This window comes from Glycomyces sp. NPDC047010 (assembly GCF_040644205.1).
Lineage (GTDB): Bacteria > Actinomycetota > Actinomycetes > Mycobacteriales > Micromonosporaceae > Glycomyces.
This window is the reverse complement of record NZ_JBEYVY010000002.1, coordinates 504,049-614,024: the sequence shown is the minus strand read 5'-3', so window position 1 is coordinate 614,024 and position 109,976 is coordinate 504,049. Positions and strand designations below refer to the sequence as shown.

At 72.8% G+C, this 109,976-nt stretch carries 108 protein-coding genes, 1 tRNA gene, 1 pseudogene and 1 riboswitch (1 of these 111 running past the window's edge); of the genes and pseudogenes, 54 read left to right on the top strand and 56 right to left on the bottom strand.

Annotated features, from left to right (window positions below):
- Window positions 1–135: 135 nt before the first annotated feature.
- Window positions 136–795 carry a hypothetical protein gene (locus AB0A65_RS06405; RefSeq protein ID WP_359947154.1) on the bottom strand — a complete coding sequence of 220 codons (660 nt, stop codon included), beginning with the start codon at window positions 793–795 and terminating at the stop codon, window positions 136–138.
- Window positions 796–937: 142 nt separating this feature from the next.
- On the opposite strand from AB0A65_RS06405, the gene AB0A65_RS06400 reads away from it, so the two are divergent.
- Both AB0A65_RS06400 and AB0A65_RS06395 read left to right on the top strand, forming a co-directional pair.
- Window positions 938–2,383: an aldehyde dehydrogenase family protein gene (locus tag AB0A65_RS06400; protein WP_359947151.1), complete on the top strand. Its 1,446-nt coding sequence runs from the start codon at window positions 938–940 to the stop codon at window positions 2,381–2,383.
- 159 nt (window positions 2,384–2,542) lie between these two features.
- Window positions 2,543–3,541 carry a hypothetical protein gene (locus tag AB0A65_RS06395; RefSeq protein ID WP_359947147.1) on the top strand — a complete coding sequence of 333 codons (999 nt, stop codon included), beginning with the start codon at window positions 2,543–2,545 and terminating at the stop codon, window positions 3,539–3,541.
- Window positions 3,542–3,701: 160 nt separating this feature from the next.
- Here the strand turns inward: AB0A65_RS06395 and pstB are convergent, their stop codons facing one another.
- The 8 genes from pstB to pdhA all read right to left on the bottom strand — a co-directional run bounded on the left by pstB (window position 3,702) and on the right by pdhA (window position 13,631).
- Window positions 3,702–4,523, bottom strand: coding sequence for a phosphate ABC transporter ATP-binding protein PstB (gene pstB / locus AB0A65_RS06390; RefSeq protein ID WP_359947226.1), 822 nt, complete (start codon window positions 4,521–4,523; stop codon window positions 3,702–3,704).
- A 179-nt stretch (window positions 4,524–4,702) separates the two neighbouring features.
- Complete coding sequence (locus AB0A65_RS06385; RefSeq protein WP_359947144.1) at window positions 4,703–5,554, bottom strand: DUF6042 family protein; 852 nt, start codon at window positions 5,552–5,554, stop codon at window positions 4,703–4,705.
- A 332-nt stretch (window positions 5,555–5,886) separates the two neighbouring features.
- Window positions 5,887–6,078 carry a hypothetical protein gene (locus tag AB0A65_RS06380; protein WP_359947141.1) on the bottom strand — a complete coding sequence of 64 codons (192 nt, stop codon included), beginning with the start codon at window positions 6,076–6,078 and terminating at the stop codon, window positions 5,887–5,889.
- A gap of 127 nt (window positions 6,079–6,205) precedes the next feature.
- Window positions 6,206–8,080 (bottom strand): NHL domain-containing thioredoxin family protein, encoded by a 1,875-nt coding sequence (locus AB0A65_RS06375; protein WP_359947137.1) that lies wholly within the window; start codon window positions 8,078–8,080, stop codon window positions 6,206–6,208.
- Between the two features lie 200 nt (window positions 8,081–8,280).
- A complete protein-coding gene (locus AB0A65_RS06370) occupies window positions 8,281–9,699 on the bottom strand; it encodes a hypothetical protein (RefSeq protein WP_359947134.1) in 1,419 nt (472 codons plus the stop codon).
- A 449-nt stretch (window positions 9,700–10,148) separates the two neighbouring features.
- Window positions 10,149–11,495 carry a dihydrolipoamide acetyltransferase family protein gene (locus AB0A65_RS06365; protein WP_359947129.1) on the bottom strand — a complete coding sequence of 449 codons (1,347 nt, stop codon included), beginning with the start codon at window positions 11,493–11,495 and terminating at the stop codon, window positions 10,149–10,151.
- A 10-nt stretch (window positions 11,496–11,505) separates the two neighbouring features.
- Entirely contained in the window at window positions 11,506–12,480 is a 975-nt protein-coding gene (locus AB0A65_RS06360; RefSeq protein ID WP_359947127.1) for an alpha-ketoacid dehydrogenase subunit beta, read from the bottom strand.
- Entirely contained in the window at window positions 12,477–13,631 is a 1,155-nt protein-coding gene (gene pdhA, locus AB0A65_RS06355; RefSeq protein ID WP_359947124.1) for a pyruvate dehydrogenase (acetyl-transferring) E1 component subunit alpha, read from the bottom strand. Before pdhA ends, AB0A65_RS06360 begins: the two co-directional genes overlap by 4 nt.
- A gap of 192 nt (window positions 13,632–13,823) precedes the next feature.
- Here pdhA and AB0A65_RS06350 point away from each other — a divergent pair, with 192 nt between their 5' ends.
- Together AB0A65_RS06350 and AB0A65_RS06345 are read left to right on the top strand one after the other, a co-directional pair.
- Window positions 13,824–14,507 (top strand): hypothetical protein, encoded by a 684-nt coding sequence (locus AB0A65_RS06350; RefSeq protein WP_359947121.1) that lies wholly within the window; start codon window positions 13,824–13,826, stop codon window positions 14,505–14,507.
- Window positions 14,508–14,702: 195 nt separating this feature from the next.
- Complete coding sequence (locus AB0A65_RS06345; RefSeq protein ID WP_359947118.1) at window positions 14,703–15,584, top strand: hypothetical protein; 882 nt, start codon at window positions 14,703–14,705, stop codon at window positions 15,582–15,584.
- Window positions 15,585–15,660: 76 nt separating this feature from the next.
- On the opposite strand, the gene ddaH is transcribed toward AB0A65_RS06345, so the two are convergent.
- The 9 genes from ddaH to AB0A65_RS06300 all read right to left on the bottom strand — a co-directional run bounded on the left by ddaH (window position 15,661) and on the right by AB0A65_RS06300 (window position 22,990).
- Complete coding sequence (gene ddaH, locus AB0A65_RS06340; protein ID WP_359947115.1) at window positions 15,661–16,509, bottom strand: dimethylargininase; 849 nt, start codon at window positions 16,507–16,509, stop codon at window positions 15,661–15,663.
- Window positions 16,510–16,943: 434 nt separating this feature from the next.
- The gene (locus AB0A65_RS06335) at window positions 16,944–17,351 is read right to left on the bottom strand and encodes an Rv3654c family TadE-like protein (RefSeq protein ID WP_359947112.1); all 408 of its coding nucleotides are present in this window, start codon (window positions 17,349–17,351) and stop codon (window positions 16,944–16,946) included.
- Window positions 17,348–17,752 (bottom strand): TadE family type IV pilus minor pilin, encoded by a 405-nt coding sequence (locus AB0A65_RS06330; RefSeq protein ID WP_359947109.1) that lies wholly within the window; start codon window positions 17,750–17,752, stop codon window positions 17,348–17,350. The genes AB0A65_RS06335 and AB0A65_RS06330 overlap by 4 nt, the downstream gene beginning before the upstream one ends.
- Window positions 17,749–18,270, bottom strand: coding sequence for a DUF4244 domain-containing protein (locus AB0A65_RS06325; protein WP_359947107.1), 522 nt, complete (start codon window positions 18,268–18,270; stop codon window positions 17,749–17,751). The genes AB0A65_RS06330 and AB0A65_RS06325 overlap by 4 nt, the downstream gene beginning before the upstream one ends.
- Window positions 18,271–18,299: 29 nt before the next feature.
- Window positions 18,300–18,899, bottom strand: coding sequence for a type II secretion system F family protein (locus AB0A65_RS06320; protein ID WP_359947104.1), 600 nt, complete (start codon window positions 18,897–18,899; stop codon window positions 18,300–18,302).
- Window positions 18,896–19,576 carry a type II secretion system F family protein gene (locus AB0A65_RS06315; protein WP_359947102.1) on the bottom strand — a complete coding sequence of 227 codons (681 nt, stop codon included), beginning with the start codon at window positions 19,574–19,576 and terminating at the stop codon, window positions 18,896–18,898. Before AB0A65_RS06315 ends, AB0A65_RS06320 begins: the two co-directional genes overlap by 4 nt.
- The gene (locus tag AB0A65_RS06310; RefSeq protein WP_359947099.1) at window positions 19,573–20,721 is read right to left on the bottom strand and encodes a TadA family conjugal transfer-associated ATPase; all 1,149 of its coding nucleotides are present in this window, start codon (window positions 20,719–20,721) and stop codon (window positions 19,573–19,575) included. The genes AB0A65_RS06315 and AB0A65_RS06310 overlap by 4 nt, the downstream gene beginning before the upstream one ends.
- Window positions 20,718–21,869 carry a septum site-determining protein Ssd gene (gene ssd / locus AB0A65_RS06305; RefSeq protein WP_359947096.1) on the bottom strand — a complete coding sequence of 384 codons (1,152 nt, stop codon included), beginning with the start codon at window positions 21,867–21,869 and terminating at the stop codon, window positions 20,718–20,720. The genes AB0A65_RS06310 and ssd overlap by 4 nt, the downstream gene beginning before the upstream one ends.
- Before the next feature lie 209 nt (window positions 21,870–22,078).
- Window positions 22,079–22,990, bottom strand: coding sequence for an aldose 1-epimerase family protein (locus AB0A65_RS06300; RefSeq protein ID WP_359947093.1), 912 nt, complete (start codon window positions 22,988–22,990; stop codon window positions 22,079–22,081).
- A gap of 341 nt (window positions 22,991–23,331) precedes the next feature.
- Between AB0A65_RS06300 and AB0A65_RS06295 the strand changes: the two genes are divergently transcribed.
- The 8 genes and pseudogenes from AB0A65_RS06295 to AB0A65_RS06260 form a co-directional block, all read left to right on the top strand.
- Window positions 23,332–24,420: a citrate synthase 2 gene (locus tag AB0A65_RS06295; RefSeq protein ID WP_359947090.1), complete on the top strand. Its 1,089-nt coding sequence runs from the start codon at window positions 23,332–23,334 to the stop codon at window positions 24,418–24,420.
- Between the two features lie 128 nt (window positions 24,421–24,548).
- Window positions 24,549–26,582 (top strand): PIG-L family deacetylase, encoded by a 2,034-nt coding sequence (locus AB0A65_RS06290; protein WP_359947088.1) that lies wholly within the window; start codon window positions 24,549–24,551, stop codon window positions 26,580–26,582.
- Window positions 26,583–26,692: 110 nt separating this feature from the next.
- Complete coding sequence (gene serC, locus AB0A65_RS06285) at window positions 26,693–27,808, top strand: phosphoserine transaminase (RefSeq protein WP_359947085.1); 1,116 nt, start codon at window positions 26,693–26,695, stop codon at window positions 27,806–27,808.
- 366 nt (window positions 27,809–28,174) lie between these two features.
- Entirely contained in the window at window positions 28,175–29,083 is a 909-nt protein-coding gene (locus tag AB0A65_RS06280; RefSeq protein ID WP_359947082.1) for a fructosamine kinase family protein, read from the top strand.
- Between the two features lie 20 nt (window positions 29,084–29,103).
- Window positions 29,104–30,150, top strand: a complete 1,047-nt coding sequence (gene moaA, locus AB0A65_RS06275; protein ID WP_359947079.1) for a GTP 3',8-cyclase MoaA — start codon at window positions 29,104–29,106, stop codon at window positions 30,148–30,150.
- Window positions 30,151–30,152: 2 nt separating this feature from the next.
- Entirely contained in the window at window positions 30,153–30,392 is a 240-nt protein-coding gene (locus AB0A65_RS06270) for a MoaD/ThiS family protein (protein ID WP_359947076.1), read from the top strand.
- Window positions 30,393–30,701: 309 nt separating this feature from the next.
- Window positions 30,702–31,898, top strand: coding sequence for a UvrD-helicase domain-containing protein (locus AB0A65_RS06265; RefSeq protein WP_359947073.1), 1,197 nt, complete (start codon window positions 30,702–30,704; stop codon window positions 31,896–31,898).
- Window positions 31,899–32,200: 302 nt separating this feature from the next.
- Window positions 32,201–33,232: pseudogene (locus AB0A65_RS06260) on the top strand (chromosome partitioning protein); the annotation flags it as partial.
- Here AB0A65_RS06260 and AB0A65_RS06255 read toward each other — a convergent pair.
- Complete coding sequence (locus AB0A65_RS06255; protein ID WP_359947071.1) at window positions 33,160–33,828, bottom strand: TetR/AcrR family transcriptional regulator; 669 nt, start codon at window positions 33,826–33,828, stop codon at window positions 33,160–33,162. The pseudogene AB0A65_RS06260 and the gene AB0A65_RS06255 sit on opposite strands and share 73 nt — an antisense overlap.
- 136 nt (window positions 33,829–33,964) lie before the next feature.
- Window positions 33,965–34,123, top strand: a riboswitch (cobalamin riboswitch).
- A 78-nt stretch (window positions 34,124–34,201) separates the two neighbouring features.
- Between AB0A65_RS06255 and AB0A65_RS06250 the strand changes: the two genes are divergently transcribed.
- From AB0A65_RS06250 to AB0A65_RS06230, 5 genes are all read left to right on the top strand, one after another.
- Window positions 34,202–35,509 carry a hypothetical protein gene (locus AB0A65_RS06250; protein ID WP_359947068.1) on the top strand — a complete coding sequence of 436 codons (1,308 nt, stop codon included), beginning with the start codon at window positions 34,202–34,204 and terminating at the stop codon, window positions 35,507–35,509.
- Between the two features lie 8 nt (window positions 35,510–35,517).
- Entirely contained in the window at window positions 35,518–36,162 is a 645-nt protein-coding gene (locus AB0A65_RS06245) for a hypothetical protein (protein WP_359947065.1), read from the top strand.
- A gap of 2 nt (window positions 36,163–36,164) precedes the next feature.
- A complete protein-coding gene (locus AB0A65_RS06240) occupies window positions 36,165–37,448 on the top strand; it encodes an energy-coupling factor transporter transmembrane component T (protein WP_359947062.1) in 1,284 nt (427 codons plus the stop codon).
- Complete coding sequence (locus AB0A65_RS06235) at window positions 37,445–39,112, top strand: ATP-binding cassette domain-containing protein (RefSeq protein WP_359947059.1); 1,668 nt, start codon at window positions 37,445–37,447, stop codon at window positions 39,110–39,112. Before AB0A65_RS06240 ends, AB0A65_RS06235 begins: the two co-directional genes overlap by 4 nt.
- Window positions 39,113–39,185: 73 nt before the next feature.
- The gene (locus tag AB0A65_RS06230) at window positions 39,186–39,890 is read left to right on the top strand and encodes an ECF transporter S component (RefSeq protein WP_359947224.1); all 705 of its coding nucleotides are present in this window, start codon (window positions 39,186–39,188) and stop codon (window positions 39,888–39,890) included.
- Window positions 39,891–39,970: 80 nt separating this feature from the next.
- On the opposite strand, the gene AB0A65_RS06225 is transcribed toward AB0A65_RS06230, so the two are convergent.
- Window positions 39,971–40,618 (bottom strand): formylglycine-generating enzyme family protein, encoded by a 648-nt coding sequence (locus tag AB0A65_RS06225; protein WP_359947221.1) that lies wholly within the window; start codon window positions 40,616–40,618, stop codon window positions 39,971–39,973.
- Window positions 40,619–40,742: 124 nt separating this feature from the next.
- Between AB0A65_RS06225 and AB0A65_RS06220 the strand changes: the two genes are divergently transcribed.
- Window positions 40,743–41,090, top strand: coding sequence for a DoxX family protein (locus tag AB0A65_RS06220; protein WP_359947056.1), 348 nt, complete (start codon window positions 40,743–40,745; stop codon window positions 41,088–41,090).
- Window positions 41,091–41,160: 70 nt separating this feature from the next.
- Here the strand turns inward: AB0A65_RS06220 and AB0A65_RS06215 are convergent, their stop codons facing one another.
- From AB0A65_RS06215 to AB0A65_RS06205, 3 genes are all read right to left on the bottom strand, one after another.
- On the bottom strand, window positions 41,161–41,631 hold the full coding sequence (locus AB0A65_RS06215; RefSeq protein ID WP_359947053.1) for a carboxymuconolactone decarboxylase family protein: 471 nt from the start codon (window positions 41,629–41,631) through the stop codon (window positions 41,161–41,163).
- 152 nt (window positions 41,632–41,783) lie between these two features.
- The gene (dnaE, locus tag AB0A65_RS06210; RefSeq protein ID WP_359947050.1) at window positions 41,784–45,326 is read right to left on the bottom strand and encodes a DNA polymerase III subunit alpha; all 3,543 of its coding nucleotides are present in this window, start codon (window positions 45,324–45,326) and stop codon (window positions 41,784–41,786) included.
- A gap of 149 nt (window positions 45,327–45,475) precedes the next feature.
- Window positions 45,476–46,288 carry a helix-turn-helix domain-containing protein gene (locus tag AB0A65_RS06205; protein WP_359947047.1) on the bottom strand — a complete coding sequence of 271 codons (813 nt, stop codon included), beginning with the start codon at window positions 46,286–46,288 and terminating at the stop codon, window positions 45,476–45,478.
- Window positions 46,289–46,421: 133 nt separating this feature from the next.
- Between AB0A65_RS06205 and AB0A65_RS06200 the strand changes: the two genes are divergently transcribed.
- From AB0A65_RS06200 to AB0A65_RS06190, 3 genes are all read left to right on the top strand, one after another.
- Window positions 46,422–46,820, top strand: a complete 399-nt coding sequence (locus tag AB0A65_RS06200; RefSeq protein WP_359947044.1) for a hypothetical protein — start codon at window positions 46,422–46,424, stop codon at window positions 46,818–46,820.
- Window positions 46,821–46,986: 166 nt separating this feature from the next.
- Complete coding sequence (locus tag AB0A65_RS06195) at window positions 46,987–47,967, top strand: DUF4192 domain-containing protein (protein WP_359947041.1); 981 nt, start codon at window positions 46,987–46,989, stop codon at window positions 47,965–47,967.
- Window positions 47,968–48,125: 158 nt separating this feature from the next.
- A complete protein-coding gene (locus tag AB0A65_RS06190; protein WP_359947038.1) occupies window positions 48,126–48,749 on the top strand; it encodes a molybdenum cofactor guanylyltransferase in 624 nt (207 codons plus the stop codon).
- A 130-nt stretch (window positions 48,750–48,879) separates the two neighbouring features.
- On the opposite strand, the gene AB0A65_RS06185 is transcribed toward AB0A65_RS06190, so the two are convergent.
- Window positions 48,880–49,806: a rhomboid family intramembrane serine protease gene (locus tag AB0A65_RS06185; RefSeq protein WP_359947036.1), complete on the bottom strand. Its 927-nt coding sequence runs from the start codon at window positions 49,804–49,806 to the stop codon at window positions 48,880–48,882.
- A gap of 10 nt (window positions 49,807–49,816) precedes the next feature.
- Window positions 49,817–50,329, bottom strand: a complete 513-nt coding sequence (locus AB0A65_RS06180) for a peptidylprolyl isomerase (RefSeq protein ID WP_359947033.1) — start codon at window positions 50,327–50,329, stop codon at window positions 49,817–49,819.
- Window positions 50,330–50,508: 179 nt separating this feature from the next.
- Between AB0A65_RS06180 and AB0A65_RS06175 the strand changes: the two genes are divergently transcribed.
- Entirely contained in the window at window positions 50,509–50,808 is a 300-nt protein-coding gene (locus AB0A65_RS06175) for a hypothetical protein (RefSeq protein WP_359947031.1), read from the top strand.
- 395 nt (window positions 50,809–51,203) lie between these two features.
- Here AB0A65_RS06175 and AB0A65_RS06170 read toward each other — a convergent pair whose 3' ends face one another.
- Window positions 51,204–52,361 (bottom strand): PLP-dependent aminotransferase family protein, encoded by a 1,158-nt coding sequence (locus AB0A65_RS06170; protein ID WP_359947218.1) that lies wholly within the window; start codon window positions 52,359–52,361, stop codon window positions 51,204–51,206.
- A 196-nt stretch (window positions 52,362–52,557) separates the two neighbouring features.
- Here AB0A65_RS06170 and AB0A65_RS06165 point away from each other — a divergent pair, with 196 nt between their 5' ends.
- Together AB0A65_RS06165 and AB0A65_RS06160 are read left to right on the top strand one after the other, a co-directional pair.
- Complete coding sequence (locus AB0A65_RS06165; protein WP_359947029.1) at window positions 52,558–53,076, top strand: YbhB/YbcL family Raf kinase inhibitor-like protein; 519 nt, start codon at window positions 52,558–52,560, stop codon at window positions 53,074–53,076.
- Complete coding sequence (locus tag AB0A65_RS06160; RefSeq protein ID WP_359947026.1) at window positions 53,069–54,223, top strand: thiolase family protein; 1,155 nt, start codon at window positions 53,069–53,071, stop codon at window positions 54,221–54,223. Before AB0A65_RS06165 ends, AB0A65_RS06160 begins: the two co-directional genes overlap by 8 nt.
- A gap of 158 nt (window positions 54,224–54,381) precedes the next feature.
- Here the strand turns inward: AB0A65_RS06160 and AB0A65_RS06155 are convergent, their stop codons facing one another.
- Window positions 54,382–54,642 carry a cell division protein CrgA gene (locus tag AB0A65_RS06155; protein WP_359947023.1) on the bottom strand — a complete coding sequence of 87 codons (261 nt, stop codon included), beginning with the start codon at window positions 54,640–54,642 and terminating at the stop codon, window positions 54,382–54,384.
- Window positions 54,643–55,067: 425 nt separating this feature from the next.
- On the opposite strand from AB0A65_RS06155, the gene AB0A65_RS06150 reads away from it, so the two are divergent.
- The 5 genes from AB0A65_RS06150 (at window position 55,068) to AB0A65_RS06130 (ending at window position 58,586) form a co-directional block, all read left to right on the top strand.
- Window positions 55,068–56,183 carry a class E sortase gene (locus AB0A65_RS06150; protein ID WP_359947020.1) on the top strand — a complete coding sequence of 372 codons (1,116 nt, stop codon included), beginning with the start codon at window positions 55,068–55,070 and terminating at the stop codon, window positions 56,181–56,183.
- A 1-nt stretch (window position 56,184) separates the two neighbouring features.
- The gene (locus AB0A65_RS06145) at window positions 56,185–56,487 is read left to right on the top strand and encodes a hypothetical protein (RefSeq protein ID WP_359947017.1); all 303 of its coding nucleotides are present in this window, start codon (window positions 56,185–56,187) and stop codon (window positions 56,485–56,487) included.
- A 16-nt stretch (window positions 56,488–56,503) separates the two neighbouring features.
- Complete coding sequence (locus AB0A65_RS06140; protein WP_359947014.1) at window positions 56,504–57,106, top strand: aminodeoxychorismate/anthranilate synthase component II; 603 nt, start codon at window positions 56,504–56,506, stop codon at window positions 57,104–57,106.
- Window positions 57,107–57,245: 139 nt separating this feature from the next.
- Window positions 57,246–57,683, top strand: coding sequence for a hypothetical protein (locus tag AB0A65_RS06135; protein ID WP_359947011.1), 438 nt, complete (start codon window positions 57,246–57,248; stop codon window positions 57,681–57,683).
- A 48-nt stretch (window positions 57,684–57,731) separates the two neighbouring features.
- Complete coding sequence (locus tag AB0A65_RS06130) at window positions 57,732–58,586, top strand: YihY/virulence factor BrkB family protein (protein ID WP_359947008.1); 855 nt, start codon at window positions 57,732–57,734, stop codon at window positions 58,584–58,586.
- Here AB0A65_RS06130 and AB0A65_RS06125 read toward each other — a convergent pair.
- Window positions 58,583–59,245: a response regulator transcription factor gene (locus AB0A65_RS06125; RefSeq protein WP_359947005.1), complete on the bottom strand. Its 663-nt coding sequence runs from the start codon at window positions 59,243–59,245 to the stop codon at window positions 58,583–58,585. The genes AB0A65_RS06130 and AB0A65_RS06125 overlap by 4 nt on opposite strands.
- Window positions 59,242–60,441 carry a histidine kinase gene (locus tag AB0A65_RS06120; RefSeq protein WP_359947002.1) on the bottom strand — a complete coding sequence of 400 codons (1,200 nt, stop codon included), beginning with the start codon at window positions 60,439–60,441 and terminating at the stop codon, window positions 59,242–59,244. Before AB0A65_RS06120 ends, AB0A65_RS06125 begins: the two co-directional genes overlap by 4 nt.
- Before the next feature lie 215 nt (window positions 60,442–60,656).
- On the opposite strand from AB0A65_RS06120, the gene AB0A65_RS06115 reads away from it, so the two are divergent.
- The 5 genes from AB0A65_RS06115 (at window position 60,657) to AB0A65_RS06095 (ending at window position 63,757) form a co-directional block, all read left to right on the top strand.
- Window positions 60,657–61,661, top strand: coding sequence for a carboxymuconolactone decarboxylase family protein (locus AB0A65_RS06115; RefSeq protein WP_359946999.1), 1,005 nt, complete (start codon window positions 60,657–60,659; stop codon window positions 61,659–61,661).
- On the top strand, window positions 61,654–62,076 hold the full coding sequence (locus tag AB0A65_RS06110) for a DUF6220 domain-containing protein (RefSeq protein WP_359946996.1): 423 nt from the start codon (window positions 61,654–61,656) through the stop codon (window positions 62,074–62,076). The genes AB0A65_RS06115 and AB0A65_RS06110 overlap by 8 nt, the downstream gene beginning before the upstream one ends.
- A 90-nt stretch (window positions 62,077–62,166) precedes the next feature.
- The gene (locus AB0A65_RS06105) at window positions 62,167–62,721 is read left to right on the top strand and encodes an NUDIX domain-containing protein (protein ID WP_359946993.1); all 555 of its coding nucleotides are present in this window, start codon (window positions 62,167–62,169) and stop codon (window positions 62,719–62,721) included.
- Window positions 62,718–63,239 (top strand): NUDIX domain-containing protein, encoded by a 522-nt coding sequence (locus AB0A65_RS06100; RefSeq protein ID WP_359946990.1) that lies wholly within the window; start codon window positions 62,718–62,720, stop codon window positions 63,237–63,239. The genes AB0A65_RS06105 and AB0A65_RS06100 overlap by 4 nt, the downstream gene beginning before the upstream one ends.
- On the top strand, window positions 63,239–63,757 hold the full coding sequence (locus AB0A65_RS06095; protein ID WP_359946987.1) for an NUDIX domain-containing protein: 519 nt from the start codon (window positions 63,239–63,241) through the stop codon (window positions 63,755–63,757). Before AB0A65_RS06100 ends, AB0A65_RS06095 begins: the two co-directional genes overlap by 1 nt.
- 58 nt (window positions 63,758–63,815) lie before the next feature.
- On the opposite strand, the gene gndA is transcribed toward AB0A65_RS06095, so the two are convergent.
- Window positions 63,816–65,246, bottom strand: coding sequence for an NADP-dependent phosphogluconate dehydrogenase (gndA, locus tag AB0A65_RS06090; protein ID WP_359946984.1), 1,431 nt, complete (start codon window positions 65,244–65,246; stop codon window positions 63,816–63,818).
- A 157-nt stretch (window positions 65,247–65,403) separates the two neighbouring features.
- On the opposite strand from gndA, the gene AB0A65_RS06085 reads away from it, so the two are divergent.
- The 4 genes from AB0A65_RS06085 (at window position 65,404) to AB0A65_RS06070 (ending at window position 69,303) form a co-directional block, all read left to right on the top strand.
- The gene (locus AB0A65_RS06085) at window positions 65,404–66,768 is read left to right on the top strand and encodes a cystathionine beta-synthase (protein ID WP_359946981.1); all 1,365 of its coding nucleotides are present in this window, start codon (window positions 65,404–65,406) and stop codon (window positions 66,766–66,768) included.
- Window positions 66,769–66,839: 71 nt separating this feature from the next.
- On the top strand, window positions 66,840–67,487 hold the full coding sequence (locus AB0A65_RS06080) for an SRPBCC family protein (RefSeq protein ID WP_359946978.1): 648 nt from the start codon (window positions 66,840–66,842) through the stop codon (window positions 67,485–67,487).
- A 44-nt stretch (window positions 67,488–67,531) separates the two neighbouring features.
- Window positions 67,532–67,927, top strand: coding sequence for a metalloregulator ArsR/SmtB family transcription factor (locus AB0A65_RS06075; protein ID WP_359946975.1), 396 nt, complete (start codon window positions 67,532–67,534; stop codon window positions 67,925–67,927).
- A 188-nt stretch (window positions 67,928–68,115) separates the two neighbouring features.
- On the top strand, window positions 68,116–69,303 hold the full coding sequence (locus AB0A65_RS06070) for a glycosyl hydrolase family 18 protein (protein ID WP_359946972.1): 1,188 nt from the start codon (window positions 68,116–68,118) through the stop codon (window positions 69,301–69,303).
- Between the two features lie 71 nt (window positions 69,304–69,374).
- Here AB0A65_RS06070 and AB0A65_RS06065 read toward each other — a convergent pair whose 3' ends face one another.
- From AB0A65_RS06065 to AB0A65_RS06055, 3 genes are all read right to left on the bottom strand, one after another.
- A complete protein-coding gene (locus tag AB0A65_RS06065; RefSeq protein ID WP_359946969.1) occupies window positions 69,375–69,773 on the bottom strand; it encodes a hypothetical protein in 399 nt (132 codons plus the stop codon).
- A 67-nt stretch (window positions 69,774–69,840) separates the two neighbouring features.
- Window positions 69,841–70,644 carry an MHYT domain-containing protein gene (locus tag AB0A65_RS06060; protein ID WP_359946966.1) on the bottom strand — a complete coding sequence of 268 codons (804 nt, stop codon included), beginning with the start codon at window positions 70,642–70,644 and terminating at the stop codon, window positions 69,841–69,843.
- Window positions 70,645–70,956: 312 nt separating this feature from the next.
- A complete protein-coding gene (locus tag AB0A65_RS06055) occupies window positions 70,957–72,618 on the bottom strand; it encodes a fumarate hydratase (RefSeq protein WP_359946963.1) in 1,662 nt (553 codons plus the stop codon).
- 268 nt (window positions 72,619–72,886) lie between these two features.
- Here AB0A65_RS06055 and rpsF point away from each other — a divergent pair, with 268 nt between their 5' ends.
- Genes rpsF through rplI form a run of 4 tightly spaced genes read left to right on the top strand, consistent with a single transcriptional unit; the run spans window position 72,887 to window position 74,507 of the window.
- Window positions 72,887–73,177 carry a 30S ribosomal protein S6 gene (gene rpsF, locus AB0A65_RS06050; RefSeq protein WP_106362735.1) on the top strand — a complete coding sequence of 97 codons (291 nt, stop codon included), beginning with the start codon at window positions 72,887–72,889 and terminating at the stop codon, window positions 73,175–73,177.
- Between the two features lie 39 nt (window positions 73,178–73,216).
- Entirely contained in the window at window positions 73,217–73,729 is a 513-nt protein-coding gene (locus AB0A65_RS06045) for a single-stranded DNA-binding protein (protein ID WP_359946960.1), read from the top strand.
- A 48-nt stretch (window positions 73,730–73,777) separates the two neighbouring features.
- The gene (gene rpsR / locus AB0A65_RS06040) at window positions 73,778–74,023 is read left to right on the top strand and encodes a 30S ribosomal protein S18 (RefSeq protein WP_106362737.1); all 246 of its coding nucleotides are present in this window, start codon (window positions 73,778–73,780) and stop codon (window positions 74,021–74,023) included.
- Window positions 74,024–74,045: 22 nt separating this feature from the next.
- The gene (gene rplI, locus AB0A65_RS06035) at window positions 74,046–74,507 is read left to right on the top strand and encodes a 50S ribosomal protein L9 (protein WP_359947215.1); all 462 of its coding nucleotides are present in this window, start codon (window positions 74,046–74,048) and stop codon (window positions 74,505–74,507) included.
- A 248-nt stretch (window positions 74,508–74,755) separates the two neighbouring features.
- Here the strand turns inward: rplI and AB0A65_RS06030 are convergent, their stop codons facing one another.
- Window positions 74,756–75,145, bottom strand: a complete 390-nt coding sequence (locus AB0A65_RS06030; RefSeq protein WP_359946956.1) for a hypothetical protein — start codon at window positions 75,143–75,145, stop codon at window positions 74,756–74,758.
- A gap of 301 nt (window positions 75,146–75,446) precedes the next feature.
- Between AB0A65_RS06030 and dnaB the strand changes: the two genes are divergently transcribed.
- On the top strand, window positions 75,447–76,937 hold the full coding sequence (dnaB, locus tag AB0A65_RS06025; protein WP_359946953.1) for a replicative DNA helicase: 1,491 nt from the start codon (window positions 75,447–75,449) through the stop codon (window positions 76,935–76,937).
- Between the two features lie 4 nt (window positions 76,938–76,941).
- Here the strand turns inward: dnaB and AB0A65_RS06020 are convergent, their stop codons facing one another.
- The 3 genes from AB0A65_RS06020 to AB0A65_RS06010 all read right to left on the bottom strand — a co-directional run bounded on the left by AB0A65_RS06020 (window position 76,942) and on the right by AB0A65_RS06010 (window position 79,733).
- Complete coding sequence (locus AB0A65_RS06020; protein WP_359946950.1) at window positions 76,942–78,249, bottom strand: glycosyltransferase family 87 protein; 1,308 nt, start codon at window positions 78,247–78,249, stop codon at window positions 76,942–76,944.
- Window positions 78,250–78,484: 235 nt separating this feature from the next.
- Window positions 78,485–78,886, bottom strand: a complete 402-nt coding sequence (locus tag AB0A65_RS06015) for an ATP-binding protein (protein WP_359946947.1) — start codon at window positions 78,884–78,886, stop codon at window positions 78,485–78,487.
- A gap of 115 nt (window positions 78,887–79,001) precedes the next feature.
- The gene (locus AB0A65_RS06010; RefSeq protein WP_359946944.1) at window positions 79,002–79,733 is read right to left on the bottom strand and encodes a glycerophosphodiester phosphodiesterase family protein; all 732 of its coding nucleotides are present in this window, start codon (window positions 79,731–79,733) and stop codon (window positions 79,002–79,004) included.
- Between the two features lie 173 nt (window positions 79,734–79,906).
- Here AB0A65_RS06010 and larB point away from each other — a divergent pair, with 173 nt between their 5' ends.
- From larB to AB0A65_RS05995, 3 genes are read left to right on the top strand one after another with little or no spacing between them, the layout of a single operon-like run.
- Window positions 79,907–80,623: a nickel pincer cofactor biosynthesis protein LarB gene (larB, locus tag AB0A65_RS06005; RefSeq protein ID WP_359946941.1), complete on the top strand. Its 717-nt coding sequence runs from the start codon at window positions 79,907–79,909 to the stop codon at window positions 80,621–80,623.
- Complete coding sequence (gene larC / locus AB0A65_RS06000; protein ID WP_359946938.1) at window positions 80,620–81,927, top strand: nickel pincer cofactor biosynthesis protein LarC; 1,308 nt, start codon at window positions 80,620–80,622, stop codon at window positions 81,925–81,927. Before larB ends, larC begins: the two co-directional genes overlap by 4 nt.
- Before the next feature lie 34 nt (window positions 81,928–81,961).
- Window positions 81,962–82,336 carry a PH domain-containing protein gene (locus AB0A65_RS05995; protein WP_359946935.1) on the top strand — a complete coding sequence of 125 codons (375 nt, stop codon included), beginning with the start codon at window positions 81,962–81,964 and terminating at the stop codon, window positions 82,334–82,336.
- Between the two features lie 123 nt (window positions 82,337–82,459).
- On the opposite strand, the gene AB0A65_RS05990 is transcribed toward AB0A65_RS05995, so the two are convergent.
- The 4 genes from AB0A65_RS05990 to AB0A65_RS05975 form a co-directional block, all read right to left on the bottom strand.
- Window positions 82,460–83,989, bottom strand: a complete 1,530-nt coding sequence (locus AB0A65_RS05990) for a multicopper oxidase domain-containing protein (RefSeq protein WP_359946932.1) — start codon at window positions 83,987–83,989, stop codon at window positions 82,460–82,462.
- A 133-nt stretch (window positions 83,990–84,122) separates the two neighbouring features.
- Window positions 84,123–87,251, bottom strand: a complete 3,129-nt coding sequence (locus AB0A65_RS05985; protein ID WP_359946929.1) for an AAA family ATPase — start codon at window positions 87,249–87,251, stop codon at window positions 84,123–84,125.
- Window positions 87,252–87,272: 21 nt separating this feature from the next.
- Entirely contained in the window at window positions 87,273–87,518 is a 246-nt protein-coding gene (locus AB0A65_RS05980; RefSeq protein WP_359946926.1) for a hypothetical protein, read from the bottom strand.
- Between the two features lie 140 nt (window positions 87,519–87,658).
- The gene (locus tag AB0A65_RS05975; RefSeq protein ID WP_359946923.1) at window positions 87,659–89,746 is read right to left on the bottom strand and encodes an efflux RND transporter permease subunit; all 2,088 of its coding nucleotides are present in this window, start codon (window positions 89,744–89,746) and stop codon (window positions 87,659–87,661) included.
- A 108-nt stretch (window positions 89,747–89,854) separates the two neighbouring features.
- Here AB0A65_RS05975 and AB0A65_RS05970 point away from each other — a divergent pair, with 108 nt between their 5' ends.
- A complete protein-coding gene (locus tag AB0A65_RS05970) occupies window positions 89,855–90,358 on the top strand; it encodes a MarR family transcriptional regulator (RefSeq protein ID WP_359946921.1) in 504 nt (167 codons plus the stop codon).
- Here the strand turns inward: AB0A65_RS05970 and AB0A65_RS05965 are convergent.
- Both AB0A65_RS05965 and msrA read right to left on the bottom strand, forming a co-directional pair.
- Window positions 90,331–91,509, bottom strand: a complete 1,179-nt coding sequence (locus AB0A65_RS05965; protein WP_359946918.1) for a deoxyribodipyrimidine photo-lyase — start codon at window positions 91,507–91,509, stop codon at window positions 90,331–90,333. The genes AB0A65_RS05970 and AB0A65_RS05965 overlap by 28 nt on opposite strands.
- An 82-nt stretch (window positions 91,510–91,591) precedes the next feature.
- On the bottom strand, window positions 91,592–92,197 hold the full coding sequence (msrA, locus tag AB0A65_RS05960; protein ID WP_359946915.1) for a peptide-methionine (S)-S-oxide reductase MsrA: 606 nt from the start codon (window positions 92,195–92,197) through the stop codon (window positions 91,592–91,594).
- Between the two features lie 65 nt (window positions 92,198–92,262).
- Here msrA and AB0A65_RS05955 point away from each other — a divergent pair, with 65 nt between their 5' ends.
- Window positions 92,263–92,646 carry a VOC family protein gene (locus AB0A65_RS05955; protein ID WP_359946912.1) on the top strand — a complete coding sequence of 128 codons (384 nt, stop codon included), beginning with the start codon at window positions 92,263–92,265 and terminating at the stop codon, window positions 92,644–92,646.
- A 109-nt stretch (window positions 92,647–92,755) separates the two neighbouring features.
- Here AB0A65_RS05955 and AB0A65_RS05950 read toward each other — a convergent pair whose 3' ends face one another.
- Complete coding sequence (locus AB0A65_RS05950) at window positions 92,756–93,019, bottom strand: hypothetical protein (protein WP_359946909.1); 264 nt, start codon at window positions 93,017–93,019, stop codon at window positions 92,756–92,758.
- A gap of 94 nt (window positions 93,020–93,113) precedes the next feature.
- On the opposite strand from AB0A65_RS05950, the gene AB0A65_RS05945 reads away from it, so the two are divergent.
- The 3 genes from AB0A65_RS05945 (at window position 93,114) to AB0A65_RS05935 (ending at window position 97,218) form a co-directional block, all read left to right on the top strand.
- A complete protein-coding gene (locus AB0A65_RS05945) occupies window positions 93,114–94,259 on the top strand; it encodes a cystathionine gamma-synthase (protein WP_359946906.1) in 1,146 nt (381 codons plus the stop codon).
- A 51-nt stretch (window positions 94,260–94,310) separates the two neighbouring features.
- A complete protein-coding gene (locus AB0A65_RS05940) occupies window positions 94,311–95,678 on the top strand; it encodes an amidase family protein (RefSeq protein ID WP_359946904.1) in 1,368 nt (455 codons plus the stop codon).
- Window positions 95,679–96,045: 367 nt separating this feature from the next.
- A complete protein-coding gene (locus AB0A65_RS05935; RefSeq protein ID WP_359946901.1) occupies window positions 96,046–97,218 on the top strand; it encodes a thiolase family protein in 1,173 nt (390 codons plus the stop codon).
- A gap of 78 nt (window positions 97,219–97,296) precedes the next feature.
- Here the strand turns inward: AB0A65_RS05935 and AB0A65_RS05930 are convergent, their stop codons facing one another.
- From AB0A65_RS05930 to AB0A65_RS05890, 9 genes are all read right to left on the bottom strand, one after another.
- A complete protein-coding gene (locus AB0A65_RS05930; protein WP_359946898.1) occupies window positions 97,297–98,550 on the bottom strand; it encodes a serine hydrolase domain-containing protein in 1,254 nt (417 codons plus the stop codon).
- Window positions 98,551–98,689: 139 nt separating this feature from the next.
- Window positions 98,690–99,499, bottom strand: coding sequence for an IclR family transcriptional regulator C-terminal domain-containing protein (locus AB0A65_RS05925; protein ID WP_359946895.1), 810 nt, complete (start codon window positions 99,497–99,499; stop codon window positions 98,690–98,692).
- 35 nt (window positions 99,500–99,534) lie between these two features.
- Window positions 99,535–99,969, bottom strand: coding sequence for a 4-carboxymuconolactone decarboxylase (gene pcaC, locus AB0A65_RS05920; RefSeq protein WP_359946893.1), 435 nt, complete (start codon window positions 99,967–99,969; stop codon window positions 99,535–99,537).
- On the bottom strand, window positions 99,966–100,931 hold the full coding sequence (locus AB0A65_RS05915) for an alpha/beta fold hydrolase (protein ID WP_359946890.1): 966 nt from the start codon (window positions 100,929–100,931) through the stop codon (window positions 99,966–99,968). Before AB0A65_RS05915 ends, pcaC begins: the two co-directional genes overlap by 4 nt.
- Window positions 100,928–102,004 carry a lyase family protein gene (locus AB0A65_RS05910; RefSeq protein ID WP_359946887.1) on the bottom strand — a complete coding sequence of 359 codons (1,077 nt, stop codon included), beginning with the start codon at window positions 102,002–102,004 and terminating at the stop codon, window positions 100,928–100,930. Before AB0A65_RS05910 ends, AB0A65_RS05915 begins: the two co-directional genes overlap by 4 nt.
- A 30-nt stretch (window positions 102,005–102,034) precedes the next feature.
- A complete protein-coding gene (gene pcaG, locus AB0A65_RS05905) occupies window positions 102,035–102,613 on the bottom strand; it encodes a protocatechuate 3,4-dioxygenase subunit alpha (RefSeq protein ID WP_359946885.1) in 579 nt (192 codons plus the stop codon).
- Window positions 102,613–103,335, bottom strand: coding sequence for a protocatechuate 3,4-dioxygenase subunit beta (pcaH, locus tag AB0A65_RS05900; RefSeq protein ID WP_359946882.1), 723 nt, complete (start codon window positions 103,333–103,335; stop codon window positions 102,613–102,615). The genes pcaG and pcaH overlap by 1 nt, the downstream gene beginning before the upstream one ends.
- 21 nt (window positions 103,336–103,356) lie before the next feature.
- On the bottom strand, window positions 103,357–104,076 hold the full coding sequence (locus AB0A65_RS05895; protein WP_359947212.1) for a CoA-transferase: 720 nt from the start codon (window positions 104,074–104,076) through the stop codon (window positions 103,357–103,359).
- 29 nt (window positions 104,077–104,105) lie between these two features.
- Complete coding sequence (locus AB0A65_RS05890) at window positions 104,106–104,915, bottom strand: CoA-transferase (RefSeq protein ID WP_359946879.1); 810 nt, start codon at window positions 104,913–104,915, stop codon at window positions 104,106–104,108.
- A gap of 212 nt (window positions 104,916–105,127) precedes the next feature.
- On the opposite strand from AB0A65_RS05890, the gene AB0A65_RS05885 reads away from it, so the two are divergent.
- The 3 genes from AB0A65_RS05885 to AB0A65_RS05875 all read left to right on the top strand — a co-directional run bounded on the left by AB0A65_RS05885 (window position 105,128) and on the right by AB0A65_RS05875 (window position 107,948).
- Window positions 105,128–106,597 carry an aldehyde dehydrogenase family protein gene (locus AB0A65_RS05885; RefSeq protein ID WP_359946876.1) on the top strand — a complete coding sequence of 490 codons (1,470 nt, stop codon included), beginning with the start codon at window positions 105,128–105,130 and terminating at the stop codon, window positions 106,595–106,597.
- Between the two features lie 113 nt (window positions 106,598–106,710).
- Window positions 106,711–106,786 (top strand) — tRNA-Ala (locus tag AB0A65_RS05880).
- A gap of 202 nt (window positions 106,787–106,988) precedes the next feature.
- A complete protein-coding gene (locus tag AB0A65_RS05875) occupies window positions 106,989–107,948 on the top strand; it encodes a YafY family protein (protein ID WP_359946873.1) in 960 nt (319 codons plus the stop codon).
- A gap of 37 nt (window positions 107,949–107,985) precedes the next feature.
- Here the strand turns inward: AB0A65_RS05875 and AB0A65_RS05870 are convergent, their stop codons facing one another.
- From AB0A65_RS05870 to AB0A65_RS05860, 3 genes are all read right to left on the bottom strand, one after another.
- On the bottom strand, window positions 107,986–108,519 hold the full coding sequence (locus AB0A65_RS05870) for a VOC family protein (RefSeq protein WP_359946870.1): 534 nt from the start codon (window positions 108,517–108,519) through the stop codon (window positions 107,986–107,988).
- A 34-nt stretch (window positions 108,520–108,553) separates the two neighbouring features.
- Window positions 108,554–109,708: an FAD-dependent oxidoreductase gene (locus tag AB0A65_RS05865; RefSeq protein ID WP_359946867.1), complete on the bottom strand. Its 1,155-nt coding sequence runs from the start codon at window positions 109,706–109,708 to the stop codon at window positions 108,554–108,556.
- Window positions 109,709–109,793: 85 nt separating this feature from the next.
- Window positions 109,794–109,976: the end of a sigma-70 family RNA polymerase sigma factor gene (locus tag AB0A65_RS05860; protein WP_359946864.1), read on the bottom strand. Its footprint extends 759 nt past the window's final position; only the last 183 of its 942 coding nucleotides appear in the window; the start codon falls outside the window, past its right edge; its stop codon occupies window positions 109,794–109,796.

The following is a 109,976-nucleotide window of genomic DNA, read 5'->3' as shown; positions in this document are numbered from 1 at the left end:
GCCCTCCCTTCGCTCCCACCCTCTGGCGGGGGGCCCGCTCCCCACTATCCATCCCTCCCTCCCGCCGGCCCCGGGCGAGAACCTCCGCCCCCACCGCCCGCCCCCCCCCCGCCTCTTCGGCTGCCTGAGTGCGGCTTACTGCTGCGGCGCCTGCGGCCACTGGTTCTGCTGGGTCTGCGGCGCGGCGGCCGGCGGGACCGCGGGCTGCTGCCCGGTCGGGTACGCCGGGGCGGCGGGGGCCGCGGGTGCGGCGGCCTTCCCGGGGACCAGGAGCGCGCCCGCGGTGAACAGGGCGTACGCGCCGACCAGAAGGAGCGCGCCGATCCAAGCGGAGGCGTCCGAACCGGACGACCCGTCGGGCAGCGACAGCAGGTCGTACAGGAACCCGGCGAGGAACACGCCCGTGCCGGCCACCGTGAGCGACTTCCACAGCGAGCGCAGCTTCTCGCCGCCGAACAGGGCCAGTGCGAACATGACGATCACGGCGGTGAGGACCGACGGGAGCCCGAACAGGGCCGCGGCCACGTCCACCTGGAGGTCGGTGCCGTCGCTGGTGCCGGTGATGAGGCCGGACAGGGCCAGGGCGCCGAGGCCGGAGAGGCCGAGGATCGCGGGAACCGAGGGGACGCCGAGCTTGTCGAACAGCGACGGGGCCGGCGGGGCGTAGGCCGCGTACTGCTGCTGGGCCTGGTACTGCGCCTGGGGCGAGGCGTAGGGCGCCTGGGGGTAGGGCTGCCCGGGCTGGCCGGAGACCGGCTGCTGCGGGTACCCCGCACCTGATTGCTGTTCACTCATGCCCTCATCATGCCTTGACCGGGCAAATGGGCGCACCCGGGTTGCGGAGCCCGCAGGGCCCCTTGCGGGCCCGGCGGGGGCGGCGCGGATTCGCGGGCCCCAACGGCAGCACCGCGGTCGGCGGAACCCGTAGGCTGGAGCCATGTCGCAGCGTCTCCGTCCCGTTTCGCCCATCTGGGTGGCGGGACGTCCCCAGCACGGCGAGGAGGAGTTCTTCGTCACCCACCCCTTCGACGACTCACCGGTGGGCGCCACCTCGTGGGCGACGGCCGGGCAGGTGGAGGCCGCCGTCGCCGCCGCCTCGGGGGCGGCCGCGGAGTGCGCGGCGCTGCCCGCGCACGTGCGGGCCGAGGCCCTCGACCACGTGCGGCGGCGCCTCGACGAGGAGTCCGAGACGTGCGCGGAGCTCATCACCGCCGAGTCGGGCAAGCCGATCGCGTGGGCGCGCATCGAGGTGCGCCGCGCCGTGTCGGTGTTCCGTTGGGCCGCAGAGGAAGCGCGGCGGTTCGGCGGCGAGGTGCAGCGCCTCGACACGGACGCGACCGCGGAGGGCCGCCTCGCCCTGGTGCGGCGCTTCCCGCGGGGCCCGGTCCTGGGGATCACCCCGTTCAACTTCCCGCTGAACCTGGTGGCGCACAAGGTGGCCCCGGCGGTCGCCGCGGGCTGCCCGATCGTCCTCAAGCCCGCCCCGGCGACCCCGCTGTCCTCCCTCCACCTGGGGGCGCTGTTCTCCGAGACCGACCTGCCCCCGGCGATGCTCTCGGTCCTGCCGGTCCCCAACCACCGCGCCGACCAGCTCGTGGAGGACCCGCGGCTGCCCGTCGTCTCGTTCACCGGCTCGGGCCCGGTGGGCCGCCAGATCCGGCAGAAGGTCCCCGGCAAGCACGTGACGCTCGAACTGGGCGGGAACGGCGCGGCCCTCGTGGCCGCCGACTACCCGAAGCGGGACTGGGCCGCCGAGCGGATCGCCGTGTTCGGGAACTACCAGGCCGGCCAGTCGTGCATCGCGGTGCAGCGGGTGTTCATCGAGGCGCCCGCCTACGCCGACATGGCGAACCGCATCGTCGAGCAGGTCAAGGCCCTGCCCTCGGGCGACCCCAACGACCCGTCCTGCAAAGTGGGGCCGCTCATCTCCGCCGACGCGGCCGAGCGGGTCCAGTCGTGGATCGAGGAGGCCGTGGACGAGGGCGCGAAGGTCCTGTGCGGCGGCGGGCCCCGCCAGGGCGCCCTGGTCGAGCCGACCGTGCTCGCCGACGTGCGCGCCGACGCGAAGGTCCTGCGCGAGGAGGTGTTCGGACCGGTCCTGGTCCTCGGATCAGTCGACAGCTTCGAGGCGGGCCTGGCCGCGGTCAACGACTCGCGGTACGGGCTCCAGGCGGGCGTGTTCACCGACCGGCTCCCGCAGGCGATGCTCGCCCACCGGACCCTCGACGTGGGCGGCGTCGTCATCGGCGACGTGCCCTCGTTCCGGGCCGACCAGATGCCGTACGGCGGATCGAAGGCCTCGGGCATCGGACGCGAGGGCGTGCGGTCGGCGATGGAGGACTACACGGTCGAGAGGGTGCTGGTCCTCCCGGACGCGCTCTGAACCGGCCGCCCGGGCCGACCGCCCCCGCGAGGTGCGTCACCTCGCACCGGTGACGGACCGGCCCGTCAAGGACGGTTCCCCCTTCCGGCCTGCGAGTTTCCTTCACAGGTTTGGCCCTCCGCGCGGCGGCTGTTGACAAAGCGCTATAGCGTGGCTTGCATGACGGTCCCTCCCAATTACGGCCCACCGCCTGAGCAGCCGCAGACCCCCGGGTACGGCTACCAGTCGCCGTACAACGGCGGCCAGAACCCGTACGGGGGCCAGCCGCAGCAGCCCCAGCAGCCTCCGCAGTACGGCAGCGCGCCGCAGTTCAGCGCCGGGCAGGCGGGCGGCGGCGGGCAGCCGCCGTACGAGCCGCCCACGTCGTATGGGCCGCCGATGCTGCCGCCCGAGCCGCCGAAGCGCAACTACGGGCTCATCGGCGGCATCATCGTCGGGGCGCTCGTCCTGGTCCTCGGCGGGGCGCTCCTGGTCGTCATGAACATGAACAAGGACGACAAGGACGAGGCCGCCGACCCCACCACCTCCGAGGAGGCGTCGCCCTCCGACGACGCGAGCCCCAGCGACGAGGCCACGACCGGGGAGGAGCAGACCGACTCCGAGGTCGGCCAGTGCCTCCCGTACGAGCCCGTGATCGCCGACGGCGGGTACGGCGACGGCCTGGAGCTCCTCGACTGCGCCGACGCGACCGCGTTCTGGGAGATCACCGCCCAGTCGTACGACGTCGCCGACGTGGCCGTCGACGACGAGGGGAACCTGACGGACTTCACCGCCGCGAAGGCCCTGTGCGGCGACGACTGGGCCGTCCTCCACCCCGGCGAGCTGTGGACGAACTGGCACTACGTGTACTCGTCCGGGTCACTCGACTCCCTGTACTGCATCAAGGCGACCGGCGCGGCCGACCCGAGCGAGCCCGCGAACACGCCGTACGTGCCCGCCGAGGGCGACTGCTTCTACGACGCCGACTCCTGGTGGACCGTGGAGTGCTCCTCCGCGCTCGCCCAGTACGTGGTCGTCGGGGTCGTCAACATCGACACCCCCGTCGCCATGTCCAAGGAGGAGGCCGGCGAGCAGGCCACCTGCGGCGGCTCCTGGTACTGGCAGGTCACCGACCCGGAGGGCCGCACCTCCGCGATCCTCTGCGGCGACGACGTCTAGACACCGGCAAGACGATCTAGTCACTGACAAGACGGACGGGGGCGGCCTGCGGGCCGCCCCCGTCCGCGTCCCCGAGATGCGCCCCTGTCGCGCTTCCCGGGGAACGCGAAACGGCGGCGCGACCCGCGAGGGTCGCGCCGCCGTCGGCGTCGAAGCCGGCCTAGCCGAAGCGGCCGGTGATGTAGTCCTCGGTGCGGGAGTCGGACGGGTTGGAGAACAGCCGCTGCGTCTCGTCGAACTCGACGAGGAAGCCGAACCGCTCGCCCGCGTCGTCCACGTCCGCGGAGTAGAACGCCGTCGCGTCGGAGACGCGCGCCGCCTGCTGCATGTTGTGCGTGACGATGACGATCGTGTAGTCCTTGACGAGCTCGTTCATGAGCTCCTCGATGCGGGCCGTCGCGATCGGGTCGAGCGCCGAGCACGGCTCGTCCATGAGCAGGACCTCCGGCTGCACGGCGATCGCGCGCGCGATGCACAGGCGCTGCTGCTGCCCGCCCGAGAGCGCCAGGGCGCTCTTCTTCAGGTTGTCCTTGACCTCGTCCCACAGGGCCGCGCCGCGAAGCGCCTGCTCGACCCGGTCTGCGAGGTTGTCCTTCATGCCGTTGATCCGCAGGCCGTACGCGACGTTGTCGAAGATCGACTTCGGGAACGGGTTGGCCTTCTGGAACACCATGCCGATGTGGCGGCGCACGGCGATCGGGTCGACCCCGGAGCCGTAGATGTCCTTGCCGTGGTAGGTGATCCCGCCGGTGACCTTCGCGCCCGGGATGAGGTCGTTCATGCGGTTGATCGACCGCAGCACGGTGGACTTGCCGCAGCCCGACGGGCCGATCATCGCGGTGATCTGGTTCCGGGCGACCGGCAGGGAGACGTCGCGGACCGCGTGCGCCTTCCCGTAGTGCACGCCCACGCCCTTGAGCTCGATGACGGTCTCGGTGGCGACGGGCGAGGCCGTCCGGCCCTGCGGGGCCAGGCCCGCGATGGGCGCCTTGGCCCTCGTACCAGTCTCGTTCACGGTCACGCGTGCTCCTATCACCGATCGTCAACCGCCGTTAACGTGTCCTGCCCTCATGGTTCGCCATGGAGGTGCACGACGGGCGGCGAACAGGTGAACTGGCAGTGAACGGGACTGCGTCGGCGGTCACCCCGCGGACGGGCCGCTCAGGCGTGCTCGGGCGGCAGCAGCTCGTCGTTCGGGTACCCGCCGAGCAGGTCGTCCGAGGCGGTGAGCGTGAACTGGTCCCCGACCGGGACGGCGCCCAGGTCGACCGAGCCCGCGACGTCCCCGTCCTCGGCGAGCTCCATGAGCATCCCGCGGATCACCGGCGCCGGGACGCCCGCGTCCTCGGCGAGCGCCGCGAGCGAGACGTCCACGGTGGCGGACTTCGCGTTCCCCGGCAGCACGAACCGGCCCTCGTCGTCGAACTCGTAGTCGACGCCGCCGACCCGGCGGATCGCGATCGCCGTGAGCTCTTCGAGGTCCCCGCGCTGGTCGGCGGCCTCCTCGATCGCTTCGAGCTTGTCGAAGGAGAGCACGTCGAACGGGTTGATGTACAGCTGCGGGGCGACGTACATGGCGCCGTCGCGCTGCTCGGAGCGGTACAGGCCCAGGGCGAGGAGGAATTCGAGGAGGTCGCGCACGGTGTGGGGGACGGGCAGTCCGGCGCGGCGGCAGTGGGTGGTGAACGTGTCGATGCGCTCGGAGCGCTCGGCGGTGGCCCGGTCGTACTCCTCGCGGGCCTCCTTCTCGACGACCTCGGGGGACGCGCCCAGGTGGTGCTCGGACGCCTCGGCGATCCAGTCGTCGACGTCGCCCGGGTCGCACCAGACGGGCTCGTTCCAGATGTCGTCCTCGGGGAAGGCGTCGGCCCACCATCCGGCGGGGAACGGGTTGAGGGAGGGGACGGTGCGGAACAGCTCGATGCTGCACGGCATGATGCGGATCCATGCGGGGTGCATAGGGGCTTGGACCGGGCCGGACTCGTCGCCGAAGGGCCGCTCGAAAGATTCCACGCATCGACCGTATCAGCGCGGGGCTGCGGCGCAGAGCCGCCGGGACGCGACTTCGCTTTCAGCGTAGCGACCGGGTCCGGGGCCGTCCCGGCGCGGTGATACCAGGTATTGCTCAGTGCCCGTTGAGTGCCCGTTCGACGGCCCGCCCCCGGTGGGTCCACCCTCGCGGACGGACCCGGGGGCGCGCCGGCGCCGGGACGGCCCTCGCGCGTCGGGGGGCGCCTGCTCCGGTGCGGGCCCTGCCCGCTGCCCGGAGGGACGCCGCCAGCCGCGTCCGGGCCGACGTTACTCCGATCGATACAGGTGAATATCGACTGAACGGTCGGGTTTGACTACCCGTTCGACCGAATACCGGAAAGGTCCGGTTCGAAGGAGGCGAGCGCGGCGACGTGGTCGGGGGTGAGGTATTCGAGGGTGCGGACCTGCTGCTCCAGCATGCGGCCCACGGTGACGATCTGGTCGGCGGCGTTCAGCACCAGCCAGTTCTCGTATTCGGCGTAGCGCTCCTCGACGTCGGCGATCACTGCGGATTCCTCCCTGATGTGCCCTGTGGATGGTGCGATCCGGAACAACCTATTGCGCCGCGAGCCGCGCACGGATTCATGACACACCCGCGGCGGCGGAAATAGCGGCGTCCCCGGACCGCCCGTCTCAGGATCGCAGCACGAGCTTGAGCGTCGACACCCCGTCCCCGGTGATCTCCACGGGCACGCCCCAGTCCTGGCGGGTGAGGTGGCACGCGGGGTGCTCGGCCTCGGCGTCGCAGGTCGCGGCCTGCGCGACGACCTGGAGGACGCCTTTCCCGATGCCTTCGGCGAGGACGAGTTCGCGGGTGAGGTCCTCAGTGCGGCCCGCGCCCTCGGCGAGGAGCTGCGGCGGGTCGGCGGACACGGTCACCTGGACGGGCGATCCGTACGTGTAGTCGAGCTTCTGCCCCGGGGCGGGCTCGAAGAGCACGTCGAGACGGAGGCGCCCGGGGGCGACCTTGGTGCGCTTGCGGGTGACGCGGTGGTGCTGCCCGGAGACGGCGGCCTCGCTCAGGTCGGGGACGGCGAGGCGGTGCGCGGCGGACTCGACCACGACCACCCTGTCCCCCAGCGGAAGGACGTCGCTGGGTTCGGCGAGCCCGGACGCGAGGGTCGCGACCTCGCCGGTGCGCGGGTCGTAGGCGCGCAGGGCGCCGTTGTAGGTGTCGGCGACGGCGATGCGGCCGTCGGGGAGGACGGCGACGCCGAGGGGGTGCTGCATGAGGGCGTCGGCGGCGGGGCCGTCGACGTGCCCGAAGTCGAACAGGCCCTGGCCGACGACGGTGCGCATCGCGCCGTCCTCGACGTACCGGAGCGCGGAGGTCTCGGAGTCGGCGATCCACAGGCGCTCGCCGCCGTCCGGCCCGGCGCCGACGGCGAGGCCGGAGGGCTGGGCCATCCACACCTGGTCGAGGGGGCCGTCCTTGAGGGACTCGACGGTGGTCCCGGCGTACGCGCCGACGGTGCGGGCGGCGGGGTCGAAGGCCCACAGCTGGTGGATGCCGGCCATGGCGACGACGACTTTGCCGTCGTACCAGGCGAGGTCCCACGGGGAGGACAGGTCGGTGTCGAGGGCGGTGCCGTCGCCGTCGTCCATGCGCCACTGGCGGCCGGTCCCGGCGACGGTGGTCGCGGTGCCGGTGGCGAGGTCGACGCCGCGCAGGAGGTGGTTGACGGTGTCGGCGACGACGAGGTCGTACCCGGCCGCGGCGGCGACGTCCTCGGGGAGGAGCACGAGGCCCTGCGGCTCGTTGAACTCGGGGGCGGTGCCGTCGGCGCGGCCCCGCTCGCCGGTCCCGATGACGTCCTTGACAGTGGAAAGATCGGGTGCGAGGCGCACGAGGCGGTGGCGGGCGGAGTCGCTGACGAGGACGTCGCCGCCCGGGAGCGCGATGGCCTTGCCGGGGAAGCGGAGCGCGGTCTCGGCGGGTGCGGCGGCCACGTACGGGCTGCCCTCGGGGTCGAGGGTCCCCTTGGCGGTGTGGGTCTCGACGAGGCCGCCGATGATGCGGTCGAGGGCCTCGGCGTGGCCTTCGCCGGCCATGGTGGAGACGACGTAGCCCTCGGGGTCGAGGACGACGAGGGTCGGCCAGGCGCGGGCGGCGTAGGCGTCCCAGGTCTTCAGGTCGGGGTCGTCGAGCACGGGGTGCTCGACGCCGTAGCGCTCGACGGCGGCGGCGAGGGCCTGCGGGTCGCGCTCGTGCTCGAACTTCGGGGAGTGGACGCCGATGACGACGACGGCGTCGCCGTACTTCGCTTCGAGGGGGCGCAGCTCGTCAAGGACGTGGAGGCAGTTGATGCAGCAGAACGTCCAGAAGTCGAGCACGGCGATCTTGCCCTTGAGGCTGTCGAGGTCGAGCTGCGCGCCGCCGGTGTTGAGCCAGCCGCGGCCTTCGAGGCGGGCCGCGCGGACGCGCGACTGCGCCTTCGGGGCGGGCTTCGCGGCGGCGTCGCCGGTGGCGGTGTCGCTGGTGGATTCGGCGCTGGAGGACGTGGTCACGGCCCGAGCCTAGCTCGCGCGGCCGTCCCCGATCCCCTGCTCGGCCCGGACGTGAACGAGGCTCACACAGCGGCGCGGGCCGGTGGGGGTGCCACCGGCCCGCGCCGTGATGTCATACCCCTGCGGTACTTTTACGCCAGGGGTCCCTTAGACCGGATTTATCGCGATAAAGCGGGATATCAGCCGGTTTGCCGGGTTGTTTATTCCTCTGAGGGGGACTCGGTGGCCTCGCCGCCGCCGTCGCCGCCCTCGTCGGTGCCGCCGAGGACGCTCAGGCAGTAGACGTCGTCGCCGACCGTGAGGGTCTCGCGGCCCGCGTCGGCGCACTCCTGGCCGTCGCCGACCTTGTCCACGATCTCGTAGTCCTCGCCGTCCACCGCGTCGGCGCAGTCGACCGCCTCGGCCTGGTCGCCCGAGGTGTGGCGGACGCAGCCGCCCTCCTCGAACTTCGGGGCCGCGAACAGCAGGAAGTAGACGCCCACGGCCGCGGCGATCACGACCAGCGCGCCCACGGCGGCGAGGATCGGGACGAGGCCCTTCTTGCGGCCGCCGCCGCTGGTGGCGGCGGGCGCCGGCGGGTACTGGCCGGGCGGCGGGACCGAGCCGGGCGGCATGCCCGGCTGCGAGTACTGCGGGGCGGCCTGCGGCTGCGACGGCTGCGCGGGCGAACCGTACGCCGACGGCGGGGCCGGCGGCTCGCTGTACGGGTTGTGCGCGCCGATGATGAGCTTCTGCGTGTCGTCCGACTGGGTCGGCGGCGGGCCCGCGGGCGGCTGGTAGGCCGCCGGGGGCTGCTGCTGGTACGGCTGCTGCGGCTGCTGGTAGGGCTGGACCGGGGGCGGCGGCGGGACGGCCGCCGGGCCCGGCTGGGCCTGGTTCGCGAGCGGGTTCGGCGGGGGCGAGGGCCACGCCGCCGGATTTGCAGGAGGCTGGGCCGCGGGAGAGGGGCTCGGGGCGGCCTGCTCGCCGTACGGGGCCGGGGCGTTGAAGCCCGAGATGCCCTGCGGCGGAAGGACCTGCGTGCTCTCCTCGACCGGGTCGGCCACCGGCTGCTGCGGCTGCGACGGGCCCAGGCGCAGGATCTGCGTCCCGTCCTCATCGAACTGCGGGCCGCTGTCGAACTGCGGGCCCGGAGGCGACGACTGGGCCGCAGGGGCCTCGAACGCGGCGGGCGGGACCTGCGCGGGGGCGTCGGCCGCCGGAGCGGGCGGCACGTCCACGTCGATGGACGCCGGGACGGACTGCGTCGCGCCCTCGTCGACCGGAGGGGCCTCGGGGGCCGCCTGCGGCGCCTCAGGCTCGGGTGCGGCCTCGGCTACGGGAGCGGTCTCCGCGGGGACCGGCTCGGCCGGGGCCTCGGGTTCGGCAGCGGGGGCCGGCGGCTCGTCGGCCGCGGCGGGGGGACTCTCCGGTTCGGCGGGGGCCGGGTCGGCCTGCCCTGCCGGGCCCGTCTCGGCCGCGGGCTGCTCGGCGCCCGTCTCGACCGGACTGCCCTCGGCCGCACCGCCTTCAGCGGTGCCGCCCTCGGCAGCGCTCTTCTCGACGTCGCCCGGGTCGACAGTGCCCTGGTCGTCGGGGGCCTCGCCCTTTGCTGGCGGGTTGCCTTGCTCGGAGGTCACGGCTGCTCCTCAATGCTGCTTCCGGCCTGGCGTCTTGGGGGCACGCCAGACGGCAACACGGTACCGCAGCGGCGCCAACGATCACTCGACAGGGTTAAGCGGGCACGGAGAACGCGGTCCTGCGGCAGAACGGGAGAAAAGGGGGAAGCCGCCCTGAGGGCAGAGAAAAGGCCGGGCGCGCACGGTTGCCCACCCCTCATGGCAAACGCGGCGCCCGGCCGGTGTGAGAACCCCCTGGAGAGGGTCTCCGCGGTGTGGCGACTCGGCGCTGTCATCCACACCAGTTGGAGGAGAAAAGTTCGCGGTCCCTTGGATCCTTCGGTACTCGGCTTGCGAGCTCCGTCGGAACTGAGACACGGAAACTTGGAAGATATGTTTCCCCGTTGTTTCCGTGCCTCAATTACAACACCGAACGGTAAGTTCCGCCAACGATTCGCTGGTGCGCTTGGTCACGTCCAGGCGAGCAGCGTTTCCCCAGGGTGCGATAGGAACGCGCCCACGTCGGCGAGGAACTGCGAACCGAGCTCCCCGTCGATGAGTCGGTGGTCGAACGACAGCCCGAGCGTCGTCACCTGGCGCACGGCGATCTCGCCCTCGTGGACCCACGGCTGCGGCCGGACCGCGCCGAACACGAGGATCGCCGACTCGCCCGGAGGCAGGATCGGGGTGCCCGTGTCGACGCCGAAGACGCCGACGTTGGAGATCGAGATCGTGCCACCCATCATGTCGGCCGGGGTGGTCCGCCCCTCCCTCGCGGTCCGGGCGAGCGAGCCGATGGCGTCGGCCAGCTCGACCAGGCTCAGGTCCTGGGCGGCCTTGACGTTCGGGACGACCAGGCCGCGCGGGGTGGCGGCGGCGATGCCGAGGTTCACGTCGTGCTTGACGACGATCTCCTGGGCGGCCTCGTCCCAGCGGGCGTTGATCATCGGGTGGCGGCGGGCGGCCAGCAGGACCGCCTTGGCCACGAACAGGAGCGGCGTGACCTTGACGTCGGCGAACTCCCGGCGCGCCCTGAACTCCTTGACGGTGTCCATCATGCCGGTGACGTCGCAGGTCAGGAACACGGTGACGTGCGGCGCGGTGAACGCCGACGCGACCATGTTCTGCGCCGTCAGCTTCCGCACGCCCTTGATGGGGATGCGCTGGTCCTCCGCCGCGGCGGCGACCCGCTGCGGGGCGGCCGGGGCCGGGCCCGCGACGGCCGCCTCGACGTCGGCGCGCGAGACCGTCCCGTTCGGGCCGGTCGGCACGACCGACGCGAGGTCCACGCCGAGGTCCTTGGCGAGCTTGCGGACCGGCGGCTTGGCGAGCACCGGGCCGGACGGCGCCGCGGCGGCGGGGACCGGGGCGGCCTCCACCGGGGGCGGCGTGAACGACGGCGTGATCACCGACGGCGGGGTCACCGGCGCCAGCGACCGCGCGGGCGGCGCCGGCGTCTCGGCGACGGGCGCGCCCTTGCGCTTGCGGCGCTTGGAGCCAGCCTCGCGGGCGCCGTAGCCCACGAGGTTCGGCGTGCGCTCGTCCTTCTTGACCTCGGGCGGCGCGTCGGCCCCCTCGACCTCGAAGGTCGCCAGCGGCTTGCCGACGTCGACGGTCTCCCCGGCGACGGCGTGGTGCTCGGCGAGCACCCCGTCGTACGGGCTGGGGACCTCGACGAGCGCCTTCGCGGTCTCGACCTCGACGAACGGCTGGTTGAGCTTGACCTCGCCGCCGGGCTCCACGAGCCACGCGGCGACCTCGCCCTCGGTGAGGCCCTCACCGAGGTCGGGCAGGTTGAACGTGATCTTCTGTCCCATGTTCGCCTCCTCAGTGCTCCAGGGACCGGTCGACGGCGTCGAGGACGCGGTCCAGGTTCGGAAGGTAGTCGTCTTCGAGGCGGCTCGCCGGGTAGGGCACGTCGTAGCCGGTGACCCGCAGGACGGGCGCCTCCAGGGAGTAGAAGCACTCCTCGGTGAGGCGGGCGGCGACCTCCGCGCCGATGCCGACGTTCCCGGGAGCCTCGTGGACGACCACGGCCCGGCCGGTCTTGCGGACCGACGCGAACAGCGGCTCCCAGTCGATCGGGGACAGCGACCGCAGGTCGACGACCTCCAGGTCGAGGCCCTCCTCGGCGGCGGCCTTGGCGGCGTTCTCGGCCACGTCCACGGTGGGGCCGTAGGCGATGAGCGTCGCGGTGCGGCCCTCGCGGACGGTGCGCGCCCGGTACAGGTCGAGCCCGGCCGTCTCGGTGTCGACCTCGCCCTTCCCGTGGTAGCGGCGCTTGGGCTCGAAGAAGACCACCGGGTCGTCCCCGGCGGCGGCCTGCTGGATCATCCAGTAGGCGTCGGCGGGGTTGGAGCAGGTGACGACCTTCAGGCCCGCGGTGTGCGCGAAGTACGCCTCGGGGGACTCGGAGTGGTGCTCGATCGCGCCGATGCCGCCGCCGTAGGGGATGCGGACGACGACGGGGAGGCGGATGCGGCCGCCGGAGCGGTTGGGGATCTTCGCGAGCTGGGAGACGAGCTGGTCGAACGCGGGGTAGACGAAGCCGTCGAACTGGATCTCGCAGATCGGCCGGTAGCCGCGCATGGCGAGGCCGATCGCGGTGCCGATGATCCCCGACTCGGCGAGCGGGGTGTCGATGATGCGGTCGGAGCCGAAGTCCTTCTGGAGGCCGTCGGTCACGCGGAACACGCCGCCGAGGCGGCCCACGTCCTCGCCCATCACCAGCGACTTCGGCTGGTCTTCGAGTACGCGGCGGAGGCCCTCGTTGAGGCCCTTGATCATGGACATCGTGGTCATCGGGCGTCGCTCCCGTTCTCAAGGGAGGCCTGGAACTCGACGGCCTCGGCGCGCTGGTCCGCGATGCCCTGCGGCATCTGGGCGTACACGTTGTCGAACATCTCGGACACCTCCGGGTCGGTCAGGGCCATGACCCGGGCGCGCAGCGCCCGGACCTGCTCGCCGGCCTCGGTGTCGATCGCGGCGAAGTACGCCTCGTCGGCGAGCCCCTCGGCCGCCAGCCACTTGCGGTAGCGGACCACCGGGTCCTTCGCGCGCCAGAAGTCCAGCTCGGCCTCGTCGCGGTAGCGGGTGGCGTCGTCGGACGTGGTGTGCGGCTGCATCCGGTACGTGTACGCCTCGACGAGGCTGGGGCCCTCGCCGCCGCGGGCGCGGTCGAGCGCGCCCCGGGTGACCGCGTAGGTCGCGAGGACGTCGTTGCCGTCCACGAAGATCCCGGGGACGCCGAAGCCCTCGGCGCGGCGGTACGGCGGGAGCCGGAACTGGCGCGCGTTGGTCTCGGAGATCGCGTACTGGTTGTTCTGGCAGAAGAACACCAGCGGGGAGTTGAACACCCCGGCCCACACGAGCGCCTCGTTGAAGTCGCCCTCGCTGGTGGCGCCGTCGCCGTGGTAGACGATGACGGCCTCGCCGTCCTCGGTGCCGACCGCGCCGTCCATGGCGACGCCCATGGCGTACCCGGCGGCGTGGAGGGTCTGCGAGGCGATGACGATCGCGTACATGTTGAACCGGTCGGCGACCGTGTCGCGGCCGCCGAGGTCGACGCCGCGGAACAGCGCGAACGACGAGATCAGGTCGATGCCGCGGCACCACTGGACGCCGAGCTCCCGGTAGGCCGGGAAGACGGTGTCCTGGGCCCGCAGGGCCCTGCCGGAGCCGACCTGGGCGGCCTCCTGGCCGAGGAGGCTCGGCCACAGGCCGAGCTGCCCCTGGCGCTGGAGGGCGGTGCCCTGGGCGTCCAGTTCGCGGGTGATGACGAGGTCGCGGTAGAGGCCGCGGTACTCCTCGTCGCTCAGGTCGATGTCGTAGTCGGGATGCTTGACGCGCCGCCCTTCGGGTGAGAGCAGCTGCACGAACTGTGGTTCGTTCGTCGAGGCGGGTTTCGGACGGCTCTTGACCGCCTTCTTGGCTGGACGCTGTGTGTCGCCCATTGATGCCTCCTCATATTCGTATTCCGGTACATCCAAGCATCCCAAAGCCCTGGGCGGTGCGCGTCACACCCTTCACCCGATTACTATTCGGGACTGAAGTCTGACACTGAGTAGCCGAGGGCTGTCGATCATCGACATCATCGGCCCTGAACGGCCGTTTCGTCGCACGGGGGTGGCGGGAAGGAGCACGCAGTGCACGGCAGAGGCAGCGACCAGGGGGGACGCTGGCCGGTGGGGATCTGGTTCGCCCTGGTGGGGATCAGCGCCGGCACGGTGGCGTCCTTCGCGATGGTCGGATGGACCTTCACGCGCGGGCTCTACACGGGCGACGACGGCGCCGAGCCCGTGGAGATCGAGTCCGGGACGGTCGTCATCGAGGGCGACGAGCCCCCGGCGACCCCCGGGGAGATCGAGGGCATCGCCGGGGCCGAGCCCGTCCCGGGCGGTCTGGCCGAGCCCGGTGAGGGCGTCGAGCCCGTGGCCGCCGAACCGCAGGCCGAGCTGGTCCAGCAGCACGAACGCGAGCCCGAGGAGGCCCCCGGCGCGCCCGTCGAGGAGGGCGGTGAGGAAGGCGGCGAGGAGGCCGAGCCGCCGCGCCTGGTGCCGGTGGACGAGGACCCGTGCGGGCCGGAGGAGTCCGGCGAGACCCCGGGCGAGGACGAAGAGGACGACGGCGGGGACGCCGGGAACGACTGGGACCACGGCGACTGGGACCAGGACTGGAACGACGGCGGCTGGGAAGGCGGCTGGGACGACTGGGACCACGGCGGCTGGAGCAGCGACGGCGCCCGGCTGGACCCCGAACTCGAAGTGGAATTCGAAGTGGAACTCGATCTCGAAGCCCCCCAAGAGCTTCCGACCGGCGACGGCGACTGACCCCCGCCCTACCCCAGCACTCTGCACTCCGCCGAACCCGCTCGCCCGAAGGGGTGAGATGTGGGGAAGGCCACCCCGCAGCCGTAACCTGCATATGCGGATTGCCGTTACCCCCTTTGAGGGCGCGTCCCCGAGCGATCGGGACGCGCACGGATCTAGGTGGGGTACAAGCAAATGGATCTCTTCTCTCGCAGCATGCTCGCGAGTTCGGCCGAAGCGGGCCTGACCACGACCGCGCTGTCCCGGCACGTTCCACTCCTTCGCCGCAACATCCGGACCGGCGACCAGGTGTCGCTGCTGAGCCGCTGCGTCGGCTCCGACGGTCTCGGCAGCGGCGACCACGTCCTCATGCTCACGGGCGAGCGCCTGGTGGTGACCCGGCAGTCGCGGCTGCTCGGCCGCGTGCGCCTGTGCCTCGACGCGCCGGTCGCGGCGATCGAGAACCTCCGCTGGTCGGCCGACCCGGCCGGTCCCGGCGTCGAACTCAACTTCACGGTCCTGGAAGGCCCCGGCGCGACCGAGCCGCACCGCTGGCACTTCTGGCTCCCCGCGAGCCACGCCAAGCGGGTGTGGCGGGTGGACGCGCTGCTCGCGCGGGCGTTCCGCCGCCCGAAGGTCATGGCCCGGCCCGCCGGGCGGCCCCGGCAGCCGCAGCGGCCGAACCCGCTCGTGTCCCCCAGCGGCGTCTTCCCGGTCGTCCCCGCGCCGCTCGCCGGCGCGATCTTCCCGGAGGCGGGCGGGCATCCGCGGAGTCCGCTCCCGATGAGCGACACGGTCCGCCTGGAGCGGCTGGTGCGCCCGGCGGTCCGGGCGATCGAGGGTCCGGCGGTGCGGGCGATCGAGGGTCCGCGGGGGCAGGTGCCGTCGCCGCGTCCGGCGCCGGTGAACGCGGTGCGGCCTTCGCCCGGACCGGTGCGGCCGGGCCCGGTGGGCCCGGCGCCGACGCTGGCCGCGGCATTACCCGACCGCCGGGCCTTCGCGGGCCCGGCCTGTGACCAGGGTGCGGACCGCGGCGGCGGTTGGACGCCTGCCGTGGCAGGGCGCGGCCCGCACCCTCGAAGTGCTTCTCGCGGTTGACGAAGGGGGCCGGTGCGACTAGTCGTCGCACCGGCCCCCTTGCGTGGTCTACGCGTTCAGGGCCGCTCGGTTCGTCCTACCGGCGGAGTTCGGCGGTGCAGCACTTGACGGAGCCGCCGCCCTTCTTGAGCTCGGAGAGGTCGACGGGGACGGGCGTGTACCCGGCGTCGTCCACTTTGCGCGCCATGGCCTCGGCTTCGGCGTTGATGACGACGTTGCGGCCGTCGGAGACGAAGTTGAGGCCGAACCCGGCGGCGTCCTCTGCGTCGGCGATGACGGCGTCGGGGAAGAGCCGTTCGAGGAGGAGGCGGCTGCCGGGGGCGAAGGCGTCGGGGTAGTAGGCGATGTTGTGGTCGTCGAGGGGGGCGAGGGCGGTGTCGAGGTGGTAGTAGCGGGGGTCGACGAGGCGCAGGGAGACGACTTGGCGGCCAAACACGTCGGCGGCCTCGGCGTGGGCGCGGGCATCGGTGCGGAAGCCCCATCCGGCGAGGACGAGTTCGCGGCCAGGCAGGTAGGTGAAGTCGCCTTCGCCTTCGTTGATGTGCTCGGGCTCGGCGAAGGTCCAGCCGGAGGTGCGGTACCACTTCTCGTGGGAGTCGGCCTCGGGGCGGCGTTCGGGGTGTCGGAAGCTGGCGCCGTAGGCGATGCCGTCGACGACGAAGGCGCCGTTGGCGGCGTAGACCATGTCGGGGAGGCCGGGCTCGGGTTCGAGGCGGAGGACCTCGTGGCCGAGGGCCGTGTAGATGTCGGCGAGCTCTTCCCACTGGGCGCAAGCGAGGGCGGCGTCGACGGGGGCGGTGGTGTCCATCCAGGGATTGATGGCGTACTCGACCGCGTAGTAGGCGGGGCGGCACATGAGGTATGTGCGGCGGCCGGGCGACCGGGTCGCGGTCACCTGGTCAGGTGAAGAACGGTGTTTCTCCATTGCGCGAGTGTAGACAGCCCGCGGCCTGCCGGGCGACCCTCCAGCCCCTCGACACTCGGGAGTGTGACCAAACCACCTCATTCCCTGCTCTGGCAGCGCTTTCACGCCTCCCGGAGAGCTCCCGCCGGGGGCGCGGAGGGTCCTCGGCCGCACCCGGATTCCCGGACCCGGAATCCCGGGCGCGGCTCGCGGCTCGCGGCTCGCGGCTCGCGGCTCGCGGCTCGCGGCTCGCGGCTCGCGGCGAATGATCGAACGCGGCGGGGCGGGGATCGGCGAGCGGCGGAGCCGGGCCCGAGGCGGACGGATTCCGGGGCCCCTCCCCCTCCCCGTGCCCACCCTCCGCCGACCAGCACACCGATTACTCGTCAAGCCTGTGTTCTTCTTTCCGGTCCCCCGGCGGCCTGGCCTTGGCCGCCGGGGGCAGGTTGGTTCGGTTATTCGATGGTCACCGGGCCCGCTCGGGAGACGGCCCTGGCGGGGCCGAGGAGCTGCGGGAGGCCGGTGGGGGTCTCGTTGACGTGGACCGTGACTTCGAGGCCGTTGACGTCGCAGCGGACGAACTCGGTCGCGGTGCGGTCGACGATCGCCCTCGCGGCGCCGCAGGCGTCCGCTTCTCCGAAGAGGACCCGGTTGGCGCCCGCGAGGGCGGCGGCGTCGGCCGCTCCCTGGGCGCGGTGGCGGGCGGCTCCGGCCTGGCCGAGCGCGGTGAAGGCCACCGCGGCGGCGACCAGTGCCGCCGCCACCCCGGCGGCCAGGACCGTCGCCGATCCCTGCTCGCCGGTGGACCGGGGCCGCCGGGTGCCGCGCTCCCGGGTGCCCGGGTCGGGGCCGGTTCGGTTCATGGGCCCAGTCCCGGTTCGAGCGGTGCCACGGCGGTCGCGGTGACCGTCAGCGCCGGTGTGAGCGGGCCGAGCGGCCGGGTCGGGGCGGTGACGACCGCGCGGGCGAGGTCGCCGTCCTCGGAGACCGCGACCGTGGCGCCGTCGGGCAGGTAGGCGTCGGCGACCGCGTGCGGGTCCTCGCCGCGGGCGGCGGCGATGGCGGCGCTGTTGGCCGCGTCGATCGCCCGGACCTTCAGTCCGACCGCCGACACCGCCCACAGCCCGAGCGCGAGGACCGCGACCACCGCGGGGAGGGCCGCCGCCGTCTCGGCGGTGACGAACCCGCGTTGCCGGGGGTCGTCGCGGGCCCGGCGGTCGGGCGGTCGGCTCGTGGGGGGCCGGGTCCTATTGGGCGCGTTCATGAGAGGGCCTGTTCGATGAGGGCCTGGAGGGCGGCCTCGACGGGGCCGGAGGTGAGGACCTTCATGAGGATGCCCGCGAAGGCGACCGCGGCGAGCGTGCCGAGGGCGTATTCGGCGGTGCTCATGCCGCTGTCGCCGCGCATGCGGGACGCGAACCTGCCGCCCCAGCTCGGTTTCGCGGCGGCGCGCATGCGGCCGGGGCGCCATTCGTCGGGTTCGTCGGGGCCGGGGCGGTGGTAGCGGGTGGCCGGGCGGTCGTCGGGGACCTGCGGGTCCTCGGCGGTGATGGGCGTGCGGGCGCGGTTGGAACCGGGGGACCAGGCCGGGGCGTCGACGGGGGCCGCGGCGATGCGGACGGTGGGTTCGTCGAGGTCGTCGTGTTCGCGGTCGTCGCGGAACGCTTTGCACCTGGGGGCGTTGCAGGTCGCGGTGCGGCAGGTGGGCCAGCGGATCGAGTCGGGTCGGCAGGATGCCTGGAGGGCGGCGGGTCGGTCGGCGGTTCGGGTGTCGGCTCGCATTGCGGTGTCCTCTCTTCGGTTGCGGTGGGTCAGAGTCCGGGCGCCAGGGTCTCGGCGACGACGCCGAGGACCACAGGTCCGATTCCGGCGACGACGAACGCGGGCAGGAAGCACAGGCACAGGGGGCCGACGAGGGCCACTGCGGCGCGTCCGGCGCGTTCGTCGGTCCTGGTGCGCTGCTCGGCGCGCAGTGATGCGGCGAGCTGTTCGAGTCCCCCGGCGACGGCGGCGCCGGTGTCGCCGGAGCGGTCGAGCTGGCGGGCGAGGCGGGCGGCGCCGGGGAGCCTGCCGAGTTCGGGGAGCGCCTCGGACGCGGTGGCGCCGAGGTGGATCGCTCCGGCGAACCGGTTGAGGCGTTCGGCCATCGCCGGGTCCTCGGTGTCGGCGACCGTGAAGGCGACGTGCGGGAACGGGGCGCCGGAGCGCAGCCCGGCCGCGATGAGGTCGAGGGTCCACGGCCAGGCCGGGGCGAGCCGGTCTGCGGCGGCCCGTTCGGTGCGGTCGGGGTCGAGCCGCAGGAGCCGGGCGGCGAGCCACCAGGCGGCGAAGCCCGCGAGGACGCCGATCGGTCCGCCGACGACGACGGCGACGAGGACGCCCAGGAGCGGTCCGACGAGGCGGCGGATCATGACGCGCCTCCCGGTCCGACGGAGTTGATGAGGGCCCCGGTCCACGCGAGTCCCGCGGCCTGGAGGCCCATGGCGGTCGCGCCTGCCGCCATGCCGAGCGGGTTCGCGAGGAGGAACGCGAGCGGCTGCGCGCCGAGGAGCTCCCCGAAGGCGACTCCGGCGGCGGGGAGGGCGATGAGCAGTGCGGCGGTGGCGCGGATCGACGCGGTCTGGGCGTAGGCGCGGGCGGTCGACTGCTCGGTCTCGCGGAGGTGCTCGGCGAGGCGGCGGCACAGGTCCGCGGCGGGCGCGCCGAGTTCGGCGGCGATCGTGAGCGCGGCGCGCAGGCGGGTCGCGGTGGCGGTGGCCTCGGCGGGCCAGTCGGGTTCGGCCGAGGCGAGCGCGTGGAGCGGGTCGGTGCCCGCGGTGAGGTCGGCGGCGAGGTAGGCGACCGTGTCGGCGGCGGCCCGGTCCGCCTCGCGCCGTCGTTTTCGCCGCAGGGCCCGGTGCCAGGAGATCGCGGCGGCCGCGGCGTAGACGGCGGCGGCGAGGCCGGCGTTGGCGGCCGCGAGGAGGCCGAGGCCGCCCTGGTGGCGGTATCCGGCGAGCCAGGCGGCGAGGAGCGCCGCACTCAGGGCGATGCAGGTGGCGGTGGTCTTGGGCCGGTGGGTGATCAGGGCGTTGGCGATGGCGGTCATGCGGTTCGCTCCCTCAGCAGGCGTTCGAGGATTCCGGCGGACCCGCCGGGCCCGTGGCGGGTCCAGGCGGTGGTGACGGCGAGACCGGCGGGCCCGGTCTCGATGACGGCGATCTCGGCGGCCTGGCGGCCGGTGCCGGTGCGCCGCAGGTGGACGACGACGCGCAGGGCGGCGACGAGCTGGGCGTGGAGCCCGGCCCGCGGGAGGCCGTGCGGGAGGGCGAGTGCCTCCAGCCGGGCGGGGACGTCGGCGGCGGTGTTGCAGTGGAGCGTCCCCGCACCGCCCTCGTGCCCGGTGTTCAAGGCGCCCAGCAGTTCCACGACCTCGGCGCCGCGGCATTCGCCGACGATGATCCGGTCGGGCCGCATCCGCAGGGCCTGGCGGACCAGGGCCGCGAGGTCGACCGCCCCGGCGCCCTCGACGTTCGCGGGGCGGGATTCGAGCGTGAGCGCGTGCGGGTGGTCGAGGGCGAGTTCGGCGGCGTCCTCGACGATGACGATGCGTTCCGTGCGCGGCGCGTTCGACAGCAGACTCGCCAGCAGCGTCGTCTTGCCGGACCCGGTTCCGCCTGTGACCAGGAACGGGAGCCGTGCCCTGACGATGCGGAGCAGCAGGTCGGCCATGTCGGCGGTGAGCGTGTCCGCTTCGACCAGCTGCGTCAGCGTGAACGCCTTCGACCGGTGGGTGCGGAACGACAGGTACGGCCCGGCGGTGGCGATCGGCGGGAGGACGGCGTGGAAGCGGGTGCCGTCCGGGAGCCGCACATCCGCGTACGGGCTGCCCGCGTCGAGGCGCCGCCCTGCCGCCGCGGCGAGGCGACAGGCGAGGGAGCGGACCGCGTCGGGGCGGCCGAGGCGGACCTCGACGGGGCGCAGGCCCTCGCCGCGGTCGGCCCAGACGCCGCCCGCGCCGTTGACGACCACGTCGGTGACCGCCGGGTCGTCGAGGAGCGGTTGCAGCGGGCCCGCGCCGATGAGGTCCCCGCTCAACGACTCCGAGAGCCGCAGGAGCGACGCCTGGTCGGGCGGGGCGGCGCCGGAGTCGCGCAGGGCCCGGACGATCTCCGCGGTGGCGGAGCCGCGGCCGCCCGGCCGGGACTGCGCCGCGAGCTGGCGCCGGACCCGGTCCAGCAGTTCGAGGCTCATCGCGTCGCCCCGGTGCAGGCGAGGCCGCGGCGCGGGCGTTCGCGGCTGAGTTCGGCCGTGAGGTCGTGGACGGCGCGGGCGAGGCGCCCGCGCGGGACGCGGCCCTGGCGCAGCAGCACCGGGAGGCGCCGGTCGGTGGGGAGCGCGCCCCACACCGGCGGTTCGGCCCAGTCCGCTTCGCGCGGGCCGTCCCAGGTGAAGCCCGCCGGTCGGGCGCGGGCGTCGCCGCGCAGGACCGCCCCGAGGTGCGCGTTGTAGAGGCCGTAGGCGGCGGTGACGCTGCGGGCGGCCTCCCAGGACCGGTCGCCCGGTCCGATCGCGACGGCGACCGAGCGGGCCGCGGTGACGGCGCGGACGGCCGCGTCGGTGCGGGCGCGGGGCAGGTCCACGACGACGAGGTCGGCGGCGATCCGCGCGGCCCGCAGGACCTGGTCGAACACGTCGGCCGGGACGTCGGCGGGGTTGCGCGGGTCGGGGCCGACGACGTGGAGGCCGCCGCGGCGGGGGAGGCCGTCGAGGAGCCGCTCCGGTTCGAGGAGCCCGGAGCCCTCGGCGAGGGAGGGCCAGCGCCAGCCGGGTTGGGAGGCGAGTCCGGCGGCGGCGTCGATGCCGCCGCCGGTGCGGTCGAGGTCGATGAGGACGGTGCGGCGGCCGTCGCGGGCGGCGCCGCTGGCGGCGGCGAGGGCGATGGTGGAGGCGCCGGCGCCGCCGTGTCCGGCGACGGCGGCGATGACGGGTGCGGGTTCGGTGTCGCGGACGGTGCGGGTGAGGAGGTCGAGGAGCCAGTCGTCGGCGGCGGGGAGTGCGATGACGCCGGTGGCCTGGAGGCGGAACGCCATGGGCCAGAGGACGGAGGCGTCGGTGGGGTCGTTGCCGAGCCAGGTGACGGTGGTGCACACGACGATGTGGTCGCGTGGGGGGAAGTCGAGTGCGACGCAGTCGGCGGCGAGGTCGGGTCCGACGAGGACGACGGGGGCGCGCTGCCAGGTCGCGGCGGCGTCGGGGGCGTGGTCGATGCGGCGGAGCGGGTGGCCTGCGGCGGCGGCGACGGGGAGGACGGCTTCGGCGAGGCGGTCGTCGGCGGTGACCAGGATGGATTCGGCCGCGGGTGCGGCGGTGGCGGTGCGGCGGTCGAGGATCGCGGCCATGGTTGCTCCTACGCTCGGTGGTGTTCGCGTGACTTGGAGCAACCTTGACGGGTGGGGCCGGGAGCGGCAAGGAAAAGTTTCGGGGCTGTGGATAACTCGCGGAGCCGCAGGTCGGGGGCCTGTGGATAACTTCGTGGAGATGAATTTGGTTCGGGTATGCGGCGAGGGACCGTCCCGGTGGGACGGTCCCTCGTACGCGTTCGCGGTTCCTACTCGGGGCGGATGCCCCAGACGCCGAACCACGCTTCGCTGGGGGAGAGCTCGATGAGATCCTCTCCGGTGGCGAGAGCGTTCGGCGGGCAGGTGGTCGGCTCGATGGCGACGGAGGCGCGCTTGCGGTCGCCTTCGAGGCCGTCGGAGGTGTAGATGTGCACCCATCCGAAGGACTCGTCCATCCACACGGTGACGGCCTGTCCGGAGACGGGGTCGGCGAGGCGGACCTCGGCCTTGCCGTCGGAGCCGCGCTTGAGGTCGCCGTAGGCGTCGTCGACGACGAGGTCCTTGAGCACGGTGGGCTCGTCGAAGTCGCCGGCGCCGGAGCCGACGGGGATGCGCTGCTTGTCGAGCCGCAGCTTCTTCGCTGCCGGGACGTGGAGGGTGGCCTCGTCGATCCGCTCCAGCGAACCCGGGATCAGGTACGAGTGCGTGCCCAGTCCGAAGGGGGCGGTCTTCGTGCCGGGGTTGGAGACGGTGTGGGCGGCGCGGAGGCCGCCGGGGCCGACGGACCAGCGGGTGCGCAGTTGCAGCGTCCACGGGTAGCCGAGGCGGGCCGGGAGGCGGCATTCGAGGGTGACCGAGGTGTCGGTGACCTCGACGGCGGACCATTCGGCCCAGGCGACGAACCCGTGGAGTGAGGTGTTGGTCTCGATCTCGTTGACCGGGAGCTGGTAGTCGGTGCCGTCGAAGGCGTACTTGCCGTCGCGGATGCGGTTGGGCCAGGGGGCCAGGACGTGGCCGGACCAGCCGGGGGCGAGCTCCTCGTCGCCGTAGCTCATGACGACCGGTCGGCCGCGGTAGGAGTACGAGCGCACGCCGCCGCCGACAGCGACGATGGTGGCCTCGTGGTCGTTGTAGGCGATCACCCATTGCTCGCCGGACAGCGCCATAGGGGTTACCTCCATGTCGTTATCGATGGGCTGGATGTGCTTTGACGTTAGCTCATGTCGGATGACCTGCGGCACGCGTGTCGATGTGGGCGAGATCGCAGGAAACCGTTGAAACCAACAAGACCCATTATTGAAACCCTCCCATCAAAACGGGCAAACTTGGGCAAATAACTAAGCTCACGATGCTTGTCTCATATTTTGCGCCACTTCCGTACCGCCGTCGAGGATCACCCCCGCCCCGCGGGCACTTCCGTCGCGGACGGCCTTGAGGCACCATTTCCAGATAACTACGAACCGTCGCCTCCCGGAAGCCCCCGGTCGGCAACCACAGGGACAACACACTCAGGAGTACAACGATGTCTGAGTTCAAGCCCGGCCTCGAAGGCGTCATCGCCTTCGAAACCGAGATCGCCGAGCCTGACAAAGAGGGTGGTTCGCTCCGCTACCGCGGGGTGGACATCCAGGACCTGGTAGCGCAGAGCACCTACGGCGACGTATGGGGACTCCTCGTCGACGGGAAGTTCGGGAGCGGCCTGCCCGCCGCCGAGCCCGTGCCAGTCCCGGTCTCCTCCGGCGACACCCGCGTCGACGCCCAGGCCGCGGTCGCCATGCTCGCCCCGTACTGGGGCCTGAAGCCGCTGCTCGACATCGACGACGAGACCGCCCGGGACGATCTCGCCCGAGTGTCCGTCACCACGCTGTCGTTCATCGCCCAGTCCGCTCGCGGATCGGGCCGCCCGGCCGTGCCCCAGTCGGAGATCGACAAGGCCGAGACCATCACCGAGCGGTTCATGCGCCGCTGGCGCGGCGAGCCGGACCCGGCCCACGTCAAGGCCGTCGACACCTACCTGATGTCGGCCGCCGAGCACGGCATGAACGCCTCCACCTTCACGTCCCGCGTGGTCGCCTCCACCGGCGCCGACGCGGCCGCCGCGATCTCCTCCGGCATCGGCGCCCTCTCGGGCCCGCTGCACGGCGGCGCCCCCTCGCGCGTCCTCCACATGATCGAGGGCGTCGAGAAGTCCGGCGACGCCGAGGGCTACGTCAAGAACCTCCTCGACTCGGGCGAGCGCCTCATGGGCTTCGGCCACCGCGTCTACCGCGCCGAGGACCCGCGCTCGCGCGTGCTCCGCGCCGCCGCGAAGGCGCTGGGCGCGCCCCGCTACGAGGTCGCCGAGGCCCTGGAGTCCGCGGCCCTCGCCGAGCTGCGCGCCCGCAAGCCCGACCGCGTGCTCGCCACGAACGTCGAGTTCTGGTCCGCCGTGCTCCTCGACTTCGCGGAGGTCCCCGCGGAGCTGTTCACGCCGATCTTCACGTGCGCCCGCGTGGGCGGCTGGAGCGCCCACATCCTGGAGCAGAAGAAGCTCGGCCGGATCGTGCGCCCGTCCGCGACCTACGTCGGCCCGGGCCCGCGCGGCCTCGACGAGGTCGAGGGCTGGAGCTAGCCGCAACGCCGTCGAGCGGCCCGCGCCCCCAGGGATGCGGGCCGCTTTCGCGTTCCCTCTGCGATACCCGGTATGCGCGGTCGGGATAGGATCGTCCCCGAAACCCCACCACCCGAACGGGACGACCCATGCCCTCCCCCCGGACGCCGCACCTGCGCCGCCGCGACCTCCTGGTCGGCGGCCTCGCCGGGCTGGCCGTGACCGCCGCGGCGGCCGAGAGCACCAGGCACGTGTGGGACGCCGCCTCCGGCACGCCTTTCCCCGAGCCGCCCCGCACCGGGCCCGTCCACCTCATGATCGGCGCGCACCCCGACGACTGCCTGTACTTCGTGAACCCGCGCGTCGCCCGCGTCCTGGAGGACGGCGCGAACCTGTGCACCGTGGTCCTCACCGCGGGCGAGGCCGACGGGCGCAACACCTGGGACACCGCCGCGCCCGTCGACTACGCCGGGTACGCCGCCGCGCGCAACAACGGCCTGCGCCGCGCCTACGCGCTCATGGCCCTCGCCGACGCCGACGCCCCCTGGGACCGGACGCGGGCGACCCTCGACTCCGGGCAGGACGTCGAACTGTGCGTCCTGCGAGATCGGCCCGAAGTCCACCTCGTGTTCTGCTCCCTGTGGACGAACCTCGGCCGCGTCACCGGCGACTTCACGCGCCTCCTCGCCCTCTGGGAGGGCCGCCTCGACGCCTCCGCGGTCCTGCCGCCGACCGGCTCGCCCCTCGACTCCGAATCCACCGTGGACCGCGCCACGGTGCGCGCGAGCCTCGCCGAGCTCGTCGACCGGTACCGGCCCGCCGTCGTCAACACCCTCGACCCCGACCCGGACCCCGTCGTCGGCGAGCGGCTCGGCGCCGAGCAGACCGGCTACTCCGACCACATCGACCACACCGCCGCCGCCCTGTTCGCGTGGGAGGCCGCCCTCGGCTCCGGTGCCGCGGTCGAGTCCTGGCGCGGCTACTACAACCGCCGCTGGCCCGGGAACCTCGGCCCCGCCGACCTCGACGCCAAGGGCGCCGCGCTCGACGCGTACGCGTGGGCCGACGGCGGCGACTGCGGCCACGCCCCCGGCTGCGGCGACCGGCTCATCGTCGGCCCCGGCGCCGGGACCACCTACGGGCACGCCACCCACCCGCGGTACACGCAGGGCGTCGTCCCCGTCGCCACCGCCGAGGGCATCGCGCCCGCCGCCGTGCGCGGCGGCCGCGCCGCGGTCCTGCGCGAAGACGGCTGGGAGGACCTCGGCGGACCCGACCTCCTCCCGTCCCTCGCGGCCGCCGGGACCCGCCTGTACGGCGTGAACCCCGTGCTCACCGAGGACCCGGCCGGGCACCTGCGGGACCTGTACTGCCTCGACCGGGACACCGGCGCATGGGACAACCTCGGCAACCCCGCCGGGGCCGGCCCGGCCGCGCGCACCGTCGGGCAGCCCGCCGCCGCCGACGACGGCACCACCGCGGTCGCGTGCCTGCGCCACCCCGACGGCGGCCTCGCCGTGCGCACCCGCACCGCGGACGGCTGGAGCGAGTGGGCCCGGCTCGAAGGGCCCGCCGTCCACGAGGCCCCCGCCGCGGTCGGCGCCGCCGGGACCTTCACCATCGTCGCCGCCACCCCCGACAACATCGCCGCCTGGGAAGGCGACGGCACCGCCTGGACCCACCGCAACCTCGACCTGCCCGGCGCCGACGGCGCCGCCCACATCCCCGCCGGGGCCGTCACCGCCGCCCAGGCGCCCGACAGGCGGATCCTCATCGCCTCCCGCGCCGCCGGAAGCAGCGACGTCGTCCTCCACCTCGGGCGGGGCACCGCGTGGACGGGCGTGCGCGTCCCCCTCGAAGGCGGCATCCTGTCGCCGACCGTCGCCCTCGGCCCCGACGGCGCGGTCGCCGTCGCGTGCGACGACGGCAGCGGCGCCCCCGCGGTCCTCGTCCTTGAACTCGGCGACCTCGAAGCCTCCGGTTCGGCCTCCGGCGCAGGCGAGGTCGCGCTGCTGTCGCGGCCGTGGACCCGCGGCGACGTCACCGTCGTCAAGCGGCCCGCGGCCGCGTTCGGCGCCGACGGGACGCTGCGCCTGTGGGCGCTCGCCGCCGACGGTGAACTGTGGACGGCGCAGGCCGGGCCCGGCGCGCCGCCGCCCGCCGGGTGGGAGCCCGCCGCCTGACCTGCCGGTCCGTCCGTCCCAGCCAGCGGCCGGGCCGGGCCCGCGCGATCACGCCCCGCAGGCCCGGGTTTACAGTGAGGCCCAGGACCGACCCAGATGGGAGCCTTACCGTGACCGACCAGATCACCATCCCCGCAGAGCTGCTGCCCGCCGACGGGCGCTTCGGATCCGGACCCTCCAAGGTCCCGTCCGAGGCCATGAGCGCGCTGTCCGGTCTCGGCAGGTCCGTCATGGGCACCTCCCACCGCCAGAAGGCCGTCAAGTCGCAGGTCGGGCGCCTGCGCGCCGGCCTCGCCGAGTTCTTCGGCCTCCCCGACGGGTACGAGGTCGTCCTCGGCGTCGGCGGCGCGACCGCGTTCTGGGAGGTCGCCGTGTTCGGCCTCGTCGACGACCGCGCCCAGGCCGCGACCTTCGGCGAGTTCGGCTCGAAGTTCGCCAAGGCCGTGAAGATCGCCCCGCACCTCGGCGACCCGACGATCGTCACCGCCGAGCCCGGCACCGCCGCGTACCTCTCGTACGAGGAGGGCGTGGACGTCTACGCGACCCCGCACAACGAGACCTCCACCGGCGTGGCCGTGGACGTCAAGCGCGTCGCGCACGAGGGCGCGCTCATGCTCCACGACGCGACCTCCGCCGCCGCGGGCCTGCCGGTCGACCTCACCGAGACCGACTGCTACTACTTCGCGCCGCAGAAGGGCCTCGCCTCGGACGGCGGCCTGTGGATCGCGGTCCTCAGCCCCGCCGCGATCGAGCGCGCCGAGCGCATCGCCGCGTCCGGCCGGTACATCCCCGCGTTCCTCGACCTGAAGACCGCGATCGACAACTCCCGCAAGGAGCAGACCTACAACACGCCGGCCGTGGCCACCGTGGTGCTCGCCGCCGAGCAGGTCGACGCGCTCAACGCCGCGGGCGGACTCGACGCCGCCGCCAAGCGCTGCGCCGAATCGGCCGGTGCGGTCTACTCGTGGGCCGACGCGAGCACGTTCGCGACTCCGTTCGTGACCGACCCCTCCCTCCGCTCCAACGTGGTCGCCACGGTCGACTTCGACGGCGTCGACGCCGCTGAGATCGCGAAGGTGCTGCGCGCCAACGGGATCGTCGACACCGAGCCGTACCGCAAGCTCGGCCGCAACCAGCTCCGCATCGCCACCTACCCCGCGGTGGACCCGGCGGACACCGCCAAGCTCACCGAGGCGATCGACTACGTGGCGGCGAAACTCGGCTAGAGCGGCTCCGCTGCTCTCGACCCGCATCCGTTCTCGGCCGGTCGGGCGACCCGGCACCCGCATGCCGGGCCGTCCGACCGCCTCGACCGTACCCGCGGCCACCGACAATGCCTCTGAACAGGACATTCGCCTGAGGACGGGCGGCAAGGACACCGGCCGGGCCGGACCGCTTCGCGGTCCGGCCCGGTCCCGTTCCGGGCGTTCGCGATCGGCGGGCGGCGCGCGACGGCGTCCGGGGAGTCCGCAGTCCAGGGAGCCCGTGCACGGGCGCCGACCGAGCACTCCGGATCCCGCGGGCCCGGGCGCCGGGCCCGGACATGGCCTTTCACCGCGGTGGAGCGCCCCGGCTTCGGTTACATTGAACCCGTGAGAGAAGCCCCCGACCGCCGCGACCTCCGGCTGCTGCCGCAGCTCATCGAGCACCAGCGGGTCCGCACGACCCCGGTGAAGGCCAACGACTTCTCGATGCCCCTCGAAACCCCGAGCGCCGGATCGGCCTCCGCGCAGCGCCTCACCTTCGACGACGGCTCCCACCTGTTCGCGAAGTTCGCCGAGGGCCGCGCCCCCGGCTACCTCGCCGCCGAGGCCAACGGCCTCCGCTGGCTCGGCGAAGCGACCGGCGCGGTCGTGCCGCTGCTGCACGCCGACGACGCGATGCTCGTCGAACCGTGGATCGAACCCGCCGCCCCCACCGCCGAACTCGCCGCGGGGCTCGGCCGCGACCTCGCGCAGATGCACGCGGCGGGAGCCGACCGGTTCGGCGCGCCCTGGCGCGGCTACATCGGCGAGACCTTCATGGACAACGAACCGGCCGAGGGGACCTGGGCGCAGTGGTACGCCGCCAGGCGCATCGCCCCGTACCTGAAGCCCTCCCGCGACAACGGCGCCCTCGACGCCGCCGACACCGAGGCGATCGAGCGGCTCGCGTCCCGACTCGACGGCCTCGCCGGGCCCGAGGAGCCGCCCGCGCGCGTCCACGGCGACCTGTGGTGGGGCAACGTCCTCTGGGGCGGCGAGCGCGCGTGGCTCATCGACCCCGCCGCGCACGGCGGCCACCGCGAGACCGACCTCGCGAACCTGCGCCTGTGGGGCGGGACGCCGCTGCTCGACACCGTGATCGCCGCGTACGCCGAGGCCGCGCCGCTCGCCGACGGCTGGGAGGAGCGGACGCCGCTGCACCAGCTGTTCCCGCTCCTGGTGCACACCACGCTCTTCGGCCGCGCCTACCGCTCCCAACTCATGGGACTCGTGTCTCACTTTACGAAACTGTCATAGTGGGGGACTACGCTCGAACCATGCCTGCACCGATCCCCGCACCCGGCTCCCCGGAGCCCGCGAGCGCCCAGGGCCCCGGCGCCCTGCGGGACCGGCACGGGCGCGTCGCCACCGATCTGCGCGTGTCCCTCACCGACCGCTGCAACCTGCGCTGCGCCTACTGCATGCCCGAGGCCGGACTCCCCTGGCTGCCTAGACCTGAGCTCCTCACCGACGACGAGGTGTCGCGGCTCGTCCGCATCGCTGTCCGCGACCTCGGCGTGCGCGAAGTGCGCTTCACCGGCGGCGAACCGCTCCTGCGCCCCGGCCTCCCCGGCATCGTCCGCGAGGCCGCCGCTCTGGAACCGCGCCCCGAGACCTCCTTGACCACCAACGCGATCGGGCTCGACAAGCTCGCGCCGACGCTCGCCGCCGCGGGGCTCGACCGCGTCAATGTCTCGCTCGACACGCTCGACCGCGAGACGTTCAAGGCTCTAGCGAAGCGCGACCGCCTCGACGCGACCCTCGCGGGGATCGCGGGCGCGGCCGCCGCCGGGCTCGCGCCGGTCAAGATCAACACCGTGCTCATGCGCGGCGTCAACGACACCGAGGCGCCCGCGCTCCTGCGGTTCGCCCTGGATCACGGCTACGAGCTGCGGTTCATCGAGCAGATGCCCCTCGACGCGGCGGGCGTGTGGCGCCGCGACGAGATGGTCACCGCCGCCGAGATCCTCGACGCCCTGCGCGCCGAGTTCGACCTCGTGCCCGACCCCGCGCACCGCGGGTCGGCCCCGGCCGAGACGTGGCTGGTCGGCGGCGGGCCCGCGAAGGTCGGCGTCATCGGCTCGGTGACGCGGCCGTTCTGCGGCGACTGCGACCGCACCCGGCTCACCGCCGACGGGCAGGTCCGCAACTGCCTGTTCGCCCGCAGCGAGACGGACCTACGCGGGCTCCTGCGCGAGGGCGCCGACGACGCGGAGATCGCCGCGCGGTGGCGGGAGGCCATGTGGGGCAAGCTGCCCGGGCACGGCATCGACGACCCGTCGTTCCTCCAGCCGTCCCGGCCCATGTCGGCGATCGGGGGCTGAGGGTGGTCACGGTGCGGTACTTCGCGGGCGCGAAGGCGGCCGCGGGGCGCGGCGAGGAGCAGGTCAGCGCCGCGGACGTCGCGGAGCTGAAGGCGGTCCTGGAGGGACGGCACGGCCCGGCGCTCGGGAAGGTCCTGTCGGCGTCGACGCTCCTGGTGGACGGGCTGGCCGCGCGGGACCCGGGGACGGTGCTGCGCGCGGGGGTCACGGTCGAGGTGCTGCCGCCGTTCGCGGGCGGGTGAGGCGGGCCGGTCGCGGGGCCGTGTCGCCGCGCGAAACGTGAAAGCGGATTTTCCGGATTTGTCCCGCGCGGCGCCCCCTATCCATGACCGTACGCCTCGGGTCCGACACGGTGCGCGTTCGCAGGTGCGGCCCGGTTGAAGCCCGGTTGAATCTCGGCCGAGGGGCGGATGAGGGCTTGTCGTGTTCGCTGTCGCGGCGCGGTTTCCGGCGGGTTCGGGGTGCGATGCGGGGCGGTGCGGGGGCGCGGAATCGGGTCGGGGTCGGGAGCCGCTGGCTCGGGGGCGGTGCGGATCTGCGAGGATGCATGTGTGCGCCGTCCTGATGAACGAAAGCAGCCGCAGGTGGCGTCCCCGCTGTTCGAGCTCTCGGCCGACATGCGGACCACCGGCGAGCGGCGGCGCCGCTCGCACCGGCCCCATTCGCGGTACGTCCGCGAGTCCGTGCCGATGCCGGAGCCGGCGTTGACGACGCGGACGCCCGACCCGTGGCTGGAGTCCGCCCCGCTGCTCACCGGCATGGACGAAGTGGGGGCGGGCCTGCTCGACTCCCTCGACGCGATGCAGCGCGTGGCCGCGGCCGCCGGGCGCGGGCCGCTGCTCATCAACGCCTCGCCCGGGACCGGGAAGACCCACCTGCTCATCCGCCGCACCGCGTACCTGGTGCAGGAGCTGGGCGTGCCCGCCAGACAGTGCCTGGTGCTGGCCGCCTCGACGGCGGGCGCGGCAAGGATCAGGCGGGAGCTGGGGACGCTGCTGGGCCGCGAGGCCGCGGCGATCACCGTCGCGGAGTTCGACGACTTCGCCGCCGCGTCACCGCCCGAACTGGGCCACCTGTTCATCGACGACCTGCCGCGGATGCCGATGCGGCTGTTCCGGCAGCTGACCGAGCGCCGCGGGCCCGAGGCGGACGTGACCGCCACCGGCGACCCGGACTCGGCGCTGTGCGCGGGCGAGCCCGCCGCGTTCGCGGCGTTCGGGGAGCAGTTCCCGCAGGCGCACGTGATGCGCCTGTCGCGCAACCACCGCAGCCCCGCCGCGGTCCTCGTGGCCGCCTCGCAGGTGGTCGAGCCGATCAGCCGCGTCCCGGGCCGCCTCGTGCAGCCCGAGCGCCCGGCCCTGGAGGGCTCGGGGATCGGCCGGTACTTCGCGGTCGACGCCGACGACGAGAAGCGCTTCGTGGAAGCCCTCACCGACCGGCTCGCCGAGATGGGGGTCGACGAGGACGAGCTGGCGGTCATCGGACCCGACGGCCTGTCGGTCGCCGAGGCGGCCGACGGCGAGTACCGCGTGGTGTGCCTCACGGGCGTGACCGCCGAGGACTGGCCGAACACGGCCGCCGCCCGCCGCGAGCTGTACGTGGCGCTCGGCCGGACCCGCGACCTCGCCTACGTCTCCCACACCGGTGCGGGTTCGCCCCTCCTGGCCGATGTGGACCAGGGGCTCTTCAGTCCATTCGGGATGGTCCCGCAACCGCACTCGGGTCCTGAGCAGCCGCGACTGCTGTAGCACGCGCGGTCCGGCCACGTGGAGTTCCCACGCGGACACGAACGGATGGGACACAATAGGCGGGTAACCGCCGTCTCACGCTGGGAGTCCCGATGGAGCACACCGAAGAGGACACCGTTCCTCTGCACCGGCCGGATGCTCCCGCGTGGTCTCCGTTCGCTCCGCCGGAGGTGAACGCGCAGTACGCGGCCGGGCCGGAGGGCGTCCACAACCCGCGCACCACCGACCACGTGCCGAGCGCGCCCCCGCCGCCCGCGATGCCGATGCCCGCGGAGGCCCCGAACGGGCAGCACCCCGCGGCCGACGGCTGGCCCGCGCCGCCCGCGCAAGGCGCGCCACACACTGTCTCTCCGCACGTCCCGGTGCCCGTGTTCCCCGACCACGCCGGCGCACTGGAGCGCGTCGGCGTCACCGCCGACGACTTCGCGTCCCGGCGGGTCGTGCCCCCGCGCGCGCCCGTCGCCGAGACGGGCCTGCGCGGCGCTCTGCACCGGTTGAGCTTCGGGACCGTCGCGCTGCCGCCGGGTCCGCGCGAACGCGCCCGCCAGCGGGCGGTCGAGACCGTGCGCCGCAACTTCGGGGGCCTGCGCCAGATCACCGTCGTGAACCCGAAGGGCGGCGCGGGGAAGACCGTCGCGGTCCTCATGCTCGCGAGCGCGTTCGGGCGCCACCGGGGCGGGTACGTGCTCGCGTGGGACAACAACGAGACACAGGGGACGCTGGGCATGCGCGCGCAGCAGGACTTCCATGTGCGCACCGTCAGGGACCTGCTGCGGGACCTCGACCACTTCAAGGGCCCGACGGGGCGGATCGGCGACCTGTCGCAGTACGTGCGCGCGCAGGGCGGCGCGATGTTCGACGTGCTCGCCTCGGACGAGTCGGCGACGGCCGGGGAGATGCTCACGGCGCAGTCGTTCGGGGACCTGCGGGAGGCGGTGTCGCGGTTCTACAAGCTCATCGTGGTGGACACCGGGAACAACGTGCGGGCCCAGAACTGGCAGGCGGCAATCGACGCGACCGACCAGCTGGTGGTGACGATGTCGGCGCGGAACGACTCGGCGGAGACCGCCGCGAGGATGCTCGACCACCTGGAGCAGACGGGCCGGCGGGACCTGGTGCGCGGCGCGGTGTCGGTGGTGTCGATGCCGGCCCACCGCAAGGACGTGGACCTGCCCGCGGTGCAGCGGCATTTCGCGGCCCGGACCCGGGCGGTGCTGCTGGCGCCGTACGAGAAGCTGCTGGACTCGGGGGAGCCGATCCGCTACGACTCGTTGAGCAAGGCGTCGTCCGCGGCCTGGCTGCGGATCGGCGCGGCGGTCGCCGAGGGCCTGTAGGAGGCCAGGAGGTCGACGAGGCCCGCGGCGGCGTCGGCGAGGCGGGAGTCGTCCTCGTCGGCGTGGCCGGTGACGAGCGCGCCCTGGACGAACACGAGGGCGGTGCGGGCGAGGCGGCCGGGGTCGGCGGCGGGGTCGAGTTCGCCGCGTTCGACGGCGCGGGCGAGGATCGCGGCGAGGTCGCGTTCGAGGTCGGTCCAGGCGTCCTGGACGCGGCGCATGGTGGCGGGGTCGTCGGCGAGTTCGACGGCCGCGCGGACGATGAAGCCGCCCTCCTTGGAGTGGCGGACGACGACGTCGAGCAGTTCGCCCACGGCGCGCAGCGCTTCCCCACCGGCGGCGTCCTCCTCGGTGCCGCGGCCGGTGGCGCTGCGGGCTATGGCGCGCAGCTCCGGTTCGGTGTCGTCCCTATATCGTTGCAGCGCTGTGATGTAGAGCTGGTGCTTGGACCCGAACGCGGCGTAGAGCCCGGCGCGGTTCATGCCGGTGGCGGCGACCAGGTCCGACATGGAGGTCGCGGAGAACCCCCTGTCCAGGAAGACCCGTGTCGCAGCGCGAAGGACTCTGTCCAAATCGGCGTTCTTATTTCTGCTCACGTTGAGCACCGTATCGACACCCGGTGCTACGGGTCAATAACCGCAAGGCGGGAGTTGACTCACGAGGCGCGAGTGAACGGTCGCACTGCGGAGGCGTCCGGCTTGACACCCCCGGGGGCACCGGCGAGAATGAGCGCAAACTGAACAGGCGTCTGGCGGGGGAAGTCCGGTGAAAGGCCGGCGCTGACCCGCAACGGTAGTCGCGGTCGCCCCATGGCGACAACCGGGCACCCTTCTGTTCCTGCCCGGTCCACCCGCGTGAGCCCGAATGCCCGCCGCGCCCAACGGAATTGTCAACGCCTGTCGTGGTCTACAGGCGCTTGCGGCGCAGCCGCCTGCCCGAAGACCCACTCGCTCTAGGAAAGGTCAGGCAATGCGCCACCTTGCCGGCCGCGTGCTCATCGCAGCGGCCCTGCCCGTCACCCTGCTCGCGGCCTCGCCCGCGCACGCCCAGTCGTCCGAGCCGTTCGCGGAGCCCGCGGCGGCGGCCGCGTCCTGGCTGGCCGCCCAGTCCGACGGGACCGCCTGGAACCAGGACCCGGCGACGACGCTCGACGCGGTCATCGGCCTCCAGGCCGCCCGCGTCGGCGCCGACCAGGTCCGGACCGCGCTCGAATGGCTCAACGACTCCGAGGTCCTCAGCCCGTATGTGAACACGGACGCCACCGGCGCGGCCGGGTTCAACGCCGGGTCGGCCGGGAAGGTCATGTACGTCGTGGCGACCGCCGGGGGCGACCCGACGGACTTCGGCGGGATCAAGCTCGCCGAGGAGGTCGCCGCGTCGCAGGCCGCGAACGGCACGTACGGCGACGGCACGGCCCTGTCGACCGCGTGGGCGGTCCTCGGGCTCTCGCGCACCGACACGGCCGCGGGCGAGACGGCCGCGGCCGGCCTCGCCGCGGTCCAGTGCCCCGACGGCGGGTTCAGCTACGGCGACGCCGACGGCGGCGACGACTGCGTGTCGGACGCGGACACCACCGGCCTCGCGGTTCCGGCGCTGGTGAGCCTCGGCGACCCGGCTTCGGCGTCCCTGGAGTCGGCCGTGACCTGGCTGGAGGGCGCGCAGGCCGAGGACGGCGGGTTCGACGGCGGGTTCGGCGAGAACGCGAACACGACCGCGGTCGCCGCGCAGGCGTTCCTCGCGGCGGGCCGCGCCGACGCGGCCGAGCGGGCCGTGGCGTTCCTGCTGACGCTCCAGTTCGGCTGCGACGGCGCCGCCCCCGGCGCGTTCATGTACACGAACCCCGAGGACGCGGACTTCGGCGAGGCGACGCGCCTGTTGGCGACCGCGCAGGCCATCGTCCCGGTCGCGGGCCAGAACCTCGCGACGCTCGACGCCTCCGGTTCGGCCGCCGACGTGCCGGCCGTGGACTGCGCTTCGGCGGACGCGGGCGACGCGACCGCCACTGCGGCCGAAGAGGACGAGTCGGGTTCGACCTCGTGGCTGACGTGGGCGATCATCGCCGCGGTCGTCGTCATCGCCGCCCTGATCGTGGTCTTCACGCTGCGCTCGCGCCGGGGCGCCGGTTCGGGCGACACGGCCGCCGAGGCCCCTGCGGCCCCGGTCGCCGACGCGCCGAAGACCGACGACGCCGAAGAGGCCGCCGCCGACGAGTCCGCTTCGGACAAGTCGACGGGCGACGAGCCTGGCGACGACTCCGGCGAGGGCAAGGACAAGTAGTCCTCCCCGTGCCTCGACACGAACGACGCGCAGCCAGCGCCCGCCTGACCGGCGGGCGCTGGCTGCGCGCGGTCCTCCCGGTGCTGCGCAGTGGCGCCGCCGGGTTCGGCGCGGTGCTGTTCGGCGCCGTCGCCGCCGCGGGGCTCCCCGCGGCCCCGGCCGGGGCGCAGGAGCGCTGCGGCGGGGTCGTGGTTGTGGTCGACTTCGGTGAACTGGACGGGCTGGAGACCGGGTGCGCGGCCGATCCGGCGGACGGACTCGACGCGCTCGCGCAGGCCGGGTTCGCGGTGACCGAGGTCGCGGCGATCCGCGGCATGGTGTGCAGCATCGACGCGCTCCCCGCGACCGACTGCGGCGCTTCGCCTCCCGCGGACGCGTACTGGTCGTACTGGCACGCGAACGCCGGGGACGCGGAGTGGACGTACTCGATGGTCGGCGGCGCCGACGCGACCCCTGACGCGGGCGACTTCGAGGGCTGGGCGTTCGGCGACGGCTCCGCGCCGCCCGCCATCGCGCCCCCCGACGCCGTAGCCGACGCCCCTGAGGCCGAGTCGGATTCGGGCGGGGCGTCGTACACGTGGGTCATCGCCGTGGCCGTGCTCGCCGTGATCGGCGCGCTCGCCGCCTGGCGGCTCCGGCAGCGGCGCGCCTGACCGTGCCGACCGACCTCGGCCCGATGCGCCGCCGCACCGCCCACCCCGTCGCGTGGTGGGCGTGGGCGCTGCTCCTCGCGACCGCGGCCGGGCGCACCGCGAACCCGTGGCTGCTGCTGCTCATCGCCGCCGTCGCCGGCCTGGTCGTGGCGTTCTGCCGCGGGGACGAGCCCTGGTCGGGCGCGTACCGGGTGTTCCTCTACATCGGTTTGAGCGCGGTCGCGGTCCGCATGGCGTTCTATGTGGTCTTCGGCGGCTCGGACGGGCCGACGGTCCTGTTCACGCTGCCTTCGGTGACGCTCCCGGAGTGGGCGGCCGGGTTCCGGCTCGGCGGGAACGTGACCGCGGAGGGCGCGCTCGCGGCGCTCTACGACGGGATGCGGCTCGCGGTGCTCCTGGTGTGCGTGGGCGCGGCGAACGCGCTCGCGAGCCCGCGGCGGCTCCTGCGGTCCGTCCCGGCCGCACTGTACGAAGTGAGCGTCGCGGTCGTCGTCGCGCTGTCGGTGGCGCCGCAGCTGGTGGCCTCGGTGGGGCGGGTCCGGCGGGCGAGGGCGCTGCGCGGCAACACGGGCCGCAGCCCGGCGAACCTCATGCGCACCGTCGTCGCGCCCGTGCTGCACGAGGCGCTCGACCGGTCGCTGCACCTCGCCGCCGCCATGGCCTCGCGCGGGTACGGTCGCGCGGCGGGCGTCCCGGCGCCGGCGCGGCGGGCGACCGGGGCCGCACTGCTGGTCGGGCTCCTCGGCCTGTGCGCGGGCGCCTATTCACTGCTCGGCAACGCCACGCCCGCGCCGCTCGCGTGGGGCGTGCTCGCGGTCGGTGCGGCCGCGGCGGTGTTCGGGATCGCGTTCGCGTCCCGGCGCGTGCCACACACCAGGTACCGGCCGGACCGGTTCGGCCCCAAGGACTGGGCGGTCGCCGCCTCCGGCGCGGCCGCTGTGGCCGGGTCGGTGGCGAGCCTCGCCCTCGAACCCGCGGCCCTGTGGCCCGCGGCCGCGCCGCTCCACATGCCCCCGCTGCCGCTGTACGCCGCGGCCGGGGTCCTCCTCGCCGCCACACCCGCGCTCCTCGTCCCGTCGGCGCCCGACGCCACGGCCGCAGGGCGGCGCACCGGCACGCACCCGCAGCCCGCGGACGACCACGTCGGGCGTTCGGCGGCGAGCACCGGAGCACCGCAAAGCGACCGTCGCTCCGCTGCGCGCTCCGGAGCCGCAGCTCCTGACAGCGGGCGCCGTCCGGCCGCGGACACCGACACCGACACCTCGGCAACGGAAGGCACCCGATGACCGTCGACGCCATCGTGTTCGAGCACGTCACCTTCGCCTACGGGCCGCCGCCGTCCGGTGCGGGCGGGACAGCCGAAACCGCGGCGCCCGTGCTCGACGATGTGTCGTTCGCGCTGCCCGAGGGCGAGTTCTGCCTGCTGGTCGGCCCGACGGGCGCGGGGAAGTCCACGCTCCTCAAGGCCGTCAACGGGCTCGTCCCCCGGTTCAGCGGCGGCGACATGCGCGGCCGCATCGCCGTCGCCGGGCGCGAGGTGCGCACGGCGACCCCCGCGGACCTCGCCGACGTCGTCGGGTACGTCGGGCAGGACCCGCTCGCAGGGTTCGTCACCGACGAGGTCGAGCTCGAACTCGCCTACACCGCCGAGCAGCTCGGCATCGCACCCGCGGCGATGCGCAAGCGCGTCACCGAGATCGTCGACCTGCTGGGCCTCGCCGACGTGCGAGACCGCGCGCTCGCGCAGCTGTCGTCGGGTCAGCGCCAGCGGGTCGCCATCGGCGCGGCCCTGGTCGCCGGGCCCGCCGCGCTCGTGCTCGACGAGCCGACCTCGGCGCTCGACCCGGCCGCGGCCGACGAGGTGCTGTCAGTGCTGCACCGGCTCGTCCACGACCTCGGTGTCACGGTGCTGCTGGCGGAGCACCGGCTCGAACGCGTCGTCCAATACGCAGACTCTGCCCTCCTCCTCAATGGCAGCCGTGTCACCGCCGGTCCGCTCGGCGAAGTCCTCGCCGACTCGCCGGTCGCTCCCCCGGTGGTCGGCCTCGGGCGCCTCGCCGGGTGGCCCGGCCCGCCGGTGACGATCCGCGAGGCCCGCCGCCACGCGGCCGGACTCCGCGAGACCCTCACCGAACGTGCCCGAACCGTAGCGCGGCCCACCGACACTCCCGTCCCGTCCGCCCCGCTGGAACCGGCGCTGCTGGAGGCCCGCGGCGTCACCGTCGACTACCCGGGTGTGCGCGCGGTCGCCGGGATCGACCTCGCCGCGGCGCGCGGCGAGCGCATTGCCCTCATGGGCCGCAACGGGTCCGGGAAGTCCAGCCTCATGTGGGCCCTCCAGGGCACCGGGAGGCGGTCCGGCGGGACCGTGGCCGTCGCGGGCACCGACCCGGCGTCCCGCAAGCCCGCGGAGCGGCGCCGCCTCGCCGGGCTCGTGCCCGCCGAGGCCGCCGACCTCCTGTACGCCGAGACCGTCGCCGCCGAATGCGCCGACGCGGACGCGGACGGCCGCGCCCCCAAGGGCACGTGCGCGAAGATCCTCGACGACCTCGTCGACGGCGCCGACCCCGCCGCCCACCCCCGCGACCTCTCCGAGGGGCAGCGCCTCGCGCTCGCCCTGGCCGTGACCCTCACGGCCGCACCGCCGCTGCTGCTCCTCGACGAGCCGACCCGCGGCCTCGACTACCCCGGGAAGGCCGCGCTCGCCTCCCGCCTGAAGACCCTCGCGCAGGCCGGGCACTGCGTGGTCGTGTCCACGCACGACGTCGAGTTCTGCGCCGAGTTCGCCTCCCGCGTCGTGGTCCTCTCCGACGGCGAGGTCGTCGCCGACGGCCCGGCCCGGCAGATCACGGCCGCCTCCCCGATGTTCGCGCCGCAGGTGGAGAAGATCCTGCCCGGCTGGCAGACCGTCGCCGAGGTCGCCGCGGCCCTGGGGCGCGGCGGTGAGTGAGGTCCCGCGCCCGGCGGTCCACCGCCGGGCGGCGCTCGCGCTGGCGCTCGCGGCCGGGTTCGGGCTGGTCGCGATGTCGTGGCCGCTGCTCGCGGCCCCGGGCGGGGCCCTGACGGAGACCACTTCGGGCCCTTGGCTGTTCGCGCTGCTGCTGCCGCTCGTCACCGCGACGGTGGTGGTGCAGTTGGGCGACGGCGGCCTGGACGCGCGGGCGGTGGCGCTGCTGGGGGTGCTGTCGGCGGTGGTCGCGGCGGTGCGCCCGTTCGGGGCCGGGGCGGCCGGGGTGGAGACGGTGTTCTTCCTGATCGTGCTGGCGGGCAGGGTGTTCGGGGCCGGGTTCGGGTTCCTGCTGGGGTGCACGGGCCTGTTCGCGTCGGCGCTGCTCACCGGCGGGGTGGGGCCGTGGATGCCGTACCAGATGTTCGCGGCGGCGTTCGTGGGACTGGGCGCGGGGCTGCTGCCGCGCACGCCGGACACGCAGCCGGGCCGGGCCGGGGAGGTCGCGCTGCTCGTCGGCTACGGCGTCGTCGCGTCCCTCGCCTACGGGCTCTTGATGAACCTGTCGTTCTGGCCGTTCGCGATCACGCAGGGGGAGCTGGCGTACGTGCCGGGCGGCGGGCTCGGCGAGAACCTGCCGCGGCTGCTCGCGTACTCGCTGGCGACGTCGCTGGGCTGGGACGTGGGCCGGGCCGTGACGACGGCGGTGCTGCTGGTCCTGACGGGGCCGCTGCTGCTGCGGGTGCTGCGGCGGGCCGCGCGCCGCGCGAACTGGTCCTAGACCCTCACTCGTCCAGCGTCGCGACGAGGCCGCGGAGCCCGACGGCGGTCTCGGTGGACCGCTGGGCCTGAAGGCCCGCGTCACGCGTTGCGGGCCAAGCGGAATCCGAGGTCGTCGATGCGCAGGACGGGCATGGTGCGGCGGCGGACGCCGGCCCGGCACGACCAGTGCTCGTCGAACCAGCCGCCGCCCTTGATGACCCGGTAGTCGCGGTAGACCTCTCGGTCGTACACGTCGAAGCACCACTCCCAGGCGTTGCCGAGCATGTCGTACAGGCCCCACGGGTTCGGTTCGCGTCCGGCGACCTCGTGGAGGCGCTCCCCGGAGTTGCCGCGGTGCCAGACGATCGCGTCGAGGTCGCCGTAGCGGGGGCCGGCGGTCCCTGCCCGGCAGGCGTGCTCCCACTCGGCCTCGGCGGGCAGCCGGTAGCCGTCCGCGGCCCGGTCCCACTCCACGGCATCGCTCTCGCCGGTCTCCGCGCCCGCGTAGACCGGCCGCAGCCCTTCACGGGCCGAGAGCGCATTGCACCAACGGACGGCGTCGAGCCAGGACACGTCGACGGCCGGGAGGTCCCCGGTGCCGTCTCCGGCATCGCCGCCGAGCACTTCGGCGTACAGGGCACGCGTGACCGGCACGGCGCCCAGGCGGAACGGCGCGACCTCGGCGGTCCAGGAGCGCTCGGTCCGCCGGTCGTGCAGTGTCGCGGTCCCGCCCGCGATCGGCAGCATCTGCGGTGTCACCGACGAATACTAGAACCCGCCACCGACAGGTGACACCGGTCACTGCCGGTCACATCGGGGCGGCGCCCCGGTTCACACGGGCAACAGCGTCCTACAGAACCGGAGCAGTCCGATGAGCATCGCCTTCTACACCGTCACCGTCGTCGCGGCCCTCTGGACCGGGTTCTCGGCCTACTCGATCTGGGCGAAGGCCGCGTACGTGGTCGAGCCCCTCCGCCACTACGGCGTCCCTCAGTCGTGGTGGTTCTGGCTGGGCCTTGCGAAGGCCGCCGGGGCCGTCGGCCTCCTCGCGGGCCTGGTCGTCCCGTGGATCGGCATCGCCGCCGGGGCCGGCCTGGTCCTGTACTTCCTCGGCGCGGTGGTCACCGTGCTGCGGGCCCGCTCCTACTCGACCCTCGTGGCCCCGCTCATGTACCTGGTCCCGGCGGCCGCCGCACTCACACTCGGCGTCCTCGTCTGAGCCTCTGCGACAACGACAGCCGCACGGAAAAGGGCCCGCGCAGTGCGCGGGCCCTTCCTCCTGTCTCCCTTTAGCGCTGCCACTGCTCGGCGAAGGACACGCCGACCTTGGGGCTGCCGATGAGCGCGAGCGGCATGAAGAACCCGATCTGGCCGAGGACCCCGATGAGGACGACGATCTGCTCCTCGGTGAGGTGCTTGCGGGCCTCGTCGACGACCTCGTCGGAGACGCGCTCGCCGGTCGGGTTCGGGGTGTGGACGGCCTCGGCGAGGGCCAGCGCGGACCGCTCGGCGTCGGTGAACAGCGGCGAGGTGCGCCAGGTGGCGACGGCGCCGAGGCGCTCGGGGGTCTCGCCGGAGGCTTCGAGCTGCCGGGAGGTGAAGTAGCTGGAGCCGAGGAGCTGCCCGACGCGCAGGTGCACGAGCGACGCGATCGCGGCGGGGAGGACGCCGTCGGCGTTCACCTTGTTGACGGCGGCGGCGATCTCGTTGACGACAGGGAGGTACTGGGCGGGGTTCTCGATGCGGGGCAGGACGGTCATGGCGGTGTTCCCTTCTCGGTGGACGGTGCTGCCTCCATGACGGATGCCGGGCCGCCGATGTGACCGCGCCTCGTGCGATGCGCGTCACACACCATTCCGGAGACGGAACCGGGCCCGTCGAGGACGACGGGCCCGGTCCGCACTGTTCTCCCTCAGCCCATGAGGGCCCCGGCGCCGAGCAGCGCCTTCAGGTCCGCGGACAGCTCCACGGAGGGCCGCACCCGCCAGGCGTCGCCGAGGGCGAGCAGGGTCGTCTTGGGGCCGTTGGCGATCTGGACGCGGACCTGCGCCTCGCCGCGGTGGGTCTTGAACGTGTCGGAGAGCTTCTCGATGAGGTCGGGGTTCACCGACGCGGCGCGCAGCGCGAGCGTGATCGGCGCCGAGTTCGACTCCGGCCCGGAGGTCGTGTCGAGGACGGCGAGGTCCTGCGCGATGAGCTGCGCGGTGCCGTCCCGGCGGTCGAGCTTGCCCTTGACGCAGCAGATGAGGTCGTCGGCGAGCGACTCCGACACCAGCTCGTACGTGTTCGGGAAGAACCGCACCTCGATGGAGCCGGCGAGGTCCTCCAGGGTCGCCGACGCCCACAGCTTGCCCTGCTTGGTGACCCGCTTCGCGACGTTCTGGAGGATCCCGGCGACGCGCACGTTGGCGCCGTCGGGCAGCTCCTCGCCGTGCAGGGCCGCGATCGGCCGGTCGGCGTTCGCCGACAGGAGCCGCTCGAACCCGTTGAGCGGGTGGTCGGAGACGTACAGGCCGAGCATCTCCCGCTCGAACCCGAGCTTGTCGCGCCGGTCCCACTCGTCGTCGGCGATGGTCAGGTCCACGCCGAGCGTGTCGGTGGTCTCCTCCATCATGCCGCCGAACAGGTCGAACTGGCCGCGCGCCTCCTCCTTCTTGATCGACACCATCGCGTCGATGGCCTTCTCGTGGACCTCGGCGAGGCCCCGCCGGGCGTGCCCGAGGGAGTCGAACGCGCCCGCCTTGATGAGCGACTCGACGGTCCGCTTGTTGCACACCGGCGCCGGGACCTTCTGGAGGAAGTCCTTGAAGTCCCCGTACGCGCCCTTCTCCTCGCGGGCCTCGATGATCCCGGCGACGACGTTCGCGCCGACGTTGCGGACCGCGCCGAGCCCGTACCTGATGTCCTTGCCGACCGGGTGGAACATGTGCCGCGACTCGTTCACGTCCGGCGGCATCACCGTGATGCCCATGCGCCGGCACTCCGACAGGTACACGGCCGCCTTGTCCTTCGAGTCGCCCACGGAGGTGAGCAGCGCCGCCATGTACTCGGCCGGGTAGTTCGCCTTCAGGTAGGCCGTCCAGTACCCGACGAGCGCGTAGCCCGCGGCGTGCGACTTGTTGAACGCGTACCCGGCGAACGGGAGCATGATGTCCCACAGGGTCTTGATCGAGTCCTTGGAGTACCCGTTGCCCTGCATGCCCGCCTCGAACGCCGCGAACTGCTTCTCCAGGACGTCGAGCTTCTTCTTGCCCATGGCCTTGCGGAGCACGTCCGCCTGGCCCATCGTGAACCCGGCGAGCTTCTGCGCGATGCGCATGATCTGCTCCTGGTAGACGATCAGGCCGTACGTCTCGGCGAGGATCTCCTCCAGGGCCTCCGCGAGCTCGGGGTGCAGCGGCGTGACGTCCTGCCGCTTGTTCTTGCGGTCCGCGTAGTTGTTGTGCGAGTTCGCGGCCATCGGGCCCGGCCGGTACAGGGCGTTCACCGCGATGATGTCGTTGAACTCGGTGGGCTGCATGCGCTTGAGGAGCTCGCGCATGGCGCCGCCGTCGAGCTGGAACACGCCGAGGCTGTCGCCGCGCGCCAGCAGCTCATAGGCTTTCGGGTCGTCGGTGGCGAGCGTGTCCAGGTCCAGTTCGATGCCCCGGTTCAGCTTGATCGCCTCGATCGCGTCGCCGATGACGGTGAGGTTCCGCAGCCCCAGGAAGTCCATCTTCAGGAGGCCGATGTCCTCGCAGGACGGGTAGTCCCACCCGGTGATGATCGACCCGTCCGGCCTGGCCCACATGGGGATGCAGTCCACGAGCGGCTGCGACGACAGGATGACCGCGCAGGCGTGCACGCCGGCGTTGCGGATCAGCCCCTCCAGGCCCAGCGCCGTGTCGAAGATCGTGCGGACCTCGCCGTCCGACTCGATGAGCGACCGGACCTCCTGGGCCTCCTTGAACCGGTCGTGGCCCGGGTCCATGATCCCCGACAGGGGGATGTCCGTGGCCGCCACGGGCGGGGGGAGGGCCTTGGTGATCCGCTCGGCGATCGAGAACCCCGGCTGCCCGTGGTGGACGCGCGCCGAGTCCTTGATCGCGGCCTTGGTCTTGATCGTGCCGAACGTGATGACCTGGGCGACGAACTCCTTCCCGTACTTCTCCGTCGCGTACGTGATCATCTCGCCGCGCCGCCGGTCGTCGAAGTCGATGTCGATGTCGGGCATGGAGACGCGCTCGGGGTTGAGGAACCGCTCGAACAGCAGCCCGTGCTCGATCGGGTCGATGTTCGTGATCTTCATCGCGTACGCGACCAGCGAACCGGCCGCGGACCCGCGGCCCGGCCCCACGTAGATCCCGATCGACCGGGCGTGGGAGATGAGGTCGGCGACCACCAGGAAGTACGACGGGTAGCCCGCGTTGATGATGACGTTCAGTTCGAGCTCGGCCCGCTCCAGGTAGTCCGCGGGCACGTCCCGGCCCGGGAACCGCTCCGCGAGGCCCGTGCGCACCTGCTCCCGCAGCCACGTCCCCTGGTCGTGCCCCTCCGGCACGTTGATCACGGGCATCCGGTCCTGCACGGCGAACACGTCGTCGTAGGACTCGACCATCTCGGCGACGAGCAGCGTGTTCGCGCAGCCCTCCTGCCACAGGTCGTCGGTCTTGATCCCGTACATCTGCTCGGCCGAGCGCAGGAAGTAGCCCTCGCCGTCGAACTTGAACCGCTTCGGGTCGTCGAGGGTCGTCCCCGACTGCACGCACAGCAGCGCCGCGTGCGTCGACTTCTGGTCCTCGGTCACGAAGTGGGAGTCGTTGGTGACCAGCGGCCGCAGCTTCATCTTCTGCGCCATCTCGTACAGCTCGTTCTTCACGCGCATGTCGATCTGGTTGTCGTGGTCCATGATCTCCAGGAAGAAGTTCTCCTCCCCGAAGATGTCCCGGTAGTCCGAGGCCGCCTGGTACGCCGCCTCGTGCTGCCCGAGGCGGAACCGGGTCTGCACCTCCCCCGAGGGGCACCCGGTGGTCGCGACGATCCCCTCGGAGTACTGCGCGATGAGCTCCCGGTCCATGCGCGGCTTGTAGTAGTAGCCCTCGAACGACGCGGTGCTGGAGAGCCGGAACAGGTTCTTCAGGCCCGTCGAGTTCTTCGCGACCATCGTCATGTGCGTGTACGAGCCGCCACCGGAGAGGTCGTCGCCGCGCTGGGACGGCTCGCCCCAGAACACGGGCTTCTTGTGGAACCGGTCCTGCGGCGCGATGTACGCCTCGATGCCGAGGATCGGCTTCACGCCGGTCTTCTTCGCCTCCTGGTAGAACGCGAACCCGCCGTACATGTTGCCGTGGTCGGTCATGGCGATCGCGGGCTGCCCGAGCCGCTGCGCCTCCGCGAACAGGGGTTTGAGCTTCGCCGCTCCGTCGAGCATCGAGTACTCGGTGTGCACGTGCAGGTGGACGTACTGGTTCGACACGCTTGACTCCCGCTTTGACCTGTGGTTTTGTCCTCGCTGGGCCCCCGGCCGCGCCCCCGCGGACGGCCCGCTCCAGACCTTCTAGCCTAGCCCCCCGCCGGGCCCGCCCGCGCGGCCTCCGCGGCACCTGCGGGCCCCGCCACGGCCCCTCACGCGCCCTTGGCGAACGCCTCCCGGGTCGGCTCGTCGAGGGGGAAGAACAGCTCCACGGCGAGCTCCGAGACCGTCACGTCCCGCGGCGCGCCGAACGTCGCGATCGTCGTGAACATCGACAGCTCGCCCCGCGAGGACCCCACCCGCAGCGGCAGCGCGATCGGGTGCGGCGCCGCACTGTCGTCCCACTCGGCCCTGCCCCGCCCGCCGTCGTCCGCCCCGGCCGGCCCGTACCCGCCGACCTCCTCGATGAGCGCGGCCACCACCGGGTGCTCGTCCACCGCGTACTGCTCCCGCAGCCGGTCGAGGAAGTACCGCTGCACCTCCCGGAAGTTCCGCAGCCGCGGCGCCATCCCGCCCGGGTGCAGCGCGACCCGCGCGAGGTTCACCCGCCCCGACAGCAGGGCCGGGTCGACGCCCTCCATGAGCACGGCCGCACCGCCGTTGAAGTCGAGGAGGTTCCCGAACCGGTCGACCACCACCGCCGGGAGCGGGTCGTGGTGCTCCAGGATCAGCGCCACCGCCTGCCGGGCGACCGCGAGCCGCTCGTCCCAGTAGTCCGTCTCGTCCCACGCGGGCGCGAACCCGGCCGCCACGAGCAGCGCGTTCCGCTCCCGCAGCGGCACACCCAGGTCCTCGGCGAGGCGCAGCACCATGCGGCGGCTGGGCTCGGCCCGGCCGGTCTCGATGCGCGACAGGTGCCTCGCGGACACGCCGGTCCGCACCGACAGCTCGAACTGGCTGAGGCGGCGGCGCTCGCGCCACTGCCGCAGCAGCGCACCGAACGCGGGAAGGGTCTGCACGGTCACGGCGCAACCGTATCCGCGCCCGCGCCGCCCGGCCATGACCTCCGAGGTCATTGCGGACCGGACCCGCCGGGCCCACGATGGTCGGCATGCGGCGGCCACCCGAGCCCCGCCCGACCCCCTTGTGGAGGAACCCATGACGACGACCGCCCCCGCCACCGCCGAGGCCCGCCTCCGCACCCTCCTGCGCCAGGACGCCGCCGCGTGCGCGGCGTTCGGCCTCCTCATGACCGCCGGGTTCGCCCTGGTCGACTCGCTGCTGGGCCTCGGCCCGGCCTGGGCGGTGCCGCTCGGCGTGTACCTCCTCGGCTGCGCGGTCGCACTCGCCCTGGTCGCCGGGTACCCGGTCCTGGTGCGCGGGCAGGTGATCGGCGTGGTGGTGAACAACGCCGTCGCCGCCACTGCGCTGGCGGCGCTGCCGTTCACGGGCCTGGTGGACCTGACGGTCGCCGGGGTGGTCGTGATGCTCGGCGGGGCGGCGCTGGTGGTGCTGTTCGCGGTGCTCGAAGCCGCAGGGGCGAAGCGCCTCGCCTGAACCGATCCCACCGAAAGGGGCGGCGCGGAAGCGCCGCCCCGAGCGGCTACCACGTGATTCCCGAACACGCCAAACAATCCACAACCACTTTCTTCACCACAAAAAGTTATCCACAGCCAGAAAAAGAATTCTTGCCAGTAGTCGACACCTGACGGACAGTTGACCGATGAGCACGACACAGGCGAGAATCAGCATCAAGAGCCCCACTGACCTCCTGACGACACTCCCGCATCTCATCGGCTTCCGCCCGGAGAACAGCCTCGTGGCGGTGGGCCTCATCGACCGGGAGCTCCAGTGCACCTTCCGGGTGGACCTTCCCGGCTCGGCCGACCACATGGAGCACCTGGTCGACCTGACGGCGCAGCTCAGTCGCAACGACTGCGACGAGTGCGTGGTGATCGCCTACGGCGACAAGGAGGTCGCCGAGGCGTCGATCGCCCGTGCGGCACTCCGCTTCCACCACGCGGGCATCGAACCGCTCGACAAGCTCCGCGTCACCGAGGGCCGCTGGTTCAGTCTGACCTGCGACCAGCCCTGCTGCCCCTCCGAGGGCACGCCGGTCCCGGAGTCCACTCCGGCGTCCTGCGAGGTCGCGGTCGCCGGCTGCTATGCGGCGGCTGACCGCGCCGCGATCGCCGAGCAGCTGGCCCCGGCCCCGCCGGGCCGGCGCGCCGCGGTCGAACGGATGGTCGCGCAGACGCTCGCCGCCGAAGCGGACCTCGACTGGGCGGCCCAGCGCTCCCGCGACCTCCATGCGATCGACCACTGGCTGAGCACGCGGGCCCTCCCCGGCCCCGAGGACATCGCCTCGATCGGCCTCGCCTTGGGCGACTTGGACATCCGCGATTACGCGCTCCGCCGCATCAGCGCCGGCGGGCTCGACGGGAACCGGATCGACCTGTGGCTGTGGGTGGCGCGCCACATGGCCGACGACCTCCTGGCCCCGGCCGCGACGGTCGCGGGCTTCGCGGCCTACCGATTCGGCAACGGCGTCCTCGCCCTCGAAGCGTTCGAGACCGCGCTCAAGGCCAGCCCGCACTACCGGCTCGCCCAGATGCTCATGGCGGCACTCCAGGCGGGCTACCCGCCGAGCGCCCTCGACAAGATCGGCACCGGCGACATCGAAGCCGCGGAGAAAGAGGACTGAACCCGGGCCTCCCCCGAAACCCGCACGACCTCGTCCGACCCGAAAGAAAGGAAAGGTATGCCGACACCGAAGACCGCACCGCGGCCCATGGGAACACGTACCCGAACGGCACCGTCCACAGGCCACCGCGCCACGGCGCTGATGGCTAGTCTGGGGGCATGGGTGAACTCCCGAGCGATTTCGCCGCGATCCTCCTGGTCGGCGGCAGGGCCCGGCGATTCGCCGGATGCGCGAAGAGCGAACTGGTCGTCGACGGTGCGACGATCCTCGAACGGATGCTGGCGGCCTGCACCGGGGCGGCCGCCCGGGTGGTGGTGGGCGCGCGGCCCGCCGACGCCGCGCCCCTCCCCGAAGGGGTGGTCCAGGTCCTGGAGGACCCGCCGGGTTCGGGCCCGGCGAGGTCGGTCCGGACCGGCCTGGAGCACGTCCCCGACCACTGCACGCGGGTCGCGGTCCTCCCCGGGGACCTCCCGTTCCTGACGCCGGAGGCGCTGCGGCTCCTCCTCGGTACAGCGGACGCGGCGGGCCCTGAGACCGGAGCGGTCTTCTGCGACAACGCGGGACGCAGGCAGTGGCTGTGCGGCGTATGGCCCGCGGCGCGGCTCCGCCGCAACGCGGCCGTGGTCGAGCCGGGAGCCCCCGCGAGGTTCCTGTTCACCGGGATCGACATCGAGACCGTGGTCTGGGAGGACGCCAGTCCGCCCCCGTGGTTCGACTGCGACACCCCGGAAGACCTCGACCAGGCCCGAACCTGGGCCGCCGACATGAAGCTGTCCGACTAACGATCCAGGGGCGGGTGGGGTGGGGGCGGGGGGGGGAGGGGCCCCAAAGGCGATCGCGCGGAGAACTCGCGGACCGACCGGACCTGACAGGACTCGCCGGACCCCGGGGCCGCCTTGCGGCGGCCCGGGGCTAGACGACGTCGAAGCGGTTGTCGAGGGCGCCGGTCTGGAAGAACGTGACCGCGGCGAGCGCGATCAGGAACAGCGCGAAGCCGACCCAGTGGAGCTGGCGCCGCTCGCGCGGCGTGAACGTGAGGATCGCGCCGCAGATCAGGCCGCCGACGAGGCCGCCGACGTGGCCCGCGAGGCTGAAGCCCATAAAGATGGTCAGCACCAGGTTGAGGCCCAGGAGCACGTAGATGCCCTGGTTGTCGCGCCGGAGCTTGCGGTTGACCATGATGAGGAGCCCGAACAGGCCGTAGACGGCGCCGGAGGCGCCGGCCGTGAACGTGTCGTAGGAGAACAGGTAGACCGCGACCGAGCCGGCGAGGCCGGACAGGAAGTAGGCCGCGGTGAACCGCGCGGGCCCGAGGTCGCGTTCCAGGATCCGCCCGAGCATCCACAACACCACCATGTTGAACAGCAGGTGGATGACCCCGAAGTGCAGGAACATGCCCGTGATCATGCGGTAGTACCCGCCCGCGGCCACGACCGGCGCGGTGAACGTGCTCCCGAAGAGCGTCACCGGCACGTCGGTGCTGTAGCCGGGCACGTACCCGATCTCGGCGCCGAACATGTGCAGGGGCGTCATCGCGGAGGACGTGACCGCCGCGAAGCTGCCGCCCGCGACGATAGCCAGGACGAACACCGCGACGTTCGCGCCGATGAGGATCTTCGTGGCGGTCCCGGCGACGCCCGCGCGCGAGCCGCCGCCGAACGAGGAGCGCGTCTTGCGCATCGTCCGGCGGCCCTCGGCCACGCAGTCGGGGCATTGGAAGCCCACGGGGGCGTCGATCCGGCAGTCGGCGCAGATCGGCTTGTCGCAGCGCACGCAGCGCAGGTACGTCTGGCGGTTCCGGTGGCGATAGCAGACCGGGGCCGACTGCTCTTCGCTCATCGAGGAGGTGCTACTTCTCGATGACGACGGACTCGATGACGATCTCGTTGACCGGGCGGTCCATCGGGCCGGTCGCGGTCTTGCCGATGCGGTCGACGACCGACTGCGACTCCGGGTCGGTGACCTGGCCGAAGATGGTGTGCTTGAAGTTCAGGTGCGGGGTCGGGCCCAGCGTGATGAAGAACTGGGAGCCGTTGGTGCCGGGCCCGGCGTTCGCCATGGCGAGGAGGTACGGCTGGCCGAAGTGGAGGTCCGGGTGGAACTCGTCGGCGAACTGGTAGCCGGGGCCGCCGCGGCCGGTGCCCGTGGGGTCGCCGCCCTGGATCATGAAGCCGTCGATGACGCGGTGGAAGATCACACCGTCGTAGTACGGGCCCGAGCCGGGCTGGCCGGTCTCCGGGTCCTTGTACTCCTTGGTGCCCTCCGCGAGGCCCACGAAGTTCGCCACCGTCTTGGGCGCGTGGTTGTCGAGCAGTTCGATCCGGATGTCGCCGGCATTGGTCTTCAGCGTCGCCTTCGTCATGGCGTCTATGGTGCCAGACGGCCGAGGTTCGTCCAACTTTCTCCCCCGTTTCCCTCGACGGGTGTCACAGGCCGGTGCACGATGAGTTGTACATGCACCTAGAGGAGGCATTCACGATGGGCTTCAGCCGACGTTCCGCGACTCCCACCCGGGAGGCAGTGGACCATTTCAAGCACGGTGTGACCTCGTTCAAGGACGCGGGTTTCGCGGCCGCGCGGGGCACCCGCGACGCCGCGGCGCCGAAGGTCAACGTCGTCCTCGCGAAGGTGGGGCTGCGCAAGCCCCCGGCGCCGAAGTGGCCGTGGGTGGCGGGCGCCATCGGGGCGGGCCTGGCGATCGGCGGGGCCGTCGCGTACCTGTGGTACCGCCAGCGCACGGAGTCGATCGGGGAGCAGCTGCTCGCCGACGAGCTGCTCGACGACACGGAGCTGGACGACCGGGCGCTCCAGGAGGAGCTCGTCGACAGCGTGAGTCGGTAGCGCCGCCGGGCGGCGCGGCGGTCCGGGGGGACGCCGCCGCCGCGGCGAGCAAGGCAAGGCATCCGGCTCGGGGCCGGGTGATCGGGGATCCGTGCGGGCACGGGTCCCCGGAATCGTTCCGGGGCAAGGGGAGCGCGGTGCCGGGAAGGGCAACGCCGGACCGGTGTCTCGCTCCGGGGGGGAGTGGGCGAGCTCACCGATCCGGCGTCAGGGGGCGGGATAACGGCTGCTGCCGCGGCTGGGCCGCGGCCACGCAACCGATTGTGGCGCCCCGTCGGCTTCCGGGGAAGAGCGGTGCGGTGGCGGTTATACGCCATGTCGCATAACCGCCATCCGTAATGGACGGAGTGTCGCCGTGCCGTCACGTACCGTGCCGTGGCGGATGGTGCACCGGGTCAGGCGCGGGAGGTCTCCACGGCCTTGGCGAGGCGCCGCACGCCCTCGTCGATGCGGTCGGCCTTCACGGCCGAGTAGGCCAGGCGCAGGCAGGACTCGCCGCCGTCGAGGACGAAGTCGGTGCCCTTGACGACCTGGACGCCTTCGTCGGCGGCCGCGGCGGCGACCTTCGCGCAGTCGACGCCCTCGCCGAGGTCCACCCACAGGAAGTAGCCGCCGTCGGGGACGACGAACTCGGCGTTCGGCAGGTGCGCGCGCAGGGACGCGGCGAGCTGGTCGACGCGCTCCTCCAGGGCGGCTTTGACCGTCTCGATGGACCGGTCGAGGGCGCCTGAGGCCGCGAACTGGTAGATCGTGGACTGCGCGAACATGTTCGGCGCGATGTACGTGTTGGTGGCGGCGGCCGCGATCTGCTTGATGAGGTCGGCGGGGCCGACGAGGTAGCCGGTGCGCAGGCCGGGGCAGACGGTCTTGGAGAACGAGGACGCGTAGACGACGCGGCGCCCGGCGTCCTGCTCCAGCATGGTCGGGAACTGGTCGCCGCGGAAGCGGATGTCGAGGTACGGGTCGTCCTCGAAGATCGTGAAGTCGTAGTCCTCGGCGAGCTGGAGGAGGCGGACGCGCTTGTCGCCGGAGAGCGTGACGCCGGCGGGGTTCTGGAAGTTCGGGATGATGTGCGCCAGGGACGGGCGGACGCCGTCCTTGAGGAGCACTTCGAGCTCGTCGACGTCGAGGCCGTCGGCCTGGACGCGGACGGGGTGGAGGCGGCCGCGGCGCTCGCGCAGGCCCAGGAGGGTCCGGTCGTAGGTGGGCCGTTCGACGACGACCGGCGAGTCGGGTTTGACGAGCGCGTCGAACAGGAACGCGTCGGCCTGCATCGAGCCGTTGGTGACGAGCACGTTCTCGGGCTGGACGCCGTGCTTGGCGGCGATCCACTCGCGCAGCGCGGGGTAGCCCACGGACGTGCCGTAGCCGGTGGTCCCGGCCGGGTCGGCTTCGAGGGCGGCCACGGCCGCGGCCTTGAGGCCCTCGGTGTCGACGATGTCGAGCGACGGGGCGCCCCGGGAGAAAGAGATGACGTCGATGTTCGGCATGACACCAGCGTAAGCGGCCCGAAGGGTGGGCGTCGAGCGGCATGTGCGCGGGCCGCGGCGCACTTCACGTCCCGGCACGGGGAGGGAGCGCGGGGCAGGGCCGGTCAGGGCGCGGCACGGGGGCGGCGCCGCGCGGTCGGGTCCGGGCCGGGGTGCGGGCGCGATACGGTGCAGGAGAAGCCGTTCGCTGTGAAGCGCAGATCCCGCGGCCCCGCGGGCGGACCGTTCCGTCCCGGAGGGGCCCGGAAGGAGGAGGACGATGACGTCGCTCGACCGCACGAGGGCCCCGTGGCCTTACGATTTCCTTCCCGCCGTCCCGTCGTTCGCGGTCGTCTCCGACGACGTGGCCGACGGCGAGGTCCTGGCGGCCGCGCAGGTCGCCGGGCAGGACGTGTCCCCGCACCTGGCGTGGTCGGGGTTCCCGGCCGGGACCGCGGCGTTCGCGGTGACCTGCTTCGACCCGGACGCGCCGACGGGGTCGGGCTGGTGGCACTGGATGCTGCTGGGCCTGGACGCGTCGGTGACGGAGCTCGCGACGGGTGCGGCCGCCTCGCCGCCGCCGGGGTCGGTGCAGCTGCGCAACGACTCGGGGACCACCGAGTTCGCGGGGGCGGCGCCGCCACCGGGCGACCCCGACCACCGGTACCTGTTCGCCGTGCACGCGTTGAAGGCGCAGGTGGACGTGGACGCGGGGGCGTCGATGGCGGTGGGGGCGTTCCACCTGACGTTCAACACGATCGCACGCGCGGTGGTCGCGCCGGTGTACCGCAATGGCTGAGGCGGTGGTCCTCGCCGCCGCCCGCACGCCGCTCGGGAGGCGCAAGGGCGTCCTGGCGGGCGTGCACCCGGTGGACCTGGCGGCGCATGCGATGAACGCGGCGCTGGCGCGGTCGGGGCTGGGGCCGGACGCGGTGGACGACGTGGTGCTCGGGTGCGTCTCGCAGGTCGGGGAGCAGTCGTGGAACGTGGCGCGGAACGCGGTGCTCGCGGCGGGCTGGCCCGACGCGATCCCGGGGACGACGGTGGACCGGCAGTGCGGGTCGAGCCAGCAGGCGGTCGCGTTCGCGGCCGCGGCGGTGCTCGCCGGGCACGCGGACGTGGTGGTCGCGGGGGGCGTGGAGTCGATGACGCGCGTGCCGATGGGGTCGAGCGTCGGCGACGGCGGGCTGCCGTACGGTCCCGCGGTGCGGGAGCGGTACGCGCCGGAGCTGGACGTGTCGGTGCCGGTGCCGTTCGACCAGGGGGTGGCCGCGGAGCGGGTCGCCGCGAAGTACGGGATCGGCCGGAAGGCCATGGACGCGTTCGCGCTGGCGAGCCATGAGAAGGCCGCGGCGGCGGCGGACCAGGGGCGGTTCGCGGCGGAGATCGCGCCGATTGCGGGCGTCGACGCGGACGAGGGCATCCGGCGGGACACGAGCCTGGAGCGGCTCGCGGCGCTGCGGCCGGTGTTCCTGGAGGACGGGTCGGTGACGGCGGGGACGTCGTCGCAGATCTCCGACGGGGCGGCGGCGCTGGTGGTGACGACCGACGAGCACGCGCGGCGGCTGGGGGTGCGGCCGGTGGCGCGGATCGCGGCGGCGTGCGCGGTGGGTTCGGACCCGGTGCTGATGCTGGACGGGCCGATCCCGGCGACGGCGAAGATCTTGCGGCGCACCGGACTCGACCTCGACGAGATCGACGTGTTCGAGGTGAACGAGGCGTTCGCGGCGGTCCCGCTGGCGTGGCTGGCGGCGACCGGCGCGGACGAGGAGCGGCTGAACCCGAACGGCGGCGCGATCGCCCTCGGCCACCCGCTGGGCGCCTCGGGCGCGCGGCTGGCCGCGACGATGCTGCATCACATGCAGGCCAATGGGTTGCGGCGCGGCCTCCAGGTCATGTGCGAGGGCGGCGGCATGGCGAACGCGACGGTCTTCGAACTGCTGTAACGAATCCGGAGCGATCGGGCGAATCACGAAATAAGCCGATAAATCCGCCCTTAAGGGACCCCTGGCACAAGAGTACGCCGGGGGTCCGACACTCTCCGGGGGCCGAGTCCTCGCGAGGAGGACTCGGGTTCACGAGCGGGACGCCGGGACCTGCTCGGTCAGCGCCACTTCGAGAGGACGAGGAGCGCCGCGACCATGCAGGAGAAGCCGACTGCGAGGTTCCAGTAGCCCCAGGCCGCGACGGGGTAGGCCATGCCGGAGAGGTAGAACAGGGTCAGCCAGCCGATGCCGATCACGATGAGGGCGACGGCGGTGATCGGGACCCAGGTGGGGCTCGGCTCGTAGCTCTCGCCCGAGCTGGTGCTCGTCCCGGCGGAGCTTGAGTAGACCTTCTTCTTGCGCACGCGTGACTTCGGCATCGACGACTCTCCAACTGAGGGACATGTCCGGCGTCCAGGGTACCGCCCGCCGGTGACGCGGCGTCCGCGCGGCATCGCGTAGCTCACACCCCGCGGGTGAGCTGCCCGATTCCGGGCCCCGAAGGCGTGTAAGGAGTAGTGCGGGAACGACATCGGCGGCGCAGCCGCGCCCCGTCCGGCGCGCCCGGGCCTCCGGGCCGCGGCGGCGCCGGTGGGCTGCCCGTTCGGGCGATACACGCCCTCGTGGGACAACCCTAGGATTGCCTCGCGCGTTATGGTTACGACAGCGCCCGCAGCACACGGGCACGACTGAGGGGAATTTCCAGGTGAGCGATCAGGACTGGTCCCCCTTCGCGAGCGAGCCGCCCCCTCGCCCGCAGGGTCCCCAGGGGGCCGCCCCCGGACCGGCGCCCCAGCAGCCGCCGGTGAGCCCGCCGCGCGCGCCCCAGCAGCAGAGCCCCCAGCAACCGGGGCCGCCGCCCTCGCCCCCGCAGGCGCCGCAGCCGGGCCCGCAGGTCCGGCAGCCGAGCCCCCCGCGGGCGGGTGCCCCTGCGCCCCAAGCGGGTCCGCCCGCCTCGACGCCCGGCCGCGCCAGCGTCCCCGGCGCCTCGGGCAAGGCCCAGGTCCCCGGCGACCGGCCGCCCGGCGCGCGCCCCAGCCCCGGCCCGCGCATGCCCCCCGCCGAGCCGGCCGAGCCCGACTACGACACCACGACCGCGCTGCGCCCCCCGAAGCTCGCGAAGGCCCCGCTCGTCCCCGAGCCCGACGGCACCGCGATCCTCCCCGTCATCCCCGCCGACGACGTCCCCGCCCCGCCCGGCGCCGAGTCCGCCGCCCGCAAGAAGCGCACCGTCAAGCGCCACCGCGGCGACGGCGCCCGCTCCACCGTGCGCGGCCTCGGCGAGGCCCTCATCAGCCTCGGCGCGGTCGTCCTCCTGTATGCCGCCTACGAGGTCTTCGGCGTCTCCGGCGAGATCAACAACGAGCAGGACACCCTCTCCACCGACCTCGACACCATGTGGCAGGCCGAGGAGGAAGGGGACGAGGGCTCCCCCGTCCCCGAGCTCGGCGACGCCTTCGCGCGCATGTGGGCCCCCGACATCCGCCCCGAGTCGTGGACCCTCGTCGAGGGCACCGAGCCCGCCGACATCGAGTACGCCCCCGGCCGCTACCTCGACGGCGCCATGCCCGGCGAACTGGGGAACTTCACCCTCGCGGGCCACAACGTGCCCGCGATCTTCCAGAAGATCCGCGACCTCGAAGCGGGCGACAAGGTCGTCATCGAGACCAAGGACTACTTCTACGTGTACGAGGTCCAGGAGCACGTCGTCGTCGACGAGACCCAGGTCGACATCACCGCGCCCGTCCCCGGCGAGCCCGGTTCCGAACCCGGCGACGAGGACCACTGGCTGACCCTCTTCACCTGCCACCCCCTGTGGGACAACTACGAGCGGTACGTGGTCTACAGCCAGCTCGTCGACACCATCGATCGCGACGCCGAGGGCGACCTGCCCGACGCGGCCGTGGACGCGGAGGCCTGACGTGTACTCGTGGATCTGGAGCAAGCTCCCGTTCGGCCTGCCCGGCAAGATCATCGGCTCGGTCGCCCTCAGCGCCGGCACGTTCGCGCTCCTGTGGTTCGTGCTGTTCCCCGCGATCCGCCCCCACATGCCGTGGAGCAACGTCGACCCCGCGGGCGGCGTGAACGTCGAGCAGCCCGAGGAAGGCGGCGACGCCTCCCCGACCTGCACGCCCGGCGTCGACTGCCAGGACACCCAGTTCGACCCGGAGGACTGGCACACCGCCGAGTCCCCGACCGGGGAGACCGACGGGGACGACGGGTGACCGACCGGAGCGGGCCGTGACGGGGAGCGTGCTGGTGGTGGACTTCCGCGACTCGTTCGTCCACACCATCGTCTCCTACCTGCGGGCCCTCGGGGCCCGCGTCGACGTGCGCCGCTCCGACCGGACCGATGTGGACGAAGCCGTGCGGCTGCGCCCCGCCGGGGTGCTGCTCTCCCCCGGGCCCGGCCGCCCCGACGAGGCCCGCCTCGGCCACGACCTGCTCGACCGGTTCGCCGGGGACGTCCCGATCCTCGGAGTGTGCCTGGGGCACCAGGTGATCGCCGAGCACTGGGGCGCGGTGGTCTCCCGCGCCGCCGAGCTGCGCCACGGCGAGACCTCCCCGATCCTCCACGACGGGACCGGCGTGTTCGCCGGGCTCGCGAACCCGTTCACCGCCACCAGGTACCACTCGCTCGCCGTGGAGCCCGGCAGCGTCCGCGACCCGCTGCGCGTCACCGCGACCAGCGAGGACGGGACGGTCATGGGGCTGCGGCACCGCACCGTGGACGTCGAGGGCGTCCAGTTCCACCCCGAGTCGATCCTCACCGACGACGGGAGCGCCCTGCTCGCGAACTGGCTGCGCCGCACCGGGACCGGTGACACCGCAGGGGGCCCGTGAGACGCCCCCGGGACGCGTTCCGCGCGGTATGCCGGATACGCCCCCGCGGCGTCGAGTGTGGATGCCCCGGTCGCGGTCCGCAGTCGCCTAAGCTGTGCGGACGCGGCGACAACGCCGCCTGCTCCCGGGGGGACCGCGCATGACCGACAAGGACTGGGCGCCGCGCCGAAAAGGCGGCGGCTCCGGGTTCGCCGGGGTCCTGCTCCTGCTCGTCGGCGCCTGGCAGGTGTTCATCGGGTACGCCGTCGCCTCCGGCGACGCCTACGTGTTCACAGGCGGCGGCTACTGGTACCGCGCCGACAACACCGGGTGGGGCTGGGTCAACCTCGCGATCGGCCTGGCGGCCATCGCGATCGGCTTCGTCCAGCTGGGCCGCGTGCGGTCCCGGCGCCTGGACCGGCTGCGCCGCGGCGGGTACGCCGGACTGCTCGTCGCCGTCGTCTCGGCCATGAACCAGTTCTTCCTCGCCCCCCAGTACCCGCTGTGGGCCACGCTCGTCATCGCCGTGGACGTCTTCGTGATCTGGGCGCTCACCACCGGGCCCGGGACCGGCGAGCGGGACCAGGACGGGCCCTAGATGCCCCGAACCGCCCCGCGGGCCCGCCGGGCCTGGCACCGTGGAGGGATGGGTGGACGGTCGATCGTCAAAGCCGCCAAGCGATACGGCGCGGCGAGCCGCGGCGACGCCGCGGCCGCCCTCACCTACTACTCGGTGCTCTCGCTGTTCCCCGCGATCCTCGTCGGCACCTCCCTCGTCGGGCTCCTCGACGCCGACGCGACCGCGTCGCTCCTCGACGGCGCCGGGACGCTCGTGCCCGGCGACTCCATGTCGATCATCGAGGACGCGGTCGCGCGCCTCCAGATGGACCCGCGCACGGCCGGGCTCCTCGCGCTCCTCGGCCTCGCCGCCGCACTGTGGGCCGCCTCCAACTACGTCGCCGCGTTCTCCCGCGCCCTCAACGCCGTCGACGACGCCGCCGAGACCCGCAAGTGGTGGACCGTGCTCGTCGTCAGGGTGGTCCTCACCGCGGTGGTCGGCGCTTTGACCGCGGTGTGCGCGGTCGTCGCCGCGACCGGCGGGTCCGCCGCCCGCGCCGCCGGGCGCGCACTACACGCCGGGGACGCCGCGGTCACCGTGTGGGGCTGGGTGAAATGGCCCGCGATCACCGTGCTCGTCGTCGTCATCGTCGCGCTCCTGTACTGGCTCGCCCCCGCGAAGCGGACCCGGCTGCGGCACCGCGCGCCCGGCGCGGCCCTCGCCGTGGTCCTGTGGCTCGCCGCGTCCGCCGGGTTCGGGCTGTACGCCGCGAACTTCGGCAGCTACGACAAGACGTACGGCGCGCTCGGCGGCGTCATCGTGTTCCTGGTGTGGTTGTGGATCACCAACGCCGCCTTGCTGTTCGGGTACGAGTACAACGCGACTGCCGAGACGGGGGACGAGGGCGACCCGGCCCCGGCCGCGGAGGGCGGGACCGCTTAACCATTCCCTTTGGCCTGCACCAGACCCGACTCGTACGCGAACACCACCAGGCCCGCCCGGTCGCGGACCGCGAGCTTCATCATCGCCCGGTGCACGTGGGTCTTCGCTGTCGCCGGGCTGATGAACAGCCGTTCCGCGATCTCCGCGTTCGTCAGCCCGCGCGCCACCAGCGCCACGATCTCCGTCTCCCGGGTCGTCAACCCCTCGACCTGCCCGGCGAGGCGCGAGGGCGGGTGGGCGACGTACTCGGCGACGAGCTTCGCGGCGATCTGCGGCGACAGGAGCGTCTCCCCTCCCGCGGCGGCCCGGACGCAGCGCAGCAGCTCCTCCGGTTCGGTGTCCTTCACGAGGTACCCGGCGGCGCCGGCGCGGAGCGCGTCGAACACGTACGCGTCGAAGGAGTAGTTAGTGAGCATGACGACGCGCACGTCGCCGAGCCGGTCGTCGGCGGCGATGGCGCGCACGGCGCCGATGCCGTCGCCGCCGGGCATCTCGACGTCCAGGAGCGCGACGTCCGGGAGGACCTCGGCGGCGAGGCGCGCGGCAGTGGGGCCGTCGGCGGCCTCGGCGACCACGGTCATGTCGTCCTCGGCGTCGATGAGCGCCCGGAACCCGCCGCGCATGAGCGGCTGGTCGTCGGCGAGCAGGACCCGGATCACCGCGACTCCTCCAGTTCGGGCGCGCCCCCCGCGACCGCGGTGCTGGCGGCAGGAAGTGCGGTATCGGGGAGCGACGCCCGGACGGTGAAACCGTACGCGCCGGGTCCGACATCAAGGGTGCCGCCGAGGTCGTCGACGCGTTCGCGCATGCCGGTGATCCCGCGGCCGGGGACGACGGCGGCGGCGTCGCCGTTGTCGGCGACCTCCACGACGAGCGCGCCGTCCCCGCGGCGCACCCGCACCCGGACCCGGTCGCCGTTGGAGTGGCGGACCGCGTTCGTCAGCGCCTCCTGGACGATCCGGTACGCGGCGTGGTCGGTCTCGGCGTCCACCGGGACCGCGCAGTCGATGTCGCACTCGACGTCGACGTGGAACCCGAGGCCCCGGTAGCGGTCGGCGAGGTCCTCGATCCGGTCGAGGCGGTGCCCGTCGTCGTCGCGGAGCATCGTCAGGGTCTCGCGCAGCTCCCGCGTCGCGTCCTTCGCGGCGGCCTCCACCGCGACCAGCGCGGTCGGGGGCTCCTCGTTCCGCTTGCGCGCCAAGTGGATCGCCACCCCGGCCTGGACGCGGATGACGGAGATCGAGTGGGTGAGGGAGTCGTGGAGCTCACGGGCGATCCGCACCCGCTCGTCGGCGGCCTTGCGTTTGACGGCCTCCTCGCGGACGTGCTCGGCCTCGGCCATGTACGCGTCCCGCTGGCGCCGCGACAGGCCCGAGATGAGGGCCACGTGCAGCCAGCCGACGACCAGGAGCGTGCGCTCCACGACCTGCGTGTCGAGCTGCCAGCCCGCGTTGTGCAGGTTCCCGAGCGCGGTGACCGCCGACAGCGCGAGCACCGTCCACACCGAGAGCGCCCGGTACCCGGTGTACATGGCGACGGCGATGGCGACCAGCGCCGGGACCACCGCGAGCGGGCCGACGCCGAGGGGCCCGGAGGCGAGGACCGAGCCGACCGCGAGGACCAGGACGAGCCGCGGGTGGCGCCGCCACAGCGGGAACACCAAGGGGCCCAGCATGAGCGGGAGCCAGCCCCACGGGGGCATGCCGTCGCGCACGTCCTTGATGAGGCCCGCGGCGAGGGTGTCGGCGAGCATCACGGCGGTGACGGCGAGGTCGAGGCGCCGGCCCGTCAGGACGCGGGCGCGCCCGCTGGACAGGCGGCTCTCGGGGGCCCGGGTCTCGGAGGGGTGCGGCATGTCCCCGATGGTATCGCCGCAGGCGGGCGGCGGCGTCGGCCCGCGGTGCAGGCCCGGGGTACGGCGCTGGGTGTACGCGGGGGCCGGTGCTGCTGCGTTCGGCGAGGCCGCGGATGCCACCTCGGGGCGGACGACGCGGGGCCGCGCGGCGGGGAGTCTGGAGTGGTGCGGCGGCCGCTGGGCCGCCGGAACCCCGAACGAGGAGGGAGTCCCCCGTGTCCCCCGCAGTCAGGCATGTCGTCCCTGTCGATCCGAGGCACGCCGAAGGCGTTGTGGCCGAGGTGTACCGGCAGGTCAAAGCCGAGCTGGGCGTCCTCGGCCCGGCGCTCACGATGTTCTCGCCGGCGCCGGAGCTGCTGGCGCCGGTGTGGTCGCTGCTGCGCGAGTCGCTGCTCGTCGGCGGCCCCGAGGAGCGGAAGGCGAAGGAGGTCGTCGCCACGGTGGTGGCGGTGCGCAACGGGTGCCGGTTCTGCACCGATGCGCACGTCACGATGCTGCACGCGGCCGGGGAGCCGGAGCTCGCCGAAGGGCTGCGCGCCGGCGTCGCGCCGCCGGAGTGGGCGGCGCTCGCCGACTGGGCGGCCGCGCCGACGGCGGAGGGGCCGTTCCCGGCGGAGGCCGCGCCGCGGTTCATCGGTACGGCGCTCGTGTTCGAGCTGCTCACGCGCCTGTTGAAGGTGCTGGCGGTGAACGAGGCGCCGAGTCCGGTGCTGACGACGCGGCTGGGCCGGTCGGTCGGGTCGCGGATGGTCCGCCAGGCGGTGGCCGCGGAGCTGGAGGCGGGCGCGTCGCTGCCGCTGCTGGAGGAGCGGCCGTCGTGGGCGCGGGGCACCGCGGTCCGCGAACCGGCATGGGCCGCAGGGACTCCGGTGGGTCGCGCGTACGGGGCCGTCAGGTCGATGGCCGCGTACGGGTCGATGCTGCTCTCGGACGCGGCCGTGGAGTCGGTGGCGCGGACGGTGGGCGTGCACGGCACGGAGCTGGCCGGCCGGGTGCCGGACCTCGCGGGCGGGGAGGGCCTGCCGCGGGAGGCGGCCCTGGGGGCGCGGCTGGCCGTGGGCGCGGCGCTCGCGCCCGGCGCGGTCGCGGACGCCGACGTGGCGTCGTGGCGCGGCGGGGTGTTCACCGACCACTGCGTGGTCCATCTGCTGGCGTTCGGGGCGATGACCGCGGTCGACGCCGTCCAAGACGAGATCGAAACGAGGAATGTCGATGCTTAGGTTCTATCGGGTGTGGATCGGCGTGCTCCACGCGCTGATCGGGATCCAGTTCTTCCTGGCCGGGTACGGGGCGCTGGGGACCGGCTCGCCCGACGAGTCGTTCTCCCTGCACATCATGAACGGGCGGCTCATCGCGGCGGTGGCGCTGCTGGGCATCCTGTTCGCGGCGCTGTCGCGGGCGGGCGGGAAGCTCGTGGGACTCGCGGCGGGCGTCCTCGGCCTGGTCGTGCTCCAGTCGCTGATCGCGCTGGTGAGCGTCGCGGGGACGACGCCGGGGCAGATCATCTTCGGGTTCCACGCGATCAACGCGCTCATGATCATGGGCGTCGCGGAGTCGTCGGCGCGGCTCGCGAAGCGGATCATCGCCGAGCGCAAGGGCGAGGAGCGCACGGAGGCCGTCCCCGCGGCCGCTTGAGACCTGCAAGGGGAACCAGGGGCCCGCGGCGCGTCACGCCGCGGGCCCGCCCGCGTGCCGGGGCGGGGGCGGCGGTGGGATGCTCGGGGCATGGGTGAGCTGGTGCGGCGCCGGTGCGCGCGGGTCCTGCTGGTCGACGGGGACGACCGGGTGCTGCTGTTCCGCAGCACCGACTACATGGGGCCGGGCGTGGAGTACTACGTGACGCCCGGGGGCGGCCTCGACGCGGGCGAGTCGCTGGAGGCGGGCGCGGTCCGCGAGGTGTTCGAGGAGACGGGCCTGCGGCTGGACGGGCCGCTCGGGCCGGTGGTCGCCGAGACCGCGGGCACGTGGTCCGACAGCCCGGAGCTGGTGGTCGAGTCGGAGGACGCGTACTTCTTCGTGCGCACGGCGCATTTCGAGCCGGTGCGCGACGGCCTGGAGGCGATCGAGCGGGAGGAGTTCACCGAGGCGGTGTGGCTCACGGTCCCCGAAGTGACGCGGATCGATGCGCTCGTGTTCCCCGCGGGGATCGCGACCCTGCTCACGGCGCTCCTGGACGATCCGAGACCGGCTGCGCCCCTTCGCATCCCGTGGGGCGCCTGGACATGGGACACCGATAGGGGCTGGACGACTACCGAGCGTGCCCCCATACTTGACCGGTGAGCGCGACGAACGAACCCACCCGAATCGACCGGTACGGCGCGCGGTGCATCGTGATCGACGAACAGGACGCAGTGCTGTTCATCGGCCGGTCGGCCGCAGCGGACCGCCCCGCCCGCTGGTTCCTGCCCGGCGGGGGCATCGACCCCGGCGAGACCCCCCTCGACGCCGCCGTGCGCGAGCTGTTCGAGGAGACGGGCCTGCACGTCCCGCCCGCCGACGTGACGGGGCCGGTCGCCCGCCAGCTGTACCGCGCGAACCGCTCGAACGGGCCGTTCACGCAGGAGAACCACCTGTTCATGGTCCGCACCGAGCGCTTCGCGCCGCACGTGTCCGGCGGCGACGCCTACGAGGCCGACTTCGAGTTCAACTGGATCTCCGCGACCGACTTCGACACCACCGACGGCTTCGACCACCCCATCGAGTCCCTGCTCATGCTGGTGAAACGACTCATCGACGGCGACGTGCCCGCCTCGCCCGTGGAGCTGGAGCCGGCCGGGTCCCACGGGGTGGCCGACTGATGGGGGACGTCGAGTCCGAGACCGGGGCCGAGTTCCGGGTCTCCGCGCGCGTGGTCCTCCTCGCCCCGGACGACACCGTCCTCCACATCGGCGGCAACCGCTGCCGCGAGGGCGTCGAGCGCTGGTTCACGCCCGGCGGCGGCGTCGAGGACGGCGAGGACCTGCCCGTCGCGGCCGCCCGCGAGCTCTACGAGGAGACCGCCCTCGAACTCGACCCGGCCGCCCTCGGCGGGCCCGTCGGGTACGGCGTCTACGTGTGCTTCCCGAACGGGCGCCTGCTGGTCCAGAAGAACTGGTACTTCTTCCGGCGGATCGAGCGGTTCGCGCCGCGGATGCTCATGGACACCGGGTACGAGAAGGACCTCGTGTTCAAGTGGCTGCCGGTCGACGAGTGCGGGTCCACCGACGGGATGCTCGAACCCGAGCGGCTCGTGGGCCTGGTCAAGCGGCTGCGGGACGGGGACGTCCCGGCCGAGCCGGTCGACGTCGGCGGGTCCTACGGGCCCTGGTTCGTCTGAGGCAGAACGGAACGGCGCCCCCGCAGGTGATGCGGGGGCGCCGTTCTGCTTGCGGCCCTTAGACCTCGTGCTCGGTGCGGTCGCCCGACCAGTCGGTGTGGAACGTGCCGGGGCGGTCGGTGCGCTTGTAGGTGTGCGCGCCGAAGAAGTCCCGCTGGCCCTGGATGAGCGCGGCCGGGAGGCGGCGCGAGCGCAGCCCGTCGTAGTAGGCGAGGGCCGAGGAGAAGCCCGGCGTGGGGATGCCCGCGAGGGCGGCGGTGGCGACGACGCGGCGCCACGCGTCCTGCGCGTCGGTGACGATCTTCGTGAACTCGGGCGCGGCGAGGAGCGTCGGGAGCTCGGGGTCCGAGCGCCACGCCTCGGTGATGCGGTCGAGGAAGCGGGCGCGGATGATGCACCCGGCGCGCCACAGCGCGGAGCAGGAGCCGAGGTCGATGCCCCAGTCGTACTCGGCGGAGGCGGCGGCGATCTGGTCGAAGCCCTGCGCGTAGGCGACGATCTTGGAGGCGTAGAGCGCCTGGCGGACGTCCTCGACGAAGGTCTCCGGGAAGTCGGTCTTCGCGGTGGGCCCGGTGAGCAGGTCCACGGCGCCTTCGCGCTGCTTCGTGCCGGAGGAGAGGGCGCGGGCGAAGGTGGCCTCGGCGATGCCGGTGACGGGGACGCCCAGGTCGAGGGCGTTCTGGACGGTCCAGCGGCCGGTGCCCTTCTGGCCGGCCTGGTCGACGATGACGTCGACGAGGGGTTTGCCGGTGGCGGCGTCGACGTGGCCGAGGACTTCGGCGGTGACCTCGATGAGGTAGGAGTCGAGCTCCCCGGCGTTCCATTCGGCGAAGGTCTTCGCGAGGTCGGCGGGCTCGATGCCGACGCCGCGGCGGAGCAGGTCGTACGCCTCGCCGATGAGCTGCATGTCGGAGTACTCGATGCCGTTGTGCACCATCTTGACGAAGTGCCCGGCGCCGTCGGGGCCGAGGCGGGTGCAGCACGGGGTGCCGTCGGGGGCCTTGGCCGCGATGGCTTCGAGGATGGGGCCGAGGGACTCGTAGGACTCCTCGGAGCCGCCGGGCATGATCGCCGGGCCGAGGAGGGCGCCCTCCTCGCCGCCGGAGACGCCGGTGCCGACGAAGTGGAGGCCCTTGTCGCGCAGGGCCGCTTCGCGGCGGCGGGTGTTCTCGAAGTGGGCGTTGCCGCCGTCGATGATCATGTCGCCGGGCTCCATGAGGGCGGCGAGCTGGTCGATGACGGCGTCGGTGGCGGGCCCGGCCTGGACCATGATCATGGCCTTGCGGGGGCGTTTGAGGGAGGCCACGAAGTCGGCGAGCTCCTCGGAGGGGACGAAGTCGCCCTCGTCGCCGTGCGCGTCGACCAGTTCGGTGGTCTTGGCGTACGTGCGGTTGTAGACGGCGACGGTGAAGCCGTGCCGCGCGAAGTTGCGTGCCAGGTTGGAGCCCATGACGGCCAGCCCGACCACGCCGATGTCGGCGGTGCTCATGCCTGTCTCTCCCTTGAGTCGCGTAAGAGGTGTGCGCCCCGATTCTCGCCGGTCGGACCGGCGCGGGCGCCACCACCGCCGATCGTATCCACGCAGCGGGACGTGCACGGGCCGTTGCGCACGGCCGGTTCGGGAGGTCAGGCCCTAGGCTGTGACCATGCAGTATCACGATTCCGTGCTCGGCCTGATCGGCAACACCCCGCTGGTGAGGCTCGGGGCCGTCACCGGCGGCGCTCCGGCGACCGTCCTCGCGAAGGTCGAGTACCTCAACCCGGGCGGGTCCATCAAGGACCGCATCGCCCAGCGCATGATCGACGAGGCGGAGGCGTCCGGGGCCCTGAAGCCCGGGGGGACGATCGTCGAGCCGACCAGCGGGAACACCGGCGTCGGGCTGGCGATGGTGGCGCAGCAGCGGGGCTACAAGTGCGTGTTCGTGTGCCCGGACAAGGTGTCCGAGGACAAGCGGAACGTGCTGAAGGCGTACGGCGCGGAGGTCGTCGTGTGCCCCACGGCCGTGGACCCGGAGGACCCCAGGTCCTACTACAAGGTGTCGGACCGGCTGATGGCCGAGATCGAGGGGGCGTGGAAGCCCGACCAGTACTCGAACCCGGCGAACCCGGCGTCGCACTACCACCAGACGGGCCCGGAGATCTGGGAGCAGACCGAAGGGAAGATCACGCACCTCGTCGCGGGTGTGGGCACGGGCGGCACGATCACCGGGATCGGGAAGTACCTCAAGGAGGTCTCGGGCGGGAGGGTGCAGGTCGTGGGGGCCGACCCGGAGGGCTCGGTGTACTCGGGCGGCACGGGCCGGCCGTACCTGGTGGAGGGCGTGGGCGAGGACTTCTGGCCCGCGAACTACGACCGTGAGCTGGCAGACCGGATCGTGGAGGTCACCGACGCGGAGTCGTTCGCGATGACGCGGCGCCTGGCCCGCGAGGAGGGCCTGCTGGTCGGCGGGTCCGCGGGGATGGCCGTGGTCGGCGCGGTCACGGTGGCGCAGGACGCGGGGCCCGACGACGTGGTCGTGGTGATCCTCCCCGACGGGGGCCGCGGGTACCTGTCGAAGATCTTCAACGACTCGTGGATGACGGAGTTCGGGTTCCTCGGCGGGTCCGGGGAGACCACCGTGGGCGAGGTGCTCGCGGGGAAGAACGGGGACATCCCGGAGCTCGTCCACGTGCACCCGCAGGACACGGTGCGCGAGGCGATCGACATCATGCGGCAGTTCGGGGTGAGCCAGATGCCGGTCCTCAAGGCGGAGCCGCCGGTGACGTCCGGGGAGGTCGCGGGCGCGGTGGCGGAGCGAGACCTCATGGACGCGCTGTTCGGCGGGAAGGCGACGCTGCACGACCCGATCGAGCGGCACATCGGGGCGCCGCTGCCCACGATCGGCTCGGGCGAGCAGGTCGAGCGGGCGGTGCAGTCGCTCCAGGACCGGGACGCGCTCATGGTGTTCGCCGAGGGCAAGCCGGTGGGCGTGCTGACCCGGCAGGACCTTCTCGGCTACGTCGAGCGCTGATTTCGCGGTTCCGTTGACGTGCGGGCCCCCGCGCTCCTAGTATAAGTCTCAACTTATATTAGGAGGGGCACATGTTCGATGCCGTAGACCCGATCGGGGCCGTCGAGGCGGTCGCGCGGGAGGTCCGCACCGGCGAGCGCGACGGGAAGCCGACGCGCCTGGTGGTCGCGCGCCGCACGTACCGGGCCGACCGGGCGGACGTCTGGGACGCCGTCACCAGCCCCGACCGCATCCCGCGCTGGTTCCTGCCGCTCAGCGGCGACCTGCGCGAGGGCGGCCGGTACCAGCTCGAAGGGAACGCCGGGGGCGTGATCGAGAGGTGCGACGCACCCGCCGACCTCGCCGTCACATGGGAGTTCATGGGCGGCGTCTCGTGGCTCGAAGTCCACTTGAGCGAGGCCGGGGACGGGACGGTCCTCGAACTCGTCCACGAGGCCCTCGTCGACCCGGAGTTCTGGGGCCAGTTCGGCCCCGGGGCGGTCGGGATCGGCTGGGACTCGGCCCTGTTCGGCCTCGACCTGCACCTCGCGGGCGGGGAGGACGTGGACCAGGCCGAGGCCGAGAAGTGGGCCGTCGGCCCGGTCGGCGTCCGGTTCTCCACGATCGCGGGCGAGTCGTGGGGCGAGGCCGCGATCGCGGACGGCGACGAGCCGGACGCGGCGAAGGCCGCCGCCGCCAACGCGATCCGGTTCTTCACGGTGGCGCCCGAGGCGCAGTGAGCGCCCTGGCATGATGGCGCGGTCCCGATGGAAGTGAGGCCACGATGGCGGAGGCGGCGCTGGAGGCGCTCGGCGACCCGGTGCGGCGCCGCATCATGGAGCTGCTCGGCGCGGGCGACCGCCCCGCCGGCGACGTCGCGGCCGTCATGCGCGAGGGCCTCGGCATCTCCCAGCCCGCGGTCTCGCAGCACCTGAAGGTGCTCCGCGAGGCCGGGCTGGTGACCGTGCGGGCGGAGGGGACGCGCCGGATCTACGGCGTGGACGGCGCCGGACTGGACGAGGTGCGGGCGTGGCTCGCGCGTTTCGAGGACGCCTTCGCGGGGCCGCTGGACGCCTTGGAGACCGAGCTCGCGCGGGGAAAGCGCGAGCGGCGGCTGCGGGGACGGGGCACTGCGGAGGGCACCGGGAAGGGTCTGGGGGAACGGCGCGGCGTCGCGTAGCGACCGATAGCGTCGTCGCGTAGCGACAAATAGTAAGGAGTCCGACTCGTTCGGTTGCGGGCCTTGGCAAGGCGGTCCGCAAACCGGGCGAGTCGGATTTTTCTTCGCCCCGAAGGCTTGACAAGCGGCGTGATGACCGACACGATGAAGGACATACATTTAGGAATCTTTAAATATATGGAGGTCCCTTGCGACGCCTACGATCCGCGGCCGTCATCGCCGCCACCACCCTCGCCGCGGCAGGCGCCGTCGCCCTGCCGGTCGCCTTCGCGAACGGCGCGTTCGCCGAGGCCGCCTGCGAGGGCGCGCCCTGGCAGAACAGCGCCGTGTACGTCGGCGGCGACCGCGTCAGCCACCAGGACCGCGAGTACCGCGCCAAGTGGTGGACCACCGGCGAGACCCCCGGCACCACCGGCCAGTGGGGCGTCTGGGAGGACCTCGGCGCCTGCGACGGCGCCGAGCCGCCCACCACAGAGGAGCCGACCGAGGAGCCCACCGGCGGCCCCGGCCAGGGCGGCCACCACCTCACCGGCTACTGGCACAACTTCGACAACGGCTCGGGCGTCATGGAGCTCAGCGCCGTCCCCGCGACCTACGACATCATCGCCGTGGCCTTCGCCGAGTCCACGACCACGCCCGGCCAGATCGACTTCGCCCTCGACTCCAGCCTCACCAATGCCGGCTACACCGAGGCCGAGTTCAAGGCCGACATCGACGCGATCCAGGCCCAGGGCCGGGACGTCATCATCTCCGTGGGCGGCGAGCGCGGCAACGTCACGATCAACGACGGCACCACGGCCGCGGCGTTCGCGAGCTCGGTCGTGTCGCTCATGAACGAGTACGGCTTCGACGGCGTCGACATCGACCTGGAGCACGGCATCAACGCGGGCGCGATCGAGACCGCGCTGCGCTCGGTCAGCTCGCAGAAGCCCGGCTTCACGTACACGATGGCGCCGCAGACGATCGACTTCCAGTCCACCTCGGCCGGGTACTACCAGCTCGCGGTGAACACCAAGGACATCCTCACGATCGTCAACATGCAGTACTACAACTCGGGCACCATGCTCGGCTGCAACGGCCAGGTATACGCCCAGGGCGACATCGACTTCCTGACCGCGCAGGCGTGCATCCAGCTCCAGGCGGGGCTCGCCCCGTCCCAGGTGGGCCTGGGCCTCCCGGCCGTGCAGAGCGCCGCGGGCTCGGGGTACGTCAACCCGACGATGGTGAACGACGCGATCACCTGCCTGGAGACCCGCCAGCGCTGCGGCGACTTCGTCCCGGCCCAGTCCTACCCGGGCATGGGCGGCGCGATGACCTGGTCGATCAACTGGGACAGGACGAACGGCTACAACTTCGCCAACACCGTCGGCGGCTGAACCTGACCTTTCCTCTCTCGCAAGCGAACCGGCCCCGCTCGATCGAGCGGGGCCGGTTCGTGCTCCGGGGTCTAGCGGTCCTCGCCGTAGGCGGCCTCCAGGCGGGCCCAGTCGGCGCCGCGCACGGTCCACCGCCGGACGCTGCGGCGCTCGGTCAGGGCCCCGTCGGCGCCGCGGACCAGGAGCTTCCCGTCGGCGGCGACCCAGCGCTCGCCCTCCTGGAGTTCGACCAGCCGGGACCAGCCGTACTTGCCGCGGACCCACAGCTCCCGCTCCTCGACCCGGATGATCGCGAACGGGAGGATGAGGAGCCCGATGAGCGCGACGCAGGCGGAGGCGATGCCCGCGAGGATCCAGAATCCGGGGTCGCTGTAGCCGGTGCCGGGTTCGACGAGGGGGATCGGGGCGACGCCGAGGACGCCGAGCGGGGCGGCGAGCAGCGGGGCGTACCACTTGGGGCGGAGCTTCACACGGGTGCCTTCCTGGGTCGGGAGGGGCTGCGGTGCAAGCGTACGGGGCCGGGGCGGGCGGGGCGGGTCAGTAGCGCGGGGGCTTGCGTCCGGCTACGGGGCGGTCGGTGGTGCGGCGCTGGAGGGAGGAGAGGTGCTCGTCGGCTTTGAGCTCCTCGTCGGTGGGGACCATGACGACGGTGAAGACGAGGACGAGGAGGACGATCGCGGTGAGGGTCGCCATGGGGAAGACGAGGTCGACGGCGGCGACGCCGTGCGGGGCGTCGTCCGCGGTGCCGCCGGTGCGCAGGCCGAGCATCCCGGTGTAGTGCATGAGGTTCACGGCGAGGGCCATGACGGCGGCGGCGAGCCACATGGAGGAGGCGCGCTGGAGCCGCCAGGAGAGCCACAGGGCGGTGGTGGCGGCGCCGATCGCGATGACGACGGAGGCGGCGACGTATCCGGGCTCGTAGTCGAGCTTTACGTCGGCGCTGAGGGCGGCCATGCCGGTGTAGTGCATCCCGGCGACGCCGATGCCGGTGAGCGTGCCGGCGACGGCGAGTTTGAGGGGCGTGTAGCGGCCGAGGCCGATCGCGTAGAGGCCGCAGGCGACGACGGCGACGGCGATGAGGGCGCTGAGCGCGGTGGTCCACGGGTCGTAGAGGAGGCGCGTGTCGCGGACGGTGAAGCCGAGCATGGCGACGAAGTGCATGACCCAGATGCCGGTGCCGCCGATGGCGAACGCGGCGATCGTGAGCCAGAGGGCGCGCCGTCCGCGGGACTCGTGGCGGCGGGCGTGGCGGGCGAGGAGGAGGCCGAGGGCGGAGCCGGTCATGGAGACCAGGAATGCCACGGGGAGCGTGGTGTACCCGTGGGAGAAGTGTTCGATCATCGCGTAATCCGAATTGGGTACTGGGCGGCGGGGATGATCGGATCGTAATCGCGGGAACGGGGTTCCGCTGGCCGCTGGTTTTATCCGGAATGCCTGGTGGGCGGGGGTTTGCGGTCCCCCGAAACCGCTCGGAAGGACACAGGGGCGACAGTGGCGTTCCGATAATTCCGCCGAGCGGCGGATCGGATTCTGGCCGTTCGCACCGATCCGGACAGGCGTTGTGCGCTGTCTCACAATTCACTTGGTTCATCAAGGGGTACAACGGGAAAGGCCGCCGACCTGAGCGGTCGACGGCCCCTTGGTCGACGGCGGTTACGTCACGGTGATGTGGCGGCGGCGCCCGACGGTGAGCACGGGCTGGCGGGTGGCCTCGTAGAAGTCGTTGCCCTTGTCGTCGACGACGATGAACGCCGGGAAGTCCTCGACCTCGATCTTCCAGACGGCCTCCATGCCGAGCTCGGGGTACTCCAGGACCTCCATCGACTTGATGTTCTCCTGGGCGAGCTTCGCGGCGGGGCCGCCGATGGAGCCGAGGTAGAAGCCGCCGTGCGCGTTGCACGCGTCGGTGACGCGCTGCGAGCGGTTCCCCTTGGCGAGCATGACGAACGAGCCGCCCGCGGCCTGGAACTGGTCGACGTAGGAGTCCATGCGCCCGGCGGTGGTCGGCCCGAAGGACCCGGAGGCGTAGCCCTCGGGGGTCTTCGCGGGGCCGGCGTAGTAGACGGCGTGGTCCTTCAGGTACTGCGGCATGGGCTCGCCCGCGTCGAGGCGCTCCTTGATCTTGGCGTGGGCGATGTCGCGGGCGACCACGAGCGTCCCGGTGAGGGACACGCGGGTCTTGACCGGGTACTTCGACAGCTCGGCGCGGATCTCGGACATCGGCCGGTTGAGGTCGATGCGGACGGCGTCGTCGTCGAGGTCGTCCTCCTGGACCTCGGGGACGTACCGGCTCGGGTCGCGCTCCAGCTGCTCCAGGAACACGCCCTCGGCGGTGACCTTGGCCATGGCCTGGCGGTCCGCGGAGCAGGAGACGGCGATGGCGACGGGCAGGGAGGCGCCGTGGCGGGGCAGGCGGATCACGCGCACGTCGTGGCAGAAGTACTTGCCGCCGAACTGGGCGCCGATCCCGAACTGGCGGGTCAGCTCCAGGACCTCCTGCTCCAGCGCGATGTCGCGGAAGCCGTGCCCGGACGGGGAGCCCCCGGTGGGCATCGAGTCGAGGTACTTCGTGGACGCGTACTTCGCGGTCTTGAGCGCGTACTCGGCGCTGGTGCCGCCGATGACGATCGCGAGGTGGTACGGCGGGCACGCGGCGGTGCCGATCTGGCGGAGCTTCTCCTCCAGGAACCGCATCATCGCGTCGGGGTTGAGGATCGCCTTCGTCTCCTGGAACAGGAACGACTTGTTCGCGGAGCCGCCGCCCTTGGCGATGAACTGGAACTTGTAGGCGTCGTCGCCCTCGGCGTACAGGTCGATCTGCGCGGGCAGGTTCGAGCCGGTGTTCTTCTCGTCCCACATGGTCAGCGGCGCCATCTGGCTGTAGCGCAGGTTGAGGTCGCGGTACGCCTGCCAGACGCCGCGGGAGAGGTGCTCGGCGTCGCGGCCGTCGGTGAGGACGTGCCGCCCGCGCTTGCCCATGACGATCGCGGTGCCGGTGTCCTGGCACATCGGCAGGACCATGCCGGAGGCGATGTTCGCGTTCTTGAGCAGGTCCATGGCGACGAAGCGGTCGTTGCCGCTGGCCTCGGGGTCGTCGAGGATGGAGCGCAGCTGCGCGAGGTGCGCGGGCCGCAGGAAGTGCGAGATGTCCTTGACGGCCTCGGCGGCGAGCTGCGTGAGGACCTCGGGCTCCACGGTGAGGAAGCGCCGCCCGGCGGCCTCGACCGTGTTCACCCCGTCCGTCGTGAGCAGGCGGTACTCGGTGGTGTCCGGACCGGTGGGAAGCAGGTCGGTGTAGTGGAACTCCGATGTCATGGAATCGAACTTAGCGCGGCCGTCCCGCCAGGCGGACGCGGCGCGGCCGCTCCGGGAACCGGACGCCGCGGGCGTTTCGGGGCGGTGTCGCGCCCGGTCCTGTCGGACCCGGCGGGTACCGTCACACCCAGGCGGAGCGGCCCCGGCCGCACCGCCTGTAAGCAGGTACGATTGCCAGGTTGCCCGCCGCGAGGCGGGCGACGCGCAAGTGATTCCTCCTGCTGCGGAGAGACCGCAGCCGATTGAGACCGAAGGAGGTGGAGCGATCTTGCGGCACTATGAACTCATGGTGATCCTCGAACCGAACATCGAGGAGGCACAGGTCGGCCCGACGCTGGAGAAGTTCCTCAAGGGCGTCAAGGACGCCGGAGGGGCCGTCGACAAGATCGACGTCTGGGGCCGTCGCCGTCTGGCATACGAGATCAACAAGAGCAACGAGGGCGTCTACGCCGTCGTCGACCTGCAGTCCGAGCCCGGTCCCGTCGCTGAGATGGACCGCCAGCTCCGGCTCAACGAGTCGGTGCTGCGGACCAAGGTGCTGCGACCGGAGCTTCGGTAACCCGACCCTGCAACTGCGAGACCGTCAAGGAGATAGGTCATGGCAGGAGAGACAGTCATCACGGTTATCGGCAACCTCGTCGACGACCCCGAACTGCGTTACACGCCGTCCGGTGCCGCCGTCGCGAAGTTCCGCATCGCATCGACCCCGCGCACGTTCGACCGCGAGTCGAACCAGTGGAAAGACGGTGAGGCCCTGTTCCTCACCTGCAGCGTCTGGCGCCAGTACGCCGAGAACGTCGCCGAGTCGCTTTCGCGCGGTACCCGCGTGATCGTGCAGGGCAGGCTCAAGCAGCGCAGCTACGAGACCCGCGAGGGCGAGAAGCGCACTGTGTACGAGCTCGACGTCGAGGAAGTAGGCCCCGCGCTGCGGTTCTCCACCGCGAAGCTCAACCGGTCCGGCGCGTCCGGCGGCGGAGGCGGCGGCCGTTCCTTCGGGGGCGGCGGCAACTCCGGCGGCGGTTCTGCACCCGACGACCCTTGGGCCTCGGCCGCCCCCGCGGGCGGCGGAGCCGCCGCTTCGGGCGGCTTCGACGAGGACCCGCCGTTCTAACCGGGCGCTCCGCCCGGAACGATCTCGATTAAGAGGCAAGACAGAGACATGGCCAACCCGAAATCGGCTCCCCTGCGGAAGCCGAAGAAGAAGCCCAACCCGCTTGAAAAAGAGGGCATCACCTACGTCGACTACAAGGACACGGCGCTGCTGCGGAAGTTCATCTCCGACCGCGGCAAGATCCGTGCCCGCCGTGTGACCGGCGTGACCACCCAGCAGCAGCGCCAGATCGCCGCGGCCGTCAAGAACGCCCGCGAGATGGCCCTGCTCCCGTACACCAGCCAGACCCGCTAGGAAGGAGCACGACATGGCGAACATCAAGATCATCCTGACTCATGAAGTGCCCAACCTGGGTTCGGCAGGGGACGTGGTCGAGGTCAAGCCCGGTTACGGCCGCAACTACCTGCTCCCGCAGGGCCTTGCGATCGCCTGGACCAAGGGCGGCCAGAAGGAGGTCGACGCGATCCAGCGTGCGCGTGCCTCCCGCCAGATCCACGACCTCGACAAGGCCCGCTCGGTGGCGGACAAGCTGAAGCAGACGGACGCCCACATCGTCGCCCGCACCGGCGACGGGGACCGCCTCTTCGGCTCCATCACCGCGGCCGACATCGTCAAGGCCGTCGACGAGGCCGGCGGCCCCAAGATCGACCGCCGCCGCGTCGAGCTCGCCTCGACCATCAAGACGGTCGGCACCTACGACGTGTCGGTCAAGCTGCACCCGGAGGTGACCGCGAAGTTCAAGCTCCAGGTCACCCCGGCCAAGCGCCGCAAGAAGTAGGCAAGGCAACGTCGAAGGCCCGCGACCCAGGTCGCGGGCCTTTGTCATGTCCGTCCACACCTTCGGGCGAACCCATCACAACCGATTCGCCGGTTTCACCCTGATTTGACCGCCGGTGTTCGACGCCTCCGGCCCCGCCCTCTCTCCACACCCGACCCCTGTGGTCGCACCCGTGGGAGAGGGTGGTCTTTTTCAGTCGGTGTGGTGAAGGTGGGTTCGGGTGGGTACCCGGGGCCGCCCGTACGGCTTCAGATCACCCAGCCGGCCGTCCGCAGGACCACCGTGACCAGGCCCGCGCCGAGGATCGCCGCCGCCGAACCCGCCACGCCCGCACGCCATCCCGCGCGCGGGAGGCGCAGGAGGACCGCTACGAGGAGGCTCGCGGTGAGCGACGAGAGCGTCCACGCCCAGCCGCCCGCGACCGCCGCGCCGACCCGGCCCGCCACCGTGCACCCCGACGCCGCGCAGTTCGCGTCCACCGGCGGCTGCGACAGCACCCACGTCAGGTAGACCGCCACCGGCACCGCGTACCAGGCGAGCGTCACCAGCAACGTCGGAGTGAACGCGCGCTCACCCGGGCGGTCGTCGCCCTCGGGGTCGAGGCGGGGCCTGCGTTCGGGGCGCTGCGGAGCGGTCATGAGCCGGTCTCTCCTCTGATCCGTGCCGGGGACGCCCCCATGCTATCGGCAAGTTGGCACGAACGGATTTCCGTCCACAGGCGGTGGACGGCGTCCCCGCAGCTCCCGACCCGGATCCGAACCCCGATCGCGTTGTTGTCCACAGGTTGTCCACAGGCCCGGGCCGGGTTATCCACAGGTTATCCACAACCTTGTCCACAGGTTGTCCACAGGGTCGTTTGCAACCGTGCCCGGCGCGACATAGCGTCGTTGACGCCGCCCTTCTGTCGTATGCGGGCGGTACTGTCTCCATGAACGCACGGTGACCGAGGGGGTGGACGGCATGACCGACGTGTCGACGGACGGCGTCTTCTCGCGAGGCGCGAACGGTGCGAACGGGTCCTATTTCGACACGCCCCCGGAGGACCCCTTCGCGGGCGGCGGAGGCGGCCACGGCGGCAACGGCAACGGAGGCGGCGGCTCCCGCACCTTCGAGCGCACCCCGCCCCAGGACCTCCAAGCCGAGATGTCGGTCCTCGGCGGCATGCTCATGAGCAAGGACGCCATCGCCGACGTCATCGAGGTCCTCGGCCCCGGCGACTTCTACAAGCCGTCCCACGGCATGATCTTCGACGCCGTCATCGACAAGTTCGGCAACGGCGAGCCCGCCGACGCCGTCACCATCGCCGCGGCCCTCGCCGACACCGGCGACCTCGCGAAGATCGGCGGCGGCCCCTACCTCCACGACCTCCTCAACGCCGTCCCCACGGCCGCGAACGCCGGGTACTACGCGAAGATCGTCAAGGAGAAGGCCATCCTGCGCCGCCTCATCGAGGCCGGCACCAAGGTGGTCCAGTACGGGTACGGCGGCGGCCAGGGCGGCCGCGACATCGACGACCTCGTCGACCTCGCCCAGCAGGCCGTCTACGAGGTCACCGACAACCGCCAGAGCGAGGACTTCGCGGTCCTCTCCGACCTCCTCCAGCCCGCCATGGACGAGATCGAGGCGATCGGCGCCAACCAGGGCGTCATGACCGGCATCCCCACCGGCTTCGCCGACCTCGACCGGCTCCTCTCCGGCCTCCAGGCCGGCCAGCTCATCATCGTCGCCGGACGCCCCGGCGCCGGCAAGTCCACCGCCGCCATGGACTTCATGCGGCACGCGTCCCTCCACCACCGCCACGCCGCGGCCCTGTTCTCGCTCGAAATGAGCAAGCTCGAAATCGTCATGCGCCTGTTGAGCGCCGAGACGCGCGTCCCCATGCACGTCCTGCGCTCCGGCGACCTCTCCGACGACGACTGGACGCGCCTGGCCAAGCGCATGGGCGACATCTCCGAGGCGCCGCTGTTCGTCGACGACACCGCGTCGATGACCATGATGGAGATCCGGGCCAAGGCCCGCCGCCTCAAGCAGCGCCACGACCTCAAGCTCATCGTGGTCGACTACCTCCAGCTCATGACCTCCCCGAAGAAAGTGGAGTCGCGGCAGCAGGAGGTCTCCGAGATCTCCCGTGGCCTCAAGCTCCTCGCCAAAGAAGTGCAGTGCCCGGTGATCGCGGTCGCGCAGCTGAACCGCGGACCCGAGCAGCGCACCGACAAGCGCCCGCAGCTGTCCGACCTCCGCGAGTCCGGCTCGCTGGAGCAGGACGCCGACGTCGTCATCCTCCTGCACCGCGAGGACTACTACGACAAGGAGTCGCCGCGCGCGGGCGAGGCCGACTTCATCGTCGCCAAGCACCGCAACGGCGCCACGGACACGATCACCGTGGCGGCCCAGCTCCACCTGTCGCGCTTCGTCGACATGGCCGTCTGAGGGACTAGCGCCACCACTCGACGGCCATCGACGGGCCGGGGCCCGTCTCATGCTCCAGTTCGTCGACCGCCTCGTCCTCGATCTCGACGCCCGCGAACAGCGTCCCGTGCGCCGAACCGGCGATCGCGTCGCGCAGCGGCAGCCACCAGCCGAGCAGCACCACCGGGTACAGCATGTACCCGAAGCGGCTCGCGGGCATGAGCAGGAACGCGGTCGTCAGCCCGGCCGCGCACCACATCGCCGCGGCCGCGGCCGTCGACGGCGGCCGCGTCCACAGCAGCCACGCGATGACGACCGCCGCGAGGCCCAGCAGGGCCTTCGCGATGAGGTCCCCGGCGGGCAGGTGGTTCACCACGAGGTAGCCGATGAACGGCGACTGCGCCGGGGAGGTGACCACGCCGTGCCCGAAGCCGAACGCGATGACGTTGTCGAAGAACCCGCGCGCGTCCACGGCCAGCACCGGGGCCATCGTCGCCAGGACCGGGACCGCGAAGCCCGCGGCGTAGCGGCGCAGGCCGCCCTGGCGCCACATCAGGAACGCCACGACGATCGCGACCGGCCACGCGAACAGCTTCAGCGCCGCCGCCGCGCCGACCGCCAGGCCCGCGGCGAGCGGCCGCTCGCGGTGCGCGAACGCGAGCGCGAGGACCATGAGGGCGACCACCGGCATGTCGTCGCCGCCCGTGGCGAACGTCAACGCGCACACCGGGAACACGAACATCGCCTGGAACGCCCGCAGCAGCGGGCCCTTCCCGGCGCCGAGGACCCCGGGGCGGGTGCGCAGCAGCCGGAACGCGCCGTACGCGCAGGCCGCGGAGGCGAGGAGGAAGTAGATGCGGGCGTCGGTCCACCAGTGCTGGCCGAACAGCGCGGCCGGGAAGCCGAATACGGCCATGCCGGGCTGGTACGGGTTGTAGCCGTGGACGGGGTTCGGGAGGGTGGTGATGACGTCGGCGTGGAGGTAGGGGCTGCCGGTGTCGAGCAGGCGCGCGCCGGACTCCTCGACGACCTCGACCTCGGACTGGGCGCGGCGCTCGCCGACGCCGATCGCGCGCTCGACCGCCATGAACACCAGCGGGAACGCGGTGACGGCGACCGCGGCGCCGCCCGCGACGACGGCCCGGCCGCGCCAGACCGCGCCGGTCTGGGTCAGCAGGACCGCGATGCAGATCGCCGCCGGGAGGTACCCGCCGAGTGCGACGGCGCCCCAGACCTCGTGCGGGACAAGGGTGGTCCACAGCGCGGTCGCGCCCGCGAAGAGCGCGGCGGCGGCGTACAGGGCGAGGTCGATGTAGAGCGGACGGTGCGACACCCGGACATCGTACGGTGACCGGACCCGCCCCGGAGGACGGCAGGGACGAGCCCCGGGCCGACGCGGATCGCGGGCCCCCGGTCGCAAGGGTGACAGCAGGGTCCGACAACCGGGTCCGGGAGGGCGGGGGTTTCCGGGGCAGGGCCGTGCGCCGTCAGGACGCGGATTCCGGGCCCCCGGCACAAGGGTGACAGCAGGGTCCGACAGCGCAGTCCGGCAGCGCGGTCCGGCGGTCCTACCGGAAGGGGATCCTCGCCCAGACCTCCTGGGTGCCGTCGCCGAGCGTGCGGGCGCCCCAGTCGGTGGACAGTTTGGACACGATGAACATGCCGCGGCCGTGCGCGGAGTCGAGGTTCACGGAGCAGACGTGCGGGTGGGTGCGGGAGCCGCCGTCGGCGACGCGGACCTCCACGTCGGCCGGGCCGAGCACGTAGGTGACGCACACTTCGTTGCCCGGGAGCGGCCGGGCGTGCCGGACGGCGTTGGAGACGAGCTCGGTCGCGCACACCAGGAGGTCGTCGCGGGCCTCGTCGGGGAGGTCGGGGAGCGCGTCGCGCAGCCACCGGCGGACCTGGCCGGGCGCCCCGGACTGGTGGGGGACGCGCAGCCGCTCCGGCGCCGGTATCGCTGCTGGCATGGCGTTCTCCCCTCCTTCCGACGTGCCCTGGGGAAGCTATACAGCAAACTACCCTTTACGCCCTCGCTACGCCAGCATTACCGTCGGACCCTGAGTGCGTCTTGAGGTGCCGGGTTCAGCCGGTGAGGGTCTGGCGGATCGCGGCGGGCCGGTCGGAGATGATCAGGTCGACTTCGAGGCCCGCCATGCGGTGCGCGGTGTCGGCGTCGTTGACGGTCCAGGTGTACACCTCGTAGCCCGCTTCATGGCTGCGTTCGACGAAATCGGGGGTCGAATCGATGTAGTCGACGCGGGAGCTGAGGATCTGGACGCCCTCGGGCGGGCGGCGGAACGGGTACTCGAAGATCCACACCAGCGGCGTGTCGGCGTCGAGGCCGCGCCAGGTCTTGAGCGCGGCGCGCGAGAAGGACATGACGGTCACGTCGAGTCCGGGCCAGCGCCGCAGGGTCTCCCACAGGCGCAGTTCGAGGCGGGGCCCGAACTTGGAGGGGTGCTTGGCCTCGACGAGGAGCTTGAGGTCCTTGCCGGAGTCGACGACGAGCTCGAAGACGTCTTCGAGGGTGGGGATGCGCTCGGCCTCGGGGTTGCCGGCGCAGTCGGGGTACTGGTGGGCGAAGTTGAACTCCCGCAACTGGGCGAGTGTGAGATCCGCCACGGCGCCTTTGCCGTCGGAGGTGCGCTTGACGGTGCGGTCGTGGTGGAGGACGAGGTGCCCGTCGGCGGTGAGGCGGATGTCGAACTCGAACCCGTCGGCGCCCTCGACGATGGCCTGCCGGAACGCGGCGAGGGAGTGCTCCGGCAGGAACTCGTTCGCGCCGCGGTGGGCGGCGATCAGCGGGTGGGACACCCTTTGAACGATAGACGGTGGGGACGACGGCGTGGTCGCTCCGCGGTGTCCGGTTCGCGTTGTGGCGGTGAACACGCCCGGATCGGGGTGAACGTTCGGTGGCCGTTCGACGGCGTGCTGCCGTTCGGTGCACGGAGTGGACGGGGCGGGGCGTGAGTGGCGGAGGAGTGCCGGTGGAGGGGAGGATGGTGGGCGTGCAGTACGAGGAAGGGGCCTACCGGGACCTGGGGTGGGCGAAGATCGACGTCGGGCGGCCGGCCCGGACGGGCACGGCCGAGGCCGTGTACGCGGCGGGCAAGACCCCGGCGCAGGTCGCGGGCGCGCTCGCGGTGCTGCGCGAGGCCCACCCGGGGCGGGTCGCGGTCGCGACCCGCTGCGACGAGGCGTGCGCGGCGGCCGTGCGGGAGCGGTTCGCGGACGAGCCGGTGCTCGTCGAGGCGGGCGTGTGCGCGGTCGGGGAGTTCCCGGTCCCGGAGTCGGGGGCGGGGCCGCTCGCGGTGGTGTGCGCGGGGACCTCGGACCTGCCGGTCGCGCAGGAGGCCGTGGTCACGGCCCGCGCGAACGGCCTCGGCGTGCGGCTGGTCCCCGACGTGGGCGTGGCCGGGCTGCACCGGCTCCTCGACAAGCTGCCGGAGCTGCGGGAGGCGGTCTGCGTGATCGTGGTGGCGGGCATGGACGGGGCGCTGCCGTCGGTCGTCGCCGGGCTCGTCTCGGCGCCGGTGGTCGCGGTGCCGACGTCGGTGGGGTACGGGGCCGCGTTCGGGGGGCTCGCGCCGCTGCTGACCATGCTGAACTCGTGCTCGCCGGGGGTGACGGTGGTGAATATCGACAACGGATTCGGGGCGGCGATGGCCGCGGCCCGCATCCTGAACGTGAAGGCGGAGCGATGACGGTCGCGTGGCTCGACTGCTCGGCGGGCGCCTCCGGCGACATGGTCCTGGGGGCCCTGGCGGACGCGGGGGTGCCCCTCGAACTCATGCAGGCGGCCGTGGACTCGCTCGGGACGGAGCCGATCCGGCTGCACGCCAAGCGGGTCGCCCGGCACGGGCTCGCGGGCACGAAGGTCGACGTGGAGGTCCCGGAGGCCGCGAACGACCGCCGCTGGCGGTCGATCCGGGCGATGTTCGAAGGCGCCGACCTGGACGAGGCGGCCCGGACGCTGGCGCTGGGCGCGTTCGCGCGGCTGGCGGCGGCCGAGGCCGCGGCGCACGGGATCGACGCGGAGGACGTGCACTTCCACGAGGTGGGGGCGCTCGACTCGATCGCGGACATCGTGGGCGCGGCCGCGGGCCTGGCGTCGCTGGGCGCGACCAGGGTGACGGCCTCGACGGTGACGCTCGGGGGCGGTACGACGCGCGGTTCGCACGGCTCGATCCCCCTGCCCGCCCCGGCGGTGCTGCGGGTCCTCGCGGACGCGGGCGCGCCGGTCGTGGGCGCGGTGCCGTACGAGGCGTGCACGCCGACTGGCGCGGCGATCGTCGCGGCCGCGGCCTCGGCGTACGGGCCGCTGCCGGAGATGGTCGTGGAGCGGGTGGGCGTCGGCGCGGGCGGGCGCGACCCGCAGGAGCGGGCGAACCTGCTGCGGATCGTGATCGGCCGGGAGGTCGCGACGGCCCGCCGGGCGGGCCGTGCGCACGTCCACCGCGTCGGACCCGAAGTGCAGGAGCACGGCCACGCTCATTCCCACGGCCATGACCATGCGCCGCAGGCGGTCCGCGATCCGCAGGACCACGGTGTCGGCAGTGCGGATGCGAAGCCCGTGGTCATCGAGACGAACGTCGACGACCTCGATCCGCGGCTGTGGCCCTCGGCGCTGGCCGCGCTGCTGGAGGCGGGCGCGTCGGACGCGTGGCTGACGCCGATCCTCATGAAGAAGGGCCGCCCCGCGCACACCGTGCACGTGCTGTGCCGGGCCGAGGCGGTGGCCGCGGTGCGGTCGGCGCTGGTTCGGCACACGACGACGATCGGCATGCGCTCGTACGAGATCGGCAAGTACGCGCTCGAACGCCGGTACGCGCACGTCGATGTGGACGGCCAGTCGATCGGGGTGAAGATCGCGCTGGAGGACGGCGAGGTCGTCAACGCCTCCGTCGAGTACGAGGACGCGGCCGCGGCCGCGGCGGTGCTCGGCAGGCCGCTCAAAGTGGTCGTAGCGCAGGCGACGGCCCTTGCGGCGCAGGAGTATCCGCGTTAACGGTCCCGTTGGGCGGAGTCTGTATCCTGCCCGCATGATCGATTTCGAGAATGGTTCGGTTTTCAAGCTCAAGCTCACCGACGACCCCGGCTTCCGCGACGAGGTCGCCCCGCTGCTGGTCGACGGTGAAGAGGTCGCGCTGACGTTCGAGGGCGTGCGCGACTTCATCGTCTTCACGAACAAGCGCATCATCGCAGTGAACGTCCAGGGCATCACCGGCCGCAAGAAGGACTACACGACCCTCCCGTTCAGCAAGATCCAGGCGTACTCGGTGGAGACCGACGGCCTCATGGACAACGACGGCGAGCTGGACCTGTGGTTCTCCGGGCTCGGCAAGGTCCGGTTCGAGTTCAAGGAGAACGTCGACCTGCCCGCGATCGCCAAGCACATCGCGGCCGCCAGCCTCTAGCCCTTCCCCGGGGCGCTGCGGCGCGGTGCCCCGATTCCCCTTGCCCGCAACGTCTTCAAGGCGGCGCCGGGCCGGACTCCGTGGTGCCTACGGGTGCCCGTCCGGCCCGGCGCCGCTGTCCTGTCAGCCGTGCGCGGCGTGCGCGGGCGCGGGGACCTCGCCGATCTCCTCGCCCTCGCCGAGGACCACGAACTGGCCCATCATCCCGGCGTCCTCGTGGGCGAGGATGTGGCAGTGGAACATGTACGGCAGGTTCGGGTCGGTGTAGTCGGCGAACCGCATGGCCAGCCGGTACTTGCGCTGCGGGACGAGCTGGACGGTGTCCTTCCAGCCGAGGAGCTGCGGGGGCGGCTCGTCGCCGTCCACGTCGAGGACCCGGAACTGGACGTCGTGGACGTGGAAGCTGTGCAGGTACCCGTCGGCGTTGGTCACCTCCCACACCTCCACGGTGCCCTCCTGGACGCCGAAGTCGATGCGCGCCAGGTCCATCGCGTCGCCGTTGATCTGGCTGAAGCCGGAGAGGGAGAACGAGCGCTCCTGGGCGGCCTCCGCGGGGTCGACGTCGGGGGCGGTGCCCATCCGGTCGGGGACGGAGGTCTCGTCGGCGAGGGAGTCGGCGGCCCGGAACTGGAGGACGTCGAGGAGGTCCTCGCCGCCGTTGACGCGGGCGAGCGGGCCCGTGTAGCCCTCGGCCGCGGGGTGGGAGCGGAGGACGGCGGTCTCGCCGGGCTCGAAGGCGACGACGATCTCGGCGCGCTCGCCGGGTGAGAGCTGGAGGCGGTCGGTCTCCCACGCCTCGGGGAGGAGGCCGCCGTCGGTGGCGATGAGCTGGAACCTGCGGTCGTCGCCGAACCCGAAGTTGTAGAGGCGCGAGACCGAGCCGTTGAGCAGGCGCAGGCGCACGAGGCGGGTGGTCACGTCGAAGTAGGGGCCGAGGGTGCCGTTGACCATGATCTCGTCGCCGAGGATGCCCTGCATGCTCATGAAGGAGCCGCCGTCCTCGAACTGGTTGTCGCCGTTGAAGTTGCGGTCCTGGACGATGAGGGGGACGTCGTCCACGCCGTACGTGGAGGGCAGGGGCAGGGCCTCGGACTCCTCGTCGTCGATGATGAACATCCCAGCAAGTCCCTTGTAGACGTGATGGGCGGTGCGGCCGTGGGGGTGCGGGTGGTACCAGAGGGTCGCGGCGGGCTGGTTCAGGGTCCACTGGGGGGTCCAGTCGCCGCCGGGCTCCATCTCCTGGTGGGGGCCGCCGTCCATGACGGCGGGCAGGTGCATGCCGTGCCAGTGGAGGGAGGTGCCCTCGTCGAGGCCGTTGTACACGGAGAACGCGATCTCCTCGCCGCGCCTGGCGCGGACGGTGGGGCCGAGGAAGGTCCCGTTGATCCCCCAGGTCTCGGTCTCGGCGCCCTGCTTGAGGGCGGTGGTGCCGGCCTTGATGTCGAGGTTGAACACGCGGGCGCCGGAGGGGTCGTCGACGGACTCCGCGAGCGGGGGGACCGCGAGGGGGTTGTCGAAGTCGACCTTCCCGGCGGTGTCGAGCTTCGCGCTGCTCCACAGGTACGCGACGGTCCCGGCGCCGCCGAGCGCGATCACGCCCACGCCGCCGCCGACACCGATGAGGGTCCACTTCAGTGCTTTACGCCGCTTCATGAACGCAATGTTCGTTGCAGGAAGGGCCCGGTGCATCGGGCCGCGGGAGGCAATGCCCGTACACCGTGGGGACTACGCGGCCCGCCGGAGTCAACCTTCAGTATCGATACTTACGGATGGAACGGCGCGGGTCTCACTCCTCGGCGAGGTAGCCGCGGATGTGGGCGGCGTTCACCGCGGCGGCGCGGCCGGCCACTTCGAGCTTCGCCATGGCACGCGAAAGGTGGACGCTCACGGTCTTCTCGGAGATGAACAGCTCGGCGCCGATCTGGCGGTTCGTGAGGCCGCGGGCGACCAGGCGCAGGACCCCGAGTTCCCTGGGGGTCAACGGGGTCGAGGTGGGCATGGCCGTGTCGAGGCGGGCCCGCTCGGCGAGCGCGCACAGCTCCTTGCGGAGCGGTTCGGCGCCGAGTTCGATCGCGGTGCGCTTCGCGGCGACGAGGGCCTCCGCGGCCTTCAGGCGGGCGTCGGCACCCGGGGAGGCGAGGAGCGCCTCGGCGAGGCGCCAGCGGGCGTACGCCTGGCGGTACGGCTCGGCCCAGTCCTGCGCGGGCGCGGCGGGGCCGCGCTCGATAATCGCGAGGGCCGAGGAGGCGAGCGGGTCGGTCAGGGCCAGGTCCAGGCGCTCGGAGTCGGTGAGGCGCGGGACCGGGTCGGCCGCGGGTTCGGTTGCGGCCGCGGGGTTCTCGGCGGCGAGGGCGATCCGGTAGTCGAACGCGTCGGCGGCCGCGCGCCACTTCTCGGCGTCGCCGTCGCCGTACAGGCGCGTGGCCTCGGCTTCGAGCTGCGCGGCCCAGGCGACCCCTTCGGGGCCGAGGTTCGAGGAGAGCGGCTGGCCGTGTTCGAGGAAGAACCGGCCGCGCTCGGCGAGGCGCTCGCCCGCGGCGACCGCGTCCTTGGCGCCCGAGGTGTCGCCGTCGCGGCGCAGCGAGTGGGCGAGGTCGGCGGCGGCGCCCACTCCGGCGGCGCACACCGACACCCCCGCGAGGTAGTAGCCCGGCATGCGGGTCATGAGCTCGGTGGCGCGCTCGACGCGGCGCAGCGCGTCGGCGGGCCGGTGGCGCCAGCGGTCGAGTTCGGCGCCGCACAGGGTCGCGAGGGCGAGGACCTGGCCGTCGATCTGCCACCGGTCGGCGAGGTAGTCGAGGCGGCGCTCGGCGGTCTCGAAGCGGCCGCGGGCCACGTCGACGAGGAGGACGGCCGCGGCGAGGCGGGTGAGGACGACGCCGGGGAGGACGCTGGAGGCCATCTCGCCGTTCGCGTCGACGTCGCCCCAGCGGCCCAGCATGTAGTTGCAGATGACCTGGCGGACCGCGATCTCCACGCCGAAGCCGCTCCACTGGTCGCCGGTGCGCCGGCCCCGCGCCATGCCGCGGTCGAAGTGCACGAGCGCCTCGGCGAGGCGCGCGGTCTCCACGAGGACCAGGCCGTTGTTGAAGTGGCCGCGCAGCTCCACCTCGTGCCAGTCGAGGCCGCGGACCAGTTCCAGGGCCTCGTCGTTGCGGGCGATGGTCTCCTCGGCGGACAGGTCGCCGCGGCGGAACGCGGCCTTGGTGTCGGTGATGATCGCGTCGGCCTTCGCGGCGCGCGCGGCGCACGTCTCGTCGAAGTCCGCGGAGCCCGCGATGACCTCGTCGGCGGTGGCGATGGCCGCGGCGGTCCACATGTCGGCGTCCTCGTGGTGCCGGTTGGCGTAGACGGTGCGGGCGACGACGGCCTGCGCCCACGCCTTCACCGCGCGCGGGCCCTCGTCCTTGACGAGTTCCCAAGCCTCCCAGGCGACCCGGTGCGCCTGCGCCTCGTCGCCCTCGATGGTGAGGAGGTGCTTGGCGTACTTGCGGCGCGTGGACGCGCCGAGGATAGGGTCCCCGGAGGCGTCCGCGAGGCGCACGGCCGCCGCCGAGTACGACTGGGCGCGTTTGATCTCGCCCGAGGCGTCGGCGTTCGCGGCGGCGCGAGTGGTCAGCTTCAGCTCGGTGATCCCGACGGGCCGCTGCGGGGCCGGGACCCGCTCGAACAGGGCCAGGGCCCGTTCGAGGTGCAGGAGGGCCTCGGCGGGCGCGGCGAGCTCCACGGCCTCGTCGGCGGCGCGCACCGACGCGCTCAGGGCGCAGCGCAGGTCCCCGGACTCGTAGGCGTGGTGCGCGAGCTCGGCCTCGGCGCCCTTGCCGTGGTCCCCGGCGAGGGACTCGGCGATCTTCTGGTGGTACCTGATCCGCTCGCCCGGAAGGAGGTCGGAGTAGACGGCCTCGCCGAGGAGGGCGTGGCGGAACGCGTACGTGTCGGCGCTCTTCTGCACGATGATGCCGTGCGAGATCGCGGCCCGCAGGGCCTCGTCGAGCTCGCGCTCGTGCCGCAGGCCGTTCTCGTCGAGCATCGACCAGGCGGCGGCGTTCAGCCGCGCGTACGTGAAGCGCCGGCCCAGGACCGACGCGAGGCGCACGACCTGCCGGGACGCTTCGGGGAGGCGTTCGAGGCGGGCCAGGAGGACCTCCGCGAGCTCGAACGTGACGGTGTGGGTCTCGGCCGCGGCCAGCTCCTCGGCGAGGAACGCGTTCCCCTCGGAGGCGGCGGCGATCTTGGAGACGATGACCTCGTCGAGCCCGGTGTTCAGCTCGCGCACGAAGTCGGCGGCGTGCTGGGAGTCGAACGGGTCGATCTGGAGGCGCTGGACGGCGGGGAGGCGCACGAGCTCGGCCAGGAGCGGGCGGAGGGGGTGGCCGCGGTGGACGGCGTCGGCGCGGTAGGAGCCGAGGATGAGGAGGCGCTGGCCGGTGAGGCGGGAGGTGAGGAACGCCAGGAGGTCGCGGCTGGAGCGGTCGGCCCAGTGGAGGTCTTCGAGGGTGAGGACGACGGTGCGGTCGGCGGCGAGGTCGGCGAGCGCGGCGTGGAACGCCTCGAACAGGCCGAGGCGGCCGAGGTCGCCGTCGGAGGCGGGGTGGCCGGGGAGGAGGGGGCGCAGGCCGGGGTGGGCGGCGACGAGCTCGGGCTGGTCGCGGGCGAGGGTGCCGGTGATCTCGGCGAAGGGGAGGTAGGGGAGTGCGGAGTCGGCCGTGTCGAGGCAGTGGCCGGTGACGGTGAGGACACCGTCACCGGCGTTGTCGTTGAACTCGTGGAGGAGCCGGGTCTTCCCGACCCCCGCGTCCCCCGAGACCAGGACGGTCGCGGGCCTTCCGTTCTTCGCGGCGTCGAGCGCGTCGCGCAGCGCGGCGAGCTCGGCGTCGCGTGCGAAGAGCGGGAGGTCGGAACCTAGGCGCGGCATGTCTGCAATCATGACACGCCCTTAGGACACGGCGGCCCGGTCGGTTTCGGCGGAGGCGGCGACCGCCTCGGCGTGCCCGTCCTCGTGGCGCAGGCCCAGGGCCCGGGCGACGCGGTCGGCGACGCCGCCGTGGCGGACGTGCGTCCCGGCGCGGCGGGTCTCCTTCGCGGCCTTGAGGAGGCGGCGGGCCTGGCGCTCGTTCTCGGCCTCCTGGCGGAGCTCCTCGGAGCGGGCGTAGTGCAGGTAGTGCAGGTCGAAGTCGTTCATCTTCGTTCCTTCGGTATCGTGGGCCGGCGTTTCCGGCCTGACACCAATACTGGTGCTGAGGCCCGGTGCGGGGCATCAGGCGTCCGCGTCGAAGACGGCCTTACACCCCTTACTTCCGGGCCTCAGCGGCCTCAGGTCCCTTACTTTCGGCTGAGGGGCCTTACCCGGGCGAGCCGGGACGGCCACCAGACGGCCTTGCCGATGTCGATCGTCAGCGCCGGGACCAGCAGGGACCTGACGATCACGGTGTCGAGGAGCACCCCGAAGGCGACGACGAACGCGATCTGCGCGAGGAACAGGATCGGCAGGACCGCGAGCGCCGAGAACGTCGCCGCGAGGACCACCCCAGCGGAGGTGATGACCCCGCCGGTGGCGACCAGGCCCCGGACCGTCCCGGCCCGCGTGCCGAGCCGCGCGGACTCCTCGCGGACCCGCGTCATCAGGAAGATGTTGTAGTCGATGCCCAGGGCCACGAGGAACACGAATCCGAAGAGGACCACCGTCGGATCGGCGCCGGGGAACCCGAAGAGGTGGTTGAACACCAGGGCCGAGACGCCCATGGTCGCACCGAAGGACAGGACCACCGTCGCGGTGAGCAGCAGCGGGGCCACGATGGACCGCAGCAGGAGCATGAGCACCAGCAGGATCACGGCGAGCACGATCGGGATGATGACCGCCCGGTCGCGCTCCGAGGTCAGGAGCGTGTCGAGCTGGATCGCGGTCGGGCCGCCGACGAGCGCGTCGGCGCCGTCCACGGCGTGGACCGCGTCCCGCAGCCGCTCCACAGTGTCCACGGCGGCGTCGGAGTCGGGCGCGTCCTCAAGGACCGCTTCGATCTCCACGAGCCCGTCCACCGTGCGGACCTGGCCTGCCTGGTCGACCGAGGGCGCCACGGAGGCGACCCCGTCGACCTGCGCCGCCGCCACGACCGCGTCGAGGGACGACTCGTTCGCGATGATCACCGCCGGGGCGCCCGAGCCCGCGTCGAAGTGGTCGGCGAGGACCTCCTGGCCCGCGACCGAGTCCACGTCGGTGAGGAACACGTCGGTCTGCGACGTGCCGTCCGCCTTGAGCTGCACCGTGAACGCGGCCGCGACCGCCAGCCCGGCGGCCGTCACCGCCCACACCGTGCGGGGGCGGCGGGAGACGAGCACCGCCACGTTCGCCCACAGCCGCGAGGGCCGCGCGCGCCCGGCCCCGACCCGGCGCGGCCAGAACGCGGCCCGCCCGAACAGCGCCAGCATCGCGGGCAGGAACGTCACCGCGGCGAGGAACGACCCGCCGATGCCGATCGCCGCGACCGGGCCGAGCCCGCGGTTCGATTCGAGCTGGCTGAACAGCAGGCACAGCACGCCGAGGACCACGGTCCCCGCGGACGCCGCGATCGGCTCGATCGTGCCGCGCAGGGCCCGGCGCACGGCCGCGAACCGGTCGCCGCCCGCGTCGAGCTCCTCCTTGAAGCGCGCCACCAGGAGCAGCGCGTAGTCCGTCGCGGCCCCGAACACGAGGATCGACAGGATGCCCTGGCTCTGGCCGTTCAGGTCCACGACGCCGTTGTCGGCGAGCCAGTAGACCGCGGCGCTGGCGACCGCGAGCGCGAACCCGCAGGACAGGAGCACCAGGACGGGCAGGAGCGGGGAGCGGTAGACGAGCGCGAGGATCACCGCGACGACGGCGGCGGCCACGAGGAGCAGCAGGCCGTCGACGCCGCCGAACGCCTCGCCGAGGTCGGCGCCGAGCGCGGCCTGGCCGGTGACGAGGACGTCGAGGCCGTCGGGCCGGTCCTGGGCGAGGACCTCGCGGATCTCGGCGACGGCGTCCGCGTCGTCGGTGCCGCTGTCGATGAGGACGATGAGCTGCGCGGCCTCCGGCGGGTCCTCGCCGGAGAGCTGCGGCGGGATCGGCGGCCCGGCATTGAACGGGAGCGCCGCGAGGGCGGCGCTCGCGGCGTCGAGGTAGGCGAGGTCGTCGGCGCTGAGGCCGCCGTCGCGTTCGGCGACGACGACCGCGGGGACGGCCTCGGTGTCGTCGAACGCCTTGCGCAGCTCGATGACCTCGGTGGACTCCGCGGAGGACGGGAGGAACGCGGACCCGTCGTTGCTGGCGACCTCGCTGAGCTTCCCGGCGTAGGGCCCGGCGAACGCGCCCAGGGCGAGCCACGCGAGCGCGAGGAGCGCGGGGATCAGCCAGCGCAATCGGCGGACGGGTCGCGGTCGTTCGGGTGCCATGTGGGAGTCTCCTCGCGTCGCGGCGAACCGATGATTCCATCGGCGAATATTTCGATGATCGAAATAGTAAACTGCATCTGGACCACGGACTCGGATAGGACGGCGCGTATGACCCACGGCACCGACGGTGGCGGACCCACCGACAGGGACCTGTCGCGGCTGCTCCAGAACCTCACCGTCGAGTCGGACCGGTACGCGGAGCGCTTCGGCGCCAAGCACGGGCTGCACCGCACCGACGTCAACGCGCTCGCGGTCATCCTGGAGGCGGCCCGCCTCGGCGTCCCCATGTCGCCCTCCTCGCTCGCGAAGGAGCTGGGGCTGTCCCCGTCGGCGACGACGGCGCTCATCGACCGGCTCGAAGCGCTCGGGCACGTCGAGCGGGCGCGCCCGGCGGGCGACCGCCGCCGCGTGGCCCTGGAGGTCCCGGAGGCGGCCGTGGAGGCGAACCGGCACCTGTTCACGCCGCTCGCGATGGCGTTCGCCCAGTCGTGGACCGGGTTCACGCCCGAGGAGCGGGAGGTCGTGGCCCGGTTCCTGAAGGTGAGCACGGAGACGATGAAGACCGTGAGCGCCGAGGCGCAGGATCAGGCCCGCGACCAGCGGTCCCGGTAGGCCCCTTCGGGGTCGAAGCGGCCGGCCTGCCGCTCGTGGTTGAAGCCGCGGTTGGGGCGGGTGTCGTTCCCGGTCCCGGCCGTCCACTGCCAGTTGCCCCAGTTGTTGGCCTCGTCGAGGTCGACCAGGTGCGCGGCGAAGTGGGCGGCGCCGTCGCGCCAGTCGAGGCCGAGGGTCTTGACGAGGTATCCGGCGGTGATGAGGCGGGCGCGGTTGTGCATCCAGCCCTCGGTGTGGAGCTGGCGCATCCCGGCGTCGACGATGCCGACCCCGGTGGTCGCGGTCTTCCACGCTTCGAGGGCGGTGAGGTCGGCGTCCCAGACGTCGTTGGCGCCCTTGCGGTACGGGGTGTCGGTGAGCGCGGGGAACGCGGCGAGGACCTGGAGGTGGAAGTCGCGCCAGCACATCTGGCGGACGAAGTCCTCGCTCACGCGCGGGTCCTCGGCGACGGCGCGGGCCGAGAGGCAGCCGAGCGCCAGGTAGGGGCTGAGGCGGGAGGTGCGGTCCCCGGCGAGGTCGTCGTGGCGCGCGCCGTAGTCGCCGGAGTCGGGGGCCCACTCGTCGAGGCGGGCGAGACCGGCGCGCTCGCCGCCGGGCGGGAGGTCGGTGGCGGTGGGTTCGGCGGGCGCGAGGTCGTGGGAGTCGGGCAGGTCGGGGACGCGCAGGCCGTCCGGTTCGGCGGCGGTCTCGCGCCAGCGGACCTGCGACCAGGCGCGCCAGTACGGGGTGAAGACCTTGTAGTGGTCGCCGCCGCCGCTGGGCAGGAGCCGCCCGGGCTCGACCACGGCCGGGCCGGGCGTCACGTGCAGATCGGCGTCCTCACCGAGGCGCTCCAGCAGCGCGGTGGCGAACCTCCCGGCGTCGGAGGCGCAGACGACGAGGTCGGCGCCGGTGTCCTTGCGGACGGCCGCGACCTGCTCGGCGGTGTCCCCGGCGCGGAGCACGAGGTCGCCGCCGAGGTCGCGCAGGGACTTCCGCAGGTCGTCCAGGGATTCGAGGAGGAACCGCCGCTGGTTCCGGTTCGACTCGCGGGCGGGGTCGTCCACGTAGAGGGGGACGACGCGGTCGGCGTCCCGGCAGGCCGCGGCCAGCGCCGGGTTGTCGTGGACGCGCAGGTCGCGGGTGAACAGGAGGACGGCGGTGCGGGTCATGGCGGCTCCAGGTCCGTGGGCCGACCGGGCCGGGCGGCCCGGGCAGCGTAACCGCCGCGCCCGGCCGCTCAGGGGAGGCGCGTCAGCCGGCGCGGGGCGGCTCGACGTCGGTCTGGGCCTTGACGACGCCGACGGGGCACGAGAGGCCGTTGGGGCCGTGGTTGCAGTACCCGTTCGGGTTCTTGTGCAGGTACTGCTGGTGGTACTCCTCGGCGAGCCAGTAGGGGCCGGCGGGGAGGATCGCGGTGGTGATCGCGCCGAGCCCGGCTGCGGAGACGATCGGCGCGAACGCCCGCTTGCTCGCCTCGGCGGCGGCCTGCTGCTCCGGGGTCGTCGTGTAGATGACGGACCGGTACTGGCTGCCGATGTCGTTGCCCTGCCGCATGCCCTGGGTCGGGTCGTGGTTCTCCCAGAAGACCTTGAGGAGGTCCTCGTAGTCGGCCTTGTCGGGCTCGTAGACGACTTTGACGGCCTCGGCGTGGCCGGTCAGGCCCGTGCAGACCTCCTCGTAGGAGGGCTTCTCGGTGTTGCCGCCCATGTAGCCGACGGAGGTCGTCCACACGCCGGGGACGCGCCAGAACAGGCGTTCGGCGCCCCAGAAGCAGCCCATGCCGAAGTAGGCGACGGCGGCGTCGGGGCCGGGCGCGCCTTCGATGGGGTGCTTCAGGACCGGGTGCGTGATGCTCATCCGGCAAGTCTGTCACGCGGGGATAACGGGTGCCACGTGTCGGCGCCTGCGGCTACGGTGAGGCGATGGTCTCGAAAATCAACCAGTTCACCTTCGACGCCCGCGACGGCTACGAGCTCGCGAAGTTCTGGAAGGCGGTCACCGGCTACACCGAGAACCCCGACTACCCCAACAAGCCCGACGAAGAGGAGAACTTCATCGGCCCCGGCGGCGGCAGCCCGGGGCTCCTCTTCATCAACGTCCCCGAGGGCAAGACCGTCAAGAACCGCCTGCACCTTGACATCTCCCCCGATACCACGCGCGACGAGGAGGTGAACCGGCTCATCGCCCTCGGCGCGACCGTCCACGACGACCACCGGAAAGCCGACGGCACCGGGTGGGTCACCATGCGCGACCCCGAAGGCAACGAGTTCTGCGTCGAGCGCTCCGACGCCGAGCGCGGCCGGTAAGGCCCCGAACGCGACCGCGGGCCGCCCCTGACCGGGGCGACCCGCGATGCGAAGTCTGGTGGCGGCTCCTGCCGAAGCGGTCCCGAGGGGGCCTTTCGCCTCCCGGGGGCTACTTCTCCGCGACCGCGTCGAGCTCGCCGTCGCCGTCCGCGTCCACCGCGGCGGTGTCGTACTTGCCGTCCCCGTCGTGGTCGATCAGGACGTGGTCGATGACCCCGTCGCCGTCGGTGTCGACCGCGAGGAGGTCCGCGGTGCCGTCGCCGTCGACGTCCACGTGGTACTCGACCGACCCGTCTCCGTTGCGGCGCACGCCGACCGTCTCGTCGACACCGTCGCCGGTGATGTCCATCTTGTGTACTTCGTCGAAGCCCATGAGGCATCTCCTAAGCAAGGAAGTGGTAAGTGTCGTCTGCACGATAGCGCGCCTATCCATAGCCAGTGGTACTCGCGTCGGCTAGCTTAGGGACATGCATGACGGTCACGGGTTTTCCACACGCGCCATCCACGCCGGTCAGGAGCCGGATCCGCTGACGGGCGCGGTAGTTCCGCCGATCTACGCGACCTCCACCTACAAGCAGGACGGGGTCGGCGGCCTGCGCGGCGGCTACGAGTACTCCCGGTCGGGCAACCCGACCCGGACCGCGCTGGAGACCTGCCTCGCCGCGATCGAGGGCGGCACGCGCGCGTTCGCGTTCGCCTCCGGCCTCGCCGCCGAGGACGCGATCCTGCGGGCGCTCCTGGCCCCCGGCGACCACGTCGTCATCCCCGACGACGCCTACGGCGGCACGTTCCGCCTGTTCGACAAGGTCGCGACCCGCTGGGGCCTGCGGTACACCGCCGCCCCGATCACCGACCTCGCCGCGCTCACCGCGTGCATGAGCGAGGGCACGAAGATGGTGTGGGTCGAGACCCCCACCAACCCGCTGCTCAACATCGCCGACATCGAGCAGATCGCCGACATCGCCCACCGCCATGGCGCGATCCTGGTCGTGGACAACACGTTCGCGAGCCCGTACCTCCAGCAGCCGCTCGCGCTCGGCGCCGACGTCGTCGTCCACTCCACCACCAAGTACATCGGCGGCCACTCCGACGTCGTCGGCGGCGCCGCCGTCGTCCGCGACGCCGAACTCGCCGACGCGATCGCGTTCCACCACAACGCCATGGGCGCCGTCGCCGGACCGTTCGACGCGTTCCTCACCCTCCGCGGCGTCAAGACCCTCGGCGTGCGCATGGACCGCCACTGCGACAACGCCGAACGCGTCGCCGAGTTCCTCGCGGGCCACCCGAAGATCGCCGAGGTCCGCTACCCCGGCCTCGCCGAGCACCCCGGGCACGACGTCGCGGGCAAGCAGATGAAGCGCTACGGCGGCATGATCTCCTTCCGCCACAAGGACGGCGAGCAGGCCGCGGTCGACGTCTGCGCCCGCACCGAGGTGTTCACGCTCGGCGAGTCCCTCGGCGGCGTGGAGTCCCTCATCGAGCACCCGGGGCGCATGACCCACGCCTCGGTCGCCGGCAGCGCCCTGGAGGTCCCCGCGGACCTCGTGCGCCTGTCGGTCGGCATCGAGGACGCCGACGACCTCCTGGCCGACCTGCGCCAGGCGCTCGGCTGACCGTCCTCTCCCCCCGGTAGAGCCCCAGTCCCCCGCGAGAAAGGACGATCAGTGAGCTGGTCGGGAACCACTGCGCAGCAGATAGCGAAGGCGGTCCGGCGCGGCGACGCGGACGCCTCGGTCGTCGTCGACCACCATCTGCGCCGCATCGAGGACCACCGCGAGGCCGACGCCGCCCTCACCGGGGTCCGCAAGATCGAGTCGCTCGCCGAGGCCGCCGCCGTCGACGACATCGAGAACCGCGAAGCCCTCCTCGCGGCGGGCGTCCCCGTCGCCGTCTGCGAGCAGCTCCCGGTCACCGGGCACGCCCCGCGCCTCGGCTCCAACGCCGCGGTCCTCCCGATCGCCGACACCGACCACCGTGCGGTGCAGCGCATCCGCGGCGCCGGCGCGGTCGTCGTCGCCTTCGGGCGCTCCTCCGAGCTGGGGCTGTGGCCCGCCACCGACGACGACGGCAACGTCCCCGCCAACCCCTGGCGCCCCGACCGCGGCATCGGCGGCCCCTCCGGCGGCGCCGCCCTCGCGGTCGCCACCGGCGCCGCCCCCATCGGCATCGGCCTCGACGGCCCCGGCTCCGCGGGCGGCGTCCGCACCGCCGCCGCGGCCTGCGGCATCGTCGCCTACAGCCCCGAGCACGTCCCCGCCGACATCAACGCCGACCCCGAGCACTGGCTCGGCGGCCACGTCGGCGTCATGGCGACCACAGTGGACGACGCGGCGCTGGCCTATGCGGCCCTGACGCACCGCTCGCCCCGCTCCACCGGCGACCCGGGGCGCCTGCGCATCGCCGCCACGAACTCCGCGCCGCTCCCGGCCCGCGTCGACGACGACGCCACCAAGTGGCTCCTCAAAGCGGTCCGGTCCCTCACCGACCTCGGCCACGACACCTTCCGCGCCAAGCCCCGCTTCGGCGCCCGCCTCACCCCCGCGTCCTCCGGCGCCTGGACCTGCGCCGCTTATCTCCGCAGCCTCAAATGCGGCCCCGACGGGCTCCAGCGGCGCACCAAGCGCCTTGTGGCCGTGGGCGAACGCACCTACCTCGGCGGGCTCTTCGGCGGCGTCCTCGGCGACGGCAACCGCGTCCGGCGGCACCTGGAGGACTGGTTCGACCTGGAGGACTACGACGTCCTCATCACCCCGGGCCTGCCCGCCGCGCCCCCGGCCGCGAAGGAGTGGTCGCTGGAGACCCTGCGCTCCAACGTCACCCACCTCGCCTCGGCCGCCTCGTTCACCGCCCCGTTCAGCCTCGCCGGGCTCCCCGCGCTGGTCGTCCCGGTCGGCATGCGCTCCGACGGCGCCCCCGCCACCGTCCAACTCGTCGGCCCGCCCGGCTCCACCGGCCGCCTCTTCGACGTCGCCGCCCAACTCATCGCCAAACTCCGCCCCCGCCGCTACGCGCCGGGCCTGAGCTGGGACTAGCCGAGGCCGATCACGCCTGTCCGGGCCGGACGATCCGCTCTGCGGATCGTCCGGCCCGCTCGTTTCCGGCCCAGTCGGACCCGTCCCGCCCCTTTCCCACGACCCCGCCCCTCCCTCACGGTGGCGAAGGCCACCGACACCCGATCGGGTGACAAAACCCCTGCGGGGCAGGGTTTTTGTCGGACCCCCGCGCAAACCTGGGCGCTACGTTCCCCTTCTGGGAGGGTGGGGGCTAGGGACGGCCGCCACCTTTAGCTCTTAACGCCTCTTGCGAACCTCCCTCTGGTTCACTAATGTTCGCAATGTGCACATAGTTTCATCCTGCGCACACTGAAAATGGACCTCCTCCGCGAACCCTGGGGCCGCCGTGAGCACCGCCTTCATCCTCGACGCCGTCCGCACCCCGATCGGCCGCCACGGCGGCGCGCTCGCGAAGGTCCGCCCCGACGACCTGGCCGCCAAGGCGATCGGCGGCCTCGTCGCGCGCCAGAGCGGCCTCGACCCGGCCGCCATCGGCGACGTCGTCCTCGGCAACGCCAACGGCGCGGGCGAGGACAACCGCAACGTCGCCCGCATGGCCGTGCTCCTCGCCGGGCTCCCCGCGACCGTTCCCGGCACCACCGTCAACCGCCTCTGCGGCTCCGGCGCCGAGGCCGTCGTCGCCGCGGCCCGCGCGATCGAGTGCGGCGACGCCGACCTCGTCGTCGCAGGGGGCGTCGAGTCGATGAGCCGCGCCCCGTGGGTCCTCCCGAAGACCGAGAAGCCGTTCCCGCGCGGCGGACTCGAACTCGCCGACACCGCCCTCGGCTGGCGCCTCGTCAACCCCGCCATGGACCCGCAGTGGACCGTGAGCCTCGGCGAGGGCGCCGAGATCCTCGCCGACGAGTTCGGCATCACCCGCGACGCCCAGGACGCCTTCGCGGCCCGCAGCCACCGCCTCGCCCACGCCGCCTGGGAGTCCGGGGCCTTCGCCGACGAGATCCTGCCCCTCCCCGAGCTCGACCGCGACGAGGCGATCCGCCCCGCGACCACCCCCGAAGTCCTCGCCGGGCTCCGGACCGCGTTCCGCCCCAACGGCACCGTCACCGCCGGGAACGCCAGCACCCTCAGCGACGGCGCCGCCGCGCTCCTCCTCGGCGGCGAGCGGGCCGCCGAGGAACACGGCCGCCCCTTGGCGCGCATCGTGTCCCGCGCGGTCACCGCCGTCGAGCCGCACCGGTACGGCATCGGCCCGGTCGCCGCCGCCGAACGCGCGCTCGAACGCGCCGGGATCGGCTGGACCGACCTCGACACCGTGGAGCTCAACGAGGCCTATGCGGCGCAGTCGCTCGCGTGCCTGGCGTCCTGGCCCGGCCTCGACCCCGCGATCGTCAACCCGCAGGGCGGCGCCATCGCGATCGGCCACCCGCTCGGCTGCTCCGGCGCACGGCTCCTCGCGACCCTCGCGTGGCGGCTGCGCCGCGACGGCGGACGGTACGGCATGGCGGCGCTGTGCATCGGCGTCGGCCAAGGGATCGCGGTCGTCGTCGAAGCGACCTAGCGCCCGTCCTGCTCATCGCAGGACGGGCCTCAGGCCGCCGACTCGGACGCGGTCGGTCCGGTTACGCTGCGGCCCTGCTCAGCTGAGGACCAGCGGGGCTTCGGACTCGGGGCCGGCGGTCAGCGCCCGGGCCAGCTCCTCGGCGCCGGTCGGCATCGCCCCCGGGTCGGTGCCGCACAGTCCGGCGGTGAGGAGCGAGGCGAGCGCCCAGTTCAGCTCGGCGGGGTCGGCCGCGGCGTGGCGGTCGTCGATGTTCCAGGTGAACGTGGCCTGCCGGTCGCCGTCGACGGAGTGGAACGAGTACGTCATGTGCCCCAGGCCGCCACCGGTGTGGCCGACGAAGACCTCCTCGGGGTCGTCAGGGCAGCCGGGCTGGAGCCCGACCAGTCCCAGCCCGTAGGCCAGGCCCTGGTCGCCGCCGCCGACGAACTCGGTCATCTGGGCCAGCTCCGCGTCATCCAGGAGCGTGCCGTCGAGCAGCGCGTCGTAGAAATCGTTCACGTCCTCCATAGTGGAGATCACTCCTCCGGCCGCCCACATCTGGTCATGGGAGAGCCTCATGGAGTCGAAGTACGGGTCGTCGGCCTCACCGGTCGTCATGTACGGCACCGGGTTCGCGCCCCGGATGCCCCACGTGCCGTCCTTCGGCAGGTACGTGTCGTCCAGGTCGGCCGGTTCGAAGACCCGCTCGTCGAGGACCTCGCGCAGCTCCTCGCCGGTGATGTGCTCGATGAGCAGACCCAGGGCCATGTAGCCGGTGTTCGAGTAGGCGTAGCCGGTACCCGGCTCGAACAGCAGCGGGTCGGCGGTGCTCATCGCGATGAGCTCCTCCGGCTCGTAGTCGTTCCGGTAGTTCGCGTAGAAGTCGCTCATGTCGCTCTCCATGAGCGAGGGGTAGAGGTAGGAGAAGTAGTCGCGCAGCCCGCCGGTGTGCTGCATGATCTGGCGGATGGTCGGCTCGTCCTCGTACGGGAGGAGCCCCGGCAGGTAGTCGCCGATCGTCGCGTCGAGGTCCACCTCGCCCTCGGACTGGAGCCGGAGGAGCACGGCCGAGACCATCGACTTGGTGAGGCTGGCGATCCGGACCCGGTCGTCCTCGTCAACCCTGCCGCCCGACCCGTCGATCTTCCTGGTGCCCATGGCTTCCGACCAGACGTCGTCGCCGAGGCGCACCTCCGCGGTCACGGAGTGGTCGGCCGCGTCGTAGAGCTGCTGGAGCTTCTGGTCGAGCAGGTCGTCGTCGAGCCCATCGGAGGGCGCCGCGCCGGCGGAGGCGGGGAGCGCGATGAGCGCGAGTGCGAAGGCACCGGCGAAGGAGAGTGATTTGCGCATGCCGCAACGCTATTGGCGCGTGTTATGCCGTACCACCGTAAAACGAATGAACTTCCCATACTGCGACAGGTGGAAGCCCCGGCCCATGCCTCCACCGGAAGGCGGAAGACCGCCGGTGGACGGCGAACCGCCGTTCGGATCAGCCGAACTGGATCGCCATGTCCGCGAGGATGCGCGCGGCCGTCACGAGGAGCGGCGGCAGCAGGTCGCGGCGGGCCTTGTCGAGGTCGGTGCGGCTGGCGTGCGAGGAGACGTTCACGGCCGCGACGGCCTTCCCCCACTGGTCCCGGATCGGCACCGCGATCGACCGCAGCCCCTCCTCCAGCTCCTGGTCGACGAACGCCCAACCCTGCGCCTTCACCCGGTCGAGCTCCTCGCGGAGCTGCCCGGTGTCGGTGATCGTGTGCGACGTGAACGCCGTCAGCTCCGCCGACTCCAGCATCTCGTCCAGCCGGTACCCCGGCAGGTCCGCGAGCAGCACCCGCCCCATTGACGTGGACGCGGCCGGGAAGCGGGTGCCGATGTTGATCGAGACGCGCATGATCCGCTGCGTCGCAACGCGGGAGACGTACACGATGTCGGTGTCGTCGAGGACCGCGACCGACGCCGACTCCTGCACCTCGGCGACGAGCCGCTCCAGGTGCGGCTGCGCGATCTCCGGGAGCGACAGGCTCGACAGGTACGCGAACCCGAGCTCCAGGACCCGCGGTGTGAGCGCGAAGTAGCGGCCGTCGAAGCGCACGTACCCGAGTTCGGTGAGCGTCAGGAGGAAGCGCCTCGCGGTCGCGCGGGTCAGCCCGGTCTCCTTGGCGACCTCGCTGAGGGTCATCGCCTCCCGCTCGGCCGAGAACGACCGGATGACGGCGAGCCCGCGCGCGAGGGTCTGCACATAGTCGGAGTTGCGGGGCGCGCTCGTCGCCGCCTCGTCGCTGTCCGGGGTCTCCTGCATGGAATCCACCCTATCCGTGCCCGGCCGCCGCGGCCTCAGCCGCGCTCGTCGGAACGGGGGTCGGAAGCGGGGTCCGGTCCGGCGGTGTCCTCCGCGTCGGTGCGCTCGATGTGCTCCGCGACCAGGGGGCCCGCGAGGTGGAACGCGCGGTTCGCGCGGGGCAGGCCGGCGTAGACCGCGGTGTGGAGGAGGACCTCCTTCACCTCATCGGCGGTGACGCCGTCCGCGAGGGCGGCGCGGACGTGCATCACGAGCTCATCCTCGCACCCGAGCGAGCACAGGACGCCGATGGTGAGCAGTCGCCGCGTGTGGGTGTCGAGGCCGGGCCTGGACCACACGCCGCCCCAGGCGTACTCGGTGATGAACTCGCCGAAATCGCGGTCGAAGCCAGTGCGGGCGGCGTTGGAGCGGTCGACGTGGGCGTCGCCGAGGACGGCCCGGCGGACCCGCTCGCCTTCGGGAACCGTCACGACCGGTCTCCTTCCAGGAACTCGACGACCGCCCGGTTGAACCAGTCGGGCCGCTCGGCGGTGAGCAGGTGCTTGGCGCCCTCAGCGAGGAGCACGCGCGAGTCGGGGAGGTGCTCGTCGAGGAACGCCGCGTCGGCGGGGGTCGTGACCTCGTCGGCGGTCCCGGCGACGACGAGCGCGGGCGCGGCGATCCGGGCCAGGTCGGCCCGCTGGTCCATGGCGCCCAAGGCTTCGCAGCAGGCGGCGTATCCCTCGCGGTCGCAGTCGTCGAAGCGCTGTCGGAACGCGGCGACCGTGTCGGACTGGTCCTCGATGAACGCCGACGAGAACCACCGCCCCATCGCGGCTCCGCTGATCGACGCGCACCCATCGGCCCGCACCACCGCTGCGCGTTTGGTCCACCCCTCCAGGGTCCCGATCCGCGCGGCGGTCGAGATGAGCACGAGCCGGTCGACGCGCTCGGGACGGGTCACGGCCAGCCGCATCGCGACCGCCCCGCCGAGCGAGACGCCCGCGACGTGGGCCCGCTCTATCCCCAAGTGGTCGAGGAGATCCGCGACATCGCCCGCGAGGTCGTCCACGGTGAACGGCGAGTCAGCGCCGCGGCCTTCGCGGTCGGCGCCGTGGCTTGCGTGGTCACCACCGGTGGGCGGCCGGTCGACGTCGTAGTCTGAGCGGTCAACGCCGGCAGACGAGCGACCGGCGCCGCTCGGCGGTCCGCCGGGCGCACCGTGCGGAAAGCCGCCTGGCACGCCGCCCGCCGGTCCACCGGAAGCGCCGTCCAGCAAGCCGCCCGGCACGCCGTACGGCGTGCCGCCGTGACCGCGGTTGTCGAATCGCACCAGCCGGAACCGGGCGCCGAGCGGCGTGACCTGCGGTCGCCACATCTCCATCGTCGTACCGAGCGAGTTGACGAGCACGAGCGGCGGCCCGTCGCCGTCGATCTCGTAGTGGGTGATCATCCTTCGGCCTCCCGCAGGTTGCGCTCCATCGCTTCGGGGTGGAATTCGAGCCCTTCCAGGCATTCGCGCAGCCAGACCGCCGCGGACCCCGTGAGCCGCAGCAGGTCCGAGAGCGTCTCCCACTCGGTGTGCCACAGTCCCGGCGAGCGCTGGAGCTCCTGCGGCATCGCCGCGAACAGGGTCGCCACGAGGCCCGGCGTACGGGCCGCGCAGGCCCGGGCGCACGTCGCGGCGACCGGGTTGCGCTTGTGCGGCATCGACGTCGAGCCGCCCGGTCGGCCCTCGCCGACCTCGCCGATCTCGTTCTGGCTCAGCAGGATCACGTCGACCGCGACCTTGCCGCAGGCCCCGGCCGCTTCGGCGGCGGCGGCGCCGATCCGCACCACCGGCCCGCGCGCGGTGTGCCCAAGGTGCTGGGACGGGTCGATGCCGAGGCGCCGCATGACATGCGCGCGCAGGTCCTTCTCGGGGATCATGCGCTTGGACCAGCTGCGGCCCACCGGCCCCGCCAGCACGCCGGGGAACTCCAGGTCCTCGATCGCGCGACGCGCCTGGGCGATGCCGGCGGTCCACCGGCCGGTCAAGTCCATGAGTCCGATGGGCTCGGCGTGCTGGAGCAGCGTCCGGGCCCACAGCCTCGGCTCGGCCTCCCACTCCTCCTCGACGATCCGATCGAGCAGCGCGTGCTCGCAGGCGCGCAGATCGTCCGCGATGGCCGCGACGGCGTCCTTCGCGACGAGCATCATCGCGGTGTCCATGACGTCCTGGCTGGTCGCCGAGAAGTGGATCGCCTCGTGGTGGCGCTCCGGGACCAGCTCGAGCAGCCGCTCCACCACGCCCGCAACGGGATTGCCGATGCCCGCCGCCGAGGCCGCGACCGCGGCGAGGTCGAAGCGGTCCGGGTCGGCGGCCGCGGCGACCGCGTCCGCGGCGTCGCGCCCCACATACCCGGTGTCCGCCGCGGCCTCGGCCAGCGCCGCCTCGACGCGGACCATCGCGGCGAGCCAGGCGGGCCCCGAGACCGCGTCGGCGGCACGGCCGCGCGCGAACACCGCGTCGAACAGTCCGGTCACCGGTGCGGAACCTCCTCGGGCAGCGCCCTCTCAGACATCGAAGAACACCGTCTCGCCCTCGCCCGTCTCGCCGTCCCCTTGCAGGCGTATGTCGAAGCGGAGGCCGTCCTGGTCGGCGACGGCGATGAGGGTGTGCCGCCGGTCGTCGGGGACCTTCGCGAGGACCGGGTCGTGGGCGTTGCGCGGCTCGTCGGGGAAGTACATGCGGGTGTGGAGCTGGAGGAGCAGGCCGCGGGCGTGGACCATGACCGCGAGGTGGGGCGCGCAGCCGTCGCTCGTCGCGCCGGGCCGCACGGTCGTGAACGAGAACCGGCCCGCCGGGGCGGTCGAGCAGCGGCCGAAGAGGCCGCCGACGCGGCCTTGCGGATCGGCTTGCAGCACTTCGATGAGCGCGTCGGGGACGGGTTCGCCCGCGCCGTCGAAGACGGTCCCGTGGACGTGCAGGGCGCCGCCCGGGACGATGACCGGCCCGTGCTCGTAGGGGAGTGCGAAGCCGTAGAACGGCCCGACGGTCTGCCCCGGGGTGAGCGCCTGGGACCGGCGCTCGCTCGGCTCCTGATGCCCGCCCTGGGACGGGATCTGTTCCTGGCCTTGCACCTGCGTCGCCATCAGCCCTCCCCGTCACTCGGGAGGTCGGTCTCGAAGACGGTCCGCTCCGGGCCGCGCAGGACGATGTCCCAGCGGTACCCGGTGGCCCACTGGTCGACCGTGGCGTCGAGGTCGAAGGCCGCGACCATGCGCTCGCGCGCGGCCGCGTCGGTGACCGAGTGCATCACCGGATCGTAGGGGAAGAGCGGGTCGCCGGGGAAGTACATCTGCGTGATCAGGCGCGCGGCGAACGCGGTGCCGAACAGCGAGAAGTGGATGTGCGCGGGGCGCCATGCCTTGTCGTGGTTGCGCCACGGGTACGGGCCGGGTTTGACCGTGGTGAACCGGTAGGTCCCGTGCTCGTCGGTGAGGCACCGGCCGACGCCGGTGAAGTTCGGGTCCAGCGGCGCGTCGTGCGCGTCCTCGGCCTGCGCGTACCGGCCGGAGGCGTTGGCCTGCCAGACCTCCACGAGCTGCCCGGCGAGCGGCGTGCCGTTGCCGTCGCGCACCTGCCCGGTGACGACGATGCGCTCCCCCAGGGGCGCCCCGGCGTGCTGGGCGGTGAGGTCCGCGTCCACCGGCCCGATCGGGCCGGAGCCGAGGAACGGGGCCGTCAGCTCCGTCTCCGGGTCGTGGAGGGGGACGAGCGGTCGCTTCGGGTGCCGCAGGGCCGTCGACTTGTACGCGGGGAAGTCGCGGTCGGGGTGGACGCCGCGGCCGTCGCGGCGCAGGAGGTCCGCCATGTCGGGGCTCCTTTCGAGAGGTCAGGAGGTCAAGGCGCGCAAGGCGTCGAGTTCGGCGCGAGTGGGCGGCTCGGTCGTGCCGAGGTCCGGGGCGACGCGCAGGGGCCAGCCGGTCCGGGCGACGGCCCGCTCGGGGTCGACGCCCGGGTGGACGCTGACGAGCACCAGCTCCCGGGTGCCCGGGTCCGGTTCGAGCACACCGAGATCGGTGATGACCCTGACGGGTCCGGCGCCGCGCAGCCCGAGGCGCTCGCGCGCGCCGGGGCCGTCGCCGTGGCCGACGGAGGTGGTGAAGTCGAGCCGGTCGACGAAGATCCGCGGCGTGTGCCGCACGACCACGATCGTCTCCTTGCAGGACGCGGCGATCTCGGGCGCCCCGCCCGCGCCGGGGAGGCGGACCTTCGGGCGGGCGTATCCGCCGATGACCGTGGTGTTCAGGTTCGCGTACCGGTCCATCTGGGCCGCACTGAGGAAGCCCACGTCGATGCGTCCGGGCTGGAGCCAGTAGTTGAAGATCTCGGCGCTGGAGACGACGGTGTCGGCGGTCTCGGCGAGCGAGCCGTCGCCGATCGACAGCGGCGGCCGGTCGGGTTTGGAGCCGATCGTCCCCGACTCGTAGATGAGGACGATGCCTGGCGCGCACGTCGCGCGGGCGAGGTTCGCCGCGAGCGAGGGCAGCCCGATCCCGACGAAGCAGGTCCGGCGCCCGTCCAGCGCGCGGGCGGCCGCGACGGTCATCATGTCCTCGGCGCTCGGGGGGTGCTGGTCGTTCACCGGGCCTCCATGACGTTCGCGTCGATCCAGGCGCGGAACGCGTCGCGGTCGCGGCTGACGGCGTCCCATTCGATGTAGAAGTCGTTGTCGCGCTCGGTGTATCCGGCGGCGTACGACGGCGACGCGCCGCCGGGGACCTCGCAGACCCAGTCGATCACCCAGTGGGGCAGGAGGATCGCGCCGGGGACGGGTTCGAGGGAGTCCACGACCTCCTCCACCGTCACGACCGTCCGGCTCGCGGCGAGGACCGCCTCCTTCTGCGCGCCGACGATCCCCCAGAGCTGCACGTTCCCTTCGCGGTCGGCGCGCTGGGCGTGGATCACGGCCACGTCGGGGTTGAGCGCCGAGACCGCGGTCAGCCGCTCGCCGGTGAACGGGCAGGTGATCGGGGCGATCGAGTCGGTGACGTCGACGAGGTCCGTTCCGGCGTAGCCGCGCAGGACGGCGAACGGCAGTCCCGAGGCCCCGGCGACGTAGCGGTTCACCATGCCCGCGTGGGAGTGCTCCTCGATCGCGAGTTCGCGGGGCCAGGCGTGCTCGACCGCGTCCCGCAGCCGGTGCAGAGACCCCACGCCGGGGTTGCCGCCCCAGGAGAACACCAGCTTCGCGGCGCATCCGGCGCCGATGAGCTGGTCGTAGATGACGTCGGGGGTCATGCGGATGAGGGTGAGGTCCCTGCGGCCCTGACGGATCAGCTCATGGGCGGCCGCATGCGGAATCAGATGCGTGAAGCCCTCCATGGCGACGGCGTCGCCGTCCCGGACGGCGGCGGCGAGGGCTTCGGGGAGGGCGGTCAGCCGCGCCATGGGCCTCCTCCAGGGGAGTTCGGGATGCGAACGAACGAAGCATACACGAACATCTATGGTTTTCCAACGGCCGCGAAGCCGCTCCCCTTGCCTCGCATGCCCGATCCCGATACGATGCTTGCGTTCACATGCCGAACAGTGATCCGCAAGACGAACACCCCGGTACCCTCTCGGCCCTCACGCTCTCCCCCACGCCGACAGGAGCGACGACGATGTCAACCGAACTCCCTTCCCCCGCATCCCTTCTCGACCCCTCGATCTGGGACTCGTGCCGCTTCGACGGCGCCTGGCACCCCTCCGAGACCGTCCGGCCCGTGGTCGAGCCGGCGACCGGCGCGGTCCTCGCGCACGCGGCCGTCGCGACCCCCTCGGACATCGCGGCCGCCGCGAGCGCCGCCGCCGCGGCCCAACCCCTCTGGGCCGCAACACCGTTCCACGTCCGCGCCGCGGTCCTGCGCCGCGCCGGCGACCTCTTCGAGGCCCACTCGGCCGAGATCCACGAGTGGCTCATGCGCGAGTCGGGCGCCGTCCCGATGAAGGCGGGCTTCGAGACCCACGTCGCCTCGGCGGAGTGCCACGAGGCCGCCGCGCTCGCGTCCTCCCCGATCGGCGAGGTCATCCCCTCGGAGTCGCCGCGCCTGTCGATGGTCCGCCGCGTCCCCGCCGGTGTCGTCGGCGTCATCGCCCCGTTCAACGCGCCGCTGATCCTCGGCATCCGGTCCGTGGCCGCGGCCCTGGCCCTCGGCAACGCCGTGGTCCTCAAGCCGGACCCGCGCACCGCGGTCTGCGGCGGCGTCGCCATGGCCCGCGTCTTCGAGGAGGCGGGCCTGCCCGCGGGCCTCCTCCACCTGGTCCCCGGCGGACCCGACGTCGGCGAGGCGATCGTCACCGACCCGAACATCCGCGTCGTCTCCTTCACCGGCTCGACCAAGGCCGGGCGCGCGGTCGCCGAGGCGGGCGGGCGCCTGCTCAAGCGCGTCCACCTGGAGCTCGGCGGGAACTCCGCGCTCCTGGTCCTCGACGACGCCGACGTCGAGGCCGCCGCGAGCGCCGCCGCCTTCGGCTCGTTCTTCCACCAGGGGCAGATCTGCATGACCGCGGGCCGCCACCTGGTCCACGAGCGCCTCCACGACGCGTTCGTCGACGCCCTCACCGCGAAGGCCGAGGCGATGACTGTCGGCAACCCGTTCACCGACAAGGTCGACCTGGGCCCGGTCATCGACGCGTCCCAGCGCGAGAAGATCCACGCCCTCGTGACCGCGGGCGGCCGGGTCACCACCGGCGGCACGTACGAGGACCTCTTCTACCGTCCGACCGTCCTGGCCGGCGCCGACGACGACACCCCGGCCTGGCGCGAGGAGGTCTTCGGCCCCGTCGCCCCGGTCCGCACCTTCGCGACCGAGGACGAGGCGGTGCACCTCGCCGCGGCCTCGGAGTACGGCCTCTCCTTGGGCATCCTCTCCAACGACGTGATGCGCGCCATGAACCTGGCGGAGCGCATCCCCACCGGCATCGTCCACATCAACGACCAGACCGTCGGCGACGAGGCCCACGCCCCCTTCGGCGGCGTCCGCGCCTCCGGAACCGGCGCCCGCTTCGGCGGCCGCGCCGCCAACACCGAGGCGTTCACCGAGACCCGCTGGATCACCGCCCAATCCCACCCCGGCCCGTACCCCTGGTAAACCCCCAGCTCACCAACGTGACCCCCATCTCGAACCCCACCACAGCCCCGCTCCCGAACCCTGTGTAAACTGGTCCGGGTTCCAAGGTCTACGACCTCTGGAACGCCAATCAAGGGGCTTTGGCGCAGTTGGTAGCGCGTTTCCATGGCATGGAAAAGGTCAGGGGTTCGAATCCCCTAAGCTCCACCATTTGAGGTTGCTGGGCGGGGTTCCGGCGTTGTGAGCGAGAGCGGTCATCGATTTGATGGCCGCTTTTTTGTTGTCTCGGGGCGGACTGTGGGGCTTGCTGAGGGCATTGGGTGATGGGAAACCGGTGCTGCGGGGTTGGCCGGGCGGGTGTAGGGGGGAATGAGGGCGGGTTCTGTCACTGTTGCGGGGGAGAATCGGGGGCATGTCTGATACGACTGGTCGTGCGCTGTTGGTGCTCAATCTGCTTCAGTCCCAGCGGCACTGGTCCGCGCCCGAGCTTGCTCGGCGACTCGGGGTGACCGTGCGGACCGTGCGGAGGGACATGGAGCGGCTGCGGGAGCTGGGGTACCGGATCGACTCGACCGCGGGCGTTCACGGCGGGTACCGGCTCGCGGCGGGCGCGTCGCTGCCGCCGCTGCTGCTGTCCGATGAGGAGGCCGTCGCGATCGCGATCGGGCTGCGCCTGGTGGCGGCGGGCCGCGTGCACCGCGGGGCCGAGTTCGCGCTGTCGGTCCTCGCGAAGCTCGAACAGGTGCTCCCGGCGCGGCTGCGCCGACGCGTGAACGCCCTGGCCTCGACGTTCCGGCACATGCCGGACAACAGCGGCGTCTCCTCAGACGTGCTCACCGATCTGGCGCTCGCATGCCGCGACCGCGAGCGGGTGCGGCTCGAATACGCGCCCACCGGCGGCGAGCGGCAGGAGCGGCGCGTCGAGCCCCACTCGCTCGTCCCGATCGGCGGCGACTGGTACCTGGTGTGCTGGGACGTGGACCGCGGCGACTGGCGGACCTTCCGCGTCGACCGCGTGCGGGCCGTCGTGCCCCTGCGCGTCACGTTCGCGCCGCGCACCTTGACGACTGAGCGAGTGGACGCGCTGATCACCGTTGCTCGGACCTGGGGGCCCCGCGCGCAGGACGCGGCCGCGGTCCTCGACATGCCGATCGAGGCGTTCGAGGCCGCGTTCGGCGAGTGGGCGCGGGGGGCGGAAGCCGAGGGGCCGGGGCGGACGCGCTGGCCGGTGGGCGGCGCGAGCGTGCGCGACATCGCGTACGGCCTCTCGTGGCTGCCGGAGGGGGTTCCGTACCGGGTGGACCTCGGCGACGCCGATCGGGACGCGATGCGGGAGATGTTGCAGCGCATGCTGACGGCTCTGGACCGGTGACCTTGCGGGGTCACCGGTCCCACGTCGGCGAGGAGCCTTAGTCCTTCTTTCTGGGGTCGGTGAGGGCCGTCAGGGCCTCGTCCAAGGTCGAATGGATGTATTCGAGTTCTGGCGTGGTGAAGCTGCTCCAGTCCTCGGCCTCGTCCGGCTCCGCGGCCTGCGACCAGTCCTGGACGGCGTTCGGGTCGTGCCGGTACACCCACCAGAGGTTCGAGGCCGGGTCCTGGAACCGCGCGAGGGTGTCGCCGAAGAAGTCGGTCGGGCGCGTGAGGATCTTCCCGCCGAGTTTCTCGGCGCGCGCGAGCACCGCGTCCACGTCGTCCACGTAGACGCGGACGAGCGCAGGAGTGAACGGCCAGTGCGGTTTGCGGTCGGCGACGGTGAGCAGTGAATCGCCGACGCGCAGCTCGGCGTGCAGGACGAGGCCGTCGGTGTCGAGCGTGCGGGCTTCGGGGACGTCCTCCGCCCCGAAGACCTCGATCAGGAAGTCGATCAGGGCGGCGGCGCCGTCGGCCAGGAGGAACGGGTTCACGGTGTTCGATCCGGCCGGGACGGGAGGCGATGCGGTCATGGCGGGTCCTTTCAATCGGTGTGGGACCCCACGATCACCGCGAACCAGGTCCGTTCCTGTCCGCGTTCACCGATCGGCGCGGTCGGGCGGGAAGGTCGTGCGCCATCGCCCAGAGTCCCGTGCGGCAGAGGGCCTCCTTGTATCTCACGGCCGCAGCGCCGGTCAGGGCGGCGCGTTTGGGTCTGTCGTCGGCGGTCACGAACTGGACGACGGCGTCGCCGCGGCCGAGGCTGATCGCCTGGTGGAAGTACCGCACCCGCAGGCGCGGCGGGCGCCTGGCGGTCAGGCGCGCGGCGAGGTCGCCCGCGGCGATCCAGCCGGTGGGCATCCCCGAGGAGCAGGACATGCGCAGCGGCCGCCCGGCGGGTCCCATCGCCCAGGCGGCGTCCCCGACGACGTAGACGTCCGGGTGGGAGAGCGAGCGCATCGCATCGTCAACGGCCGCTTGGCCCGAGGGCTCGACCGCCAGGCCGGACGCGGTGGCGAGGGGGTTCGCCGTGAACCCGGTCGCGGCAATGGGGAGGTCCGCCGCCAGCAGGGTCCCGTCGGCGCTGAGCGCGCCGTCGGGGGTGAACCGTTCGACCCTGACGCCTTCGCGCACTTCGATGCCGAGTCGGCAGAACCCCCGGTGCAGGTGCCTCCTGGCGGCGGGCGCGAGCCAGGCGCCCAGGCCGCCGCCGGTCGCCAGGGCCACGGCGAGTTCCGGTCGGGACTCGGCGATCTCGGCGGCGACCTCCAAGCCGGTCAGGCCGCCGCCGACGACGAGGACCCGTTGTCCGGCAACGGTTCGGGCGAGCCGGTCGCGCAGGCGCGCCGCGGCGTCGGGCGCGACCGCGTTCCAGGCGTGCTCCGCGCCGGGCATCGGCGCGGCCGAACTGCCGAGGGCATAGACGAGCGTGTCGTAGGCGTGGGACTCACCGTCCGCAAGGACGGTGCGCGCGTCGGCGTCGACCGAGGCGACTCGCGCGATGCGCAGGCGCACAACGGTTCCGGACAGGAGTCCGGCGAGGTCGTGGCGAGGCAGGTCCTGTCCGGCGGCGACCTGGTGGAGTCTGAGGCGCTCGACGAAGTGGGGCCGGTCGTTGACCAGCGTGATCTCGGTGTCGGTGCGGCGCAGCAGGGCGGCGAGTCGGCGGGCGGCGGTGAGGCCGGCGTATCCGGCTCCGAGGACGAGTACGCGGTGTCCCATGGCGGGGTCTCCTTCGCTGTCGGTGGCGCCTCTTGAAGAATCGGCGCGCCCGTTCCTGACAGACCGGGACTCGTCATGGCGCGGATCACCAGGTGTCGATGAGCGGTGCTCCGTGGGTGCTGCTTCGCCACTGGCGGTTGAGGTACGCGAGTTTGGCCGGGTCGGCGAAGGTGTCGACGGCCGAGATCTCGCCGCCCGCCACGGCGAGCGCCATGGCGGCGACGGCGTTGCCGCCGACGACCGCGATGAGCACGGGAGCGCCGTTCGC

Bases quoted from the DNA above. Each gene is read 5' to 3' on its own strand.
- AB0A65_RS06120 (WP_359947002.1), bottom strand. From the start codon at position 60,441: ATGCCGCACCCCTCCGAGACCCGGGCCCCCGAGAGCCGCCTGTCCAGC.
- AB0A65_RS06215 (WP_359947053.1), bottom strand. From the start codon at position 41,631: ATGACCGTCCTGCCCCGCATCGAGAACCCCGCCCAGTACCTCCCTGTC.
- AB0A65_RS06345 (WP_359947118.1), top strand. From the start codon at position 14,703: ATGCTCGCGAGTTCGGCCGAAGCGGGCCTGACCACGACCGCGCTGTCC.
- pdhA (WP_359947124.1), bottom strand. From the start codon at position 13,631: ATGGGCGACACACAGCGTCCAGCCAAGAAGGCGGTCAAGAGCCGTCCG.
- AB0A65_RS06075 (WP_359946975.1), top strand. From the start codon at position 67,532: ATGGCGGAGGCGGCGCTGGAGGCGCTCGGCGACCCGGTGCGGCGCCGC.
- gndA (WP_359946984.1), bottom strand. From the start codon at position 65,246: ATGAGCACCGCCGACATCGGCGTGGTCGGGCTGGCCGTCATGGGCTCC.
- AB0A65_RS05965 (WP_359946918.1), bottom strand. From the start codon at position 91,509: ATGACCCGCACCGCCGTCCTCCTGTTCACCCGCGACCTGCGCGTCCAC.
- AB0A65_RS06085 (WP_359946981.1), top strand. From the start codon at position 65,404: ATGCAGTATCACGATTCCGTGCTCGGCCTGATCGGCAACACCCCGCTG.
- AB0A65_RS06335 (WP_359947112.1), bottom strand. From the start codon at position 17,351: ATGAACCGAACCGGCCCCGACCCGGGCACCCGGGAGCGCGGCACCCGG.
- AB0A65_RS06160 (WP_359947026.1), top strand. From the start codon at position 53,069: ATGGCTGAGGCGGTGGTCCTCGCCGCCGCCCGCACGCCGCTCGGGAGG.
- AB0A65_RS06290 (WP_359947088.1), top strand. From the start codon at position 24,549: ATGCCCTCCCCCCGGACGCCGCACCTGCGCCGCCGCGACCTCCTGGTC.
- AB0A65_RS06325 (WP_359947107.1), bottom strand. From the start codon at position 18,270: ATGCGAGCCGACACCCGAACCGCCGACCGACCCGCCGCCCTCCAGGCA.
- AB0A65_RS06055 (WP_359946963.1), bottom strand. From the start codon at position 72,618: ATGACATCGGAGTTCCACTACACCGACCTGCTTCCCACCGGTCCGGAC.
- AB0A65_RS06360 (WP_359947127.1), bottom strand. From the start codon at position 12,480: ATGACCACGATGTCCATGATCAAGGGCCTCAACGAGGGCCTCCGCCGC.
- AB0A65_RS05990 (WP_359946932.1), bottom strand. From the start codon at position 83,989: ATGAAGCGGCGTAAAGCACTGAAGTGGACCCTCATCGGTGTCGGCGGC.
- AB0A65_RS05985 (WP_359946929.1), bottom strand. From the start codon at position 87,251: ATGCCGCGCCTAGGTTCCGACCTCCCGCTCTTCGCACGCGACGCCGAG.
- AB0A65_RS06230 (WP_359947224.1), top strand. From the start codon at position 39,186: ATGTCGTGGCCGCTGCTCGCGGCCCCGGGCGGGGCCCTGACGGAGACC.
- AB0A65_RS05870 (WP_359946870.1), bottom strand. From the start codon at position 108,519: ATGACCGCATCGCCTCCCGTCCCGGCCGGATCGAACACCGTGAACCCG.
- AB0A65_RS06105 (WP_359946993.1), top strand. From the start codon at position 62,167: ATGGGTGAGCTGGTGCGGCGCCGGTGCGCGCGGGTCCTGCTGGTCGAC.
- AB0A65_RS06365 (WP_359947129.1), bottom strand. From the start codon at position 11,495: ATGGGACAGAAGATCACGTTCAACCTGCCCGACCTCGGTGAGGGCCTC.
- pcaH (WP_359946882.1), bottom strand. From the start codon at position 103,335: ATGGCGGACCTCCTGCGCCGCGACGGCCGCGGCGTCCACCCCGACCGC.
- moaA (WP_359947079.1), top strand. From the start codon at position 29,104: ATGCCTGCACCGATCCCCGCACCCGGCTCCCCGGAGCCCGCGAGCGCC.
- ddaH (WP_359947115.1), bottom strand. From the start codon at position 16,509: ATGGAGAAACACCGTTCTTCACCTGACCAGGTGACCGCGACCCGGTCG.
- AB0A65_RS06190 (WP_359947038.1), top strand. From the start codon at position 48,126: ATGGGTGAACTCCCGAGCGATTTCGCCGCGATCCTCCTGGTCGGCGGC.
- rpsR (WP_106362737.1), top strand. From the start codon at position 73,778: ATGGCCAACCCGAAATCGGCTCCCCTGCGGAAGCCGAAGAAGAAGCCC.
- AB0A65_RS06225 (WP_359947221.1), bottom strand. From the start codon at position 40,618: ATGCTGCCGATCGCGGGCGGGACCGCGACACTGCACGACCGGCGGACC.
- AB0A65_RS06195 (WP_359947041.1), top strand. From the start codon at position 46,987: ATGAGCACGACACAGGCGAGAATCAGCATCAAGAGCCCCACTGACCTC.
- AB0A65_RS05995 (WP_359946935.1), top strand. From the start codon at position 81,962: ATGATCGATTTCGAGAATGGTTCGGTTTTCAAGCTCAAGCTCACCGAC.
- AB0A65_RS06165 (WP_359947029.1), top strand. From the start codon at position 52,558: ATGACGTCGCTCGACCGCACGAGGGCCCCGTGGCCTTACGATTTCCTT.
- AB0A65_RS06295 (WP_359947090.1), top strand. From the start codon at position 23,332: ATGTCTGAGTTCAAGCCCGGCCTCGAAGGCGTCATCGCCTTCGAAACC.
- pcaG (WP_359946885.1), bottom strand. From the start codon at position 102,613: ATGGCGACGCAGGTGCAAGGCCAGGAACAGATCCCGTCCCAGGGCGGG.
- AB0A65_RS06185 (WP_359947036.1), bottom strand. From the start codon at position 49,806: ATGAGCGAAGAGCAGTCGGCCCCGGTCTGCTATCGCCACCGGAACCGC.
- AB0A65_RS06315 (WP_359947102.1), bottom strand. From the start codon at position 19,576: ATGACCGCCATCGCCAACGCCCTGATCACCCACCGGCCCAAGACCACC.
- AB0A65_RS06135 (WP_359947011.1), top strand. From the start codon at position 57,246: ATGACCGACAAGGACTGGGCGCCGCGCCGAAAAGGCGGCGGCTCCGGG.
- AB0A65_RS05950 (WP_359946909.1), bottom strand. From the start codon at position 93,019: ATGGGCTTCGACGAAGTACACAAGATGGACATCACCGGCGACGGTGTC.
- AB0A65_RS06405 (WP_359947154.1), bottom strand. From the start codon at position 795: ATGAGTGAACAGCAATCAGGTGCGGGGTACCCGCAGCAGCCGGTCTCC.
- AB0A65_RS06060 (WP_359946966.1), bottom strand. From the start codon at position 70,644: ATGATCGAACACTTCTCCCACGGGTACACCACGCTCCCCGTGGCATTC.
- AB0A65_RS05865 (WP_359946867.1), bottom strand. From the start codon at position 109,708: ATGGGACACCGCGTACTCGTCCTCGGAGCCGGATACGCCGGCCTCACC.
- AB0A65_RS06310 (WP_359947099.1), bottom strand. From the start codon at position 20,721: ATGAGCCTCGAACTGCTGGACCGGGTCCGGCGCCAGCTCGCGGCGCAG.
- AB0A65_RS05945 (WP_359946906.1), top strand. From the start codon at position 93,114: ATGCATGACGGTCACGGGTTTTCCACACGCGCCATCCACGCCGGTCAG.
- AB0A65_RS06045 (WP_359946960.1), top strand. From the start codon at position 73,217: ATGGCAGGAGAGACAGTCATCACGGTTATCGGCAACCTCGTCGACGAC.
- AB0A65_RS06095 (WP_359946987.1), top strand. From the start codon at position 63,239: ATGGGGGACGTCGAGTCCGAGACCGGGGCCGAGTTCCGGGTCTCCGCG.
- AB0A65_RS06110 (WP_359946996.1), top strand. From the start codon at position 61,654: ATGCTTAGGTTCTATCGGGTGTGGATCGGCGTGCTCCACGCGCTGATC.
- AB0A65_RS05980 (WP_359946926.1), bottom strand. From the start codon at position 87,518: ATGAACGACTTCGACCTGCACTACCTGCACTACGCCCGCTCCGAGGAG.
- AB0A65_RS05970 (WP_359946921.1), top strand. From the start codon at position 89,855: ATGACCCACGGCACCGACGGTGGCGGACCCACCGACAGGGACCTGTCG.
- AB0A65_RS05975 (WP_359946923.1), bottom strand. From the start codon at position 89,746: ATGGCACCCGAACGACCGCGACCCGTCCGCCGATTGCGCTGGCTGATC.
- AB0A65_RS06320 (WP_359947104.1), bottom strand. From the start codon at position 18,899: ATGATCCGCCGCCTCGTCGGACCGCTCCTGGGCGTCCTCGTCGCCGTC.
- AB0A65_RS05955 (WP_359946912.1), top strand. From the start codon at position 92,263: ATGGTCTCGAAAATCAACCAGTTCACCTTCGACGCCCGCGACGGCTAC.
- AB0A65_RS06220 (WP_359947056.1), top strand. From the start codon at position 40,743: ATGAGCATCGCCTTCTACACCGTCACCGTCGTCGCGGCCCTCTGGACC.
- AB0A65_RS06300 (WP_359947093.1), bottom strand. From the start codon at position 22,990: ATGGAGGTAACCCCTATGGCGCTGTCCGGCGAGCAATGGGTGATCGCC.
- ssd (WP_359947096.1), bottom strand. From the start codon at position 21,869: ATGGCCGCGATCCTCGACCGCCGCACCGCCACCGCCGCACCCGCGGCC.
- AB0A65_RS06400 (WP_359947151.1), top strand. From the start codon at position 938: ATGTCGCAGCGTCTCCGTCCCGTTTCGCCCATCTGGGTGGCGGGACGT.
- AB0A65_RS06030 (WP_359946956.1), bottom strand. From the start codon at position 75,145: ATGACCGCTCCGCAGCGCCCCGAACGCAGGCCCCGCCTCGACCCCGAG.
- AB0A65_RS06395 (WP_359947147.1), top strand. From the start codon at position 2,543: ATGACGGTCCCTCCCAATTACGGCCCACCGCCTGAGCAGCCGCAGACC.
- AB0A65_RS06130 (WP_359947008.1), top strand. From the start codon at position 57,732: ATGGGTGGACGGTCGATCGTCAAAGCCGCCAAGCGATACGGCGCGGCG.
- AB0A65_RS05875 (WP_359946873.1), top strand. From the start codon at position 106,989: ATGTCTGATACGACTGGTCGTGCGCTGTTGGTGCTCAATCTGCTTCAG.
- msrA (WP_359946915.1), bottom strand. From the start codon at position 92,197: ATGAGCATCACGCACCCGGTCCTGAAGCACCCCATCGAAGGCGCGCCC.
- AB0A65_RS06015 (WP_359946947.1), bottom strand. From the start codon at position 78,886: ATGCCAGCAGCGATACCGGCGCCGGAGCGGCTGCGCGTCCCCCACCAG.
- larC (WP_359946938.1), top strand. From the start codon at position 80,620: ATGACGGTCGCGTGGCTCGACTGCTCGGCGGGCGCCTCCGGCGACATG.
- AB0A65_RS06155 (WP_359947023.1), bottom strand. From the start codon at position 54,642: ATGCCGAAGTCACGCGTGCGCAAGAAGAAGGTCTACTCAAGCTCCGCC.
- AB0A65_RS06180 (WP_359947033.1), bottom strand. From the start codon at position 50,329: ATGACGAAGGCGACGCTGAAGACCAATGCCGGCGACATCCGGATCGAA.
- AB0A65_RS05930 (WP_359946898.1), bottom strand. From the start codon at position 98,550: ATGCGCAAATCACTCTCCTTCGCCGGTGCCTTCGCACTCGCGCTCATC.
- AB0A65_RS06080 (WP_359946978.1), top strand. From the start codon at position 66,840: ATGTTCGATGCCGTAGACCCGATCGGGGCCGTCGAGGCGGTCGCGCGG.
- AB0A65_RS05925 (WP_359946895.1), bottom strand. From the start codon at position 99,499: ATGCAGGAGACCCCGGACAGCGACGAGGCGGCGACGAGCGCGCCCCGC.
- AB0A65_RS06250 (WP_359947068.1), top strand. From the start codon at position 34,202: ATGCGCCACCTTGCCGGCCGCGTGCTCATCGCAGCGGCCCTGCCCGTC.
- AB0A65_RS06200 (WP_359947044.1), top strand. From the start codon at position 46,422: ATGACGACGACCGCCCCCGCCACCGCCGAGGCCCGCCTCCGCACCCTC.
- AB0A65_RS05885 (WP_359946876.1), top strand. From the start codon at position 105,128: ATGTCAACCGAACTCCCTTCCCCCGCATCCCTTCTCGACCCCTCGATC.
- AB0A65_RS05895 (WP_359947212.1), bottom strand. From the start codon at position 104,076: ATGATGACCGTCGCGGCCGCCCGCGCGCTGGACGGGCGCCGGACCTGC.
- AB0A65_RS06235 (WP_359947059.1), top strand. From the start codon at position 37,445: ATGACCGTCGACGCCATCGTGTTCGAGCACGTCACCTTCGCCTACGGG.
- AB0A65_RS06330 (WP_359947109.1), bottom strand. From the start codon at position 17,752: ATGAACGCGCCCAATAGGACCCGGCCCCCCACGAGCCGACCGCCCGAC.
- AB0A65_RS05890 (WP_359946879.1), bottom strand. From the start codon at position 104,915: ATGGCGCGGCTGACCGCCCTCCCCGAAGCCCTCGCCGCCGCCGTCCGG.
- AB0A65_RS05915 (WP_359946890.1), bottom strand. From the start codon at position 100,931: ATGATCACCCACTACGAGATCGACGGCGACGGGCCGCCGCTCGTGCTC.